The sequence below is a fragment of the Sphingobacterium sp. NPDC055346 genome, from assembly GCF_053645235.1.
This window is the reverse complement of the sequence record NZ_JBSHMI010000001.1, coordinates 173,015-270,721: the sequence shown is the minus strand read 5'-3', so window position 1 is coordinate 270,721 and position 97,707 is coordinate 173,015. Positions and strand designations below refer to the sequence as shown.

Here is a 97,707-nt window from a genome sequence, read left to right as displayed (position 1 = left end):
GACTGGAAGGCGGAAACCGCAGTTGCAGGGCCTGTACGCAAATGCAAACTTTGAGGCAATACTGTTTTTGTTGTTATTTAAATAAATATGGGATTGCAGTATTCCGAGATTCTTCCTTCGTCAGAATGACTGGAAGGCGGAAACCGCAGTTGCAGGACCTGTTCGCCAATGCAGCTTATGAGGCAATACTGTTTTTGTTGTTATTTAAATAAATATGGGTTTGCTGAATTCCGAGATTCTTCCTTCGTCAGGACGACTAGAAGGCGGAAACCGAAGGTTGTTGGTTGTTGATCCAAGAAAATTCTGTAGGTATTTTATTCCTTTAGGGCATCATAATGCTAAGTGGAAGAGGCATTAAAAAAGGCTTCGCCAAAATAGACAGTTTGAATAGTTTTGCTGCGCAGGCGTGTAAAAATTAAACAACAGATTTTTGGGTATTCTCGCTAGCGATATTTCAATACTGACTGTCGATGTACAAGGCGAAACCTTTTAACGGCAATATTTTTTATTTATGCAGAGAAGCTGCTTCCGCAACCACAAGTGCTTGTTGCGTTTGGATTATTGAATGTAAATCCGCGAGCATCTAGACCGTTTTTAAAGTCGATCTCCATTCCTGCTAAATATAGCCCATGAGCTTTGTTCATAAAGACACGCATGCCCTGAATGTTATATTCTGTATCGCCATCCTTGATTTGGTCGAATCCCAAAATGTAGCTCATCCCTGAACAACCTCCACCCTCTACGCCAATGCGCAATCCAAAATCAGCACCGATTTCTTGTTGGTCGATCAGTTTGTTTAGTTCGTTTAGTGCACCTTCGGTAAAAGTTACCGGAGCTACAGCTGTCAAATTATCTGAAGCCATATTAATTTCCTCTGAATTTACAGCTACAAAAATACATATTTTTCGCTTTCCTTTTAGTAAGCAACCTTATTATGACAATCGGCAAACAGAGACCAGAAGGGGAATGAAGGGCATATGGCAGTAGAAAAATTGCTTATTCATCGAATAGGGAGGCTCAGGAATACTATCGCTAACATGTGGTCGTTTTATGATTGGGAGGTTCAACAGTCCGTTATTCAATTGAGAAAAAACTTAACAAAATGGCAATCCTTAAAAATCATTGGAGAAATTTAGGTAATTATAAGCCCATTTCTTTGTAATTATCTATATTTGCAACAAATTTGAAATTTTAATACCCCCCAATAAAAAATATCAATATGGAAAGAGATCAATCCATTTTTAATCTAATTGCCGAGGAGCTAAAACGCCAAGAAGAAGGTATTGAGCTTATCGCTTCAGAAAACTTTGTGAGCAAGCAGGTTATGGAAGCCGCTGGTTCTGTTTTGACCAACAAATACGCAGAAGGACTTCCAGGAAAACGTTACTATGGAGGTTGTGAAGTTGTGGATAAAATTGAAACAATTGCCATCGACCGTGCAAAAGAATTGTTTGGCGCTGAATGGGTGAACGTACAGCCTCACTCTGGCGCACAAGCCAATGCTGCTGTTTTCCTTGCCATCTTAAAACCTGGCGATAAAATCCTAGGATTCGATCTTAGCCATGGTGGTCACTTGACTCATGGTTCTCCAGCAAACTTCTCTGGTAAACTTTATCAACCATTATTCTACGGTGTAAAAGAAGATACTGGTCTAATCGACTACGAACAATTAGAAGAAACTGCTCGTCGTGAAAAACCAAAAGTGATTATCTGTGGTGCGTCTGCATATTCTCGTGACTGGGATTACGCCCGTATCCGTAAGGTTGCTGACGAAATCGGTGCTCTAGTTGTCGCTGACGTTTCTCACCCTGCTGGTTTGATCGCTCGCGGTCTATTGAACGACCCAATCCCTCACTGTCATATCGTAACGACTACGACTCACAAGACGCTTCGTGGTCCTCGTGGTGGTATGATCATGGTAGGTAAGGATTTCGAAAACCCATGGGGCATCAAAACGCCTAAAGGAGAAACACGTACGATCACCCAATTATTGGATCTAGCGGTATTCCCTGGAACGCAAGGTGGTCCTTTGGAGCACACCATTGCTGCTAAAGCAATTGCCTACGGTGAAGCGCTTTCTGATGATTACTTGACATACATTAAACAAGTTAAAACAAATGCTGCTGCCTTAGCTCAGTTCTTTGTAGAAAGAGACTATAAAATTATCTCTGGAGGTACAGACAACCACTTAATGTTGGTAGACCTTAGAAACAAAGATATCTCTGGTAAAGATGCAGAAGCTGTTTTAGGCTTAGCAGGTATCACAACCAATAAAAACATGGTTCCTTTTGATTCTCGCTCACCATTCGTTACATCAGGTGTACGTTTCGGTACTGCGGCAATCACAACTCGTGGAATCAAAGAAAACGAAATCATTCAAATCGGTGAGTTGATCGACGAGGCATTGAACAATCGTTCAGACAATGCTGCGCTAGATCGTATCCACGGAAAAGTAAGAGAAATGATGGCTCAATTTCCTTTATATAAGTAATTGAGTAAAATATAACATTCAGATGGCTCTAAAGGATAACTTTGGAGCCATTTTTGTTATTAGGATTTAATGTGAAGAAATGTTAAAATACCAATCCATTTTTTGATTAATCGGAAATTTTAATTCTCTTTGAACTAATAACATTAAACAAATCGCTTATCGAAACACTACTACGCTTAAACTAAAATATTACAAAGACATAGAAAACTCTTACATCATTTGTGGAGGCATAATTATGAAACTATTGAATAAGAAAAGTGACCAGGAACTGGTACAAGCGTATGTTAAAGGCGAAGAAAGAGCCTTGCAAGTACTGTTAGAACGTTATAAAACGAAAATCTATACATCGATCTATCATCAGGTTAAAGATCAATACTTAGCTGAAGATATTTTCCAAGAGACTTTTATCAAAGTTATCAATACCCTAAAAGCTGGTCGTTACAATGATGAAGGTAAGTTCTTGCCTTGGGTCATGCGTATTGCCCATAACATGGTTATCGACCATTTCAGAAAAGAAAAAAGAGCACCTAACGTAGTCAATAACGATGGTTTCGATATCTTTGAAATCTTGCAGTTCTCGGACGATAGCGTGGAAATGAAAATGGTAAAAGATCAACGGGATGTGGATCTTAAGAAAATCATCCAATTGCTTCCTGACGATCAAAAAGAAGTGCTGATCATGCGTCTTTTCTGTGATATGAGTTTTAAAGATATCGCGGACATTACAGAGGTAAGTATCAATACGGCCTTGGGGAGAATGCGTTATGCATTGAGCAACTTGAGAAAGATGATCGAGGAAAACAATATGATGTTTCAATTAGGATAATATAAATAGGATCAAGATAAATTTCAAATAGGCCTGCAAAAATTGCAGGCCTATTTTTTGTCATCGCCTTCTGGGTTTTGACTAGGTTTTATTCGAGACACATTCCGAATTTCAGCAATGTGTCTCGAATAAGACTCGAATAAGGTTTAGAGAAATCCTTCAGATTTTTAAAGGTCGGAAGTTGGTTTTTATTTAACTCTTGGGTAAGTTTTCTGTCACTTTGTCCTCTTTGTGTACATTTCGACTTGTTTTCGCGGTAATTTTTTCTTTCTTTGTGGTAAAAGATCTATTGGAATTAGATTTGATAGGATAATAGAAAAAAGAAAAATAAGATATTAAGATATGTACTGGATAATTTTTATCGGAATCATGGTAGTGAGCTGGATAGTTCAGTTTACTTTCAGAAATAAGTTCAAGAAATACTCGGAGATGCCACTGTCTTCAGGGCTTTCTGGAGCGGAGATAGCACAGAAGATGCTAAATGAGAATGGAATCAGTGATGTACAGGTTATTTCTGTGGAAGGACAATTGACAGACCACTACAACCCTGCACACAGAACGGTTAACTTAAGTCCTGATGTTTATCATGGACGTTCGGTTGCTGCTGCTGCCGTAGCTGCCCACGAATGTGGCCACGCGGTTCAACATGCAACAGCCTATTCTTGGTTGCAGTTCCGTTCTGCTATGGTGCCAATCGTAAGTGTTGCCTCAAAATTGACCACATGGGTGTTGATGATCGGGGTAATCATGATGGCATTCTCTGGTAATGTGTATGTGTTGGCTATCGGAGTTGCTGCGCTTGCATTGACGACTTTGTTCAGCTTTATCACTTTACCTGTAGAATTTGATGCTTCAAAACGTGCTTTGGCTTGGTTGGATGCTTCCAATATTACCCATAGCACTGAAGAACATGATGGTGCTAAAGATGCTTTGAAATGGGCTGCCATGACTTATGTGGTTGCTGCACTTTCAGCATTGGTTACTTTACTGTACTACGCATCTATCTTGTTCGGTAGAAGAGACTAAGGCTTATAAAACCTATACAAATAAAGCCCTGATTTTTCAATCAGGGCTTTCTTTGTTTTATGTCTTTTTTGAACGGAATTGCTGAGAAAAAATTGACAATAAAATAATTCCTGACAGTTAAACTTTTTTCATATATTTCAGTCAAAAGCTATAGTAAAACTTCCAAGAAGATTTACACTTAGAGACTAATTAATTGCTAATCATATGAAAAAGTTGCTGTTTACCATGCTGAGCATGTGTTTTATGTTTGCTGGCTATGCCCAGAATGATGTTCTGACCATTAAAGTGGATTCCGCTGGAAATACGGTCTGGAAAAAGGAAGCCGAAATTTTTGAGATTCCTACTTTAAAGTTGAATTCCAGCGGTAAGTTAGTTTGGCAAAAGGTGTATGAGACCGGCCTAAGTCCAGAAGAAGTTTTTATGCGTATTAATGCCAAAGGTTTTTTAATGGACCATTTCCGAAATGGGAATCAATTCTCAGGTCGACTGGTGAATGTGACTCCGAATCACGAGAATGCAAAAAAATATGTGAGCACTAGGACTCCAAAATTAGAATGGGCGGTGATTAATGCCGGTTTTCTTTTAGAAGTGAAAGATGGAAAGTATGTTGTAACCATTTCCAATATGATTCTCGAGCGAGTAGCCACTAAGCTCCATCAGGCAGATTTCTATCCCAAAGGAGAGCTATCCCCCATTGAAGGATTAGCTTATCATAGAGGAAAGATAGGTCCTATGTTTTTGAAGTCTTATGGTGTGATTATCGATGATACCTTTGATCAATTGTTCCGTGATATCTCCACTCAATTGAAGGACGCAAGGGCAATTGTGGAGTAGGGGGAAGTAGAGATTAGACATTAGACAAAAGACAATAAGACAATAGAATAGGGAATTTAGAGCCAGGGTCCCTTCAACTCCCCAAGTTAAGGCTTAGGGCAATGTCATTGAGTTTAGAAAAAAACAAAATTTAAATTCTTTGTTACTTTTGGAGCCCAAAAGTAACCAAACCGACGAAGGAGCTCACGGATACCAAAAACAACTCGAATCCGTAAAACCTTCGGCTCATTTAAGGTGGCTTTTCGTACATTCCAACGCGCATGAAAAGAATGCCATGTTGTCGGGAATATCTTTCAATAGATCATCCCTTTTAATGGGATGATCTATTGAAAGCATTCCAAGGCCAATCCCATCGCACAGGCATCGGCATTCTTTCCATTTTTCCGCCACTGGAAATGAGCCAGGGGCTAAAGAACTTCCTCTGGAAGGATTGAAGTTTGTTGAGTGTACCCCAACAAGATTGTAACTTCAGCATAAAAAAACCTAACTTAATGATATTGGCTCAGGGATTCTGTGCTTAGGCATTTTTATTCTCTTTTTCCTTGAAAAATAAGGGATATTGAAGGCAAAATCTTAAATTAAAAAAGCAAAAAGCTATATTTGTAGGATTAAGTCAAATCAGGTTTATGCCTAAAGTTTTCAGTTTAATACTGTTAACGGAACAAAGTATTGATTTTTAGAAAGTTAAAAGATGTTTTCAAATCTACAGGATAAATTAGACAGGGCCTTTAAGGTATTAAAGGGGCAGGGTAATATTACAGAGATCAACGTTGCGGAAACCATGAAAGAAATTCGCAAGGCATTATTGGATGCCGATGTGAATTACAAGACTGCCAAAACGTTTACCGATGATGTAAAGCAAAAAGCTTTAGGTGAGAATGTATTGACCAGTATCTCTCCAGGTCAGTTGTTGACCAAGATCATGAACGATGAGCTTACGGAGTTGATGGGTGGTACGGTAACCGAGCTTGAAATTACGAAGAACCCGACTATTATCTTGATTGCTGGTTTGAACGGTGCTGGTAAGACGACCTTCTCTGGTAAGTTGGCCAACTTCCTGAAAGCATCTAAAGGCAAAAAACCTTTATTGGTAGCGGGTGACGTTTATCGTCCTGCAGCGATCGATCAATTGGAGGTGTTGGGACAACAAGTTGGAGTTCCGGTTTATGTTGATCGTGAATCAACAGATCCAATCGGAATCGCTGTTGCCGGTGTTGAAGAAGCGAAGCGCAATGGTCAAAACGTGGTTATCATCGATACCGCTGGTCGTTTGGCGATTGACGGAGCTTTGATGAAAGAGATTACCGCGGTGAAAGATGCTACTCAACCACATGAGATCTTGTTCGTTGTGGATTCCATGACGGGTCAAGATGCGGTAAACACTGCGAAAGCTTTCAACGACCGTTTAGACTTCACCGGTGTGGTATTGACCAAATTAGATGGTGATACCCGTGGTGGTGCTGCTCTTTCCATTAAATCTGTGGTAAACAAACCGATCAAGTTTATCGGTACCGGCGAGAAAATGGAAGCATTGGATGTTTTCCACCCTGATCGTATGGCTTCCCGTATCTTAGGTATGGGTGACGTGGTTTCCTTGGTAGAGCGTGCTCAACAACAATTTGACGAGAAACAAGCAGCGGAACTTCAGAAGAAAATCCGTAAGAATAAATTTGATTTCAACGATTTTAAATCGCAGATCCAACAGATCAAAAAAATGGGTAACATGAAGGATTTGATGGGCATGATTCCAGGTGTTGGAAAAGCAATTAAGGATGTTGAGATCGACGATGATGCATTCAAACCGATTGAAGCCATTATTGATTCCATGACTCCGTTTGAGCGTGAAAATCCAGATGCAATCGATCCTAAAAGAAGGAACAGGATTGCAAAAGGTTCTGGAACTAGCCTTGATGAAGTGAACAAACTGATGAAGCAGTTCTCGGATATGCGTAAAGTCATGAAGCAAATGTCTAACCCAGGTATGGCTGCCAAGATGATGCGTAATATGCCTAAGATGCCTGGAAAACCTTTCTAGGCTCTATAAAAGATATAGAAAGAGGTTGCGAAATTTTTCGCAACCTCTTTTTTTTGATGAGGTAGGGTGAGGGAGGGAACAGTTCCTGCACCTGAGGTCATCCCCATTTTGTCGTCCTGAGAGGTAAAAAATTGGGATAAATTTATTGGAATGTGATGACAGCATGTTGGCAATGAAAATAAATTAGCTCTTTTATTTATAATTATAGAACCCCCTTTGGGGTTCCATTATTTTAGCTGGCATGTCAGCTTAGCCTGGAAATCACGCAAAAACGATGTTCGATTAATCGAACATCGTTTTTGAATTAACCCTATATTGTTTACCATCCATGCTAAAATTATTCATCCCCGCAGGGGATGTATGGCGGATAAAAAATATTCTTCAGATAAATAAAAATGGGCCTGAATGGTTAGAAATGCATTTCTATTAAACTTGGCACTGGTAGGCAGGAAGGATCTCGGAAAGCAGAAAAAGTATTGCTCCACGGGTTGCATTGGCGTACAGGTCCTTTACCTTCCTGTCTTTCTGACGAAGGAAGAATCTCGGAATACAGCAAATCCATATTTATTTATAATCAACAAAAAAGTATTGCTCCACGGGTTGCATTGGCGTACAGGTCCTTTACCTTCGGTAAAGAATGACAGGGTCGTAGAGTGGAGACCCGTACAGATTCCTCACTAATCGTTCAGAATAAAAATTCGCTAGAGAGAGGTTCAGAGTGAAACGAAGAATCTATTTTTTTATTTTTTTTGAATTTGGGGTTACTCCGAAATCGTAAGATGAGGAAATCATTTCAAATGAAGTATGGATGGTTCCGAGACCCTTCAGGCGTGCCCTCAGGGTGACACAGAAAGGGTATAGAAAAACATTTCACCCACGCTGTGGGTTGGCCCTTTCTAACCTTCAAATTCTACAAATATGCCAGCCCTGCTGGGGGATGGGTTATAGAAATTGTACGCATGAAAATTTGAAAATCGACGTATTTCTTTAATCAGAAAATGATATAAATCCATGTTTGTATGGGGCGTGCGTATTCGATATGCCCCTATAGTATCGGGGAATTTCCAGCAACATTTGATCATAATCATGGTCTATCCTCGAATCTTTTAAATCCTGGTTCAAAACCAGATCTTGGTCCATCCTCTCATCCAATCCATCCTGGTTCAAACCACAAGACATAACCAATACCCCCAAACGTAAATTGATTGCTATAGTCCGACCATTTCTCCGGAAAAAGGATCGATATTTTGAAAAATGGAGGGCCATTTTGTAAATTCGTGTACATTGATTGGCCAAGAAAGCTAAAATCCTATAAATCGCATTGAATTAATTGTTAATTTTGTAACATGGACGACCCCGGGCAGATATCGGAATATGGTAAGATACTTTTAATGGCTATCATTGGTATCGTATTGGTTTGTGCCACCATGTTCCTAGCTCGAATCTTGTCGCCGAAAAATCCTAATCCTATTAAATTAAGTACCTATGAATGTGGTGAGGAGACCACGGGAACTTCTTGGGTACAGTTTAATCCGCGATTTTATGTAATTGCCTTGGTATTCCTGTTGTTTGACGTGGAATTGATCTTTATTTTTCCATGGGCAACGGTATTCGGGAATGCAGAACTCAATGCCATTGATCCTCGATGGGGTTGGTTTACCTTGATTGAAATGGCGATATTCCTTGCTGTTCTGATCGTAGGATTGCTTTACGTATGGAAAAGTGGGGATATCAGTTGGATCAAGCCTAGGCATGTGAAACCGACCGTTGCGGTGGGGATTCCGGCTTCTGCGTATGAACAATTGAATGCACAACAATATGTTGTGAAGGATTACAAAGAACAGGAGATAGAGGAAGTCTTGGCAGAGAAAGCCGCTTCGCCGGTAAAAATGGGATTCAAGCCTAAGTTTAAGAAACCAAGTTCAGAATCATGAGTTTAGACCAACAATTGCAACAAAATAATGGGGTAATCATCGCTAAGATGGATGACCTCTTAAATTGGGCTAGGTTATCCTCGATGTGGCCTATCAGTTTTGGTATTGCTTGCTGTGCCATAGAGATGATGGGCGCGATGGCGGCGACTTATGATTTGGATAGGTTAGGGGTATTCCCAAGGCCTTCGCCTAGGCAATCTGATGTCATGATCATTGCCGGCACGGTGACATTCAAGATGGCAGACCGGATCAAGAAACTCTATGAGCAGATGCCTGACCCGAAATATGTCATCTCCATGGGTTCGTGTTCCAATTGTGGCGGACCGTATTGGCAGCATGGTTACCATGTGGTCAAAGGGGTTGATAAAATCATACCTGTGGATGTCTATGTGCAAGGTTGTCCTCCCAGACCTGAAGCACTGATCGGTGCATTTTTAGAATTACAGAAAAAAATAGAACAACAGTCTTTGCTGAAAGGGGATATTTTCCCAGTAGAAGTAGAGCAATAGAATAATTTATGGCAAAAGATTTTTATGGTGATTTGCGCCTAGGAATTTTAGGCGGTGGCCAATTAGGTCGTATGCTTATCCAAGAAGCAATAAACTTTAATGTAAACGTTCATGTATTGGATCCTGATCCAAATGCTCCTTGCAAGAAATTGTGCAATCAATTTGAGGTAGGTTCGCTAGCCGATTTTGATACCGTTTATAATTTCGGTAAGGATTTGGATATGGTAACGATTGAAATTGAGAAGGTGAATGTAGATGCCCTTGAAGCATTGGAAGAAGAGGGTGTTTTGGTATATCCTCAATCCAGGGTAATTAGGTTGATCCAGGATAAAGGTCTGCAGAAGCAGTTCTTTAAGCAAAATGATATCCCGACTTCGGCATTTCAATTTATATCCAATAAAGAAGGTTTGGCAAACTGCCAGATTACTTTACCTTATATCCAGAAGTTGCGTAAAGACGGTTATGATGGCAAAGGTGTAAAGAAGATTAATTCGCAGGCTGATTTTGAGACGGCTTTTGATGCGCCGAGTATAGTAGAGGAGCTGGTTCCTTTTGAAAAGGAAATCGCTGTGATGGTTGCCCGCAATGATAAGGGAGAAATGATGACTTTCCCAATGGTAGAAATGGAATTCAATCCTCAGGTGAACTTGGTGGAATTCCTGATCTCTCCATCTACCTATTCTTTTGATATACAGATGAAAGCGGAAAGCATTGCGATGAAAATCGCGAATGACCTTCAGATTGTCGGCGTTTTGGCAGTGGAGATGTTCCTGACTGCTGATGGAGATATTTTGGTCAATGAATTGGCCCCACGACCACATAATTCAGGCCATCAAACGATCGAAGGAAACTATACTTCGCAATTCGGTCAACATTTAAGGGCAATCTTTAACCTGCCGTTGGGCAATACCGCTTCAAGAGCGAATGCCATTATGGTCAATTTATTGGGTGAGCCAGGTTATGAAGGGTTGGCAAGGTATGAAGGTATTGAGGAGGCTTTGGGCATTGAGGGGGTATATGTACATTTGTACGGTAAGAAATATACAAAACCTTTCCGCAAGATGGGGCATGTGACGATCGTGAATCAAGATCGCGCAATCGCTATCGAAAATGCGAGAAAAGTTCAGGAATTGATCAAAGTAATAGCATAATTTTTTATTCAGATAATAATGGAAAACGCAAAAGTAGCTGTAATCATGGGAAGCAAGTCAGACTTGCCAGTGATGCAGGATGCCATTGAGGTTTTAAAATATTTAGGGGTATCGTATGAGGTGAGCATTGTTTCGGCGCACCGTACTCCAAAACGTATGTTTGATTTTGCTGAGCAGGCGGCAGGTCGTGGATTGAAGGTGATCATTGCTGGAGCAGGTGGTGCTGCGCACTTACCAGGCATGGTTGCATCGATTACGCATTTGCCAGTGATCGGTGTTCCGGTCAAGTCTTCTAATTCGATTGACGGCTGGGATTCCGTGCTTTCTATCTTACAGATGCCTAATGGTATTCCGGTGGCTACAGTGGCCTTAAATGCAGCAAAAAACGCGGGTATTCTTGCCGCTCAGATCTTGGCGACCAGTGATGAGCAATTAGGAGCTAAGATTTTGGACTTCAAGAAAGAACTGAAAGAAAAAGTAGAGGAAAATGCTGAAGAGGTAGAACGTTTGGTATTTTAGTCTTCTTTTGAAAGATAATAGAAAGGGCGGAAATTTATTTCCGCCCTTTTGTTGTTATTTGAATGTCTTTTGAACATAGTCGTAGCTCTTCTTGATGCTAGCGTATTTATCAGGTGAATAGATTTCATCCTGTTCTACGAAGGCATATTTCAATCCACTTTCGCTGGCGAACTGTGAAATAGAAATAAAGTCAATGCTACCGGAACCCACTTCGGCATACTTGATGCTTTTCATGGTTTCCATCAGGTCTAGGCTATCCCTTTTACCGGTCTTAGGATCAATTTTATTGATATCTAAAGGAGTGGAGAAAGCTCTATCCATGTCCTTGATATGCCATAATGGGAAACGCCCTGGATGTTTAGAGAAATAGGACTGTGGTGTAACACCAGCTTTGGTGATCCAGTACATATCCAATTCAAAATCCACGAGATCTTTCTCAGTGAATGCCAATAGGACATCTAGGCCGTTTGTTCCATTTCCGAATTCCTTAAATTCCCAGAAGTGGTTGTGATAGCCCATTTTGATACCTGCTTTTTTGGACATTTCGCCGGCTTTGTTCAGCTGTTCGGCCATGTACTGATAGTCAGATTGATTGAGTTGATTCAATTTGTGCATCGGCGGGACAGGAGCAATGATATATTCCTGGCCAAGGTTATGCGCAATTTCGATGTATTTCTCGATGTTTTCCTTGTCTGTACTATCTTTATCTAGGTATTTTCCTAGATCATAGTGTCCACTGTGTGTTTTTAGGTTATTGTCGTTCAGGATCTTTTTGAGCTCATCGACGGAAATTCCCCAGAATGCACCATTGTGCGGATCAGCGCCATAGGTTTCGACATGGGTATAGCCGACCTTAGCAACCGATTTTAAAACTTCTTGAGGGTTTTGTGCGAGAAGTTCGCGAAGAGTGAATAACTGTAAACCAATGTTTTTAAGTGGAGAGCCTGATTTTTTGTTCAAGCTATCACAAGAAATCAAATGAGGAGCAACAAGACCACCAACTAATCCCATGCTCGCAAGCTTTAGGAAACTTCTTCTTGATTGTGTCATGCAGAATGTTTTTATTAATTGAATATAGGTAAATTTTTAATAAAAAAAGGATTCTTAATTTTAAGAATCCTTTATAGAATATTCTTTTAAAAGATCGACTTAGATCGTCATGATATCTTTTTCTTTCAATTCGGCTAACTGGTCAACTTTTGCGATATACGTATCGGTCAATTTTTGTACTTCAGCTTCACCTACCTTGATTTCATCTTCAGAAGCACCGTCGTTTTTCAATTTCTTGATTTGCTCGTTGGAATCCTTACGGATGTTACGGATAGCAACACGACCTTTTTCAGTTTCTTCTTTAACTTTTTTCACTAAATCACGACGACGTTCTTCAGTAAGGGGAGGAACCGCTAAGCGGATGATTGAACCGTCATTTTGTGGGTTCAAACCTATGTTAGAGTCCATGATAGCCTTCTCGATAGTTGAAAGAAGGTTTTTTTCCCATGGTTGTACAACGATGGTTCTTGCATCTGGTGTGTTTATGTTGCTGACTTGCGATAAAGGCGTTGGCGTGCCGTAGTAATCAACATAAATTCCATCAAGCATACCAGGACTAGCTTTACCTGCACGAATCTTGGTTAATTCAGATTCAGTATGAGCTACAGCTTTCGTCATACCATCTTTGCAGTCGTCCAGTTGAAGTGAAATTAATTCGTTCATATCTTGATTATTATTTGCTTTTAATTATTAACTAACCACAGTTCCAACATGTTCACCGTTGGCAAGTTTCATGAGGTTGCCTGGTTTGTTCATGTCGAAAACGATAATAGGTAGGTTGTTTTCTTGGCAAAGCGTAAATGCCGTCATATCCATTACATTCAATCCTTTTTCGTAGACATCAGTAAAGGAGATATGGTCGAATTTCTTCGCCGTAGGATCTTTCTCAGGGTCTGCAGTATAGATACCGTCTACACGAGTACCTTTAAGTACAGCGTCAGCATTGATTTCAATAGCACGTAAAGATGCCGCAGTATCGGTAGTGAAGTATGGGTTACCCGTACCAGCACCGAAGATAACGATACGACCTTTTTCCAAGTGACGTACAGCACGTCTGCGGATAAATGGTTCACAGATCTGTTCCATTTTGATCGCTGTCAATAGACGAGTTTTCATGCCTTCTTTTTCAAGGGCATCTTGTAATGCCATTGAATTGATCACGGTAGCTAACATTCCCATGTAATCTGCCTGTACACGGTCCATACCAGCTTTTTCAGCGCTAAGGCCACGATAGATGTTTCCTCCACCGATGACGATGGCGATTTCCATGCCTAAGCTATGAAGTTCCTGAATGTCTTGTGCGTATTGTTGAACACGATTAATGTCGATACCGTAGCTTTGCTCGCCCATTAAAGCTTCGCCACTAAGTTTAAGTAGGATGCGTTTGTATTTCATATTTGACTTTTTGGAGTAGTTCCAAAAGCCAAAGATATGACTTTTTGCTTGCGATTAATTAGATTTATTTCCTTTTTTTACCTTTTCGATGACCTGTGAATAAAATTCTTCGTAAATAGGGACGATTTTGCTGAGTTCAAAGTCCTTTGCTCGCTGTAGGGCATTCTCTTTAAATTCATTCAGACGTTGGCAGTCTTCCAAGATATAGATGGAGTTTTTAGCCATATCGTCAATATCACCGACGTCACTCAGGAACCCACTGAAACCCTCTTTGTTCAGTTCCGGTAATCCGCCTGTATTGGAGGAAACGACTGGAACCTTGCAGGCCATGGCTTCCAATGCTGCCAAACCAAAGCTCTCTGAACCTGAAGGCATCAAGAATAGGTCGGCAATGGAAAGGATCTCTTCGATAGCGTCTTGCTTGCCCAGAAAACGGATGCAATCCGTAATGTCTAATTCCCTTGCTAATTCTTCGGCATTTCTACGTTCTGGACCATCACCTACCATCAAAAGTTTACTAGGGACCTTTTGGGTTACTTTATGGAATATACGTACAACATCTTCAACGCGTTTTACTTTCCTGAAATTGGAGGTATGGACAATGATGCGTTCCTGGTTTGGTGCAATTGCTTTTTTAAAATGTTCGTGGTTCTTATTATGGAATCTTTGCAGATCGATAAAGTTTGGAATGACCTTGATGTCATTTGTGATATCGAAATAATCCAAGGTTTGTTCCCTTAAATTTTCAGATACCGTAGTTACGCCATCGGATTTATTGATGGAGAAGGTAACAACTGGGCTAAAGCTCTTGTCCTTTCCGACCAAGGTGATATCTGTACCGTGGAGGGTAGTGACTACGGGTATATTGATGCCATAGGTTTCCAGAATCTGTTTTGCTAGGAAAGCCACGGAGGCATGAGGGATTGCATAATGCACATGTAAAAGATCCAAGCCTTCGAAACGAACCACATCAACCAGTTTACTGGCCAATGCTGTTTCATAAGGAGGGAAATCAAAAAGTGGATATTGGTTGATTGCTACTTCGTGATAGAATAAGTTCTCTGAGAAAAAATCTAGTCTTGCAGGTTGGCTATAGGTGATAAAATGAACCTGATGTCCGTTGTTTGCTAATGCTTTACCCAGTTCGGTTGCGACTACACCACTTCCCCCAAAAGTTGGATAACATACAATGCCTATCTTCATATTACTGTTTTTCGTTTCTTAAAGATAATAATGTCTCTATATAAGTGTTGCAAAATTTTTCACGGAAAGGGAAAAATTGTAATTTTATTACAAATGCATGTAAATAAAGAACAGTTAATACAGGAATTGGGTTTTAAAGCTTCGCGTTCCGGTGGTAAGGGTGGTCAGAACGTCAATAAGGTGTCTTCTAAAGTGATGTTGAATTGGGATGTGGAGAATTCATCGGTTTTTGATGATGATCAGAAAGCTTTGATCAGGGAGCGATTGGCGAATAGGATTTCCAAGGAGGGCTTATTGCAGCTGGACTCCAGTATTGACCGTAGCCAACTCAAGAATAAGGAATTGGTGATAGAACGTTTTTTTAATCTATTGACAGATGCATTGAAGGTAGATGCCAAACGTCTGCCAACAAGGACCCCAAAATCTGTTATCCTGAATAGATTGGACCGCAAGAAAAAACAAGCTTCGAAAAAAGCCGATCGGCAATGGAGGTTTGAGGGGTAGGGAGATAAAATGGAAGGGTTTCCCAGTAGGGTCTGGATAAGGGGATGGACAATGATTTGGTTTTGAACCAGGATTAAAGGGATGGGAGGATGGACCAAGATCTGGTTTTGAACCAGGATTAAAGGGATGAGAGGATGGACCAAGATTATGATCAAATGCCGCTGGAAAGTCCCCGATACTGTAGGGGCGGATCGAATACGCCCGCCCCATACAAACATGAATTAGTATCATTTTCTGATTAAAGAAATACCTCGATTTTCAAATTTTCATGCGTACAATTTCTACAACCCAATCCCACAGCGGGGGTGAAATATTTTTCAACAAATCTACTTGAATAAAAAACAGTTCTTTCGCTGTGCTCAAGATGACAGCGATCCTAAAAAAATCAAAAAATAGATTCTTCGTTTCACTCTGAATACCTCCTTAGTGCATTCCCAATTCTTCACTAAATGTTCACAATTTGAAGGTGCTTAGCTGACGGTATGATCTTGGTCCGTCCTCTCATCCCATTCATCCTGGTTCAAATACCTGATACATTTTCCTCAATAAATAAATGCTAATAAAATTAAACATGTTGATATACAGCTGGATAACTATTTATTTTGATGTATAACTAATTATTTAGTTGTATAACTAAAAAATTAGTTATACATTAGTTTTATAATCGATTATAGGCAATATTGTCTTTTTAAATTTTCACAGAATAATGAACGAGTTAAAAGAACTAACAAAGGCGGAGGAGCAAATCATGCACAGTCTATGGGAAATGGGGGGTGGATTTGTGAAGGATATCATTGAAGTTTTACCAGAACCGAAGCCGGCTTATAATACAGTATCAACCATTGTGCGGATTCTCGAGACCAAGGGTTTTGTGGATCATGAGTCTTTTGGGAAGAGCCATCGCTATTTTCCAAAGATTGAAAAAGAAGAGTATAAGAAATTAATAACCGGAAAACTCTTACAAGGTTATTTTGAGAATTCTGCGAGTTCAATGCTTTCTTTCTTCTTGGAGGAGAAAAAGCTGGATGTGCAGGATTTGGATGAAATCATGAAACTTATTCAGAAGCATAAGAAATAAATTTGAAGCTATGACCTATCTACTGATATCAAATCTGTCTTTAGCACTGTTTTTCCTTATCTATCGATATGGATTGAGGAAGCTGACCTTCTTTACGATGAACCGCTGGTATTTATTGTGCAGTGTCTTGCTTGCCTATATCATGCCTTTGTTTCTCTTTATTGAATTGCAGGTTCCGGAAATCATGCAGATTACATTGCCGGTGTTGGACCTGACGGGGAATGCTGTGCAGGTAAGTCCAACTTCAGCTGAAGTGCAATCTCAACAACCGGGATGGTTGGCGGATAAATGGATGCAGTTGGGCTATTGGGTTGGGGTCCTCATTGCAGCGGGGTTGTTGATATCTCGTGTTTTACAGTTAGTTGTAAGTAGGTTGTCCGTTAGGAATATACATGGAAGTTATTCATTTTTTAACATCGTTAAGTTGAATGTTAAAAACGAGGATACAAAAATGATCCGAGCGCATGAGGATATCCATGTTAAACAAGGACATAGCTATGATATTTTGTTTATGGAGATTATCCGGGTTTTCAACTGGTTTAATCCGCTATTAATCTGGATAAGGGATGAGCTGAAGTATCAGCATGAATTTATCGTTGATGAGCAATTTGCAGAAAATAAAGTTGCCTATGCGGAATTGCTGGTTGCTTATGCCATGAATGTTCATCCGAATCAACTGAGTCATGAGTTTTCCAATAATTCACTTTTAAAGGAAAGAATTAATATGATTTTTAAAGATAAATCGAATACAAGAAACAGACTGTTTTATCTATCCGTATTGCCAATTGCAGCATTAATTATGGGTTTGGTGGTGAATTGCAAATCACCCAATAAGGATAAAACGGAAAGAACAGCTGTCGTTGAGGAGAACACAAATCCTCAGATATCTGCAGATTCGAATAATAATGCTGAGATGGATCAAGGCACAGTATCAAACGAGGTGCAGGGCAGTAGTTCTGCGCAGGAAAATGACCTGAAAAAAGAGTCCGAGGTCAATGCTGCAAACAAGGCGAATCCCCATGATGAACCTGGCAAAAAAGTTACTGGCAATTTTGGGGTATTTGAATTTGACCAAGTTGAAGTAAAACCAACCTATCCAGGAGGAATTGATAAATTTAGGCAGGAAGTTGGCCAGAACTTAGAATATCCACAGGAAGCTATAGATGCAGGTATTAGAGGGAAAATAGAACTTTCATTTGTAATAGGTAAAGATGGTGAGATAAAGGATGTTAAGGTTATTAAGGATTTAAATTATGGTACAGGGCAGGCTGCAGTAAATGCTTTAAAGGGTACCAAAAAATGGAGTCCAGGAATTGCTTATGGATTTCCAGCCGAGGTAAGATATATCCTTCCCCTTAGATTAGATCTTTCTCAGATTTAAATTTGTCCTTCTAAATCTTCATTAAATAACATAAAAACAGATTTTCATTCAATTTTATGGCTTTGATTATTAGGGCTTTCATAAAGTTCCTACTAGGAATTCTTTTGCTTGTACTTTTTTCATGTAAAACACAGGAATTTACCAAGACCGGCTACTTCACGGCTGAGGTTGATAAATATTTCAATGAGAAAGAAAAATTAAATGTATGGCTCTACCGTGCTTTTCAACCAAGTGATACAGGAAACACGGGGCTGAGGAAAGATAGCTTTTATCCCCTTGATCGAAGAATGATGAAAATGGCTGGCTTAGGCAAGAAAGGAGATAAGGTCTTATTTTCGGTAGTCCCAGAAACGAAACCTGAGTATAATATGATTGCCATCAAAAATAAAAAGAGAAGGTTTGATAGGGCTGATTTTGTCAAGAAAGAATATTATAAGGCTCCTTATTATGAAAAGGATTATTCCTCGGAAGGGATGGACATTAAGCATGTCTATATTCCATATGCGGAAAAAGAGGGGTTGAGCCTATTATTTTACGCACTAAAAGTGGAAGGGCGCACAAAGGATAAGCCAGTGGATAAATTTGAATACTTGGCGAAAATCAATGCCTTGGAACTGTTTGAGCAGAAAGATTATAAAACGACTTGGCAGATATTTGATTGTGAGGAGAGAGAAAGGATGGATTGGATCCTTAGTCCAAGAACGGATTTACTAAAGGATCGTGAAACGATATATTTAAAATTATTTGACATCTACGGTCCTAATAAGACGATATCTTTTTTCAAACTGATCCAAAAGGATGATGTAAAAGAGATTCAATTGAAATTATGCCCAAATGAGTATGTGCTGGAATATCATGATGAGAAGGGCATGATATTGGATAAAAGCGGTTTTAAGGTAGTTAATTAAAAAAGGTCCTTCTGGGTAGAAGGACCTTTGTTTTTTAGGAAAGGAACAGCTTTTCAAGTTCTAGAGGAGCGACATATTTGCCATCCTTATAAACTCTCATGTTTCCTCCGGATATTTCATCGATCAGGATAATCTGATTGTTGGTTTTATCATGACCGAATTCCAATTTGATATCGTATAGTTCAAGACCTTTTTTAGCAAGTTCATCCTTAACGATGCCACAGATTTTTTTGGTCAAGTCTTTTAATTCTTGGTATTGCTGATTGTTCAGCAGACCCAACATAGCCAAAGCATCTTCAGAAATAACAGGATCACCACGTTCATCATCCTTAATGGTTACTTCGACAAAGCTATCCAAAGCTTGGCCTTCTTCGCAGTAAGCAGCATATCTTCTAAGGAAGGAACCAACTGCTCTATAACGGCAGATGACCTCCAAACCTTTACCAAATACCTTAGCATCTTTTACGATCATCTGGACTTTTTCGATATCTGAAGAGATAAAGTGAGTAGGCACACCCAGTTTATTCAATACCTCGAAGAAATAGGTAGTCATTTTAAGGCCAGATCTTCCGGCACCTTCGATCGTTAGTCCCACTGTATTAGCTCCAGGATCAAAAACGCCGTTTTCACCGGTCACATCGTCTTTGAACTGTAATAGGATTTGGTTATCGCCAAGACTGTAAACGTCTTTAGTTTTTCCTTGATAGATTTTTTCCATGATGGTTTCAGTTAATTGAGGCGAATTTATCAAAAAATGATAGAGATGCCTAAATTATCCTTAAAAAACGCTTATTTTTCCAATTTAAGAAGGCGCAATTCTCGCTGCAGTTCTTCAATTTTATCAATCAGGTTGTTGACCACTTCTATGCCCTGAACATTGAGTTCGAGTTCATAGTGCCAAGTGGAGAAACGTTCTACGTGCAGGACCTGTTCTTCTTCCAGAAACTCCTGTTCTTCTTGGATAATGATTTCAATAAGTCCATTATTATGTAGTTCCTGGATAAAGGTACGTTCGATATTATTGGTTTTGCAGATGTCGATTACTCTAAATAATGTCTTTTCCATGTCTTATTTCTTTAATGAATCCGCTAATTGTTCTACTATTTTCTTTTGCTCCTCAGTGAGGTCGGTCGGCAATTTCACCTGGATTTCTGCATATAGGTCGCCAAAGTCGCCATCTTTTTTATAGACAGGGAATCCTTTACCCTTAAGTCGGATCTTACCTCCGTTCTGGGTTCCTTCTTTAATCTTAACGTTGATTTTTCCGGTTAATGTATCGACAATGGTCTCGCCACCTAACAAGGCAGTTGGGAGGTCGACTTCAATGTTCGTATAGAGGTCGTTTCCTTTTCGAATGAACCTTGAATCAGGTCTGATGGAGAAAGTGATGAACAGGTCACCTTTAGGTCCACCATTGACACCGTCGCCACCTTGACCTTTAAGTTTAATTTTCTGTCCATCTTCCACTCCGGCAGGGACCGTGATACGGATGTTCTTGCCGTTGACCGTAAAGGTCTGTTTGTGGGTTTGAGAGGCTTGGAGCAGGGTTAGATCGACCGTAGTTTCATAGTCCTGTCCACGGTAGCTGCCCCGTTTTCCCGAAGACCTGCCACCACCAAATCTAGAACCAAATAGATCTTCGAAGAAATCAGAATATTCGCCAGTATCGTAATTGCCATTGTAATTATTGAAGTCAAAGCCTTCGAAAGGATTTTGGCCAGCTCCTGCAGAGCTTCCTCGGGATCCTCTAGAACGGGCATACTCTTGTTGGGCTTTTTCATATTCCTCGCCATGTTTCCAGTTTTCACCATATTGGTCGTATTTTTTTCTCTTCTCTGGATCGGTCAGAACCTCGTTGGCCTCGTTTATTTCCTGGAATCTTTTCTTTGCACTTTCGTCATTTGGATTTAAGTCAGGATGGTACTTTCGAGCCAGCTTTCGATAAGCCTTCTTGATATCATCTTGACTTGCGGATTTATCCAAACCTAATACACTGTAATAGTCTACAAACGCCATATTGATTATTGATTTAAAAAAAGAACAAGTAGAGTAGGGTTTTGTTTATTAATAGCCTTTCTCAAATTTACAATGTATATGTGTAAAAGTAAAGGGAGAAAAGGTAAACAAAGTAGGATGTGAAGTGTTAAAAGAGAAAAAGGAATTATTATGGATACCAATAGACTTTCAAAAGCGATGGAAACATCGTTGATTAAACAAATGACAAAAGAAAACCAAGCTTCCCAGATCTATTTGGCTTTGGGATGTTGGGCAGATACGAAAGGTTATGGCGGTGTTGCAAATTTCTTGTTTCGCCATGCTCAGGAAGAACGGAACCACATGATCAAAATCATGATGTATATTCTTGAAAGAGGGGGGACTCCAAAAGTTGAAGCCGTAGCCGAGCATACCAAACTGCCTAAATCCATGTCGGAATGTTTCAATATGGTTTTTCAGCATGAGGTAGATAATACCAATGCAATCTATGGATTGGTTAACCAGTCGATGGAGGAAAAGGATTGGGCGACATGGAACTTTGCGCAGTGGTTTGTAAAAGAGCAGACGGAAGAAGAGAAATTAGCATTATCGCTGATCGATAAATTGAAGATTGCCGGTGGAGATCGTGCTACTGACGAATCGCTGTTTGAATTGGATAAATATTTGGGAAATGCTCCTGATGATGTGCCATTGGCTAGAGAATCGACAGCAGATAATCCGGAATAACGAAATTTGGCTGACAGAGCTGAAAATGATAGGGCAGAATATTTTCTGCCCTTTTCTATTTATTGATTAACTGATTGGAATCATGCCATTCCATTCTTGTTTTCTTGTGCTGTATGGACATGCTATTGGATGCTTCGGTTCTTGCTTCATCCTTTTTCCTTTCTTCAATTTTCACAAAGGAATGGAAGTAGGGAATGAGAGCCATTAGAAACGTGCTGAGATATTTGAACAATATTTTGAATAGCATGGTTTCTTTAATTTATTTGGGTCTTCTGGAATTGTAATAATCCAAATTTCCTGAAAGGACCAAGGCTTTTACACGTTTATCTTCTGGGTATTTTCCAACGATAATATTGCTGAGCCCCTGTAGATCGGCATTCAGGGAGTCTATATGGTTATTGTTAAAAACTTCCAGCAGCCCATCATTCAAGGTAACATCAAGTTTGTTGAAGCTGAGATTATCAAAGGTTATTTTCGATTTACCTGAGATTTGCATGCTAAAAGGATTGCTGAAATTTTGGCTTTCCCTGGAATAATTTCGAATTTTTGATGAGCTATTCTTGAGAACGGTAATTTTGTTGAGGCCTTTGGCAATACTATCCGTAGGGATGATCTCGATAGATCCTTTATAATGCTCTAGGGTCAAACCGTAGGACTCCTGAGGGTTTAAGGTAAGTTCAACCCTCGAATAAACTTTCTGGCTTAGGGTGACCTGTAAGGTATCGCCAATTCTTTTATGATCAAAATTGATAACTTGATTACTTTGCTTTACGGAAATTTGTGTTGTATCAGCATATACAACTGATAGGAAGGCACCTTTATCATATCCGATAATCTTAATGTTCTTAATGCCATCTAGGGATACTTTTTCCATTTTATCTGTATTGTCGAAGTTTTTGACAAAAGCTGAAACTATATCGCGGGGTTCATGGCTTAAGGGATCTGCAAAGACAACGCCTTGCAGCGGTTTTATGACTAAGCAGACCAACCATAGAATAGCAAGGGCAGTAAACAATAATATATTTGACTTTTTCATAATTAGTTCGATTTATAGAGTTCGATTAATTCTTCTTCCGTAATCTTCAACAGTTTCGCAGTCTGGAAGAATTTGGGAGCTTCTACCTGGATGAAATTTTCCTTCTTTTCCTTGAGGATGATCTGAATGGCATTTTCAGCTACAAATAGGCCAAGTCCTCTTTTATTGAAAATAATTTCATCTTGCTGGAGCTTGTCATATGCTCTCATGACGGTATTGGGGTTTACTTCCACAGAGGAGGCAAAGTCCCGGACAGAGAGGATCTTCTCTCCGACCTGCCATTCATCTTTAAGGATTTTCTCCATGACGATGTCGATGATCTGCAGGTATATGGGTTTATCTGATTGAAACTGCATCTAGACCTCCTTTTCCTTTAAAAAATAATAAAAACCGATATAGGTAATTAAGGCAGCCACATAGGTCGGTACCCAGCTGTAGAAAGTATTATAGGATAGGTTGGAAATATTATAGGAATACCCTTCCCAAATATTTGAGCTAATAAAAACTCCTAAAGCTACTCCCGAGAGTAGAATGGCTGCTGAAATAACAAGGCTGTATTTTCTGAAATAGAGTGCAGCAAACAAAAAATAAGGGTAAAATAAGAAGAACAATAAGGCCATCGGGGCGGACAGTACCGTGAAACTTCCGGTATAGAAGATGCTATATTTTGAAATCTCTGTATAAAGCAGACCCTGACGGTCCAATGCTGCAATAACCTCGTCCCAATACTGATGTCTGAAATAGAATTCAACCAAATAATTTAGCCCCAGGATAATGAGGAAATTGTATAATAGGATCAATAGTCCTATTAACAAATAGGATATTAATTTCTGCAAGGAATTCATAGGTATGATGAAATCATAACTCTTGAAGAATACATTGGAGATAAAGGTTAGATGCAAAAACGGCAAACCTATTATTAAAGCCATACTCCACCTTATATTTTGGCTGTCAACTAAGTTGATCAACATATTGTCATTGATTTCGCTTTTTGCCAATAGGAAGTAAGTAGAAATATCATTGCTGGCAAAGATCAACCCTACTAAATAGATAATAATCGCGATGACCGGAATTGAAATCAAAAAGTATCGATGAGACGCAAAAATGCAGTTGAGGTATTGAAATACTGTCTTCATAATTCAATTGGTTTAGGGTTGTTGGTAAAAGCATTAAAGAGGAATTCAATGTCCAATTTGGATTCGGATTCTGAATGGTTATGCACTAAATAATAAGGTCCTGACAGTTCCTCTTGTACATAAAGCGCCTGTTCAGCATCTGCAGTTGATTTGCTGACCTTGAGTTTTTTGGATAATTGATAGATGTTTTCATCTAAAACCAAGCTGCCACTTTTCATGATCATTAAATGATCAAATAATACATCTACATCGCGGATTTGATGGGTTGCAATCAGGAAGATTCGGTCCTCATTGATAAATTTGCTGAGCAATTTTCTGAAGACTGCCTTAGAAGGGATATCCAATCCATTGGTCGGTTCGTCCATCAACAGGACTGAACTGTTGCAGGCTAATGCAAAAGAAAGATGGACCTTTCGGTGCTGTCCTAATGAAAGTGCTCTAAGCCTATTGCTGATCGGGATATTAAACTCCTTGATACAGTCCAAATACTGTTGATGGTCGTACTTGCTGTAGAACGCACCATACAGTTTTCCGAATTGTTCGATCCCAAGATCAGGTAATTTGCTGTAATCTGGGAGAAAATAAACCTCATTGAAATATTCGGTGATCCGTTCTGAACTGAAATGTCCTTTGAATTCGATGCTTCCATCCTTTGGTATCAACATGCCGACGATAAGCTTCAATAAAGTGGTCTTGCCTTCGCCGTTTAAACCCAATAAGCCATATATGCTTCCGGGTTTTAAAATTGTGTTGATATTCCAAAGAATATTCTTGTTCGGTTTATAATAATACGATAATGATTTAATGGTTAACATAGCGTATTGTTTTAGTGTATTAATGTGGTAGTACACTACAAATATACAATCGTATTGATGATCTGCAAGAAAAAAGTGAAAATATTTTGAGTGATAAGGTTTTAGCGTAGAGGGGATTGCAGAAAAAATGGGCAGAATTCTCATTCTGCCCATTTTAATATTGTTTGCTCAAATTGCTTATTGTGCTGGAGCTGGCGTTTTATCTACGACTAATTTTTTGTCGCGGTTAGCGATTTCCCAAGCTGTATGGAAAACTAGTTTTTCGCGTTTAGCCATCATAGGGAAGTCGATTTTATCCACGGTATCATTTGGTGTATGATAGTCTGGGTGTAATCCTGAGAAGAAGAAAATCACTGGAATACCATGTTTGGCCAAGTTGTATTGGTCAGAACGGTAATAGATGCGCATAGGATCCTTAGGATCATCATACATGTAATCTAATTCCATTTGCGTGTAGTCTTTATTGGCTTTCTCATTGATGGCCTTCAATTCCGAACTCAACATATCTGATCCAATAGCATGGATGTAATTGTGGTTTCCGTTCAAGTGCTTATCATCAATACGACCGATCATATCCATATTCAAACAGGTTACTGTGTTGCTCAATGGGAAGATCGGGTGCTGAGAGTAATAATTTGATCCTAATAGACCTTTCTCCTCCGCAGCAAATGCCATGAACAGGATAGTCCTTCTAGGACCTTTGCCATCTTTTTTTGCTGCTGCGAAAGCTCTAGCCAATTCCATAACACCTACAGTCCCTGAACCGTTGTCATCTGCACCTGGGAAGAATGTGCCATCAGGAAGGATTCCGTCATGGTCATAGTGTCCAGAGATAATCACAACTTCATCTTTAAGGTCAGTTCCTTCGATTAAACCTAGTACGTTAGGGTCATGGAATTCCTCTTTCTTAACGCCCATGGTAGCATCTACTGATGCTTTAACATCAAATGAATTTGCTTTTCCTGTATTATTGATCGCTTCTTTGACTTTTTCTACAGTAGTGTTTTTAGCTGCTAAGATTTGATTGGCAGTTTCCACAGTAATGTTTGCTACTGGGATATCCATGCTAGGTTGGTTGGTCTGGGTTTCATTAGATTTTAATGAAAAGCGACCTCCTGTCAAACGGTTTCCAAAACGGCTGATCATTTCTGCATTCTGAGAACTAACTGCCAAGATCATCTGTGGCTTAAGTTTGCTCAGCTCCTGGATTCTTTTGAAGCGGCTTGTTGACCAATCAGAAGGTGTGGAAGTTCCAGAAATCAAAGAATTGCCGTCTTTGGTCGGTTCTCCTTCGTTGATGACCAATACCACTTTACCTGCAATATCCAAACCTTTAAGGTCATTGTATTTATCAGATTGGATACCGTAGCCTACGAAAACGATATCAGAAGCCTTGAAGTCTCTACTGTTGTTGTTGCCTTGGATAAATAGGTCCTTTCCATTTTCCAATGCTTTGTTGTTGATGCTGAATTTATCAACGATATAGGATGTTCTTTCCAATGCTACAGGTTGGAAATAAGAACCATTTACTGCTGGTGTTAAGCCTAATTCTTTGAATACATTTGCAATGTATTCAACAGTTTTTTTACCGCCTTCTTGCCCAGTTCCACGTCCTTCAAACTCGCGGGAAGCAAGAATGGTCAGGTGTTTTTTTGCCGACTCTTCGGTTAAGAGATCAGCATATTTCTTTTGATTTGCTTGTTGAGCTACCGAACAGCTGAAAAGCGATGGTATCAAAAAAGAAAGAATAAGTAATTTTTTCATTATCGATTTTAAATTGGTTATGCACAAGAAATTTTGTTCACACGGTTAGCATGACGGCCACCTTCGAAGTCTGTTGTCAAGAAGGTGCGAACAATACGTTTTGCTAGGTCAAGATCAATAAAACGAGCTGGAATACAAACGATATTTGCATCATTGTGTTGACGAGCTAGGGCTGAAATTTCCTCCAACCAGCAAATTGCAGCACGAATGCCTTGATGTTTGTTAGCTGTAATGGCAACTCCGTTTGCACTGCCACAGATCAAGATGCCTAACTCATTTTCTTTGCTCTCTACACTTGAAGATACAGGATGTGCAAAATCTGGATAGTCCACAGAATCTGCAGTAGCAGGACCGAAATCCTGAACAGTATAACCTAATTCATTTAAGAATGTGATTAATGCTGTTTTATATTCAAACCCAGCGTGATCACTGCCAATTGCGATTTTTTTAGACATGATGTATTATTTTGTATTATAAAATTCTTTTTCTGCAAGTTCCTTCGCTTTTTTAACATTCGCCGAAACCATGATGCTCAATTCGTATAAGATAAACATTGGAGCACTTACCGTCAATAACGTGATAACATCCGCTGTAGGGGTGATGATAGCTGCAATGACCAAGATGATCACAATGGCATATCTACGGCTAGCACGCATAAACTCAGGGGTCATGATTCCTATCTTAGATAGGATAAAGATCAGGATAGGAAGCAAGAAGATGATTCCACAACCTAGTGTTAAAGTCGCAATGGTCGATAGATAAGAGTCTATTGTAATCTGGTTCGTGATTTCATCACTTAATGATACGTTTGCAAGGAAGTTAACCGACAAAGGAACCACGATATAATAGCCGAATAACGCGCCTATCACGAAGAGCACTGTGGCGTAGAACACAAAACCTCTAGCCGATTTTCTTTCAACATCGGTCAAAGCTGGTTTAATGAATAACCAGATTTCGAATAGGAGGTAAGGGAAACCCAATGCAACAGCCATCAATAGACAGGAGTTGATCTGAAGCATAAACTGACCCGCCAATTCCGTATTGATGATATTGAATGGAATCTTCTCTACACAGAAACCTTCCAGGTTCAAGGCCGCCCCAACCTTACACATCATTCTATAGGTCCAGAAGTCCAAGTTCTTCGGCCCCATGATGATCTGGTTGAAAACAAAATCGTAAAATGTAAATGAAAGGATCGCAAATACGGTAATAGCAATTACAGAACGGATGATGTGCCACCTTAGGATTTCCAAATGATCGAAGAAGGACATTTCAGCCTCGATGTTCTTTCCTTTATTCTTGATTGCCTCTATGAGTTTGATATTCTTGGACATGTAGTTTTAATGCGGTGATCTAATCGTAAGAAAACAAAAATACCATTCTTCTCTCGAAGAATGGCATGTTTTGTATATGTAAAGTAAATTTTATACAACCTCCTCATCAGGATACTCCGTAAGGTCGAAAGTTTCCATGAATTTAGTCGTGAAATTACCTGCCCTAAAGTTCGGGTCACGCATTAAACGAAGGTGAAGTGGGATGGTTGTTTTTACGCCTTCAATTACGAATTCACTTAACGCACGCTCCATCGTATTGATAGCCTCTTCACGAGTTTGGGCTACACAAATCAATTTCGCGATCATTGAATCGTAGTTAGGAGGGATAGTATATCCTGAATAAACATGCGTATCTACACGCACACCATGACCCCCAGGTGAATGGAAGTTAGTAATTTTACCTGGTGACGGACGGAAGTTGTTGAACGGATCTTCCGCATTGATACGACATTCGATTGCATGCATGGTTGGCTCGTAGCTCTTACCAGAGATCGGAATACCTGCTGCAACTTTAATCTGTTCTTTGATCAAGTCGAAGTTGATTACCTCTTCAGTAACTGGGTGCTCCACTTGGATACGTGTGTTCATTTCCATAAAGTAGAAGTTGCGGTGTTTGTCAACCAAGAACTCGATTGTACCAGCACCTTCATATTTTACAGCTTTGGCACCTAAGATAGCAGCTTCACCCATTTTAGCACGCAATTCTGGCGTAATGAATGGAGAAGGAGCCTCTTCAACTAATTTTTGGTGTCTCCTTTGGATAGAACAGTCACGCTCAGAAAGGTGACATACTGTTCCATATTGGTCACCGATTACTTGGATTTCAATATGGCGAGGATCCTCAACATATTTCTCTAGGTAAAGACCGTCGTTTCCGAACGCTGCACCAGACTCTTGACGAGCAGAATCCCAAGCATTTTCAAAGTCTTCATCTTTCCAAATGATACGCATTCCTCTACCACCACCGCCGGCAGTAGCTTTAAGGATGACAGGGTAACCCATATCTTTTGCAATTTGCAAACCAGTTTTTACATCTGGCAACAAACCTTCAGAACCTGGGATAGTCGGAACACCAGCTTTCTTCATGGTCTCTTTGGCAGATGCTTTGTCTCCCATTTTTTCAATCTGTTCCGCTGTAGCACCGATGAATTTGATGCCGTACTCAGCACAGATAGCAGAAAATTTAGCGTTTTCGGATAAGAAACCATATCCAGGGTGGATTGCATCAGCATTTGTAAGTTCTGCTGCAGCAATGATATTTGGAATATTTAAATAGGAATCTTTACTAGCAGGAGGGCCGATACAAACAGCTTCATCCGCAAAGCGAACGTGTAAACTATCACGGTCAGCAGTTGAATAAACTGCAACACTTTGAATACCCATCTCTTTACAAGTACGGATAATTCGAAGTGCAATTTCACCTCTATTTGCAATTAATATTTTTTTGAACATAATACTCTTTGATGTAACACTTTATCTCTTAGCACAATAAAAAAAGTTTCTGGAATTACTCCAAAAACTAACTAGGATCTACTAAGAATAAAGGTTGGTCGTATTCTACAGGTTGAGCATCATTTACTAAAATCTTCACGATTTTACCTGATACTTCAGATTCGATTTCATTGAACAACTTCATTGCCTCAACGATACAGATAACCTTTCCAGGTGTAACATCATCACCTACATTCACAAATGATGCTTTGTCTGGTCCTGGAGAACGGTAAAATGTTCCGATAATTGGAGACTTAATAGTGATATATTTTGAGCTTTCATCAGCAGCAGGTGCCTGAGCTGCAGGAGCAGCAGCAACTGGTGCAGGAGCCGCAACTGGAGCAACTGCTTGAGCAACCTGAGGTGCCGGAAGTGTTGCCGTTACGTAAGTAGGCTCTTGATTAGTCTTTATCGTAATTTTAAAATCTTTCTCTTCGATCGATACTTCATTCACGCCCGATTTGGAAACGAATTTGATAAGATCTTGAATTTGTTTAATATCCATACTCATATGCTAGTAGGTTTGTTTAATAATTTTAAAAAATAAATAGCTATAAAGGTAATAATAAAATGCAGATTAATACGCCCATCTTAAATAAATAGAGCCCCAAGTAAACCCGCCGCCAAATGCTGCTAAGATTAGGTTGTCTCCTTTTTTAAGCTGGCTTTCCCATTCCCATAAACACAATGGAATGGTGCCACTGGTAGTATTTCCGTATTTTTGAATGTTTACCATTACTTTTTCCTCAGGTAGTCCAGCACGTTCTGCCGTTGCATCAATGATACGCTTATTCGCCTGATGAGGAACTAACCAATTAACATCTTCCGAGGTCAATTTGTTTCTCTCCATCACTTCAACAGCTACATCAGCCATATTGGTCACGGCAAATTTAAATACTGTACGTCCTTCTTGGTAAGCGTAATGAAGGCCAGCGTCTACCGTTTCATGAGTCGCCGGGTTCAACGAACCACCGCCTTTAATGTTCAGGAACTGTCCGCCAGATCCGTCTGTTTTTAATACAGCGTCGATCAGGCCATTTCCTTCTTCATTTGGTTCCAGTAATACTGCTCCACATCCGTCTCCGAATAGGATACAGGTATTTCTGTCTTTATAATTGACTACTGATGACATCTTATCGCCACCAACAACCAATACTTTTTTGTGTTTTCCAGATTCAATGAATTGAGCTCCCGTGGTCAATCCGAATAGAAATCCCGAACAAGCTGCTTGAAGATCAAAACCCCAAGCTTTTTTAGCTCCAATTTTGTCTGCCAAGATATTTGCTGTAGCAGGGAATAACATATCCGGCGTACTGGTACAGAAGATTATTAGGTCGATATCTTCAGCAGAAATCCCTCTTTTCTCCAATAGGCCATTTACTGCTGGCACGGCCAGGTCAGAAGTAGCTTTTGTTGGATCTTTTAATATTCTTCGCTCACGGATTCCTGTGCGGGTTACGATCCATTCGTCGTTAGTGTCTACCATTGTTTCCAACTCCTTGTTGGTCAGGATGTAGTCCGGAACGTAACCATGTACTGCAGTAATAGCTGCGTGAATTTTAGACATATGTTTTAGTTAAATGCAGATTTGATCCTCTCAATGAATTTAGAGGCGATCATATCTCTCGACAATAATACCATATTTTTTATAGCCTTCGGCGTTGAAATTCCGTGGCCAATGATTACAGGGGCATTTACCCCTAAAATTGGGCTGCCGCCATATTGCTCGTAATTGAACCTGTCAAAGAATTGGTCCTTGAAACCTTTCTTCAGAGTAACTACATAAAATGATTCAGCTAGCTTCAGTACTACATTTCCAGTGTAGCCATCACAAACTATTACATCGGCATGATCACTGAATAGATCACGGCCTTCTGCATTTCCAATAAAATTAATCTTGTTGTTTTCTTTTAAAAGAGGGTAGGTTGCGATGGTTAGGTTGTTTCCTTTTTCTTCTTCTTCACCAATATTTAGCAAGCCAACTTTTGGTGAGGATATGCCGTAAACATGTTCTGCATATAGGCTTCCAAGGATAGCAAATTGGTTCAGCATTTCCGGCTTACAGTCTGCATTGGCCCCTACGTCCAACAAGATGCCAAAGCCATCCTTAAGCTTCGGTACATTGGTCGCAATGGCAGGACGCAATACGCCTGTAATGGTCTTTACACTGAACATGGCACCTACCAGCATAGCGCCAGTATTGCCTGCTGAAGAGAAAGAATCAATCTCTCCGTTTTTCAATAAGTCAAATCCCTTGGCTATAGAAGAGTTAGGCTTTTGGCTGATTGCTTTTGTGGGATGTTCGTGCATACCGATGTTCTCAGGTGCATGAACATAGTCAAATTTTGAGGGGTCAGATCCAGCTTCGGTAATAGCGTTTCTAGTGGCTTCTTCATCACCAAATAGAACAATCCGTTGCGAATCGTCCAGCTGTTTTTGAGCTTCAATCGCTCCTTTGATATTAGAATCAGGAGCAAAATCCCCTCCCAACACGTCTAATCCAATCTTCATTCGTTATTATTTATATTATTCAATAATACGCAAAAAACATCCCAAGTGAAAGTTAATAATATAAAATATTATACTTTTTTGGGATGTTTTTAAGAAAGATGTCGTTAGACAGCAGCGGTGTTCTCAATAATTAATTTACCGTTGTAGTATAAGTTACCGTCTACTGTGTATGCGTGGTGAGGTCTGTGCACCGCGCCAGTTTCTTTACAAACAGTTAAGCTAGGTAATTCAGCTTTATAGTGTGTTCTTCTCTTGTCTCTTCTAGATTTAGAAGTTTTACGTTTTGGATGTGCCATCTCGTATCTTTTGTTTTAGTTATTTTTAATATTCTTCAATGCTTCCCAACGAGGGTCAATGTTTTCATTGTCCTCCTCAGACGAGCTTTCTTCTTCATTTTGTATCCTGTTCAACATCTCCGGGTCACATGCTATCCCTTCTCCGTTTTCATTACACTTAGGATAGGGAGGGACTGCCACATTGATGTATTCATACAGCAACGGAGCGATGTCCAATTCATAGTCGTTCTTGGATAAGGTGATCACTTCTTCCGTGTCCTCATTCCAATCTTCATCGCTGAATTTTACCAAAGCACGTTCCTTGATGTGAACTGGGGAATCAAAGGTCGATAGACAAACATCGCAAGTCAGTTTTATGGTGCCTTGAATGTCGAAATTAGCTATCAACATGTTCTCCTGTTTCTGCAAGTCGACAACCGCTTTTAGATTGCCTTCCTGTAGCAAGGAATGATCGTAACATGCAAAGAACTTCTCGTCGATTTCAAAGTCAAAACTGTGCTTACCTGTTGAAAGACCTGAAAATGGTATTCTGTATTTTTTTAGATACTTCACAATCTTGCATTTGAGCCTGCAAAAGTAACGATTAAATAAGTATAAATGAAATTTATTTTAAAAAATCGTCTAGGCTATTCGTAATAATTTTTTCCTAATTCAATTTTCGGACGGTCGTTCGCCATCCGCCATTTATTGGTGTCGCGCAATGAATACGCACAACCGCAATATTCCTGCATGTAAAACTTTTCTTTCTTGCTGATTTCCAACATTCTCGCCGAACCACCTTTCTTGCGCCAGTTGAAAGTCCAATATTCCATGTTCGGATATCGCGAAGCAGCTCTTACACCACAGTCGTTGATCTGGCTCATCGTTTTCCAACGTGAGATTCCCAATGAACTAGAGATCACATCAAAACCATTTTGGGCCGCATATTCCGCTGTTTTCTCAAAACGCATGTCAAAACACATCGTACAGCGAATGCCCCTTTCAGGTTCCTGTTCCATGCCTTTTGCCAACTCAAACCAATGATCAACATCGTAATCGGCATCAATGAATGGAATATTGTGCTTCTCAGCAAATCGGATATTCTCCTCCTTCCTTAGATCGTACTCCTTCCGTGGATGAATGTTAGGATTATAGAAATAGATCGTGAAATCTATATTTGAAGCAATCAATGCCTCCATTACCTCACCAGAACAGGGAGCACAGCAGGAGTGAAGCAAAAGCTTTTTCCCTTCGTTGGGCAATTCCAACTTCTCTCTTACAAATTCTTTGTTCTCCATTGCTTTATTATCTATTCTGCAATTTTACGGAAATACATCTATTTAACCAACTTTAACAATCTTAAAGCCCTGAGAGCTCGCCTTCAAACGATTATTTTATACATTTGTAATATAATTGATTATTTTATGAAACTGAAGTACTTATTCGCTCTCCTCGCCATCGCCACCCTCATTGGATTTTATTCCTGTGAAAAAGACGATGATGAACCACCCGCAAGCAACTCGATTTCAAGACTCTATATATCTTACTCTGATTTTAACGAAAACCCTGATTTAACGCAATTCAACAATGTTGTGCTATTGCCTAATTCAGATGATGAAGAAAATATGGGCCTTCGTGCCACTCCCTTTTTATCAAATGTAAAGGGAGGGAATACCATCTATTTCAATCCTAGTGCAAGACTCATTTTCCAATCTTCAATTAATACAACGGTTACAGATACTTTCGTTTATAAGCTTAATATCGGTGAAACAGGAGCTTTGAGCAATGACAACAATAGAATTCGTCAAGGCCTGTTAAGAGATGTCCGAGGTTTAGTATTCCATCCAAGTCTGGATAAATTGTATACCATTTCCAATGGTGGCGGAACACCGGCCTACTATGTATTCGACAGACCTAGAGGATTATCGGAATTCAGGAAACCTGGACAGACCTATCATTTCAAAAACGAAATTGTACCTTGGGATGTGACCATTGTCAAAAGTGGATTGGTGGTAAGTAAATCTGGTACGAACGGAGGAGTTGAAATTTACGACAATCTAGTTATCTCCCGAGATTCAATAGTCCAATCGGTCGAACCTTCCAAGATTCTGACGGTCTCAGATGCAGTTAATATCCGTGGAATGTCAGTTGATACAGTGAACAATATGCTAGCTCTGACAGATTTTGTACAGACTGGAACAGGAGCATCAGCCACTTACGAGGGAAGAATCCTGATCTTTGATGATTATGCGAAAATTAGTGCCGCAACTGGTGCCATTAGCCCAACACGTATCATTAAAGGGGTAAATACCAAGTTAAAACAACCAGTGGATGTAGAACTTGATTTCAGAAAGGACAGCAAATATATCTATGTTGCTGATCCAATTTCAAAAGCAGTTTATCGATTCTTAAAGACAGACAATGGAGATGTTGCGCCAAATGCAACTTATCAATATCAGCAACCTGGTAGAGCCGAAGCTTCGGTTCCAAGAGGAATATCCCTGGATGCTCGGAATTAAATAAGAAAAATATTGAATTTATATAGGAAGACGAGGTTAATTAATCTCGTCTTCTTCGATTAAGGTCAGCAGGGTTTCCACTTCAAATTTCTTTTCCGCATTATCAACATGCTCATAGGCTGCGATCAGGTTCCTCAAAACCCTTTTTATGATCGCGATATTATCGCAGGGAAGGGTATAGTTATCAGAAAGTGGTAGGTTCAATTGTCTCAAGAAAGCATAGATATCTTCTTCCCGCATGATCTGTCCACGGTTGAAAACATTGATGTAGAATTGGACCTTATCCTGATTCTCTCCGTCTACATAGGCCAAAACAAAATGTTTGGGAAGATTGACCCCATAGATTGGAATGTCTAGCTTCTGGGCCACCAATGCATAGATACAGGCCAAACTGATCGGATTTCCCTTTTTTGTTTCCAGCACCTTATGGATAAAGGAATTTTGCGGATCATGATAGTTAGAGGTGTTTCCAGAGAGACCAAATTCCCGGAAAAGGATATTGTTGAGCAGTTTCACTTTCTCCACCGGACTCATATCATACATCAGATGGTACCAAGCATTTCTGCGCAGTTCCGCCAGTTGGTAATAAACCTGTTCTTCATGAAGATTGGGATATTGATAGCGGTTGATGATCAGCAGGCCTTCCAAGAGGTCCTCGGAGTTGTTGAGTTTCCAAAGTTGAAGGTCATTCTTGACCTGGTCATATTGGATTTTATGAATGATGTTTTCAATCCTGCTTTGTGAAAGCGGGTCAAAAGAAGATTCCCACGAGTGTTCCAATAAAGGTATAACCTCAGGCCCACATGTGATTAGTTTGTGCTCTATCTCTTGAAAAATCTCCCGGTCGGGGTCATCCAAAAGATAGATGAGTGCCTTAATTTCTTTTTCATTCACAATGAAATTTACGAAATAAAAGGCATTCCCAAAAATCCTTCAGCAAATTGTTATTATAATTGACCATCCAACATATTGATGATGGACTTGCCGTATTCTGCATTCTTCTCAGAGTGAGTCACTTGTATGATGGTCATGCCGTCATCGTTCAGTTGTTTGAACAGCTCCATGATTTCTTCACCTTGTTTCGAATTTAGGTTTCCCGTAGGCTCATCGGCCAACAACAATCTTGGCGATCCTGCCAATGCCCTCGCAATGCCCACCACTTGTTGCTGTCCACCTGAAAGTTGCGCCGGAAAAAGATCCTTCTTGCCCACGATGTTAAATCGATCCAACATATCGGATACAATGCTCTTCCGTTCTGAAGACGAAAGGTTCTTGTAGATCAATGGCGTTTCAATATTTTCATAAACAGTCAACTCATCAATCAAATGGTAAGATTGAAATACATATCCGATATGCGACTGAAACAATTGCGATCTCTTTTTCGCTTTCATGTTCAGCACATCTTCCCCCATAAAATTATAACTACCCTCATCTGGTTCATCCAGCATCCCAATAACATTCAATAAAGTCGACTTCCCAGACCCAGAAGGCCCCATAATGGAAACAAAATCTCCCTCGTTGATTTCCAGATTGATATCCTTTAAAATAAAGTTTTTGGCTCCGCCAACATTGTACCACTTAAAAATGTGTTCTAATTTTATCATGTTTTTTTTATAGTATTTAGTATCAAGTATTTAGTATTTAGACTTTTCCTGCTCCACAGGACCGTCTTAATTCTTCCTATCCTTTCCAATCAGGTTAATATCTCAAATCTCACATCTCACATCTCATATCCACTCAAGGGCACAGCCCTTGAGTTACTCATCCCTCAAGCTATCCACGGGATTGGCCTTTGCAGCCTTCAAAGATTGGAAACTCATCGTCAAGAAGGCAATAACAACAGTTGCCAGTGCCGGAATTACAAACATCCACCAAGATATTTCAATTTTATAGGCAAAATCATCTAACCACTTATTGGACGCCCACCAGGCGATTGGTGAAGCTATAAGAATGGAAATTAAGACCAGCTTGATATAATCTTTTGAAAGCAAGCCAACGATTCCAGAAATGGAACTTCCCAATACTTTACGGATCCCTATTTCTTTCGTTCGTTGAGCGGTAGAGATAGTCACCAAACCAATTAACCCGAGGCAACTCAATAAGATGGTAACCCCTGTAGAAAGGTTGATGATTTTAGAAAACTTATGGTCCGCCTCGTACAGTTGACGGATATTCTCATCGTAAAATTTATAGGCAAATGGAGCATTTGGATATATATTCTTCCATTCTTTTTCGATTGTCTCCAAAGAAGATTTCCAAGTTTTTGGATCAGCATGTAATTTGACGGATATGTATTGAAGCTGACCTCTAAATTTAGTAGTCAACATAGCTACCCCTTCTTTTTCAGTATGAAAAGATTTGCTGGTATAGTTTGAGGTAATTCCTGTAATCGTTCTGTCCTTACCATAGGCACTTACGGCTTTTCCAATCGCTTCTTCAGGACTTTTGAAGCCCATTTCTTCGATAGCTAATTCATTTAGGATGATTCCTGAACTGGTATCTGCCAATGTCATATTTCTTCCGGCAAGCAACTTAATCCCATAAACATCTAAATAGTCTTTGTCTACAAACTTGAAAGGCACATTCACTTTCACTACTCCAGTGTCCGCTGTGGAAGAAACAAAGTTCCCCCAATGGTTATTGGACAATGGTAAATGACCTAGGGCCACCCCAGCAACCTGACTATGTTTTAACAAAGCATCCTTAAATACATAAGGGTCGACATCAGCATTTTGATCGACCTTATAAGGTAATTGCATTGTAATCAATGCTTGATGGTTAAACCCAAGGTCTGAAGTCATGGTATGTTTCATTTGCATCCCCATGATAAAGGTGGAAACAACAAAGCCCTGTGCAATGACAAATTGAAATATGATCAATACCTTTCTGATGGAAATGCTTCCAACCGATAATTTTCCAATTCCTTTCATCTTGATGACCTCAGAGATCTGAACCTTGTTGATCAGGTAAGCAGGATAAAGGCTCGAAGCAATGCTAATGAAAATGACTAAGCCTATTATGAAGATACTTACTGGCAAAATATCTGAAAATGAATTCAGGTTTGCTGGTAAATAAGAGGCAAATGCTTTTTCGAATATTTTGGTTAAGGGCCAAGATAGAAATAGAGCGAACAGACTAATGAAAAATGTTTCCAGCAAAAATGATTTGGTGACATCAAAAGGTTGTTCGCCTAATGTTTTGCGGATGCCAATTTCCTTGGCTCGATAAGGTACTTGAGCTGTAGTCAGATTGATGTAGTTGATGGTCGCTAATAAGAGTAAAAATATTCCTATTCCGATGAATCCATAAACTACTTTAATATTCGAACTGTTCTGAAGGTTCTTGTCAAAATGTACATCGGCAAGAGGAGTTACACCAGCTCTGGCCTTGGTATTCATTTCAGCGAATTCCGTTTTGGTCATTTCATGGATTTTCTTGCTGACTTCATTTACAAAAGCATCCCTATTGTTTGGCGACTTTAATTTAACAAATAAAGTGATATCAGACATAAAGGAAACCCAAAGGTCTGAATTCCAATTTCTGTCCGATATCTTTACAAATTCCTTTGCCAAAAAGCTACTTGGACTTTCCAGATCTTTTACGACTCCAGAAACAGAAAAGAGTGTCGTGTCATACATTAATGTTTTTCCAACAACTTCTTTGGGATCCATATTTGGGAAATATTGATTCGCCCTACTGCTGGTTAGTATGACCTCATCTGGGTGCTGTAAAGCTTTATTGGGATTTCCAGCCAACCATTCATAAGGAACCATTTTGAAATAATCACTCGTAGTTTCAATGATGTTCTCTTGATCTTCAATTGTAAAACTCTCCTTGGAGTCCGAACTGTTCCTGATTTTTGGATAATACCTCCTATTGACCGGAACCGAAAGCTCTACACTCGAAAGGTTCTCTTTAATATATCTGGCTAATGGAGTTGGAACCCCATCAAACCGATCAGTAGAACCTACCTCATCGAAAACCCCATATACCTTGAATATTTTCTCCCCTTCAGCATGGTTCTTGTCAAAACTCAATTCGTAGTTCACCAGCCTAAAAACGATCCAACAGGCACTGATCCCAATGGCCAAGCCTATAATATTCAGGAAGGTAAATAACTTATTCTTCCATAATTTCCTAAAAATCAAATTCAAGTTCTTCATAATCTTATTAGTTGAAACTAAATCCCCAATTCAATCTTATTAAGGGATGGACATAGGTCTAAATACTAAATACTAAATACTTAATACTAAATACTTTAAAAAAATCATTCATCCTTTAAACTATCAACCGGATTAGCCCTTGCTGCCTTAAACGCCTGGCCTCCAATGGTCATAAATGAAATCATGAGGGTAATCAAGCCAGCAGCAAAGAATATCCACCATTCAATATGGATATGGTAAACAAAGTTGCTGAGCCATTTATCCATGGCCCAATACCCTAATGGAATAGCAATTATAAATGCCAAGACTACCAATTTTATGAAATCAGAAGTCAATAGAGCCACCAGTTTACTTACCGAAGCACCCAACACCTTTCTGATACCAATCTCTTTAACGCGTTGCTGTGCTGTATAGGCAGATATTGCAAAGAGACCGATACAAGCAATTACTATGGTGACTAAGGCAAAGAGTTGCATAATCTTGGTGGTTTGTTGCTCTTGTTTGTAAAGTGCAGCATAATCATCATCCAAGAAATGATAATTAAAGGTGGTATTAGGTAATATTTTGTTAAAGGCTACCTGTATATCCTGTAAAGCTTGAGTCGTATTGGCACCTGCATTTATCTTTACAAAAACATTCCCAAAATAGCTGTATTCAGGAAATAACGCTACTGGTCGAACTTCTTCTTTCAATGAAGCAAAGTTGAAATTGTCTACCACTGCCTTCACAGGTCCCCTTCTTCCATTAATATTGACGGTCTTCCCGATTGCTTCCTCTGGAGTCCACCCAATTCTTTCTGCCGCCATTTTATTGATGATGATGGCTACAGATCGCGTAGCAGAAGTGTCCTTAGCTTTGATGATATCCGTTTCGTTCAATGGTTCCCCAGCGAGAATTGGAATTTCAAAAGTCGGCAAAAAGTCTCGTTCGATCGGCAATGCCGTAATATCCATGCTGAAGTTTGGATTCTTGCCTTCAGAGGTTTCCAAAGAATAACCACCCTGCACATTGACAGGCGAATCATAAGAGGCCGAAATACTTTTGATGGATCCGATGTTCTTAAGTTCATTTTTCAAGTTTTCCACCCCTGTAGATTGTAATACGTCTCCATCCAAAACAACAATCTGAGAACGGTTCAGGCCAGTATCCATGGTCTGGATAAATTGCATCTGCCTATAGGCAAACAAAGTACAGATCACTAAAAATATCGAAATGCAATATTGGAAGGTTATCAAAATCTTGGCAATTGGAAACTTTGTCTTACTCGACTTTAGTTGACCCTTGATGACGCTGATAGGTTTGAATTGTGCAATGACCCATGCTGGCCAACCTGATGCAATAAAATTCAATACAACGAAGAAGGTTAATACAGCAAAATAGAAAGACGGATTTGACCATAGTTCGAGTTTCATGGGAACACCTAAATATACGCTGAATACAGGTAATAATATCCAAGCAAGCAGAAGCCCCAACAGTAAAGCTATTCCAACCATCATTCCACCTTCCACAATAAATTGATTGAAAATTCCCTTTTTGTGAGCACCAATGACTTTTCGAACGGCGATCTCTTTAGCCCTCTCCGAAGCATGGGCTAGGGATAGATTGGTAAAGTTTACCGCCGAGATCAATAGGAGGGCAGCTGCTAAGAAGCCGAAGATATACAGGTACAATAGGTTTCCTGAACCAGCTGCTTTGGAATGTAAGTGCACTGTTTCTATGTTTTCAAGATTGATCTTAATGGTATAACCCGCATCATATTGCTCTTTCAGTTGATGCTTCATAAAGGCATCTACCTTTTCCTGTAATGCCTGCTGATTGACATTCGCTTTCAACAAAACAAAAGTGATGTCATTTGCTGATCCCCATTGAGGTTCTTGTTGGTATCTCTTCAAGCCTTTGTTTGATAGCAAAGCAGAAAACTTGATTTCGGTATAGGTTGGTAAATCCTCGATGACCGCTGTTATGGTCCAAGGTGATTTATCGATCATAATCGTTTTACCAATAGCATTTTCATTCGAAAAATACTTCTTAGCCAACGATTCAGTCAATACAATATCATTCGGATTCGATAGTGCAGCATTTACATTTCCTGAAAGGACCTTATAATCTAAGACTTTTAAAAAATCCTCATCCACATATTTTAGACCAGACTCTTTAATTGATTCCGAGCCATTTTCGATCAAGGCAGCATTATTGTAAGTATACATCCTGACGGCTTTCTCGATTTCAGGAAATTCCTTTGCAAAGACCGGAGCTACAGCCGTAGGAGTAACCCTCCAATAGGTGAAATCCGCATCCTCCGGAGCTTTCACGGAAGAAGTAACCAGCGAAACCCGATCCGAATTGGATAGATATCGATCATAACTCAACTCATGGTAAACATAAGCCAACAACAATAAAAAACAGGTTATCCCCAATGCTAAACTGGCAATATTGATAATCGAAAAACCCTTGTTTTTGCGAATGTTCCGAAAAGCTATCTTTAGATTATTCATGCTAATATTGGTAATGTGTTTCCCTTCGAGTAAATGCCTAATTGCATTGAGCTATTTACCCGCTGAATTAAAATACAATACATTTGCCATTAATGTAAAGTGTTGAAAAACAGATTAATGCAATTGTTTAGGGTGTTTAACATGTTCGATATCGAACGCTTTTTGTTCGGTACTGAACGGTCGGGGAGATAATAGTCAGCAGACACAAGACAACAGAACTCTCGGCTAGGTTATTGCGAGAGAATCAACTGATTAGAAATTAGAGGGATTCAGAGTAAAACGAAGAATCTAATTTTCAGACATAAGACACAAGACAATAGACAAAAGAAATTTCTGGCGGGCTAATGCCGGGAATTTAAAGTTTTGAAATTAGAGGGATTCAGAGTACAACGAAGAATCTAATTTTCAGACATAAGACACAAGACAATAGACAAAAGAAATTTCTGGCGGGCTAATGCCGGGAATTTAAAGTTTTGAAAGTAGAGGGATTCAGAGTACAACGAAGAATCTGTTTTATATTTTTTTATGGATAGGGGTCATTTCGAAATCGTAAGATGAGAAAACTATTTTATATGGATAATTACCAATAAAAGGATCTGTTGAAAAATATTCCACCCACTGCAAGGGGTTTTATTTTGTCTAATATTTCGGTTAAACCATCATATTGAGGTCTATCCGAATTAGGTTGGATCTTTCATAACCTATATTTTTATTTTATAAACATTAATGATTGCATTGGCGAACAGTTCCTTGACCAAAGGTCAAGGATGACAGGGTCGTTAGGTATGGGGAAGTCAAACCCCATCCTGGGGTCTTCCCAAATCTTGGCCGATCCTCTCATCCCGTACCCTGAGCTGCGTCGAAGGGCATCCTGGTTCAAATCCAGATCTTGGTCTATCCTCCCATCCTCGTTGGGTGAGCGGCGTCGAACCCCATCCTGGTTCAAATCCCAGATCTTGGCCCATCCTCTCATCCTCGTTGGGTGAGCGGCGTCGAACCCCAATCCTGGTTCAAATTCCAATCCTTACCCACAAGAAGATCTACTGTCTTATGTCTACTGTCTTATGTCTATCTCACTCATCCTTCAAACTATTGACAGGATTGATCCTTCCAATCCTAAGAGCATGATAACAAATGGTGCAGAAAGCAATAAACAGGCTTATACCACCAGCTGCTAAAAACACCCATGGCTTAATATCAATTCTATAGCTAAAATCTTTCAACCAATTGTTCATTGCCCACCATGCAATTGGTGAAGCGATGATAATGGCAATAAAAACCAGTTTTATAAAATCTGTAGAAAGCAATTTGATAATTCCTGGAAGGCTTGCACCTAATACTTTTCGGATACCGATTTCTTTTGTCCGCTGTTGAGTGACAAATGCTGCCAAGCCAAACAATCCCAAGCAGGCAATAAAAATGGCGAACAGGGCGAAGGTTGAAACGATCGCTTGAGTGCGTTGAACGTCAGCATAGAGATTCTCAAATCCTTCATCTAAGAAAGTATATTGAATTTTCTGATTTGGAGAGAAACTGTTCCAAACTTTATTGATTTCAGCAAGGGTCTGTTCGAGGTTATTCGTATTAAGCTTGATGGAAATCATATTAGGACTACCACCTATCATCAATGCCAATGGTTTTACCGCCTCGCCTTTCATATCGCCAAAAATAAAATCTTCAACCACCCCGATGATGGTAAAGGTTGCGAAATTCCGGATCTTGGCTCCGATGGGATTGGTTATGCCGAGTTCCCTAACCATGCTTTGGTTGACGACGACTGCTGTTGAGTCGGTTGGCATCTCCATATTAAAATTCCTGCCTTCAATCAGTTTGATACCAAATGTCTTTAGGTAATCTACATCGACCAACCAATTTTGCCCGCCAATTCCTACATCCTCATTCTGCCTGCCATCGATCCAATAGGCATTGCCATTCCGTCTTACCCCATCCATCATGACCGGTAAATAATCACCAACCGAAACCGAGGAAACAGTCGAAATACCTTTCAGTTCCTCTTTCATCGCTTTTTGATTTCCATCCAAAGTTCCTGTCCCGCGTAAAACCAAGACCTGTTCCTTATTAAAACCTAAATCTTTGTGGAGAATATATTTTACCTGTTGATTGATGATTAATGTTCCTATGATCAGGATTATTGATGTAGAAAATTGAAAGACCACCAATCCATTTCTAAACCAGTTGTTCCCAGATTTTAGATTGAGTTTTCCTTTGAGAACGGCAATTGGTTTAAAGGAAGAAAGATATAGGGCAGGATAAACACCCGAAATGATGCCTATAAAACATCCAAAGAATAAGAGTGAAGGGATATAAACTAAATTCTTCCATGGGAAAGTCAAAGATTTGCCAGCTATGCCATTAAAATAAGGCAATAAAAGATAAGCAAGGGCGATGGCAATCAATATCGAAATTAGGGAATATAATAACGATTCAGTAATAAACTGCCAAATCAGTGAACTGCGGTCAGAACCAATCGTTTTTCTTACACCAACCTCCTTAGCACGCGTATTTGCATTGGCAGTGGAAAGATTGATGAAATTGATGATGGCAATAATCAATATTAAAGCTGCTATTCCGGCAAAGATGTAGACCAATTGGGCATCACCTCGATTCTGGTTTTCAATCTTATTATTTTGGATCCCTTTTGAATGCAAGTGAATATCTTTCAACGGCTGTAAGGTCATTTTCGCAGACTTCCATATTTCTTCATTGACCGCCATTCCGGCCTGTACTACGGCAGGTCGATAATGATCATCAATATAGGATCTGGTTAGTTTTTTCTCTAGTTGAGTAATATCAGTTCCATCCTTTACTTTGAAATAGGTCGAATAATTGGAGGCTAACCAGTTCTGTTTCTCCCCAGGGTAAGGTTCATGACTACTTAAGGTCATAAAGAAATCAAAGCCGTAAAAGTTCGAGTTGGTTGGGATATCATCGATTACAGCGGTTATGCTATAGCCCTTGGATTTATCATTATTTAGATAAATAATTTTTCCAATAGGATCCCCTTTAAATAACTTCTCAGCCTTACTTTTGGTAATGACAATCGTATTGGGATTATCCAAAGCATGATTTAAGGTGCCAAAAACCGTTTCCATCGGAAACATGTCCATTATGCCTTGATCGACAAAACAAAACCCTTCCTCGCTAAACAGTTCCGGATTTTCATTCGTAGCAACCTGATTACTGCCTGCACCAAAAAGCGGATTCGATAATACACGACCAAAAGCAGTAATTTCAGGGAACTCCTCCTTCAATTCAGGCCCAGCTGGAGCCGGCATAGAAACGCCCTTCTGTACCACATTATCCCTTGTAATTACTCCTACAACCCTGAATATCTGATTAGAGTCCTTATAGAATTTATCATAACTCAATTCATGCTGTATATAAAGCACAATCAATAAGCAAATAGCCATGCTAAATGCAAATCCCCCAATCTTGATTATGGAATAAAACCTCTGATTCTTGAGGTTCCTCCAAGCGATTTTTATATTGTTTTGAAACATTTTTTTCTTAGTATTTAGTAGCTAGTATTTAGTATTAAGACTCGCATGTATCAATTATATTTACGTTTTAGAAATTTTAAGTTCAGTTTTATAGACTCCATTGGTCTAAATACTAAATACTTAATACTAAATACTTTAAAAAGAATTACTCATCCCTCAAGCTATCCACAATATTCGCATTCGCGGCTCTAAAGGCTTGCCAAGCGATGGTAGACCAAGCTATGATAACGGCTAGACCTGCTGCTAGGGCAAACATCCACCATTGGATATTGATGCGGTAGGCATAGGTCTGTAACCAGTTATTCATAATCCACCATGCTAATGGTGCTGCCATTAAAAAGGCGATGAGGACTAATCTTATAAAGTCTTTAGAAAGGAGTATAATGATACTGGATACCGAAGACCCTAAGACCTTACGGATACCAATCTCCTTCACCCTTGTATTAATAGTTAATAAAGCTAGAGCGAATAACCCTAGGCAAGAAATAACAATGGCTATACTCGTTCCGCTGATGACAATTTTTGAAAATGTCCTCTCCGATTGATACAGGTTCTGCGTGTTCTCATCGAGATAAGAAGGGTCAACCTTAGCCTTTGGATTTACCTTTTTCCATATCGCATTTACCTTATCCAAAGTTTCAGCAAGCTGTTGCGTTTCGACACGGACAAAGATATATTCCACAGTGAAAACATTTGGATTCACTGAAATGGTTAAGGGTTCGACTTGGGCCCTAAGATCTTGGAAATTGAAATCATCCATGATCCCAATCACGATACTTTTACCGTTCAGGTCTATTTCCTTTCCCAATACTTTGTCCGCACCACCAAATTGTGCCGCCATCTGTTTGTTGATAACTACAGCATTCGTATCGGTACCGAAGGAACGGTCAAAATCCCTACCTCCCAATAATTTGATGCCTAATGTATTTAGGTAATCATAATCTACACGCATGAAATTGGTTTGGATCTCTTTGTTTTCATGTTCAAAACCGAAAATGCTCCTTTGCAAAGTGCCATCACGCCCCTTGCCAATATTAACATCCGCTGCAGTGACATTCTTTACCCAGGTTTGCTGGCTTAACTCAGCACGCATCCTTTGCACCATATCTTCTTTATTGACTCCAGCACCAATTGGAATACTGATGACTTCAGTTTTATTAAATCCTAATGGCTTATTCGAGATATAGTTCAATTGGGTGCTGATTACAATGGTGGCAATGATCAATATAATGGCGATCACAAATTGCAATACCGTTAATGAACTTCTGAGGCTTGATGTTTTTATTTTATTGGATCCCTTTAGGGATTGGATAATATTTGTCCGTGCTGCTTTAAAGGCCGGTAATCCTCCAGCAAGAAGAGAAATTAGAAGAAATGCCACTAGGAAGATAACGAGGTTCTTGATATTAAATAGATCCGTTATTTTCAATTGGTAATTCATATTAGCATTGAACTGCGGTAAAACCAAATAGGCGATGAGCAAACCTACCAACAATGAAATAATACATAAGATAAAAGACTCCAATGTCAACTGCTTTACAATGTCCCAGGTCGTTCCGCCTAATGTCTTGCGAGTGCCAATTTCCCTATTTCTACTGATAGCATTAGCTAAGGAGAGATTGATGAAATTGGACGATGCAATAAACATAATTAAGCCCGAGATCAACAATAATATCCAAGGATAATTGGATGATAAAGAGGCTGAAGGACCAAAATCATTTAAGTGTACTTTGGCTAACGGCAATAAGTGGAAACTGAAATAACTGCCATTAACATCTGCTTTTCCGCCATCACGTTTCAACCGGTCTATATCATTTTTAAAGAATTGTTCTGTAAATGCTTTGGTTTCCTTGCCGAAAGTCGCATCGTTGACTTCAGCTTTCATTTTTACATAAACCTCATGGTCTGAGTTGTCCCAGACTTGCGTCTGTTCAAGGTAACCAGGTCTGTTTTCAAATCTATAGAGCGAATTAAAACGAAGGCTCGAATTGCTAGGAATATCTTTCAGGACTGCGCCAATGGTAGCCGCCTTCCAAACCCCATTTAAATTAACCTCAATCTGTTTTCCAACTACATCTGTGTTGTCAAACAGATTCTTTGCCATATTCTCCGTCAAGACCATATTGTCGAGCCCAGAAAGGACATTCTTATTACCTGATATAAAAGGAAAATCGAAAATCTTGAAAAAATCTTCATCCACAAATCTATTGGTTGAAGTAAATTCTTTATCACCATTTTTCAGTACCAATTTACTATTGGCATAGCGTGTAATACCTTCAATACTCGGAATATCCTTTTTCAACTGTGGCGCTAAAGGTGAAGGCATCGAAGAATCCTCCCTTTTACCAGTTTCCGGTTCTGAACTTTTATAAAGAAGCGCGATTCTTTCCCCATTAGGATGGAAATTATCATACGACAACTCAAACATTGCTGTCAAAAACAAAACCGTTGATGCTGCAATGGCAATAGCCAATCCTATGATGTGAATAGCACTTAAGGATTTGGTCTTTAATATCGATCTCCAAGCTGTTTTAAGCATTTTAGTAGTATTGAGATTTGAGTGTTGAAATATGGTAAAGCAAATTCCATATCAATTTTTTTCGTATTAAACAGCAATTCAATTCATTTGCCATAAATGTAATACATTGATTATCTGTTATTTGTATATATACTTAAAGATTGATATGTTCATTATCGGACGATTTGTTGTTCGCAAATGAACGTAATGGATTTGAACCAGGATGAATGGGATGGGAGGATAGACCAAGATCTGGATTTGAACCAGGATGGAAAGGATAAGAGGATGGGCCAAGATGTGGATTTGAACCAGGATGGAAAGGATGGGAGGATGGGGCAAGATATGGATTTGAACCAGGATTTCTAATTTCTTATTGCAGCACCTTGTAGGGGTGAAATTATTTTAGCAATGATTTTTCAGCTGTACTACCCCTTTAGGGGTTAAATAGGTATTAGGTCAATAAACTACCGGTATCCAGAATTGAACCCCTATAGGGGTAATTCTTCAATTCCATCATTTTCTAAAATAATTAAACCCCTAATGGGGCTTTCCAAGGTGTTAAAAAAATAATGCGCATACCACCCTGTAGGGGTGAAATTATTTTAGCAATGATTTTTCAGATGCACTACCCCTTTAGGGGTTAAATTGGCAATTGAACGATAAAATATCAATATTCAAAAGTTAACCCCTTTTGTGTCCTTCCAATTCTGAACGATCAGTGAAGAATCTGTATGGATCCCCTCCAAACGACTTGTCATCCTTGACCGAAGGTCAAGGAACTGTTCGCCAATGCTATCATTAATGTTAATAAAATAATAATATAAACAATGAAAGATCCAAGCTAATTCGGATAGACCTCAATATGAAGGTTTAACTGAAAAATAAGACAAAATAAAACCCCCAGCTGGGGGTGGAATCTTTGTAGAAAATGATGTGTTATTTAGGAAACCCCTAGCGGGGATGAAATATTTTTCTATACCCTTTTTGTGTCATCCTGATGGCTCCGCCGAAGGATCTCGGAACTATCCAAACTTCATTTGAAATAGTTTCCTCATCTTACGATTACGGAATGACAACGATCCTTAAAAAAATAAAGAAATAGATTCTTCGCTTTGCTCTGAATCCCTCTCAGGGCAATTTTAATTCTGAAAGAATAGTGAAGAATCGGTACGATAATGCCTTTCAACTTACTCTTATCCTTGACTGAAGGTCATGGAACTGTTCGCCAATACATATATTAAGAGATATTTAATCTATTAACTCACCACAATAACCCCCTAGAAAGATCTGATGTCTTTGGTCTTAAGTCTTAAACCCTTTCCACTCTCTCAAATCTCATATCTCACATCTCATGTCCATTCAAGGGCAAAACCCTTGAATTACTCATCCCTCAAGCTATCCACAGGATTTGCTTTGGCGGCGAAGTAGGTCCTTGAGGTCAGCACCAGTGTAGCCACTGCCGAAAGACCAATTCCTGCGATGACAAAAATCCACCATGAAAGTTCGGTCTTATAGACAAAATCGTTCAGCCATTCATGCATAAAATACCAGGCAATGGGAAATGCGATAACAGAAGCGATAATAACAAGAAGCATTAGGTTTTTCAATAGTAAGAATATTATCTGGCTGATCGATGCCCCTAGAACTTTACGGATGCCGATTTCTTTTACACGCTGGTTGGTGATGAATACAGCCAAACCAAACAATCCCAATGAAGCAATGCTGATGGAAAGCCATACAGCCCAACTCAACAGCTTTGATAGGTTCTGTTCGGTTTTATAGAAATTGGCAATAATATCATCGACGAATTTATAGTCAAATGTTTCCTCAGGGTAGAGGCTTTTAAACTTGCTTTCGATTTTACTAATCGCGTTTTTCCAAGTTTCTGGGTGGTTTTTATCCAAAGCCACATGCATCATATAACCCGAATTGCTGCTCCAGTACATCGTAGGCCTTACGGCTTCGCGGGCAGAAGAAATATTAAAATCCTTCATTACCCCAACAATGGTTGTTTGGCCATTATTGAATGTTTTGCCAATGGCGTCCTCAGGGTTTTTTAGACCAAGAAGTTCCAACATCTTGACATTGATAATACTTTCCGAAACAGAGTCAAGGACTCGGACGTTTCTACCAGTTATTAGTGGAATATTATAAACCTTAATAAAGTTCTCATCGCCGTTTCTAGCATCGAAAGTGACCATTTTCTTGTCCGAAGTATTTTGATCATACGCCATTCCTGAGCTCATGTAACCATTGAATGCCGGCGATTGATTGCCAAAACTAACCGCATTTACTTCAGCTAAATTTTCCAATTCAGTCTTTAGGACCTTTCCGTTTTGTTCACGGTCGAAATTTGGAACAAAAAAGGTCACTACAGCATCCTTATTGAAACCCATATCCATATTAACAGCATAATGGATCTGCTTGGATACCACCAAAACGGCAATCAAAAAGACTTGCGCCAAAACAAATTGGAAAATGGTCAATCCTTTTCTTACCCAGGCGCTTCTACTCAGATTACTGTTTTTTGTGGCTTGGTTTTTCAAGGCCATAATAGGAGAGCATCCCGTTAGGACCCAAGCCGGATAAAAACCCGCAATACAGGTAATAACCAGCAGTTGAAGAACCAAAAATCCTATGATTTCCAAAACTGGAATGGACGAAACGGTAAATCCTTTAGGAAGAAATCCTGCGAAGGCCTGAGTCAGGATAGGAATTAATATTACGGATAATATCGTAGCAAATCCTGCAACTAAAAATGTCTCCAATAGAAATTGTTTAACCAGATTTGACTTCTTTCCACCCAATGTTTTCCTGATTCCAATCTCTTTAGCACGCTCTGTAGATTGAGCCGTAGAGAGATTGATGAAATTAATAGCTCCTAAAGTCAGTAGGAAGACCGCTAACAAGATTAAGTTTCTTAAGGTGGATTCTTTTACAGCATTGTAATTGAATTTAATGTTAAAATGGACATCCTTTAAAGGTTGAAGGATAAAATTATCCTTCCATTCATAATCATTTTGCTCTTTGTTCTTACTTAAGATCCCAGCAATTACCTTTTCAATATTTTTAGGCGAAGTTCCAGGTTTTAATAAGAGAATACACTGATTGCCACCATTATAATTACTCCATTGATCCCAAGATTTTATCACTTTCAAGGAAGCATTGTTTTCAACCGTAGAAACTGAAATTATTCCATCATACTTGAAATCAGAATTCTCTTTCATATCAGCTACGACAGCTCCAACAGTCAATTGTATGCTATCAGCAAATAAGATATTTTTCCCTACCACATCACTAGCATTAGCCTTTGGGAATAGAATCTCGGCCTTACTTTGGGTAAGAACAATAGTATTAGGCTCTTTTAGGGAGTTGATATCTCCCGCTAAAGAAGCATGTGGAAATATGCTGAAGTATTTTTCATTGCTAAAGGTCAAACCTTCTTCATTTGGAAATACCTTTTCTTCCTGACCAGCTTCCTTTTCGATTTTCAACTTTGCAGTCCCTAATTCCAAATTCGGTACAACTGCCTCCACACCCGTCAATTCTGTTTGCATGGCCCGTATCAATGGAACCAATACCGCGTCGCCTTTATAACCTCCATCACTTACAACCTTATATACACGGTCTCCATGTGGCAAATGCTTGTCAAAACTAAAGTCATAGCGCACCATCAAAAAAATGATCAGGGTCGCACAGATCCCAATGGCCAAACTGATTACACTAATAGAGGTTACCAGTAAATTTTTCTTTAAAAATCTCCAAGCCGTTTTAAAATGATTTCTTAACATTTTGGTCAATATTTAATTTAATGTCTTCTTTTAACTCCTTAGTAGCCCGCCTGAAATTTCTTTTGTCTATTGTCTTGTGTCTTATGTCTATCCTACTCATCCCTCAAGCTATCCACCGGATTGGCAAGTGCAGCTTTTATAGATTGGAAACTAATAGTTGCCAGAGAAATAAAGATGGCTGCAGCTCCAGCGATCACAAAATAGTACCATTCAATATGGATGCGGTATTCAAAATCCTGAAGCCAGTTGTTCATTGCCCACCAAGCAATTGGTGAAGCAATTAAGATGGATATTAACACCAGTTTGATAAAATCCATGGATAGGAGAGAAGTGATCTGAGGAACCGAAGCACCTAAAACCTTTCTTACGGCAATTTCCTTCATTCTAGTTTCCGCCATATAGGCAATCAAGGCAAGAAGCCCCAAACAGGAAATAAAGATGGTCAAGCCAGCAAAGAGCATGGCAACCGTCCCTACAGCTTGCGTTTCATTGAATTTACTCTCAAACAACTTATCAATAAAATGATAGGAGAAGGGATATTCTGGATTGTATTTTTTAAATATGCCTTCAATGGTTTTTAAGTTGTCACTAGTTGAATGCGCTGGATTAAGACGATAATGAATGACGTCAAACCAAGCATGAGGTCCTAAAATAATGGTTGGTTTACTGTTGTCAAATGGGGAGTCCATGATAAAATCTTTGATTACTCCAACTACAGTCCATTTTCCTCCTACTCCCTCAATAATACTTCCAATAGGATTTTCCAATTTCAAAGCTTTAACGGCAGATTCATCCAATATGATTGCTGAACTGTCCGTCGGAAACTTATATATGTCAATATCTCTACCAGAAACTAAGCTAAACCCAATGTTTTTAATGGCATCAGCATCCGAACTAAACCAGAGATAATTTATTCTTTTGTCCTCTTCAGAAGAAGCGTTCGAAATTATTCCTTGGCCTGATGAATAATAATCTGTAATTGGAGACATGTTCTTGGAAACAGAAATTACTGCTTGACTTGACAATAACTCATTCCTTATATTCAGATAATTTTTAGCAATATTTCCTTCTATTTCAGTGTATAACAAACCATTGGCTTGGTATCCCTGGTCACGCTCCTTACTATATTGAATCTGGTTTGTAACTACCACTGTCGCAATAATTAATATTATGGCGAATGAAAACTGAATGACAACTAAAACAGAACGAATATTTACACCTTTTTTACTGGCGTTAAATTTTCCCTTCAAGGTGCTGATGGGTTTAAATGCCGATAAGAAAAAAGCAGGATATGCTCCAGCCAATATTCCAGTTAATAACGCAAAGGCAATTAAAAAGAACCAAGTATTTACAGTAAAATAGCCAATACTAAGATTTTTTGAAACGAGTTCATTGAAATAGGGCAATGCAATGAAAATAATGATAATAGAAAGTACTAAGGCAAAGAAGCTTATCAAAATACTTTCAGTTAAGAATTGGAATACAAGAGTTTTCTTGTTAGCTCCAATCACTTTTCTGACACCAACTTCTTTGGCTCTTCGTTCTGACTTTGCTGTGCTTAAATTCATGAAATTTATGCAGGCAACTAATAATATAAAACCACCAACCCAAGCAAAAAGCTTAACCAAATCTATCCGACCTGATTCATAATTCCTCCCTTGCCATTATTATATAAGTAATAGTCCTGAAAAGGGAAGGCAAATAATTCGACTGTACTCTTAGAACCACTCCGAATCATATCTTTATCGGCATTGATGTGATTTCTTGTGAAAGGTTTTATTTTTTCATTAAAACTAGCTAACGAAATTCCTTCTTTCAATAAGATGAAAGTCTTAATAGAATTATTACCCCAGTTTTCATCATAAAAACCTATATTTTTTCCATATTCCCAAGAAATTAAACCTTCAAAATCAAAACTTGAATTACTTGGATTGTCTTGAATTACAGCTTGAACTTTTACTTGGTTGACAGAATCTATTTTGATAATCTTTCCAATGGGATTTTCTGAGCCAAATAGAGCTTTTGCTTTTTTCTCTGTTAGTACGATTGAATTCGGGTCTTTTAATAAACCAGTTTTATCACCTGAAATAAAGGAGAAACTGAACATTTCAAATAAACCAGAATCCACAAAAGCTAATTGCGATTTTAATTTTTTGTCCTGGTAAGTGGTTAAAAATAAGTGAAAATTACTATATCTTGAAAAAGATTCAATATCCGGAAATTCTTCCTTTATTGAGGGGCCAAGGATCTTTGGTGTGGCAGGCCAAGCATGTTTTGAACCTTGGTTTTCATCCCTGTTGCTCATGATATACAAGCGATCACTTTTCTCATGGTAGCGGTCCATGGTCAGCATATTCTGCAACCAAAGCAAAATCATTAATGCACCAGCCATCCCAATCGCCAATCCGATGATATTTATTGCCGTAAATCCCTTATTCCTTAAAAGATTCCTCCACGCTATTTTGATATAGTTCTTAAGCATTACTTTCTTATTTAATGGTTAGCAATAGATTCACTGGCTCCCCGAAGAATCCCTCTACTTTCTAATCCGTTAATTCCCAACAATAGTCCGCCAGAAAGTTCTGTTGTCTTATGTCTATGGTCTGTTGTCTACAGCCATGCAGCCTTTCCACTCTCTCATATCTCAAATCTCAAATCTCACATCTCAAATCTCACATCTATTCAAAGGCAAAGCCCTTGAATTACTCATCCCTCAAGCTATCCACAGGATTTGCAATCGCTGCTTTAATCGACTGATAACTCACCGTCAATATTGTAATCAATAAAGCCAATACGGCTGTAAATGCAAAGATTTCCCAGCTGATATTGATTCTATAAGTATAGGAATTGAGGTATTTATTCATTGCCCAGTAGGCGATTGGAAAAGCAATTAAACAGGCGATTCCAATCAATAAAATAAATTCTTTGGAAAGCAATCTGGTGACAGAAAACACAGAGGCACCTAAAACTTTGCGAACACCAATTTCTTTCGTTCTACTTTCAGCCATATAGGCTGCCAAACCAAATAAACCTAAACAAGAGATAATGATGGTTAAGCCTGCAAAAAGAGCTGCCAGTTTTCCGGTTTTTTGAGTTTCCTTAAATTTCATGGCATAGGCCTCGTCTACAAATTTGTAGTCAAAAGGAAAATCAGGATTGTATTTTTTGAAGATAGCCTCTGCTTTTTTCAGGGCATCTGTTGTTGTCAAGGTTGGATTGAAGCGGATATGGATATTGTTCATCCAGCCACTAGCTCCTTCAATAACCAATGGTTTGACAGGTTCAAATGGAGACTCTTGGATGAAATCTTTAATCACGCCGATGATATGGAATTTCCTTCCTCCATCATCGAAAATTTTGCCGATGGGGTCTTGGAAGCCCATGACTTTTGCTCCGGATTCATTGATAATGGCAGCCATCGAATCGGTCGGGAATTTGGTCAGATCAAAATCGCGACCTGCTATTAGGGTAAAGCCCATGGTTTCAACAACTCTATCATCACCTGTTTGGCGATTGAAATCGATAATGCTATTGGGGTCTTTTCCTTCCCAAGTGAAGCCATTCCAGCCGCTCCAACGTTCTGTTAATGGAGACATTAATCGACTAACTGATTGGGCCACATTTTGGTCTAATAGTTCCTGCTTGATCAGTTGCACATTCTTAGTGATCTCACCGACCTCTGGAACATAGATCAGGTTTTCTTTTTCAAATCCAAAGTCGCGATCCTGGGCATGTTTGATTTGCTTTTGGATCACTACGGTACTCACGATCAATATCAAGGCTATACTAAATTGGGTAACAACAAGTACTTTCCTGGGGTTGATTTTTTGCTGTATGCTGTGCAAACGTCCCTTTAACACCTTGACCGGATTAAAGGAAGACAGAAAGAATGCAGGGTAAATGCCGGCTAGAAAGCCAGTGAACAAAACAAAACCAACAAATAGGATCCAAAACCTGAAATCCTGAAATGGCATCTTGAATTTCATGCCCACCAAATCATTAAAGGCCGGTAGAACCAAGATGACAAGTATAAAGGCAATCAGACCTGAAAAACAAGCCAGTAATAATGATTCTGAAAGAAATTGAAACACCAAACTCTTTTTTTGCGCTCCAACTACCTTTCGGATTCCAACCTCCTTCGCCCTCTTTTCACTTTGGGCTGTACTGAGGTTCATAAAGTTTATACAGGCAATCAACAGGATTAAAGCAGCGATAAGGGTAAATGTTTTCACCATTTCTATCCTTCCACCAATTACTTTTCCGTTCTCGTATTTATTGTAAAGGTATCTATCAGCAAAGGCGGTCAGAAAACTGACTGTCTTTACATCGGAGTGCCTTGGAATCAAGTCTTTGATTTGTTCTTGGATTTTAGGAAGATGCTTTTTATCATTTATTTCTACGTATAGATCCACGGAACTATTTCCCCATTGGCTATCTGAAAACCCTAGTTTTTCCATTAAGGTCCAAGGAACATAATATTCATATCCTTGGAATATAGAATTGGATTCTGTTTCCTTTATGACTCCAGTAACTGCTAGCACATTGGTACTATCCAGTCTGATCGTTTTCCCCATTACATCTGTAGTTCCAAACAGATTGTTGGCAAGTTTCTCAGATAAAACAATGCTATTCGGGGCTTTTAATAAGGTGTTTCTATTCCCACTCAATAAGGGTAATTCAAACATGTTCAAAAAGGCGGAATCTACAAATCCACCGATTCCAGCCGGAACCTTTTTATCTCCAACTGTAAATAAAAACCCTCTGGTTCCACTCATTCTGGAGACATTGACTATTTCTGGGACTTCTTCCTTCAAAACTGCTGCCATTGGTTTTGGAGTAGAAAACCAAGTTGCGGAATCCTGATCTGTTGCTTCTTTAGAACCAACAGTATAGAGATTTTCGATTTTTGGGAAATTCTTGTTGAATCCAAATTGAAAATTGACCCATAATAAAATCAGCATGGCTGCTGCCATACCAATGGCTAATCCAACAATATTAATTGCCGTAAAACCCCGGTTCTTCTTAAGATTACGAAAGGCTATCTTGAAATAGTTTTTTAGCATATCAGATCAGGTAATTGATTTGTTTAATGAACTGCGGAAGGTTTGAAGCCTTACGCAAGACAACAATTACCTTATTTCCACTTGCAAGTGGTTTTATTCTTATAATGGTTTCCTTTTTGCATAATCTGCTCAGTTCCATTTCCGAACGTTCGATTCCAGCAACGACTTGCTTCTTAATTGAAAACTCTTTCGTCTCAGCAGCATACCAAACCCCATCTGCAGGGATGTTTTTATTAAATCCATATTGCAGGTTTAACATCAACAAAACCATCAAGCTTGATAGGCAACAGATGCCCCAAACTGAGTTTTTTCCCTTTAATCCTTTAACCTTCTTCAGAAGCGTAAAGGTTATATTTAAATATTGACTTTGCATGGCCTTTGATTAGTGATAAGGTTATGAAACCATAATTTTTTCAATCCATAAATCAATATCCAATTCATTTGCCAAAAATGTAAATAATTCATTATCAATTGATTGTTAATTATTCAAGTATGTTAGTTGTCCGTTATCGGACGGTTGTTTGTTCGGTAATGGACGGCTTACAATAGTATTTAGTAGAGAGTATTTAGTATTAAGACCTTGAACCGAGATTGGGTAGTATATTATCGCTTGAAAGTCCCCCATACTGTAGGCCTAGATGAATTTATGGTTGATAGGCAATTCGCCAATAATCTTGGTTTATCCTCCAATCCCATTAATCCTGGTTCATGCCCAGATCTTGGTCCATCCTCCCATCCCATCCATCCTGGTTCAAATCCCCCAAAAATCCTTTCACAAAAAAAGCCGGCCTTTTGGCCGGCTGTTATATCAAAAGTTTAACAAAGTCTAAATACTAAATACTTTCTACTAAATACTACCCTTACAATGCCGTCGTAGTTTCCAATATCACTTGACCATCCAGCATTCGGATCACACGGTCTGAAAATTTTGCATCATGCTCTGAGTGGGTAACCATAACGATTGTTGTTCCGCTTTCGTTGAGTTCGGTCAACAACTGCATGACTTCATTACCATTGCTGGAGTCTAAGTTACCAGTGGGCTCATCGGCAAGGATCAGTTTGGGATTATTGACTACTGCGCGGGCAACGGCCACACGCTGTTGCTGACCACCGGAAAGCTGTTGTGGAAAGTGATTACGACGGTGCATAATCTGTACTTTCTCCAGTACCTCTTCCACGCGTTTCTTACGTTCTGCAGGAGGGACATTGGTGTAGACCAATGGAAGTTCCACGTTTTCAAAAACGGTCAATTCATCGATCAGGTTGAAACTTTGGAAGACAAATCCAATATTGTGCTTACGCAAATCCGAGCGTTTGTTTTCCTTGAAGTGTGCTACTTCAATATTGTTGAAAAGATAACTACCTTCATCTAAATCATCCAAAAGACCGATTATGTTCAAAAGGGTAGACTTTCCACATCCCGAAGGTCCCATCACTGCAACAAATTCACCTTCCTTAACATGGATATTCACATTGTTCAAGGCAACGGTCTCTACCTCCTCGGTACGGTAGAATTTTTGAAGATTGGTTATTTTTATCATGAGTTTCTTTGTTTAAAATAAATAAATTTCAGTTTTATAATAGGTTAATGTTATTCGTTCCTCAATGTTTTCGTAGGGTTGCTCGTTGCTGCCCGCAAGGCTTGGGTACTGATGGTAAATAAGGCTATTACTAAGGCTAGACCTGCAACCATCAGGAAGATCATCCAAGGCATATCCATGTGATAATTGTATCCCTTTAGCCAATCTTGCATAAACCACCAAGCGATTGGATAGGCTATCAAACATGAAATCCCAACTAAAATAATAAATTCAGTATTCAACATTCTTACCAAGCGTCCTACAGATGCACCCAATACTTTACGGATACTGACTTCACGAGCTCTTTGTTCTGCTGAAAATGCCGCTAATCCCAATAATCCTAGGCAGGAAATAATGATGGCCAAAATAGAGAATAGACTAGCCAATTTTTGCAGCATCATTTCTGAAGAAAAATAGTTGTTAAAATCATCATCCAAAAAGCTGTAATTGAATGGGAATTCTGGGTTATACTTCTTCACGATCCCTTCAATTTCTTTCAGCACCTTTGGAAAGTCCACCCCCGGTTTCGTTTTGATATTTAATATTCCTGCTTCTACGCCATAGGCTTGTCCTAAGGCTAAAGGTGCCAATACCAAAGGCTCTGCTTCATCATAAATACTGTTGTAGACATAATTTTTTACAACACCTGCCACAGTTAATGCTTCCCCTTGAAACTTGATCAACTTCCCAGCTACCATGCCATCTGGTTGAATCAGTTTCGCCATGCTTTCATTGATCAAAACCGAACTGCTATCGCCTAATAGGTTAGGTCTGAACGTTCTCCCATCCATGATTTTCATGCTCAAGGCATCTACGAAATCCTCATCTACAAAGGAAAAGCCAATCAAGATCGAAGACTTTGGATCTTTACCATCCCATTCGAATGAGGAGGTATTGGAACCGACCTGTAAAACACTTCCGCGGCTCAAACCTACCGCCTCCACATTACCGGTGGCTTTCAATTCCTGTTTGATTACAGGGATGTGTTTGGACATATCCCCTAAAATATTCGTCATGATAACCTGGCTTCGGTCAAAACCTAAGTCCCGGTTCTTGGCAAACTGGATCTGTAGGTATATAACAGAGGTACATATCATTAAGATAATGGCAGCTGTAAATTGGGTAATGACCAATCCTTTTCGGATAAGATTGCTGCTTCCGGCTTTTCTCTTGCCACCCTTCAATGTGGTCAATGGATCAAAAGAAGAAAGGAAAAAGGCTGGATAACTTCCGGATATAATTCCAACCACTAAAATAATGGCGCTAATAAATCCAATTTGCTGCCAATTGCCAAAATCAATCGCAAGCTCTTTGTTGACCATGGTATTAAATGTCGGTAGACCTAATTTGACCATTCCGATTGCCAAAATGCCGGCAACAAATGCGAAAACAATGGATTCTCCCAAGAATTGCATGATTAAGGAGCCTTTCTTGGCACCAACAATCTTACGCATGCTAACTTCTTTTGCTCTTTTCTCAGACCTTGCAGTCGAGAGGTTCATGAAATTGATACAGGCAATTAATAAGACCAACCAAGCGATAGAAGTAAATAATCGAACGTTTTTTATTCTTCCATCCTTTTCAATGCCTTGTTCAAATCGATCGTACATGCGCCATCTTTCCATCGGGTAAAGGAAATTCTCCGAATTGGCTTCTTTATCATTGTTGATCTCGGCTATGTAATTCTTAACCTTCGCATTCACTGCATTTAGATCTGCATTTGGCTCTAATTGAACAATGGTCTGAATGCTGTTGTTTCCCCAAAAATCATATCCTAATTCTTTATTGGCTTCCATGATTTTGAAATTCAGGAGCCAATCATATCGAAAGTTCGTATTTTTTGGAAAATCCTTGGTGACAGCTGATACGGTATAAACTTGATTGTTGTCGAACTTTATCGTCTTTCCAACAGGGTTATCATCATTGAAGAAGCGTTTGGCGGTGGATTCACTCAAAATTATGCTGCTTGGGTTATCTAAGGCTGTCTTTGCGTTTCCTGCCAAGAATTCCGGATTGAGGATACTGAGGATTTCTGGATCCACATAATTTCCAGATTGATAGATATGTTTATCCCCAACTGTAAATAGTTTAGTAGTTCCCCAGTCAATCCTGCCTGAATTGAGAATCCCTGGGATATCCTTTTTTAGGGCTTTGGCAAATGGACCTGGTGTAGCGCCAAATACATTGATGTTTCCATCATAAGTCTGCTTTGACTTCGCTACATAGATGTCCTTTTTATTGCTGAAATAATCATTGTAGGAGAGCTCGTCTTGAACCCAAAGAAAAATCAATGCTGTTACTGTTATTCCCAATGCTAAACCAAAAATATTCAAAAAGCTGTACCCCTTGGTTTTCCATAGGTTTCTAAAGGCAGATTTAATAAAATTTTTGATCATAATCTATTTTTGGTTGCTTTTGTCTTTATGTCGAATTACTGTGAGGCTTTCCTAGCCATCACAGCGCTTCGACATGCCTTTATTTATTATTTATTCATTTGGATTTTTATCTTCAATAACCGTCGACCTCGAATTAGCAGATCAATGACGACTGTTAATAGGCAAACATGTTATTGCTTTATATTTAATTCCTGTATTTTATCATAAGTCTCATAACTCGAAACCACCACTTTATCCCCTGGTTTCAATCCATTTAACACTTCATAATATTCAGGATTCTGCCTTCCTAATTGTAAATCAGTACGGTAAGCTGTTTTTCCATCCTTATCCAGTTTGAATATCCAGTTTCCAGCGGTCTGTTGGTAGAACCCTCCCTTAGCTAATAATATCGCCTTGGTTTCATCGCTTAAGGCTAAGCGGATGGTTAAGGTCTGACCTCGGCGTATGCCTTCCGGCCTTTCACCGATAAATTCCATATCCACTTGGAACCTTCCGTCTTTGACTTGCGTGTACACTTTTTTGATCCTGAGCTCATATGTTTTATTACCTATGCTGAATTGTCCCTTCAGGTCGGGGAAGATGCGGTTGATATAGTGCTCATCAATTTCTGCACGGACCTTGAAGCCGGTCAATACATCGATCTGGCCTAGTCGTTCACCGGGGTTCTTGTTTTGTCCCACTTCTGCATCAAATGACGTCAATTGTCCGTCCACAGGAGCACGGAGGATCAAATCTCCAACTTTCTTGCGCATCAGATCCAATGCCTGTTGGGTACTTTGATATGTCTTGCGATCTTGATTCAATTTTTGGTTGTTGGAAATTTCATCCTGTTTCAAGATCTGCTTGGTCAATTCTACCCTTTCCTTTTGGTAGTTATATTCGTTCAGCGATTTCTGATATTCCTGAGAACCGATTGCTTTCTCTTCCAAAAGTTTTTTGTTCAATTCATATATACGTTTAGATTCCTTGTAGGCCTGCTCTACATCTGCCATTTGGTTCTTGTTGGAAATGGAAGCCTGTTGCGCATTGGTCTGCGCAATCTGGGCCTGGGTCAAAAGGTTCAAGACCTGCGTTTCATTCTGAACCAAACTCAACTCCATATCTGTATTGGAAAGTCGCATAATGGGATCCCCTTTATGTAAATGCGCCCCATCTTCTACATATTTTTCTTCAACGCGACCACCAACGGAAGCATCTAGATAGATACTGCTGATAGGAAGTACGGTACCATTTATAGGAATGAATTCTTGAAATGTATCTTCTTTAACTTCAAAGATGGAAATACGCTCTGCATCCACATTCAACTTGCTGTTTCCACTGGTATAATAATAACTTGCACCGATCAGCGCAACAATACCGGCAATTCCAGCTACAGTTAGGATCCTTTTGCTATTCCACTTCTTTTGTTCAATTGGTCTGTCCATGTAATTCTATGTTCAAATTTGCAATATGCATATACAAGGTTGTGCCAAAGTTTTAAAGCGATGTAAATCAATGTTTTAAATAAAATATACTGGATTTGACTGTTCGAAAGCGAACAGTAATTGTGCGATGCTGAACAATAAAAAAGCAGGCTAATTAATGCTAGGACTGATTTGGGATTTCAAGCACTTAATTAAAAAGCTTGAAAAAGTTTGGGGCTTAGTTTTCTACTGCAGATTATTCTTCAATTAATTGGTTTCATTCGACCCTTGTTCGAGGCAGCTTCGAGAAAAAATTGAACTTCATGCAGTGCATTTTGCGAAAATTCCGAATGTGTCCCGAATAAGGTCAAGTTATAACCTACTTTGGAACTCTACTTTTTGTAAAATTTGATTGAAGTGTTGAAGTTCTTCATTAAAACGAGTTTATTGTTTGGTTTCAGTGTTCATAAGCGAACACTTTCATGTTCGGCTTCGAACAGCTAATGCTTTCTTTAATTATTAATTTACTGATAAACAAGGTTTTAATTATTTGGCACAGCCTGTGGAATGCAGTGGGAAATAAGTTTTTAGATGAAAAGAAATTATCTATATGTAATCATATTTGTTTGTTGTTTAGTTAGCACGGCAAAAGGACAGAGTAGCTCTCTGTCCTTGGCCGATTGCATTCAGCAAGCGATACAGAATAATCCTACCCTTAAAAGAAATGAATTGGTTATCGATCGTGCAGATCTGCAGTACAAACAGGCCAAGTATGACCGTTTGCCATCATTGAATGCCAATATCGGTCATGACATTTCTCAAGGTAGGTCCATCGATCCGACTACCAATCAATATATAGATCAGAACAATAGCTCAGGGCGACAGTCCCTGAGCTTAAATGTTCCCATCTTTAATGGTTTCTATATTATCCATAATATCCGAATGCGATCCAATGCGCTTGATGCTGGCAAACTGGAATATGAAGGCTTTGTCAATGAACTGAAATTGGACGTTATTGAAGCTTATGTCAAGGTGTTGACCGCGCAAGACATGTTGATCCAGACTGAAGGGCAATTGGCAGTGACCAAAGAGCAATTAAATAGGAATGAGATCTTGAATAGGGAAGGTGCTACCAATCCGGGAGACCTATATGATATCAAAGGCCAATATAGCAGTGACCTGAATACAGTTGAATTAACTAAACAAACCTTGAACAATGCCCGGGTGGAACTGGCTGGTTTGATGAATGTAGATGTCAATACACTAGGAACTTTAGAGGAAATCGATATTCCAACTGAGATTCAGGCCAAAAGTTCAGAGGAATTATTTCAGCAATCCTTAAATATCCTGCCTCAGTATAAGGCCTTGGATTGGAGGATCAAAGAAATGGAAGAAGGCATCAAGGTGGCAAAATCTAATTATTGGCCGAGTCTTTCTTTAAGCGGTGGAATGAGCTCCAATTACAGTAAAGAAGGTGGAGCAATCTTTAACCAGATCAAGAATAACCTGAGTAAAGGTGTGGGATTGACTTTGTCCATTCCAATCTTTAACCAGTTCAAGAATAGAACCCAGGTCCGTTTGGCCCAGGTGTCTTTGGATGATGCGAATTTTAGTAGGGATATCATGCGTAATGATCTACGCATGAAGACCGCCCAAGCGGTTTTCGATTTGAACATTACACAAAAGAATGTGCTGAATCTGCGTGACCAAGAAGTTAGCTATGCGGAGTCCTTTCGGATTGCCACGGTTCATTTTGAGGCAGGCAATAGCAACTCGGTTATTTATTTAACAGCGAAGAATAAATTAGATGCTACGCGCAGTCAATTGATCATCAGGCAATATGAATGGTTGATGCAAAAATATGTGAATGATTATTATGCAGGTTCTTTGAATTTATAATTAACTTAGCTTTAAATGAAAAAAGCGACCATTCTAGTTGTTGATGATGATCAAGATTTATTAACCGCCACACGAATATTATTAAGGCCTAACGTCAAAGAAGTACTGGTAGAACATAATCCGGAAAGGTTAATGAATATCCTGGAAAAGAATCCAGTTGATATTGTCATGCTGGATATGAACTACAAGAGTGCCATCAATACAGGCAATGAAGGTTTGTTCTGGTTGTCTAAGATCAAGACCCATTTTCCAAAAGTCAATGTGGTGATGATCACCGCTTACGGTGCGGTTGACCTTGCCGTGAAATCGTTGAAGCAGGGTGCTTCTGATTTTATTGTCAAACCTTGGCAGAATGAACAATTGCTCAATACCCTGACCAGTATTTACGAAGAAAACAAACCCAACCAAAAGGAAAAGCAGATCGTCAGTCCTCGTGAACATCATGGGATCATTGGGAATTCTTCCATTATGGAAGACCTGCAATTTAAGTTGGACAAAGTTTCCCCTACTGAGGCTAATATCTTGATCTTAGGGGAAAACGGTACAGGTAAGGATCTGATCGCGAATGCCATCCATCAACGTTCCTTACGGGCAAAAAAGGCATTTGTAAAGGTGGACGTGGGTTCCCTGACGGAAACCCTTTTTGAATCTGAACTTTTTGGATATAAGAAAGGAGCATTTACGGATGCTCGGGAGGATCGTAAAGGTCGCTTTGAACATGCGGATTCCGGAACTTTGTTTCTGGATGAAATTGGTAACATCAGTCTACAGCAACAGGCAAAATTGTTAAGTGTACTTCAGAACAGAGCGGTGGTTCCTTTAGGTTCCAGTCAAGCGATTCCAGTGGATATCCGATTGATCTCGGCTACGAATGTTCCCCTAAAAGTCCTGGCTGATGAGAGCCGGTTTAGGAAGGATTTGGTGTATCGGATCAATACCTTGGAAATCCAGGTTCCCGCATTAAGGGAACGTGTTGGTGATATCCCGCTTCTGGCTGAGCATTTTCTGAAATTCTATAACGAAAAGTATCATAAGAACATAGGTGGATTGGAAGCCGATGCCATTAATAAACTAAAAGGCTACCATTTCCCAGGGAATGTTCGCGAATTGCAATACAGTATAGAACGCGCTGTGATCATGTCCGATCAGCAGAGTATCCGTGCTGAAGACATCTTGTTCTCTCCCATTGAACAACAGTTGCCCGATAAACCGATTGTCGACGATTTCTCATCCCATAATTTGGAGGAAATGGAGCGAAAGGCAATTAAGTCTGCCATTGAGCGCTATAATGGAAATATCAGCAAGGCGGCCAAGGAATTGGGACTGACCCGTGCTGCACTATACCGTCGATTGGAAAAATATAATCTTTAATAATGACCAAACTGGCTATAGCAGATTTTTTTAAGATGCTGTTCCTTATGGCTTTGGCTGTAGGTATAGCATTTTTGATATTTAAGGGTTTTTATCTCTATGCCGGTTTAGGTTTTTTCTTTTTGTTGATCCTTTCCTACAGGATGTTCTCCAAACATCGATTTCTGTTGAGACAGATGGTTGAATTTTCGGAAGCGGTAAAATATCGTGATTTTACCAGGAGATTTGTGGTGAAAAGGGAGAAATCTGTTGAAGGACAGTTGTATGCTGCATTTAATCAGATCAACGATGTCTATAAGAATATCAGTATCGATCAGGCCCTGCAACATCAGTACCTGAATAAGGTGATCAATATGCTGGATACCGCCATCATCTTTTACCATGCGGAATCGGGGAAGGTAATCTGGTTGAATGAAGCTTTTAAGGACCTTTTTCAAGTTCCACATCTGGGGAATATTTCGGGGATGGAAAAACGACATCCTGAACTTTATATCAAGACCATGCAGTTGCAGGTCGGCAAGCATCAGATGGAAACTGCTCATTCCAGTAAAGGCAAGATCAAGCTATTGATGCAAAGCTCTGGCTTTGAAACACAGGATGGTTCCTTTCGCATTATCGTCTATCAGAATATCAACGAAGCCATTGACGAAACTGAAACTAGGGCATGGCATAAACTGTTGCGGGTATTGACCCATGAGATCATGAACTCCATCGGTCCGATCAGTTCCTTGGCGGAAACCTTACATGATCGTTTGGAGCATTGGGAAGGCGAGCAGGATATCGAAGACCTCAAGCTTGGGATTTTTACGATCAAGCGAAGAAGTGAAGGACTGTTGCAGTTTGCGAAAAGCTATAGACTGATCAATAAGGTTGACCAGCCTCAGTTTTCGGAAATCCAGGTCGTACAGCTTTTTGAAAACATTTATCAATTATTGGAGCCTACCCTGATCCAAAAGAACATAGATGTGGATATTATCATCAAAAATACCCGCATGATACTCCGGGCGGATGTGAACCTTTTGGAGCAGGTCATCATTAACCTGTTGTTGAATGCCATCGAAGCGGTGAAGGGCGAGGAAGAGCCCTATATCAGTTTGTCAGCGATTGAAACCAAGGACCATATCCAATTAAAGATCCAGGACAATGGGGCTGGGATGTCTCCCGAGATCCAGGAACAGATCTTTACGCCATTCTTTACGACCAAAAAGACAGGTACCGGAGTTGGCTTGACCCTCAGTAAACAGATCATGTTAATGCATGGTGGCAATATCTCTGTGGACAGCGTTGAAGGGGAGGGAAGTACATTTACCTTGCAATTCTAAAGCAATTTGTATTTTTGTGCCGCAATGCGGTATTACTTCGACTATATCTTTCATTTTTTGGTTTCCAATAGCAGACATGGTACACATTCTCCATTTGTGTATGCACTGACTGAAAAGGTAATCTATAATCCCAGCTATAAAGGCCAAAATTTTGTTGAATTTCCGGAAGGCTTCAATCCAAATTATTTTCCATTGTTAAAGAAGATATGGAGTTTTTGGGAGGTTAATACCTTGAGCAAAGACCTGCAGGATAAGGATGCACAATCCTATTGGATCGATGGGAAAGAGGACTCCGAAGTCATCTTGTCGTTAATTGATGCCGGGAAAATCATAGTTTTCCATGAACCTTATAAGCAAAAAAGGCAATGGAAAAAATTGATTGCCGATCAACGGGTGACCGTGTCCATCAATTTATTTCATTTTGGCATCCTATTGAAAAGGGAGGGTCAAAGAAAACAAGATTTTCTCTTACGATATCTATAACATCCTTCCTGAAAAAAGGCAAAGCAGTTTCCAGATTCGGTTATTATTTTATCCCATTAAAAAGCCTCACTGATGCTGAGGTAAAATCCAGACTGTCTTTTTTCACCAGGTCTTTGTTCACCATAAGCATAATCAAAACGGATACTGCTGTTGTGTTCTAGGCTGAAGAAATAGCGCAATCCGCCACCAAAGGATGGGATAAGACGCATGTCATGTTGCTTGGAGAAGGTGCTACCCGTACCTAGGAATGCATTGATGCCTATGCGGGTGATGAAACGGTATCTAAGTTCTGCTTGAGCAGTTAGGTAATTCTTGTCCTTATACCGACCCAGATAATAACCGCGCATGGTCATATCCCCACCAAGTTCACGCATGACATAGAAAGGCACATTTTTTCCGTAAGTTCCACGGTACAGCCCTTGGGCAGCGACGGTGAGTTTTTTGTTGATCGGATAGAATCCGCGTACATCCAGTTCAAGCTGGTTCCCAGTGAAATTGTCCTTTCCAAAAAAATTGGGAGCATAGCTATATTTTACCCTGCTATAAAATCCATTGGTAGAATATGTGGTGTTGTTACGGGTGTCATACAGGGCAGAAACGCCAAGGGCGAGGTATTGTCCGCCATCTTTACCATAAAACTCAGGGGATTCGAAGATGCCACCGGCTTCCATGTCATTGAATTCGAAGTGTTCGTAATTTAAATTGACACCGGCATAAAAATTAGGGGCGAATCTTTTTTCACCATCCAGTTTGATGCGGTAGAGTTTTTGGTCTAAATAATCCTCATCAGCTTTCCAGGTATCATTACCAAGGCCGTAGAAATTGAAAGGCCAATCTCTGAATCGCATTTCCGTGAGGATATGATAGTCGTTGTTTTTAGTCCAGATATCGGAAGTCAGTTTGATGTTCTTTTGTTTTTTGGTCGTCAGGGTACCGATTAGGGTTACGTTAGAGGTCCTGCTATCGAGGTTTTCCTTATCGATATAGAAATTATAGGTACTTGCGATCCCGTATTCGAAGCCCGTTTCTTGGGCATAACCGATGGCAGGCAGGACGACAAAGCTGCCTGAGCGGGAAGAATCTTTTTTGGAGGAGACGAACTTTTGCATCAATTTTTGGATGATTCCGGATTTTTCTTGAGCGTTTCCAAGCTCAGGGAAGATGCAAAGGTTAATAAAGAGCAATACTACGAGCGAATAATTTTTCAAAGCAATTCCATTTATTTGTGCAAATATAGGGTATCCTTTGAAATGGAATATGAAAATTATTTACTTGCATATCAATGATATGGTTTTCAGGAGTAAAAAAAATGACCAAATATTTTTGATATGTTCATGGAGTAGCTATCTTTGCATCATCAAATCAGGAAAATCAGTACCGAAATGAGATTGTTCTTTAAGTAGAAAAAAAATTAAAAATAAAACTTGCGAATATCAGATAAATATTAGATTTTTGCACTCGCTATCCAAAGATAGCCGTTCTTTAAAACAGAAAGTTTTATTAAATAAAGCACGCCTCCTTAGCTCAGCTGGTAGAGCAACTGACTTGTAATCAGTAGGTCATTGGTTCGATTCCGATAGGAGGCTCAAAAACAACGCAAGTTGTAGGTCTGGAGGGGTTCCAGAGCGGTCAAATGGGACGGACTGTAAATCCGTTGCTTCGGCTTCGAAGGTTCGAATCCTTCTCCCTCCACCAAAAAGTTTTCATTCTTCCGGTTGTGAAAGGCAGGAGTTCCTGAGTGTAAAACTGAAAAGCGGAAGTAGCTCAGTTGGTAGAGCGATAGCCTTCCAAGCTATAGGTCGCGAGTTCGAACCTCGTCTTCCGCTCAATTTATAAAACAAATCTAAGTCTCTGTCTTCTTAACAATTTATTTTTGAAAGGGTAGAGGCTTATATCTGTAAATAAGCTTTTTGAAAGCCGAAGTAGCTCAGGGGTAGAGCACTTCCTTGGTAAGGAAGAGGTCGTGGGTTCAAATCCCATCTTTGGCTCGAATACATAAGTTTTGTAACTTTGTAAGATTAATTAAAAGAAATATTTTATAATTACTAATTCGCATAAACATGGCAAAAGAGAAATTTGACCGTAGTAAACCGCACTTAAACATTGGTACTATCGGTCACGTTGACCACGGTAAAACAACTACAACAGCTGCTATCACTAAAGTTTTAGCTGATAAAGGTTTTTCAGAGGCTCGTTCATTTGATTCAATTGACTCTGCTCCTGAAGAGAAAGAGCGTGGTATCACAATTAACACTTCACACGTAGAATACCAAACAGCTAACCGTCACTATGCACACGTTGACTGTCCAGGTCACGCCGATTACGTTAAGAACATGGTAACTGGTGCTGCACAGATGGATGGAGCTATCATCGTAGTTGCTGCTACAGATGGTCCTATGCCTCAAACTCGCGAGCACATCCTATTAGCTCGTCAGGTAGGTGTTCCTGCGTTAGTAGTTTTCTTGAACAAAGTTGACTTAGTTGATGACGCTGAGTTATTAGACTTAGTTGAGATGGAAGTTCGTGAATTATTATCATTCTACGAATTCCCAGGTGACGATGTTCCAGTAATCAAAGGTTCTGCATTAGGTGCATTGAACGGAGAGACTCAATGGGTTGATTCAATCATGGAATTGATGGATGCTGTAGATAACTACATTCCAATCCCTCCACGTTTGACAGATCTTCCTTTCTTGATGCCTATTGAAGACGTATTCTCGATCACAGGTCGTGGTACAGTTGCAACAGGTCGTATCGAAAGAGGTGTAATCAACTCTGGTGATCCAGTTGAGATCTTAGGTATGGGTGCTGAAAACTTGAAATCTACAGTAACAGGTGTTGAGATGTTCCGTAAGATCTTAGATTACGGTGAGGCTGGTGATAACGTAGGTTTATTGTTACGTGGTATTGAGAAAACTGATATCCGTCGTGGTATGGTTATCTGTAAACCAGGTTCAGTAACTCCACACACAGACTTCAAAGCTGAGGTTTACGTATTGTCGAAAGCAGAAGGTGGTCGTCACACTCCGTTCTTCAACAAATACCGTCCTCAATTCTATTTCCGTACAACTGACGTAACTGGAGAGATCACTCTAGAAGAAGGTACTGAGATGGTTATGCCAGGTGATAACGTAACAATCACTGTTAAGTTGATCAACGCTATCGCTATGGAAAAAGGTCTACGTTTCGCTATCCGTGAAGGTGGTAGAACAGTAGGTGCTGGTCAGGTAACTGAAATCATTAAATAGTCCTTAGGGATTATCAAAATAAAAGATAAGCTAATTGGCTCCGGCTAATTAGCTTATTTTTTCTAATTATTCATTTTGGTTGAAGCTCAAATACTTAGCGAAGTAGGGGAGTTCCAGGGCAAAATCAGAATAGATTGACCAGAAAAAAATCTTGCGGAAATCGCAAATAAATTGAAATAATATTTGCTGCAATGGGGTCTAAAGCCTATATTTGCATCATCAAAAAAATCTACACGGGCATAGTTCAATGGTAGAATAGAGGTCTCCAAAACCTTCGATCTGGGTTCGAATCCTAGTGCCCGTGCTAATAAAAATAGAAACTTAAAAAATGGCAAAAGTACTTGATTTTATTAAGGACTCTTATACAGAGGTTACTGAGAAAGTGACTTGGCCTACATGGGCGCAACTACAAAGTCATGCGGTTATTGTACTTGTTGCATCTGTTATTATTGCGTTGGTAATTTTCATAATGGATAAAGCATCAAGCAATGTAATGGAACTGCTGTACAATACAGCGTCTTAATTTTCTAATCCAACAGTATTATGGCAGATCAAAGTTTAAAGTGGTACGTTGTGCGTGCTGTTAGCGGAAAAGAGAAAAAGGTTAAGCAATACCTTGAAGCTGAAATTAACCGCTTAGGCATACAACATTTGGTGACCCAAGTATTAATCCCGATGGAGAAATACTACCAAATGCGCGATGGCAAGAAAGTTGCCAAAGAACGTAACTACTACCCTGGGTATGTTTTGATCGAAGCGGCTTTGGACGGTGAGATCGAACACGCAATCAAAAACGTAAATAGTGTAATTGGATTCTTAGGTGATAAAGCAGGTAATGCTATCCCGCTTCGTCCAGCTGAAGTTAACCGTATTTTAGGTAAGGTTGACGAAATGGCTGAACAAGGTGAATCAATCAGCGTTCCTTATTACGTTGGTGAGACCGTAAAAGTAAACGACGGTCCTTTCAACGGATTTACAGGTGAAATCGAAGAGGTGCACGAAGACAAAAAGAAATTAACCGTAATGGTAAAAGTATTCGGTCGTAAAACTCCACTCGAGCTGAACTATATGCAGGTTGAAAAAGAATAAGCTCTTTTAGACAGTAGACAAAAGACATTAGACATAAGAAGCCCTATCCATTTGGATAGGGCTTTTTTTTGTTTGAACCAGGATGGAAGGGATGGGAGGAAGGACCAAGATCATGGAATGAACCAGGATGGAATGGATGGGAGGATAGACCAAGATTATAACTATTATTACGGATTGCATTGGCGTACGGTTCCATAATCGAAGATTATGGATGACATGTATTTTAAATATATACCCGTACAGATTCTTCACTATCCGTTCAGAATTGGAAGTGTCCTGAGATTGAAAAATATTTCACGAACGCTGTTGGTTCGTCATAAGAACATACACTTTCTACAAAGATTCCACCCCTGCTAGGGGTTTTCTACATACATCAATCCTTCCGAAGGAAGCCCTTTAGCCCGCGGCTCATTTCCAATGGCGGCAAAATGGAAAGAATGCCGTTGCCATGTGCGATGGCATTGGCCTTGGATGCTTTCAAGAAATTCTCCCATCTAAGGGGAGAATTTCGAAGAACGGCATCCTCGACATCAAGGCATTCTTTTCATGTGCGGATGATTGTGCGAAAAGCCATCTTAAATGAGCCGAAGCCTTTTGGTTACTTTTGGGCTCCAAAAGTAAGGAAGGATTGCTCTGATCCGTTTGATAGCCGTCAAGATCCGGCGCAGGACTCAAGTCCGATTCAATTTTGTATATTTAGGAATTGAATTACCTAAATTAATGATGTCGAAGTCACCATCTATTCCTTCTTTCCCAGCGGAACCTAAGAAATTGCGCGTCCGTGCTATTGATATCATGCGCGGCCTGACCCTGTTTCTGATGTTGTTTGTCAATGATCTTTTTATGCCGGGAGTGCCGAAATGGCTTTTGCATACGGAAGCGGAGGTCGATGGCATGGGACTGGCTGATTGGGTATTCCCAGGTTTCCTATTTATGGTGGGTATGGCTATTCCCTATGCCGTTGTAGCAAGGCGGAAAATTGGAGAGCCTACTTGGCAGATCTGGTTCCATATCATCAGTAGGTCGATTAGCCTAATCATCATTGGTCTGTTGGTGGTTAATTCCAGCAGCTTGAACCCGCAAATGACCGGTTTGAACAAGCTGTTATGGCTTGGGATGGTCTATATCTGTATCTTTTTGATCTGGAACAACTATCCGAAGGATAGAAATAAGAACCTATTTGTCGGGCTGAAATTGTTGGGGATTGTAGGGCTACTTGGTTTGGCCTATGTATTCCGGGCTGGAACTCCCGAATCTCCAGCTTGGTTTGAGAAGAGTTGGTGGGGCATTTTGGGGCAGATCGGATGGGGTTATCTGGTTGCAGGTTCGGTCTATCTCCTCCTTAGGGATAAACTATGGGCAGCATTTTTGGCCATTGTCTTTTTCCTTTTCCTGAATGTAGCCTCCTTGAGCGGTTGGATTCCGCAAATGTTCTCTTTCCAGGAGTTCTTTGACGTTGTCCTGCATGGCAATGTGCCGATGATTGTTCTTTCCGGAATGGCAGCAACCCTGATTGTTAAAAAATATGCTGTGGATTGGAAGAAACTGGCCATTTATTTAGCTATGTACGGCCTTATTAGCTTGATTGCTGGCTTGATATTCCACCAATGGTTCATCGTGTCCAAGATTCAAGCGACTCCTTCCTGGGGCCTGCTTTGCAATGGCATCAGTATCCTGCTATTTGTTTTGGTCTATTATTTTATTGATGTAAGGGGCAATAGTCGCTATAGTCGACTTTTTGAATTGGCAGGGCAAAATTCACTAACTACCTATTTGGCTCCAGACCTGATCTATTTCTTGGTTTGGGGATTCGGAATTCCCTTGTTTTTCTATAAACAAGCTGATCACATGTGGTTAGCTGTATTAGGCTCCTTATTATGGGCTTATGCCATGCTTTGGTTTGGTATCTTATTGAACCGTTTTGGAATAAAACTTAAACTATAATATCATATTACCATGAAAAGAAATCACACGAACAAGCTGATCCTAATGGCTCTGATTATGTTGTTTGCAGTTCCATTTACCTTGGTTGCCCAGGGTAAGAAGCCTGTAATCATCGCTTATGTTACTTCGGGGCAAGGTCCGCTGCCTGATCCTAACCTGATCAGCCATATCAATTATGCCTTTGGCCATGTAAACGAGACCTTCAATGGTGTAAAAGTGGACAATCCAACTCGACTGAAGGAGATCGTGACCTTAAAGAAGAAGCATCCTGACCTGAAGATCCTGTTGTCGATCGGTGGCTGGACCTCGGGACGTTTCAGTGAGATGGCGGCAGACAAGAACAATAGATTGGGCTTTGCGAAAGATTGCCAAAAGATCGTAAAGGAATTTGATCTGGATGGGATCGATATCGATTGGGAATATCCGACCAGTGATGAAGCCGGGATCTCATCTTCCCCAGACGACACCAAGAACTTTACGCTGTTGATGAATGATATCCGCAAGGCTATCGGACCGAAAAAACTATTGACCTTGGCGACGATTGCAGATGGAAAGTATATTGATTTTAGAGCCATCGATAAGGATATTGATTTTGTAAATATCATGATGTATGATGTTTCGAAACCTCCTTTGCAGCATAACAGTTTGTATAAATCGGATCTGGCAGGTCGTATTACCTTAGTTGAAGCCCTGCAGGCCCATATTGATGCCGGCGTTCCAAAAAACAAATTGGTGATGGGTATTCCATTCTATGGAAGGGGAGATAAAGTACAGGTCAATGATTTTGTGATGTTCCGCAACATACCGAAGTTGACCCAGTTTGAAGAGAGATGGGATGATCAATCGAAAGTACCTTATCTAGTGGACAGCAACGGTAAGTTGGTCCTGACCTTTGAAAACGAGAAATCCATCAGGGAAAAAGCTGCATATATAAAATCCCAAGGTATCCTTGGAGCCATGTATTGGGAATTTAAGGGTGATGATGATCAATTGACCTTGAGCAAGGCGCTGTATGAAGGCCTGAAATAGGATGTACAAACAATTGTTGCTGTAAACTGTTGATAATAAGTAGTTATAGACACGATTTCTGTAAACCTTATAAAAAATAAGCTTATGATTATTCAAGATTTTAAACCCAAATATTTGGGACTTGCATTGGTTTTTCTATGCCTGAGCTCAGGAAATCATGTTTTTGCACAAGATAATGAGACCGCTTATTTTTCTGACGTTACAGAAGGCAGCATACCCTTGGATCCCAAAACGCATGCTTTGGATGTAGCTTTGGTCGATGTGAATGGAGATGGAGCATTGGATGCCATATTTGCACTGGAAATGTTGCCTAACCGTCTTTATATCAATGATGGGAATGGCAACTTTACCTGGATGAAGGATGTCTTTGCCAATGAGAACAATGATACAGAGCATGTGCGTGTGGCTGATATGGACAATGATGGTTTTGCAGATGTCATTTTTGTTGCAGAGGACAATAAGACCCATGAATACTATCTAGGGAATGGGGATGGAACCTTCCGGAATGTTTCGGATCGCCTGTTGGGAAAGAGTGAAGGGAATGGCTTGGATATAGGTGATGTCAATGGAGATGGATTGCCCGATGTGGTCATCGGCAATACGGGAGAAGGAGCAAGGACCTTTGTTTGGTTAAATGATCCAAATAAACCGGGCTTTTTGGTTGATTCTCCTCCTGGAAGTATCCCTGACAACATGGATGAGGTGCAATCGGTCAAGTTATTTGATGCCGATGGAGATGGTGACCTGGATATGGTACTGGCAACGGAGGCTCCGCCAAGCCGTCTGTATTTCAATGACGGGAAGGGAAAGTTTACGGAGCAGGAGGGCGCATTGCAAACCTCCGAACCATTGCACAGTAGGGAGGTCATCGTTTTTGATGCCGATAAGGATGGGAAGAACGATATTTTCTTTGCGAACCTGACCAGCAATGGGGGTAAGAAAGAGCGGAACCCAACGGGACGCTTGTTTATGAATAAAGGCGATGGGAAATTTGTCGATGAGACGGATGCAAGGATTCCCGCCTATGATTTTTCAACTTATGCCTGTAATGTGATCGACTTTGATCGCGACGGGGATCTAGATATTATATTAAGTGCCTTGAAGATTCCGCCATTTGAGGCGATGCAGGTTCAGGCCTTGAAGAATGATGGTTCGGGCAAGTTCAGTTTTGCCACGGAGGAGGCTATTCCGAAGGTGACTGTGGAGCGAGCTTGGGGGATCGATGTGGGGGATGTGAATGGGGATAAGATTCCGGACCTGATGATCGGGGCTTGGGGCGACCAAGTGCGCTTATTACTAGGTAAATAAAAAAAGAAAAAATACTTTTTTATTATCAGATATTTAGTTATCTTTGCACCTCGTTTGGTTGCAAAACTATGTTTTGTTGCCATCGAGAATTAAATGTTACGTTATTGCTTCCAACTTACTAACAAACATTTAACAAATTAAATCACAGAAAAAATGGCAAAAGAAGTCAGTGCGTTAGTAAAATTACAAGTGAAGGGCGGAGCTGCGAATCCATCTCCACCGGTAGGACCTGCATTAGGTGCTAAAGGTGTGAACATTATGGATTTCTGTAAGCAATTTAACGCTCGTACGCAAGACAAACCAGGTCAAGTATTACCTGTTGTGATCACTGTATATGCCGACAAATCTTTTGATTTTATCATTAAAACTCCACCGGTAGCTGTTCAGTTAAAAGATGCAGCGAAGCTTAAGAGCGGATCGGGAGAGCCTAACCGTAAGAAAGTTGCTTCCATTTCATGGGATCAAGTAAAACAGATTGCGGAAGATAAGATGCCAGATTTGAATGCATTTACTGTAGAATCAGCTATGAGAATGGTTGCTGGTACAGCGCGTAGTATGGGTATCACTGTATCAGGTGATGCTCCTTGGAAAAATTAATTAACGAAATCAGTTTAAGAAAGTGGCTAGATTAACAAAAAATCAAAAAGCGGCACTATCCAAAATTGAAGCTGGTAAAGCATACTCTTTGAAAGAAGCTGCGGCTTTAGTAAAAGAGATCACCAACACCAAATTTGATGCTTCTGTGGATATCGACGTTCGTTTGGGCGTAGATCCTCGTAAAGCAAATCAAATGGTTCGTGGTATTGCAACATTGCCACACGGTACTGGTAAGACGGTACGTGTATTAGTTTTATGTACTCCTGACAAGGAGGAAGAAGCTAAGGCGGCAGGTGCAGACTACGTAGGTCTTGATGACTATATCAGCAAAATCGAAGGTGGTTGGACTGACGTTGACATTATCATCACAATGCCTAGTGTTATGGCGAAAGTAGGTAAATTGGGTCGTATTTTAGGTCCAAGAAACTTAATGCCTAACCCTAAAACAGGAACAGTAACTCCAGAAGTTGGAAAAGCTGTGACTGAGGTAAAAGCTGGTAAGATCGACTTCAAGGTTGACAAAACAGGTATCATCCACACTTCAGTTGGTAAAGTGTCTTTCGACGCAGATAAAATCTATGACAACGCATTAGAAGTGTTACAAACAATTTCACGTTTGAAACCGTCTGCAGCAAAAGGAACGTACTTCAAGAGTATTCACATTTCTTCAACTATGAGTCCTAGTATTCATATTGAAACTAAATCAGTAGCAGGAATTTAATCATGAGAAAAGAACTTAAACATGAAATTGTTGAAGCTTTAGCAGAACAGATTAAATCTTACGGTAATTTTTATATTGCTGACACTGCTAATCTGACTGTAGAAAAGGTGAATAATATTCGTCGTAAATGTTTCGAGCAGGGAATCGAGATTAAGGTTGTGAAAAACACCTTGATTAAGAAAGCGTTGTTAGAGGCGGGTGTAGATTCAGAAGAGATCTTTGGCGTATTAAAAGGAGCTTCAACCCTTATGTTTTCCGAAACAGGGAATGCTCCAGCGAAATTGATCAAACAATTACGTAAAGAAGGTGACAAGCCGGTATTAAAAGCAGCATACATACAAGAGACTGCTTTTGTAGGCGACAACCAACTTGACGCATTAGTGACCCTTAAATCTAAGGAAGAACTTATTGCAGACGTTATTGCTTTACTTCAATCTCCTGCGAAGAATGTTATTTCTGCGCTTCAATCAGGCGGAAATACAATTTCAGGCTTAGTAAAAGCTTTAGAAGAAAGAGGCTAACGAACCCTCAGTTTAATAACAAACGTTCGTTAAATTTTAATTAACAATTTTTTTAAAAGAACATTCAAAAATTCAAAATAAAATGGCAGATTTAAAACAACTTGCTGAACAGTTAGTTAACTTAACAGTAAAAGAAGTTAAAGAATTAGCTGATATCTTAAAAGACGAATACGGTATTGAGCCTGCTGCTGCTGCTGTAGCTGTTGCTGCTGCTCCTGGTGCTGGTGACGGTGCTGCTGCTGCTGAAGAGAAAACATCTTTCGATGTAATCTTGAAAGAAGCTGGTGGCCAGAAATTAGCTGTCGTAAAATTAGTTAAAGATTTAGCTGGTTTAGGTTTGAAAGAAGCAAAAGACTTAGTTGACGGTGCACCTAAAGAATTAAAAACTGGTGTTTCTAAAGACGAAGCTGAAGCTTTGAAAAAACAATTAGAAGAAGCTGGAGCTGTTGTTGAGATTAAGTAATCTCGCATAAGGCACCAAAAACTTAGACTCTGATAGTCCAAATCTATCAGAGTCTATTCCTGTTTATAAATATAGTGTATGGATCAAGCCCCTGCTGATGCTTGATCGGAAGACGGAATCAGCAGATGTTAGCTCAGTTTTTTAAAACTAAATTCTTATTCCCTTGGCAAACAATAATATTCAAAAAGAAAGAGTAAATTTTGCGACAAGTAAGAAGGTGATTGATTATCCGGATTTCTTGGACGTACAATTAGAGTCTTTCAAGGAGTTTTTTCAATTAGAGACTACTTCTGACAACCGCCATCAGGAAGGGCTTTACAAGGTTTTCGCAGAAAACTTCCCTATTTCTGATTCAAGAAACATCTTTGTGCTAGAGTTTTTGGATTATTTCATTGATCCACCGCGTTACGATATCCAAGAGTGTATTGAACGTGGATTGACTTATAGCGTACCTTTAAAGGCTAAATTGAAGTTGTCTTGTAATGATGAAGAACACGAAGATTTCGAAACCATTGTACAAGACGTGTACTTAGGAACTATTCCGTACATGACTCCAAAAGGTACTTTCGTAATCAATGGAGCTGAACGTGTTATCGTTTCTCAATTGCACCGTTCCCCTGGTGTGTTCTTTGGTCAAAGTAGACATACCAATGGTACTAAACTTTATTCTGCTAGGGTTATTCCTTTTAAAGGTTCTTGGATCGAATTTGCAACAGACGTGAACAACGTGATGTATGCCTATATCGATCGTAAGAAAAAATTCCCAGTTACTACCTTGTTACGTGCAATCGGCTTCGATTCGGATAAGGAAATCTTAGAACTTTTCGACCTTGCAGATGAAGTAAAAGTTAGTAAATCTGGATTGAAGAAATACGTTGGTCGTCGTTTAGCGGCTAGGGTATTGAACAAATGGACAGAAGATTTCGTTGACGAAGATACAGGTGAAGTAGTATCGATCGACCGTAACGAGATCATCCTTGAACGTGAAACCATATTAGAAGAAGACCACATTGACCTGATCATCGACGCTGGAGTGAAATCCATTATCCTGACCAAGGAAGATGAGTCAAACAATGCGGACTATTCGATTATATATAACACTTTACAAAAAGATACTTCCAACTCAGAGAAAGAAGCGGTAGAGCATATCTATCGTCAATTGCGTAACGCAGAACCACCTGATGAGGAAACTGCACGTGGTATCATTGACCGTTTGTTCTTCTCGGATAAACGTTACGATTTAGGTGATGTGGGTAGATACCGTATCAACCGTAAATTGAAACTTGATACACCGTCGGATACAAAAGTATTGACCCGTGAAGATATCATCGCTATCGTGAAGTACTTGATCAACTTGATCAACTCGAAAGCAGAGGTGGATGATATCGACCACTTATCTAACCGTCGTGTTCGTACGGTTGGTGAGCAATTATATGCGCAATTCGGTGTAGGTCTAGCTCGTATGGCTCGTACTATCCGTGAGCGTATGAACATTCGTGATAACGAGGTGTTTACGCCTACTGACTTGATTAATGCTCGTACATTGTCATCAGTGATCAACTCTTTCTTCGGAACCAACCAGTTATCACAGTTCATGGATCAAACCAACCCATTGGCTGAGATTACGCACAAACGTCGTCTGTCAGCATTAGGTCCTGGTGGTCTTTCAAGAGAGCGTGCCGGTTTCGAGGTACGTGACGTTCACTATACGCACTACGGTCGTTTGTGTACTATTGAAACTCCAGAGGGTCCAAACATTGGTTTGATTTCATCATTGTCAGTTCACGCGAAAATCAATAACCTAGGATTTATCGAAACTCCATACCGTATCGTTTCTGATGGTAAGGTGGTAGTTGATAAGCCAGTTGTTTATTTATCTGCTGAAGATGAAGACGACAAGACAATTGCGCAAGCAAATGCTCTATATGATGATAAAGGTAATTTCTTAGATGCTAAAGTAAAAGCTAGATATGAGGGTGACTTCCCGATTATTGAGCCTGAGAAATTAGACTATATGGACGTTTCTCCGAACCAGATTACATCAATCGCGGCTTCATTGATTCCTTTCTTGGAGCATGATGATGCCAACCGTGCATTGATGGGTTCCAACATGCAACGTCAAGCAGTTCCTTTGTTACGTCCGCAAGCACCGGTTGTAGGTACTGGATTGGAAGCTCGTGTAGCGAAAGATTCCCGTACGTTGATCAACGCTGAAGGAAACGGAACAGTAGAATATGTAGATGCACAAGAAATTCACATCCGTTACGATAGAAACGACAACGATCGTTTGGTATCATTCGATGATGATGTGAAAGCATATAGATTGACCAAGTTCAAGAAAACCAACCAAAATACCTGTATCAACTTGAAACCGATCGTTACGAAAGGACAAAGAGTTGAAAAAGGTCAGGTATTATGTGAAGGCTATGCAACCGAAGATGGTGAATTGGCATTAGGTAGAAACTTGAAAGTGGCATTCATGCCTTGGCAAGGATACAACTTTGAGGATGCGATCGTAATCTCTGAGCGTGTAGTATCACAGGATTTATTCACTTCATTACACATTGAAGAATTCGAACTTGAAGTTCGTGATACTAAACGTGGTGAAGAGGAATTGACAGCTGATATTCCAAACGTTTCAGAAGAAGCTACGAAAGACCTTGATGAAAACGGTATTATCCGTGTTGGAGCTGAGGTTGGCGAAGGTGATATCTTAATTGGTAAGATCACTCCTAAAGGAGAATCTGATCCTTCACCAGAAGAGAAGTTATTACGTGCGATCTTTGGTGACAAAGCTGGTGACGTGAAGGATGCTTCATTGAAAACTCCACCATCAATCAAAGGTGTGGTTATCGATACGAAGTTATTCTCTCGTGCGAAGAAAATGTCTAAAGAAGTTGAACGTAAAGCTTTAGAGAAACTAGAAGTTGCTCACGATAGAAACATCAAGATTCTTAAAGATCGTTTGGTTGAGAAATTATTTACGATCGTAAATGGTAAGACCTCTCAAGGTATTTACAATGTTTACAAAGAGTTATTGGTAGCTAAGGGCGCTAAGTTTACTCAAAAGATCCTTACTGATCTTGACTATAACAACGTTAATCCTACAGGATGGACTACTGATGATGACAAGAATGACATGATCAAACTTGCATTGCACAACTACAACATTAAAGTTAATGAGGAGTTAGGTGCATTCAAGCGTGAGAAATTTGCAATCTCTGTCGGTGATGAGCTTCCATCGGGTATCGTTCAGATGGCGAAGGTATATGTTGCCAAAAAACGTAAGCTGAAAGTAGGAGATAAGATGGCGGGACGTCACGGTAACAAAGGTATTGTTGCACGTATTGTACGTGATGAAGACATGCCTTTCTTAGAAGACGGAACTCCAGTTGATATCGTGTTGAACCCACTAGGGGTACCTTCGCGTATGAACCTTGGACAGATCTATGAAACTGTATTAGGCTGGGCAGGACAAAAATTAGGTGTTAAATTCGCTACTCCGATCTTTGACGGTGCAGAAATGGACCAAGTAGAAGAGTGGGTTGAGAAAGCAGGATTACCTAAGTCAGGTCGTACTTACCTATACAATGGATTGACAGGTGATCGTTTTGACCAACCTACAACAGTTGGAGTAATCTACATGTTGAAATTAGGACACATGGTTGATGATAAGATGCACGCACGTTCAATTGGACCATACTCGTTGATTACTCAACAACCATTAGGTGGTAAGGCACAGTTCGGTGGTCAGCGTTTCGGTGAGATGGAGGTTTGGGCGTTAGAGGCATTCGGTGCATCCAACATCCTACAAGAGATCTTGACCGTTAAATCTGATGATGTAGTAGGTCGTGCGAAAACTTACGAGGCAATCGTAAAAGGAAACAACCTGCCAACTCCATCGGTACCAGAATCGTTCAACGTATTGGTACACGAGCTACGCGGATTAGGTTTAGATATCACATTAGATTAATCAAGCAAATTGAGCTTAAGAAGGTGCATAACCTTCTTAAGCTTTCACATACAGCTTTAACTTTTTACTAAGTATGTCTTACAAAAAAGATAACAAAATCAAAAGTAACTTTACATCGATTACGATCAGCTTAGCTTCTCCAGAAACTATTTTGGAGCGTTCAAGTGGTGAGGTTACTAAACCAGAAACTATCAACTACCGTACTTATAAACCAGAACGTGATGGTCTATTCTGTGAGCGTATTTTCGGTCCAGTAAAAGACTACGAATGTCACTGTGGTAAGTACAAGCGTATCCGTTATAAAGGGATCGTTTGTGACCGTTGTGGTGTTGAAGTTACAGAGAAGAAAGTACGTCGTGAGCGTATGGGACACATCAACTTGGTGGTTCCGGTTGCTCATATCTGGTACTTCCGTTCTCTACCTAACAAAATTGGTTATTTATTAGGACTTCCAACGAAGAAGTTGGATATGATCATCTACTACGAAAGATACGTGGTTATCCAAGCTGGTATCAAAGAAGAAGATGGTATTTCATACATGGATTTCTTGACAGAAGAGGAATATCTAGATATCTTGGATACCCTTCCAAAAGAAAACCAATACCTGGATGACAACGATCCTCAGAAATTCATCGCTAAGATGGGTGCAGAGGCATTGGAAGATTTGTTGAAACGTCTAGACTTAGACCAATTATCATACGATCTTCGTCACCAAGCAGCGAACGAAACTTCCCAGCAACGTAAGAATGAGGCGTTGAAACGTCTTCATGTTGTTGAGGCTTTCCGTGGTGCTAATGATCATATCGAAAACCGTCCGGAATGGATGATCGTTAAGATCGTACCTATTATTCCACCAGAGTTACGTCCTTTAGTTCCTTTGGATGGTGGTCGTTTTGCGACTTCAGACTTAAATGACCTTTACCGTCGTGTAATTATCCGTAACAACCGTTTGAAGCGATTGATCGAGATCAAAGCTCCGGAGGTAATCTTACGTAACGAGAAACGTATGCTTCAAGAAGCTGTTGACTCGTTATTCGATAACTCACGTAAGGTAAATGCTGTTAAGACTGAAGGTAACCGTGCTTTAAAATCTTTATCGGATATCCTTAAAGGTAAGCAAGGTCGTTTCCGTCAGAACTTATTAGGTAAGCGTGTTGACTACTCGGCTCGTTCGGTAATCGTCGTTGGTCCTCACTTGAAATTACATGAGTGTGGTCTTCCTAAAGATATGGCTGCTGAGCTTTACAAACCGTTTATCATCCGTAAGATGATCGAAAGAGGAATCGTAAAGACAGTTAAGTCAGCGAAGAAAATTGTAGATCGCAAAGATCCAGTAGTATGGGATATCCTTGAGAACGTATTGAAAGGTCACCCAGTATTACTAAACCGTGCACCTACGCTTCACCGTTTGGGTATTCAGGCTTTCCAACCAACCTTAGTTGAGGGTAAAGCGATCCAATTACACCCATTAGTGTGTACAGCGTTCAACGCCGATTTCGACGGTGACCAGATGGCAGTTCACTTACCATTAGGTAATGCTGCAATTTTGGAAGCCCAAATCTTGATGTTGGCAGCACACAACATTCTTAACCCTGCAAACGGTTCACCAGTTACAGTACCATCTCAAGACATGGTATTGGGTCTTTACTATATTACCAAAGGCCGTAAGACTGATGACAACCTGGTGATGAAAGGTGAAGGAAGTACTTTCTATTCAGCAGAAGAGGTAATCATTGCCTTGAACGAAGCAAAAGTAGATCTTCACTCCTTTATCAAGGTTAAAGCTCGCGTTAAGACCAAAGAAGGAGAGTTCAAAGATCAAATCATTGAAACGACTGTAGGTCGTGTGATCTTCAACCAAATCGTTCCAGAAGAGGTAGGATACATCAATGAACTATTGACTAAGAAGTCACTTCGTAATGTCATTGGAGAGATCGTGAAGAACACGGGTATGGCTCGTGCAGCGAAATTCTTGGATGACATGAAAGAGTTAGGATTCCAAACAGCATTCAAAGGTGGTCTATCGTTCAACCTTCAAGATTTGAACATCCCTGCTGCGAAAGCTGATTTGATCACTCAAGCTACAAACGAAGTTGAAGAAGTAATGAACAACTATAACATGGGTTTCATTACGAACAACGAACGTTATAACCAAATCATCGATATCTGGACACGTATCAACAACAAGTTGACAGCGCACGTTATGGATATCCTTTCGAACGACAACCAAGGTTTCAACTCAGTATACATGATGTTGGATTCAGGAGCTCGTGGATCGAAAGAGCAGATCCGTCAATTATGCGGTATGCGTGGTTTGATGGCGAAACCTCAGAAATCTGGTACTTCAGGTGGTGAGATTATTGAAAACCCGATCCTTTCAAACTTCAAAGAAGGTTTGTCGGTATTGGAGTACTTTATCTCTACCCACGGTGCTCGTAAAGGTCTTGCCGATACAGCGTTGAAAACAGCCGATGCGGGTTATTTAACCCGTCGTTTACATGATGTTGCTCAGGATATGATTGTTGTTGAGCAAGACTGTAACGGTTTACGCGGTATCTATACTACAGCGCTTAAGGATAATGATGATATCGTTGAACCATTGTACGACCGTATTTTAGGACGTACGCCATTGAACGATGTTGTTCATCCTGAGACAAACGAATTGATCGTTGCTGCAAATGATGATATCACTGAAGAAGTTGCTGAGGCAATCGAGAATGCAGGAATTGAAGGAGTTGAAATCCGTTCTGTATTAACTTGTGAGTCTAAGCGTGGAGTTTGTGCATGTTGTTACGGACGTAACTTAGCGTCAGGTAAACGTGTTCAATTGGGTGAAGCTGTCGGTGTAATTGCTGCTCAGTCAATCGGTGAGCCAGGTACACAGTTGACACTTCGTACATTCCACGTCGGTGGTACGGCATCTAACATTGCTGCTGAATCTTCGATCATTGCTAAATACGATGGTAAAATCGAATTTGAGAACGTTCGTACAGTAGAAAAAGAAGGTGAATTTGGTCCTTACCAAGTTGTATTGGGTCGTTCAGGAGAGATTAAAGTTGTAAATGACGATAAGAAAGTCCTTTACCAACAAATTATCCCTTACGGATCGAACCTATACGTGAAAGAAGGAGAGAAAGTGGAAAAAGGAACCAAGTTGGTAGACTGGGATCCATACAACGCTGTAATTATCTCTGAATTTGCAGGTAAGGTAGAATTTGATGCGATTATCGAAGGTATTACTTACCGTGAGGAATCTGATGAGCAAACTGGACACAAAGAGAAAGTGATCATCGAGACTCGTGATAAGACTAAAAACCCGACGATCAAAGTATTGGATAACAAAGGCGAAATCATCCGTTCATACAACATTCCAGTAGGAGCACACGTTTCGGTATCTGATGGACAAAAAGTGAAAGAAGGTGCGATTTTAGTTAAGATCCCTCGTTCTACAGGTAAGACCCGAGATATTACGGGTGGTCTTCCTCGTGTAACGGAGTTGTTCGAGGCTCGTAATCCTTCAAACCCAGCGGTTGTTACTGAAATCGACGGTGTTGTAACTTTAGGTGGTGTTAAACGTGGTAACCGTGAGATTTCGATCGAGTCCCGTGACGGACAAGTGAAGAAATACCTAGTTCCACTTTCTAAACACATCTTGGTACAGGATAATGACTTTATCAAAGCGGGTATGCCACTTTCAGACGGTCAGATTTCCCCTTCGGATATCTTATCGATCAAAGGTCCTTCTGCAGTACAGGAATACATTGTAAATGGTATCCAAGAGGTTTACCGTCTACAAGGTGTGAAAATCAACGATAAGCACTTCGAAACCATCGTTCACCAAATGATGCAGAAAGTGAATATCGAAGATCCAGGAGATACTCGTTTCTTAGAAAAAGAAGCTGTAAACAAATGGGATTTCATGGAAGAAAACGATTCACTTTACGACAAGAAAGTGGTTGTAGATGCTGGTGATTCTAAATCATTGCGTCCAGGACAGATCGTAAACCTTCGTAAATTGCGTGAAGAAAACTCTAGCTTGAAACGTCAAGACTTGAAATTAGTGGAAGTGCGTGATGCTATTCCTGCTACCTCTAGTCCATTGTTGCAAGGTATTACCAGAGCTTCATTAGGTACGAAGTCATTTATCTCTGCTGCTTCCTTCCAAGAAACTACCAAAGTATTGAACGAAGCTGCTATCGCAGGTAAACGTGATAACTTGTTAGGATTGAAAGAAAACGTAATTGTTGGTCACTTAATCCCTTCAGGAACAGGTTTACGTCAATACAGCAACATCATCGTTGGTTCTCGTGAAGAATACGATCAGTTGTTGGCTTCTAAAGAAGAAGATTAATATCGAAAGATTTAGGAATTAACCTTCCTAAAAGATATATAAAAAGCTCGGCTCCTGTAGCCGAGCTTTTTTGTTTTTGGGAGAATTAAAGATTTTTATTAACAATTTCATATTATATTTGTTCCTCTGATTATGACTGACATCGCATCTATCGACTTTATCATCACTCAACTTGTATGGGATTGGAATGACTTGTTGAAAGCCGTATTATCACTTTGTGCCGGATTTGTATTGGGATTCGAGCGCGAGTGGAAGGATAAATCGGCTGGTTTCAAGACCATTTCCATTATCTGTCTGGGGAGTACCTTGTTTTCCTTGCTATCCTTTAAATTGGGTGCTGGAGAATCGGAGGATGCCACTCGGATAGCCTCGTACGTGGTTTCAGGTATTGGTTTCCTAGGTGCTGGGGTGATCTTCAAAGATGGGGTGAATGTAAATGGATTGACTACAGCCAGTATTATCTGGATGTCAGCAGCCATTGGAATGGCAATCGGTTTTGGAGTCTATGTCATCGCGGCCATTTTCTTGCTTGCTTGTTTTGCCATTATTGTTTCGGGACCCTTATTGAATAAATATGTAATCCACAATATCGTGCGCTTGGTAAGTGTCAGTATGAAAAGGGAGGACCTGGATGCCAAGGATCAATTGCTGTCAGCTATCAGACCGCTTTCTAAGCATGTGAAAATAAAAAAGCAGACCATGTCTGCCGATTTATTGACTATTGAACTTGAGGTGCTGATCGATAAAAGAAATATCCGCAAGTTTGAAAGATCTATTCTTGAAAACAAACAATTGGTTGAGATTAGCCTATAACAGATCAAGCCCCTCTTTTTGCCCAATTCAATAGGTTTCTGCAGTTTTCAGCAATCTGCCCGAAATCATACTTCCCATTGACTTTTACGAACAGTTTCGAGCCAAGTCCCACAGCACTGACTCCGGCTTCAAACCATTTGTTGATACTTTCCGATGAGCAGTCTACGCCACCCGTTGGCATAAACCGTAAATTTGGAAAGATAGGTTTGATGCTTTTCAGAAACCCAGGACCTAAGGTATCGCCGGGGAATAGTTTCACGAAAGTGCAGCCAGCCATTTGGGCATCGGCAATTTCGGTAGGAGTCATGCAGCCCGGAATCCAAAGGATGTTATTCTTCTTGGCAGAACTCGCAACACATTCCGAAAAAATAGGACTCACCAAAAAGTCTGCTCCCAGTTCAATAAAACGGTCTGCATCATCCGCATGCATGATGGTTCCTATCCCCAGTTTCAGATCGGGGAAGTGCTCTTCCTTATAGTTACGCAAGGCCTTGAAATTCTGTTCCGCTTCCGCACCTCGGTTTACAAATTCAAAAACCCTAATACCGCCTTCGTAGCAGCTTTGTAGGGCCTGAATGCAGGTATTGACGTCATCATCATAAAAAACAGGTAAGACTGGATTTCGAATGATTTCTTTGATAATTTCTTCTTTCATCTTAGTTGGCTTTTCCATTTCCAAAATCTCCTTCTACAAATAATTTTTGATAACCAGCTCCAGTTGCGAAGTCTATGGTTTCCTGTGCAGGCATGCCTTGCCTTAGGGCATGGATCAGCCCCGCCATAAACGCATCACCACTACCGATCCTATCGATTACAGCTTCTGTTTCAAAAGTGGCTGAAATGCTGTCCTCGTTTCTGTTATGGTATGTGCCATAAAACAGATTATGTTTTGGATGGTCCATGAACCTGAACGTATTGGCGATATGTTTCGCCTTTGGAAAGGATTCAAAAATATGCTTTGCAGAGATTTGGGAACTATTGAAATAAATCTCCTTGGTTGTCTGTCTGTTTAATCCTATTTCCACAGGGCTATCCAACATGTTTTGTGCCGCCCAGATATTTCCCATGATGACATCACAATAAGCGACCAAGTCTGGCATGACTTCCAGTGGCTCTTTGCCATATTTCCAGAGTTTGCTCCGGAAATTGAGGTCCACAGATATCGTGATCCCTCTTTGATCGGCCTCCTTCAGTACCGTTTCCATCAGGATTGCCATGTCTTCGGAAAGTGCCGGTGTCAATGCTGACCAATGGAACCAATCCACATCTTGAAACAACAGGTCAAAATCGATGTCCTCAGGTTTTAACAGACTGAAACTTGAAAACTTTCTATCGTATACCACCTCGCCACTGCTCAGTCCATTTGCCGAAAGGAGAATATAGCTACCGATGCGATCGCCTATTCGGATAGCCTTGGAACAATCCACACCTAAATGCTGAATGCTTTCCAGCAGCTCCTTCGCAAGAGTATTCTCAGGAAAGGCCGAATAGAACTGGACCTGATCCCCCATTTGGGCCAAACCAACAGCAACATTGGCTTCTGAACCACCTGGGAAAATTTTTAAACGATTATTTCCACCCTCAAAAATCGACTCACTGAGGCTTTGAAGGCGATACAATACTTCTCCGAATGTTAATATCTGTGGCATAGGTCAAACTGAACAACAATATAATAGTTTTTGATGGATTGTTGCAGCGATTTTACGAAAACGTTTAAGTAATAATCCTGTTTTCCATGTCGATTTTTCCCTTTAATTTCTGTATTATTGGATAATAATCAACTATAAACTATGACTATTCTAGATAAATTCTCCCTTAAAGATAAAGTTATCGTTATTACAGGAGGCACCGGAATTTTGGGCAAATCCTTCGTGAAGGCATTAGCTGAAGCCGGCGCTAAAATCTGTATTATCGGGAGAAACCAGGAAAAAATCAATGAACGTATCAGCATGGCCAATGACCTCGGGGCAGAAGCCATAGGTATTGTAGCAGATGTGATGGATGAGCAGTCGGTCAAGGATGCCAAGCAACAGATCGTGAACCGTTATGGTAGCATCGATGGCCTGATCAATGCCGTGGGAGGAAACATCCCAGGGGCAACGATCGCTGATGATCAAAACATATTTGACAATAAAATCCAGGATACCATAAAAGCAATCGAGCTAAATCTTTATGGAACCATTATTCCGACCCTGATTTTTGGGGAACTTATTGCTAACAAGGGCAAAGGTTCCATTATCAATATTTCTTCTTTGGCAGCATCAAGACCCTTGACCCGTGTGCTGGGCTATACCGTAGCCAAGCATGCCATTGATGGCTTCACCAAATGGATGTCCACTGAATTGGCTTTACGTTATGGTGACAAGGTGCGTGTCAATGCTATTGCACCGGGAGTTTTCTTAACGGAGCAAAACAAGACCTTATTGACCAATCCAGATGGCAGTTATACCGATAGGGCTCAGAAGTTTATCAATGGGACACCATATCGAAGATTGGGTGACCCGTCTGAATTGGAAGGAACCTTAGTTTATCTCTTGAGCGATGCTTCAGCATTTGTTTCTGGCGAGATCATTTTTGTCGATGGTGGCTTTAACTCTTGGTGTGGCGTATAACATGGAAAACAAAAAATTCTTAGAACAAACTTGGCGATGGTACGGACCTAATGATCCGGTATCATTGCAAGATGTGAAGCAAGCTGGGGCTACTGGCATAGTTTCGGCTTTGCATCATATCCCACATGGTGAAGTATGGCCGTTGGAGGACATACAGGAAAGGAAAAAGATAATTGAAGAGGCAGGATTGACCTGGTCGGTTGTAGAATCTGTTCCTGTACACGAAGCTATCAAAACAGGATCTGCCGAGGCTGACCAATATATTGAGCGTTATAAGCAATCGTTGCAGAATTTAGCAGCTTGTGGTATCAAGACGATCTGCTATAATTTTATGCCGGTTCTGGATTGGACTAGGACCCAGTTGGACCTGATCATGAAGGATGGTTCCAAAGCGCTCTATTTTGATTGGATCGACCTTGCTATCTTTGATATTTATATCCTAAAGAGAGAAGCAGCTGCGCAGGACTATTCCCAAGAAATTCAACAGCTAGCTGAGGAGAAGTACAACAAGATGTCAGCGGAAGAGAAAACAGATCTTCAATTCAATATCCTGATGGGCATTCCAGGTGAAGGTGATATTACCTTGGAATCTCTACAAAATAGCATCAATATCTATAAAAGTATTGGAAGGGAAGGATTGAAGCAGAACTTGCTTTATTTCTTAGAGGCAATTGCAGACACCTGCGAGACCAACGGGATTAAGATGACCATTCACCCCGATGATCCACCATATGCAATCCTAGGGCTTCCTAGGGTAGTAAGCAACGAAGAAGATTTAGTGTACATTATTTCAGAACAGCCTAGGGATTTCAACGGGATTTGTTTCTGTACCGGTTCTTTAGGTGCTGGACCCAAAAACAACCTTCCTCAGATCTTGGACAAAGTGAAACATCGTGTTCATTTTGCGCATCTGCGAAATGTAAAACGTGATGCCATTGGAAGCTTCTATGAGGCAGACCATTTGGATGGGGATGTGGATATGTATGCCATCGTAAAGGGATTGAGTGAAGAAAACCAACGCAGAGCATTGGCCATTCCATTTAGACCTGACCATGGGCATCAAATGCTTGATGACATCAATAAAGTGACCAATCCTGGTTATTCTGCCATTGGAAGACTTCGTGGTCTGGCTGAATTAAGGGGTTTGGAATTAGGAATTTTGAGATCTTAACCAAGGATCTACCAACATAAACAACAAATTATGGATACGAGTAAACCTACGAAATATAGGTGGACGGTTTGTGCACTGATATTTTTCGCAACGACCATCAATTACCTGGATCGGCAAGTCCTTTCCTTAACCTGGAAAGATTTTATTGCCCCAGAATTCCATTGGACCAACAATGACTATGGTAATGTTGCGGCCATATTCTCTATTGTCTATGCCATTTCCATGTTGTTATCTGGTCGTTTTATCGACAAGCTAGGAACAAAAAAAGGCTATTTATGGGCAATTGCGATCTGGTCGGTAGGCGCTATCCTGCATGCTTTCTGTGGCATGATCACATCAGGTGTTCTCGCGGGCGAATGGTTGGTCAGTTTTGGTCAGGCCAAGGAAATCATTGCCGGTATTGAAGATGTAAGCAAGGTGGTTAATATTTCTGTCACCGTCTTTATTTTTGCCCGTATCATCTTGGCATTGGGGGAGGGTGGAAACTTTCCGGCAGCCATGAAAGCCTGTGTAGAATACTTTCCAAAGAAGGACAGGGCATTTTCTACTTCAATCTTTAACTCAGGAACGACCATTGGAGCACTTTTAGCGCCATTGATTATTCCCGTGATTGCAGCCAAATACGGCTGGGAAATGTCGTTCATTATTATTGGGGCCTTAGGTTTCATCTGGATGGGATTTTGGCAGTTTATGTACAAGAAGCCAGAAGAAAACCCGCATGTGAATGCAGCTGAACTCGCCTATATCAAGCAGGATGTGGATCATGGAGAGGTTGCTGAGGCCGATAAAACGGTGAAAGCAAAAGTCTCCATCCGTGAATGCTTAAAATTCAAACAGACCTGGGCCTTGATCTTCGGGAAGTTCCTGACCGATGGGGTATGGTGGTTTCTCTTGTTTTGGTTCCCGGCCTATTTAAGTTCAGTATATGATATTAAATCCTCGGATATAGAGGGGCAGGTTGCTATATTTGTTCTTTATGCCATTACTATGTTATCCATCATCGGTGGCTGGTTACCGACCTATTTTGTAGAAAAGAAAGGTATGGAGGTTTATGCAGGTCGAATGAGAGCCATGCTGATCTTTGCGTTCTTCCCTTTGTTGATCCTCTTTGCACAGCCTTTGGGTGAATATTCGTATTGGTTTCCGGTTATCCTGATCGGTATAAGTGCAGCGGCGCACCAATCATGGTCTGCCAATATATTCTCGGCCGTAGGTGATATGTTTCCAAAGAAGGCGATTGCGACAGTGACCGGTATAAGTGGTCTTGCTGGTGGGGTTGGCTCTTTCTTGATCAATAAAGTTTCGGGTGTCCTGTTTGACTATGCCGAACAAACCAATATGAAAGTGTTTGGGTTTGAAGGAATTGAATCTGGATACTTTATCATCTTTGCCGTGTGTTCGATAGCCTACCTTTTGGCTTGGACCATCATGAGAATATTGGTTCCAAAAATGAAACTAATTCATCTATCATAATTGCCTTTTTCGATTGACCTTATTCCAAATGAAACTGCTAAAATTATCTGCGAAATTCAATGGTTCAGTGCCGTTGTTTTAGAAGTATTTCAACAGGTCCTTAACTATGATCTTGGTCCATCCTCTCCTCCATTTAATCCTGGTTCATACGGAGGAATGGAAAGGGGGTGCATCCTAAAATAGTTTAGAATGCCATGATCAAGATGATAAGATACCACTAATTCTTTTTGAACAAACCTGGCAAGGCTGGTTTTTTACCTGCTTTGATGGCTTTGATAAAAGGTAAAAATTCATTCTTATACCAAGGGATATTTTCCCGAAAACGATCTGTCAATCGACCTTCCATGGTATCATAGATTTTCAGGGCTTCTTTTTCTTTACCTTGATGAATGAGGTTATGGATGAATATCTGACTAATGGAATACAGATCATTGAACAATAAAAAATCGCTTATCGGATCCATGGATTCAAATATTTTGATATACGAAGAAAAGGACTTAGCGAAGAAAGGTTTAGGAAACTCTTGGTTGATTCTGTCCAAATAACTTGTTCCCAGACCATCGAGGTATTGCAAGAAATGCTCGGTTGATGTAGCGATTCTTTTTCCAGAAGATTTTAACGGAAGAACCCATAATCCTAAAAAGTTGAGATTCTTTTCGACTTCATCATTGCCAATAAGTTCGAAAGGATTGGTTTTAAACTGAGCGTCTTCCAAGTTCTTGCTCAGCGACTTCTCCTGCCATTCCAAAAGCAATCCATGCTGTACATATTGGATGGCGAAAATAGAACTTAAATCTACATCTAAGGTTATTTCCGTGAAGAGACGACTTGTTCTATTACCATCTGATACATCTTTGTACCATACCCAATTGCATTTATCCGATGGTTGTTCAATCTTTTCCTCCAAGAATGTCCATGAACTTTTTTCCATCTTCTCCTTGACCATGCTTGAAATCATCTCGATATGCTGAGGTAATTCCAGGGCAGCCTTTTTTTCCTTGAGGTAGCTAGCGTATATTTTTTCGATGGATTTTTTTTGGTCCATCAAAAAGCTGAGCTTGGCTCTTTCATCAGGATCTGTCAGCCCGGACAATTCATCTGAAAGTCTAGGGACTTTAAAATCTGTCTCCTTCTTCTTGATCTTTAGTAAATCATGTTGGCTGAGGAGTTCATGTAGCTTGATCAAATCAGGATTATTGATCCACTGCTCAAAATCTTTTGTAAAACCTTCCTCTGCACCAATATCTGCTTCTAGATAGGCATTGACGAAAGCAAGATAAAAATTATGCATCAGCTGCTTGTTGCCTTGTTTTTCCGATAGTTCAATCATTTCAGTGATCAAATGTGGAATGGGAATATGGGCCACTTCTTCGGGAGCTTCTTTCCATTGTCCATTGTCCAGCAATCTTTTCCAGGCATCAGAACCATACTCAGGGAAAAAATTGCCGTCTTCCTGATAGACAACATCAGCCTCCTCATTGTTGACATCACCGAGGAGCCAGTCGGAATCTTCTAGGTTTTTGAAATAATCGGGGTTCTTTTTATAGTCAGGATGTTGATCAATGGGAAGCTTCTTGATAAATCCAATTTTTTCCAAATACGGGAAACAACGTAAAACAGTATAGCTTGTATCAAATCGATTTTGGAATTGATAGAGATTGAAAATGATTTTACGTTGTTCCGCGACAGGAAGAGCAGATCTTTCCAGAAGGTGAACTGCATCTTCAACCAAATTTTCTATAGCATGATATGACATAATAGCGCAGTATTTGTATGAATTAAAGATGCAAAAGATTATCCTCTTGATCTTTAACAAAACATATGCAGACTATTTACATATTATCTACATTTATTGAGAAACAACAGTTTCCTGCACTTTTTTATCTACAAAAATCTTGTTTAGGAGTATTTGCTTGATGGATGTCGGTTCTACATTTTCATCCAATCCATCAAAATCACCAATTAAAATAGGGTAGTATTCAGGGTCTACATCTACAATGCCATGTGAACCTTTCACCAATGATGCATCTAATGGAGTAATATCCAGAACAGCTGCAAAACCTATTTTCTTTAAGATGAGTTTGCCGATTGCCCTAGACTTCGAGGTCATAAACATTTCCACCGGATCGTAACCCGGTTTCTTGTGTATATCTACCATTCTGGCATAGTCCGGTGCAACAGCATCATCTTCCCAGAAGTAATAGGTAAACCAAGCATTAGGATTTGCTAGCAGCACCAAATCTCCAGAACGCTCATGGTCGATTTTATAGGCCTTCTGTTCCTCCTTGTCCAACACCTTGGCTACACCAGCGACCTTGGACAACAAGGTTTTAAGTTTATCTCGGGTTTCCGGAGTTTTGGTATATAAATGTGCAATCTGGTGATCAGAAACCGCAAATGCCTCTGAAGCTCCAGCATCCAATAGTTCCAAACCTCTTTCAATCCGGATATCGATCAGGCCTTCTTTACGTAGGATCCTGTTGATATGGATAGGTTGATCGACTGGTCCAATGCCGTATTCCGATAAAAGGACAACTTCCACATTTCTTTTTTGGAAGAAGGTCGTAAGTTTTTCAACCAGTTGATCGATTTGTTTCAACTCCGCTGCGACACTTTCTCCTTTTGGACCGAATTTCTGTAAGCAATAATCCAAATGTGGAAGATATATCAGATTTAGGGTCGGTTGATGTTTCTCCTCCACATACATGGCCGAATCGGCTATCCAATTGGAAGAGGTGATATTGGCATTGGGCCCCCAGAAGTTAAATAGAGGAAATTTTCCGAATTTTTCTGTCAATTCATCGCGAAGGCTGCTAGGGTAAGCATAGCAATCCGGCATCTTTCTGCCATCGGCCAAGTAATTTGGTCTAGGTGTGGCCGAGAAATCTGCATCATTGTACATGTTGTACCACCAGAACATCTGTGCACAGGTAAAGGCAGGATTCTGTTTCTTTCCGGTGACCCAGATATTCTCGCCTTGGACCAATTTGTTGGATTGTTTCCAGAATTTAATTTCAGAATCGGTATGGTCATACCATCCGTTGCCAACGATTCCATGTTCATTCGGAGCGACCCCAGTTAAATAGGTGGTCTGTGCAGAGGTGGTCAATGCCGGAAGTACCGGTTTGATCTTACGCAATTTATTCTCTTTTATGAATTTCTCAATGAACGGGGTATGTTCTCCAATTACGGAACTTGAAAGCCCAACAATATCTATTACAGCAATTCTCTTCATATTTAATTCCTTAATTTATTCAATAACCAATTCAATTCCCTTGCGATCGACTCTTCAATTGGAGCCTGCAAGGATTTTGGCAATACGCCCCAGGTATAAGTTTCTACCTCGATATGATTTGTTCTTTCTTTTTCCTTATGCAGTTCAATGACCTTTAAAATATCCTCTTGGGTAGAATCCAGCTCTCCATAACTTTCCAAAAAGATAGGTACATGAAAATGACTCCTCCATTCCACATGGTTTGCATCATTAGGGTCATTTAAAGCATCAGGAAGGTCCTTATATTTGATCAGGTTACCCTCGCTATCTTTTGCAATGACCTGATGCAAATAGATCGGTTCATTAAATTCTTTGAGCTTATTTTTTTGGATGGCTCTTTTTTCAGGATCCTTTGCAAGTGGAACTTTTAAAGCTGAACTAACTTGGAATTTGCCAATTTTGATGTTCAGTTTTTCCAATTCATCCATGCTCTGTTGATGGTCCTCATATTCCAGTGCAAAATGGCAGACATCATAACAAAGACAGATATATCGATTGATGATTGCCTGGGCTTGATCATCATCCAGTTTATATTTTTCCTTAAAATACTCGGTAGCCATTGGGATTAACTCTTGGCTGTACCAAGCGATAAATTCCCTTGAGTCCTCCAACATACCATCCGGTTCAGGTTCAATATCAAGGTGCATATAAACAGAGCTGTTCACCTCTTTTTGGTATAGGTGCTCAGCAACCAAGAGAATATGTTTTGTACAGATATCCCGCTTTTGTTGCCATTCCGGGGTGTGCTGTTCATGCCAAAAACGGTAGGATAGAGGCGAAGTGGAGATTCCACCTTCCTGGCCTTTTGGTAATAATTGAGCTAAGATATCGAAAAGGTTCTTGGTATATTCAAAGCGTTCTGTGCTTGTCCAATCCGGTGCATGCACTTTGTCCTTGACCTCCTTGATATGGAAATCACCATAAGGGAACCCATTCATGGTGAAGATGTAGATATGGTTCTGTTTCAACCAATCCTGAAAATCTTTTAAAGCTTGCGGCTGACTTAGTTCTTTGGCTGCTTGAGCGGAAAGTCGCAATCCCAATCCAAAGTCCTGTTCAGGTGAAACGGCCGCTTTTATCTTCGGTAGATTGTTTTTTAGCTCTTGAAAATGGTCTTTCCAGGCTTCGCCAGGATGGATATTGCTACAATAAGAAAGATGTGAATTAGCTAGCTTCATAGAAAGGGTTTTGATTTTGGCTAAAGTTCTTTAGGAAATCGATAGCTTGGATAATCAGGTCATAATCTAATTGGTGGTAATCTTTTCCTTTTCCCATTTTTTCCAAAAGGACCACGGTCAATTTTCCGCCAAGATGCTCTTGAAAATCAAGCAAACCTGATAGTAAAATAAACCTCGCCTCTTCGGAATCTAGGATGGGGTGATAAATCGGAAGTCCAAGATTGCGGATCAAGCTGACCACTCGAGTAGCCTCTTCTTCTGAAATATTGCCGATTAAATAAGAATATAAAACGTCCATGGCGATTCCAATGGCAACAGCTTCGCCATGCAACACTTGGAAGTCGGTCATCTGTTCCAATTTATGGGCACTCCAATGGCCAAAATCCAATGGTCTTGAAGAACCTAATTCGAATGGATCTCCATTACGGATATGTTCTAGGTGCATATCGGCACAACGATAGATCAGATCTTCCATTTCTTCGGAATTCCTTTCCTTGATCTTGCTGGCATTTTTTTCTATCCATTCATAGAATGATAGATCCTTGATCAGGGCCACTTTTATAGCCTCGGATACCCCCGCAACCCAAGATCTTTCGTCTAGAGTTTGCAAGAATTCATAATCATTGAAAACAGCCTTTGCTGGTGTAAAAGTTCCTAAAAAGTTCTTTTTCCCTTTATAGTTCACGGAGTTTTTAACACCAACTCCGGAGTCATTTTGAGATAGGACCGTAGTTGGAATACGGATATGTTTGATCCCACGGTGTGAGATCGCAGCGGCATAGCCAACAAGGTCCAAAATAGCTCCACCGCCAATGCCGATCACATAGGAATGTCTATCTATACCGTATTGGTCCACTGCCTGGATAATGGCGTCTAAGCAGCTTGTGTCATTCTTGCAGATTTCACCACCGGGAATGACCAAAGGTTCACTCGCCAGGAAAAAATCTTCCATTTCCATAAAATAGATAAAGATCTGTTCTGTCAGACCGGGATGTTTATCCATAAATCCAGCATCAATGACAAACAGGATCTTCTGTTTGAAACCGGGATTGCTGTTCTTGGCTAGAAAGTCCTTCAATAGATTGTTGCCTACAGTGAAAAGACCTTTGGTGAAAAAGATGTTATATTGATATTCAATAGTGAATTTTTGTTCTAATACACGTTCCATTCTAAATAGGGTTTAGGTTACGGCAAATTTCTTGGCTAAGAAGATCGAAACCGGTAATATGGCACATACGGCCAATGCTAACAGCCAATGACCAGCAATGGCAATCCAGCTAGCATTCATTAAAATCAGTGCGAGCACTCCAAATTTCACGGCTTTTCTGACATCCTGTGGCTGTAAGCTTTTCAAGGCCTTGGAAACCGGCGAACCGATCATAAGACTGAAAAGCAAGATAAAGATCAATGCCAAGTAATTTTTGCTGCTATAGGTGAAATAAAGGAGTGTTAAGATAACAATAGAATATAGACCTATGGATACCAGTAAGG

Annotated in this window: 83 protein-coding genes and 5 tRNA genes (1 of these 88 running past the window's edge); 43 read left to right on the top strand and 45 right to left on the bottom strand. The window is 40.0% G+C overall.

Annotation, left to right across the window (positions count from 1 at the left end):
- Positions 1-212, top strand: a 212-nt coding sequence (locus ACWICE_RS01165; RefSeq protein WP_454297455.1) for a hypothetical protein, incomplete at its 5' end; no start/stop codon positions are given.
- 297 nt (positions 213-509) lie between these two features.
- Here ACWICE_RS01165 and ACWICE_RS01160 read toward each other — a convergent pair.
- A complete protein-coding gene (locus ACWICE_RS01160; RefSeq protein ID WP_185211139.1) occupies positions 510-863 on the bottom strand; it encodes a HesB/IscA family protein in 354 nt (117 codons plus the stop codon).
- A gap of 356 nt (positions 864-1,219) precedes the next feature.
- Between ACWICE_RS01160 and ACWICE_RS01155 the strand changes: the two genes are divergently transcribed.
- The 10 genes from ACWICE_RS01155 (at position 1,220) to purE (ending at position 11,325) form a co-directional block, all read left to right on the top strand.
- The gene (locus ACWICE_RS01155) at positions 1,220-2,491 is read left to right on the top strand and encodes a serine hydroxymethyltransferase (RefSeq protein WP_185211137.1); all 1,272 of its coding nucleotides are present in this window, start codon (positions 1,220-1,222) and stop codon (positions 2,489-2,491) included.
- Positions 2,492-2,726: 235 nt separating this feature from the next.
- Positions 2,727-3,317, top strand: coding sequence for an RNA polymerase sigma factor (locus tag ACWICE_RS01150; protein ID WP_093100770.1), 591 nt, complete (start codon positions 2,727-2,729; stop codon positions 3,315-3,317).
- Between the two features lie 342 nt (positions 3,318-3,659).
- The gene (locus tag ACWICE_RS01145; protein ID WP_185211135.1) at positions 3,660-4,343 is read left to right on the top strand and encodes a zinc metallopeptidase; all 684 of its coding nucleotides are present in this window, start codon (positions 3,660-3,662) and stop codon (positions 4,341-4,343) included.
- 204 nt (positions 4,344-4,547) lie between these two features.
- Positions 4,548-5,177, top strand: a complete 630-nt coding sequence (locus tag ACWICE_RS01140) for a hypothetical protein (protein WP_185215972.1) — start codon at positions 4,548-4,550, stop codon at positions 5,175-5,177.
- A 691-nt stretch (positions 5,178-5,868) separates the two neighbouring features.
- Positions 5,869-7,212 (top strand): signal recognition particle protein, encoded by a 1,344-nt coding sequence (ffh, locus tag ACWICE_RS01135; RefSeq protein WP_454297454.1) that lies wholly within the window; start codon positions 5,869-5,871, stop codon positions 7,210-7,212.
- Between the two features lie 405 nt (positions 7,213-7,617).
- Positions 7,618-7,893: a hypothetical protein gene (locus ACWICE_RS01130; protein ID WP_454297453.1), complete on the top strand. Its 276-nt coding sequence runs from the start codon at positions 7,618-7,620 to the stop codon at positions 7,891-7,893.
- Between the two features lie 665 nt (positions 7,894-8,558).
- Positions 8,559-9,146: an NADH-quinone oxidoreductase subunit A gene (locus ACWICE_RS01125; RefSeq protein WP_185211131.1), complete on the top strand. Its 588-nt coding sequence runs from the start codon at positions 8,559-8,561 to the stop codon at positions 9,144-9,146.
- A complete protein-coding gene (locus ACWICE_RS01120) occupies positions 9,143-9,655 on the top strand; it encodes an NADH-quinone oxidoreductase subunit B (RefSeq protein WP_093100762.1) in 513 nt (170 codons plus the stop codon). Before ACWICE_RS01125 ends, ACWICE_RS01120 begins: the two co-directional genes overlap by 4 nt.
- 8 nt (positions 9,656-9,663) lie before the next feature.
- Positions 9,664-10,806, top strand: coding sequence for a 5-(carboxyamino)imidazole ribonucleotide synthase (locus tag ACWICE_RS01115; protein WP_185211129.1), 1,143 nt, complete (start codon positions 9,664-9,666; stop codon positions 10,804-10,806).
- An 18-nt stretch (positions 10,807-10,824) separates the two neighbouring features.
- On the top strand, positions 10,825-11,325 hold the full coding sequence (gene purE, locus ACWICE_RS01110; protein ID WP_185211127.1) for a 5-(carboxyamino)imidazole ribonucleotide mutase: 501 nt from the start codon (positions 10,825-10,827) through the stop codon (positions 11,323-11,325).
- A gap of 54 nt (positions 11,326-11,379) precedes the next feature.
- On the opposite strand, the gene ACWICE_RS01105 is transcribed toward purE, so the two are convergent.
- From ACWICE_RS01105 to bshA, 4 genes are all read right to left on the bottom strand, one after another.
- Positions 11,380-12,375, bottom strand: a complete 996-nt coding sequence (locus ACWICE_RS01105; RefSeq protein ID WP_185215974.1) for a sugar phosphate isomerase/epimerase family protein — start codon at positions 12,373-12,375, stop codon at positions 11,380-11,382.
- 99 nt (positions 12,376-12,474) lie between these two features.
- On the bottom strand, positions 12,475-13,038 hold the full coding sequence (gene frr, locus ACWICE_RS01100; RefSeq protein WP_093100755.1) for a ribosome recycling factor: 564 nt from the start codon (positions 13,036-13,038) through the stop codon (positions 12,475-12,477).
- A gap of 27 nt (positions 13,039-13,065) precedes the next feature.
- Positions 13,066-13,770 carry a UMP kinase gene (gene pyrH, locus ACWICE_RS01095; protein ID WP_185211124.1) on the bottom strand — a complete coding sequence of 235 codons (705 nt, stop codon included), beginning with the start codon at positions 13,768-13,770 and terminating at the stop codon, positions 13,066-13,068.
- A 54-nt stretch (positions 13,771-13,824) separates the two neighbouring features.
- The gene (gene bshA, locus ACWICE_RS01090; protein ID WP_185211122.1) at positions 13,825-14,973 is read right to left on the bottom strand and encodes an N-acetyl-alpha-D-glucosaminyl L-malate synthase BshA; all 1,149 of its coding nucleotides are present in this window, start codon (positions 14,971-14,973) and stop codon (positions 13,825-13,827) included.
- Positions 14,974-15,066: 93 nt separating this feature from the next.
- Here bshA and arfB point away from each other — a divergent pair, with 93 nt between their 5' ends.
- The 4 genes from arfB (at position 15,067) to ACWICE_RS01070 (ending at position 18,844) form a co-directional block, all read left to right on the top strand.
- On the top strand, positions 15,067-15,477 hold the full coding sequence (arfB, locus tag ACWICE_RS01085; protein WP_454297452.1) for an alternative ribosome rescue aminoacyl-tRNA hydrolase ArfB: 411 nt from the start codon (positions 15,067-15,069) through the stop codon (positions 15,475-15,477).
- Between the two features lie 706 nt (positions 15,478-16,183).
- Positions 16,184-16,555, top strand: a complete 372-nt coding sequence (locus ACWICE_RS01080; RefSeq protein ID WP_185211117.1) for a BlaI/MecI/CopY family transcriptional regulator — start codon at positions 16,184-16,186, stop codon at positions 16,553-16,555.
- A 10-nt stretch (positions 16,556-16,565) separates the two neighbouring features.
- Entirely contained in the window at positions 16,566-17,936 is a 1,371-nt protein-coding gene (locus tag ACWICE_RS01075) for an energy transducer TonB (RefSeq protein WP_454297451.1), read from the top strand.
- A gap of 104 nt (positions 17,937-18,040) precedes the next feature.
- Positions 18,041-18,844: a hypothetical protein gene (locus tag ACWICE_RS01070; RefSeq protein WP_454297450.1), complete on the top strand. Its 804-nt coding sequence runs from the start codon at positions 18,041-18,043 to the stop codon at positions 18,842-18,844.
- A gap of 34 nt (positions 18,845-18,878) precedes the next feature.
- Here the strand turns inward: ACWICE_RS01070 and ACWICE_RS01065 are convergent, their stop codons facing one another.
- The 3 genes from ACWICE_RS01065 to ACWICE_RS01055 all read right to left on the bottom strand — a co-directional run bounded on the left by ACWICE_RS01065 (position 18,879) and on the right by ACWICE_RS01055 (position 20,860).
- Positions 18,879-19,562 carry a phosphoribosylaminoimidazolesuccinocarboxamide synthase gene (locus ACWICE_RS01065; protein ID WP_185211111.1) on the bottom strand — a complete coding sequence of 228 codons (684 nt, stop codon included), beginning with the start codon at positions 19,560-19,562 and terminating at the stop codon, positions 18,879-18,881.
- Positions 19,563-19,633: 71 nt separating this feature from the next.
- Positions 19,634-19,909 (bottom strand): chaperone modulator CbpM, encoded by a 276-nt coding sequence (locus ACWICE_RS01060; protein ID WP_093100743.1) that lies wholly within the window; start codon positions 19,907-19,909, stop codon positions 19,634-19,636.
- 3 nt (positions 19,910-19,912) lie between these two features.
- Positions 19,913-20,860: a DnaJ C-terminal domain-containing protein gene (locus ACWICE_RS01055; protein ID WP_185211109.1), complete on the bottom strand. Its 948-nt coding sequence runs from the start codon at positions 20,858-20,860 to the stop codon at positions 19,913-19,915.
- A gap of 150 nt (positions 20,861-21,010) precedes the next feature.
- Between ACWICE_RS01055 and ACWICE_RS01050 the strand changes: the two genes are divergently transcribed.
- Complete coding sequence (locus ACWICE_RS01050; protein ID WP_185211107.1) at positions 21,011-21,565, top strand: ferritin; 555 nt, start codon at positions 21,011-21,013, stop codon at positions 21,563-21,565.
- A gap of 55 nt (positions 21,566-21,620) precedes the next feature.
- Here ACWICE_RS01050 and ACWICE_RS01045 read toward each other — a convergent pair whose 3' ends face one another.
- The 15 genes from ACWICE_RS01045 to ACWICE_RS00975 form a co-directional block, all read right to left on the bottom strand.
- Positions 21,621-21,812, bottom strand: a complete 192-nt coding sequence (locus ACWICE_RS01045) for a hypothetical protein (protein ID WP_454297449.1) — start codon at positions 21,810-21,812, stop codon at positions 21,621-21,623.
- 12 nt (positions 21,813-21,824) lie between these two features.
- Positions 21,825-22,601, bottom strand: a complete 777-nt coding sequence (locus ACWICE_RS01040; protein ID WP_454297448.1) for a hypothetical protein — start codon at positions 22,599-22,601, stop codon at positions 21,825-21,827.
- Between the two features lie 2 nt (positions 22,602-22,603).
- The gene (locus ACWICE_RS01035) at positions 22,604-22,957 is read right to left on the bottom strand and encodes a GntR family transcriptional regulator (RefSeq protein WP_185215980.1); all 354 of its coding nucleotides are present in this window, start codon (positions 22,955-22,957) and stop codon (positions 22,604-22,606) included.
- Positions 22,958-23,737: a hypothetical protein gene (locus ACWICE_RS01030; protein ID WP_454297447.1), complete on the bottom strand. Its 780-nt coding sequence runs from the start codon at positions 23,735-23,737 to the stop codon at positions 22,958-22,960.
- Positions 23,734-24,552: an ATP-binding cassette domain-containing protein gene (locus tag ACWICE_RS01025; RefSeq protein WP_454297446.1), complete on the bottom strand. Its 819-nt coding sequence runs from the start codon at positions 24,550-24,552 to the stop codon at positions 23,734-23,736. The genes ACWICE_RS01030 and ACWICE_RS01025 overlap by 4 nt, the downstream gene beginning before the upstream one ends.
- Before the next feature lie 177 nt (positions 24,553-24,729).
- Positions 24,730-26,316, bottom strand: a complete 1,587-nt coding sequence (locus ACWICE_RS01020; protein WP_454297445.1) for a M28 family peptidase — start codon at positions 26,314-26,316, stop codon at positions 24,730-24,732.
- Positions 26,317-26,333: 17 nt separating this feature from the next.
- Positions 26,334-26,771 carry a ribose 5-phosphate isomerase B gene (gene rpiB, locus ACWICE_RS01015; protein WP_185211093.1) on the bottom strand — a complete coding sequence of 146 codons (438 nt, stop codon included), beginning with the start codon at positions 26,769-26,771 and terminating at the stop codon, positions 26,334-26,336.
- Positions 26,772-26,777: 6 nt separating this feature from the next.
- The gene (gene tatC / locus ACWICE_RS01010) at positions 26,778-27,650 is read right to left on the bottom strand and encodes a twin-arginine translocase subunit TatC (RefSeq protein WP_185211091.1); all 873 of its coding nucleotides are present in this window, start codon (positions 27,648-27,650) and stop codon (positions 26,778-26,780) included.
- A 90-nt stretch (positions 27,651-27,740) separates the two neighbouring features.
- Complete coding sequence (gene accC / locus ACWICE_RS01005) at positions 27,741-29,102, bottom strand: acetyl-CoA carboxylase biotin carboxylase subunit (protein ID WP_185211089.1); 1,362 nt, start codon at positions 29,100-29,102, stop codon at positions 27,741-27,743.
- A gap of 67 nt (positions 29,103-29,169) precedes the next feature.
- Entirely contained in the window at positions 29,170-29,652 is a 483-nt protein-coding gene (accB, locus tag ACWICE_RS01000) for an acetyl-CoA carboxylase biotin carboxyl carrier protein (RefSeq protein ID WP_185211087.1), read from the bottom strand.
- A gap of 66 nt (positions 29,653-29,718) precedes the next feature.
- Positions 29,719-30,708, bottom strand: coding sequence for a beta-ketoacyl-ACP synthase III (locus ACWICE_RS00995; RefSeq protein WP_185211085.1), 990 nt, complete (start codon positions 30,706-30,708; stop codon positions 29,719-29,721).
- 5 nt (positions 30,709-30,713) lie between these two features.
- Entirely contained in the window at positions 30,714-31,652 is a 939-nt protein-coding gene (plsX, locus tag ACWICE_RS00990) for a phosphate acyltransferase PlsX (protein WP_454297444.1), read from the bottom strand.
- A gap of 104 nt (positions 31,653-31,756) precedes the next feature.
- Positions 31,757-31,948, bottom strand: a complete 192-nt coding sequence (rpmF, locus tag ACWICE_RS00985) for a 50S ribosomal protein L32 (RefSeq protein ID WP_093100719.1) — start codon at positions 31,946-31,948, stop codon at positions 31,757-31,759.
- Between the two features lie 15 nt (positions 31,949-31,963).
- Positions 31,964-32,500 carry a YceD family protein gene (locus ACWICE_RS00980; protein ID WP_254526413.1) on the bottom strand — a complete coding sequence of 179 codons (537 nt, stop codon included), beginning with the start codon at positions 32,498-32,500 and terminating at the stop codon, positions 31,964-31,966.
- A 74-nt stretch (positions 32,501-32,574) separates the two neighbouring features.
- A complete protein-coding gene (locus tag ACWICE_RS00975) occupies positions 32,575-33,225 on the bottom strand; it encodes an epoxyqueuosine reductase QueH (RefSeq protein WP_454297443.1) in 651 nt (216 codons plus the stop codon).
- 126 nt (positions 33,226-33,351) lie between these two features.
- On the opposite strand from ACWICE_RS00975, the gene ACWICE_RS00970 reads away from it, so the two are divergent.
- On the top strand, positions 33,352-34,446 hold the full coding sequence (locus ACWICE_RS00970) for a hypothetical protein (RefSeq protein ID WP_254526409.1): 1,095 nt from the start codon (positions 33,352-33,354) through the stop codon (positions 34,444-34,446).
- A gap of 36 nt (positions 34,447-34,482) precedes the next feature.
- On the opposite strand, the gene ACWICE_RS00965 is transcribed toward ACWICE_RS00970, so the two are convergent.
- From ACWICE_RS00965 to ACWICE_RS00940, 6 genes are all read right to left on the bottom strand, one after another.
- Positions 34,483-35,343 (bottom strand): transglutaminase-like domain-containing protein, encoded by an 861-nt coding sequence (locus ACWICE_RS00965; RefSeq protein ID WP_374670339.1) that lies wholly within the window; start codon positions 35,341-35,343, stop codon positions 34,483-34,485.
- A gap of 50 nt (positions 35,344-35,393) precedes the next feature.
- Complete coding sequence (locus ACWICE_RS00960; RefSeq protein ID WP_454297442.1) at positions 35,394-36,050, bottom strand: ABC transporter ATP-binding protein; 657 nt, start codon at positions 36,048-36,050, stop codon at positions 35,394-35,396.
- 153 nt (positions 36,051-36,203) lie between these two features.
- A complete protein-coding gene (locus ACWICE_RS00955) occupies positions 36,204-38,609 on the bottom strand; it encodes an ABC transporter permease (protein ID WP_454297441.1) in 2,406 nt (801 codons plus the stop codon).
- Between the two features lie 104 nt (positions 38,610-38,713).
- The gene (locus ACWICE_RS00950) at positions 38,714-41,104 is read right to left on the bottom strand and encodes an ABC transporter permease (RefSeq protein WP_454297440.1); all 2,391 of its coding nucleotides are present in this window, start codon (positions 41,102-41,104) and stop codon (positions 38,714-38,716) included.
- Between the two features lie 1,073 nt (positions 41,105-42,177).
- Positions 42,178-44,625, bottom strand: a complete 2,448-nt coding sequence (locus ACWICE_RS00945) for an ABC transporter permease (RefSeq protein WP_454297439.1) — start codon at positions 44,623-44,625, stop codon at positions 42,178-42,180.
- Between the two features lie 145 nt (positions 44,626-44,770).
- Complete coding sequence (locus ACWICE_RS00940) at positions 44,771-47,164, bottom strand: ABC transporter permease (protein ID WP_454297438.1); 2,394 nt, start codon at positions 47,162-47,164, stop codon at positions 44,771-44,773.
- A 186-nt stretch (positions 47,165-47,350) separates the two neighbouring features.
- Here ACWICE_RS00940 and ACWICE_RS00935 point away from each other — a divergent pair, with 186 nt between their 5' ends.
- On the top strand, positions 47,351-47,509 hold the full coding sequence (locus tag ACWICE_RS00935) for a hypothetical protein (RefSeq protein WP_454297437.1): 159 nt from the start codon (positions 47,351-47,353) through the stop codon (positions 47,507-47,509).
- Positions 47,510-48,522: 1,013 nt separating this feature from the next.
- Here ACWICE_RS00935 and ACWICE_RS00930 read toward each other — a convergent pair.
- The 8 genes from ACWICE_RS00930 to ACWICE_RS00895 all read right to left on the bottom strand — a co-directional run bounded on the left by ACWICE_RS00930 (position 48,523) and on the right by ACWICE_RS00895 (position 61,397).
- Positions 48,523-50,934: an ABC transporter permease gene (locus ACWICE_RS00930; RefSeq protein ID WP_454297436.1), complete on the bottom strand. Its 2,412-nt coding sequence runs from the start codon at positions 50,932-50,934 to the stop codon at positions 48,523-48,525.
- Between the two features lie 92 nt (positions 50,935-51,026).
- Positions 51,027-52,502, bottom strand: coding sequence for an ABC transporter permease (locus ACWICE_RS00925; RefSeq protein WP_454297435.1), 1,476 nt, complete (start codon positions 52,500-52,502; stop codon positions 51,027-51,029).
- A 62-nt stretch (positions 52,503-52,564) separates the two neighbouring features.
- A complete protein-coding gene (locus ACWICE_RS00920) occupies positions 52,565-53,338 on the bottom strand; it encodes an ABC transporter permease (RefSeq protein WP_454297434.1) in 774 nt (257 codons plus the stop codon).
- Between the two features lie 298 nt (positions 53,339-53,636).
- Entirely contained in the window at positions 53,637-55,997 is a 2,361-nt protein-coding gene (locus ACWICE_RS00915) for an ABC transporter permease (RefSeq protein WP_454297433.1), read from the bottom strand.
- Position 55,998: 1 nt separating this feature from the next.
- On the bottom strand, positions 55,999-56,370 hold the full coding sequence (locus tag ACWICE_RS00910) for a hypothetical protein (protein WP_454297432.1): 372 nt from the start codon (positions 56,368-56,370) through the stop codon (positions 55,999-56,001).
- Between the two features lie 487 nt (positions 56,371-56,857).
- Positions 56,858-57,538, bottom strand: coding sequence for an ABC transporter ATP-binding protein (locus tag ACWICE_RS00905; RefSeq protein ID WP_093098540.1), 681 nt, complete (start codon positions 57,536-57,538; stop codon positions 56,858-56,860).
- A 50-nt stretch (positions 57,539-57,588) separates the two neighbouring features.
- On the bottom strand, positions 57,589-59,973 hold the full coding sequence (locus ACWICE_RS00900; RefSeq protein ID WP_454297431.1) for an ABC transporter permease: 2,385 nt from the start codon (positions 59,971-59,973) through the stop codon (positions 57,589-57,591).
- A gap of 170 nt (positions 59,974-60,143) precedes the next feature.
- Positions 60,144-61,397: an efflux RND transporter periplasmic adaptor subunit gene (locus ACWICE_RS00895; protein ID WP_185211048.1), complete on the bottom strand. Its 1,254-nt coding sequence runs from the start codon at positions 61,395-61,397 to the stop codon at positions 60,144-60,146.
- A 570-nt stretch (positions 61,398-61,967) separates the two neighbouring features.
- On the opposite strand from ACWICE_RS00895, the gene ACWICE_RS00890 reads away from it, so the two are divergent.
- The 4 genes from ACWICE_RS00890 to ACWICE_RS00875 are packed head-to-tail and all read left to right on the top strand — an operon-like array spanning position 61,968 to position 66,451.
- Positions 61,968-63,275, top strand: coding sequence for a TolC family protein (locus ACWICE_RS00890; protein WP_185211046.1), 1,308 nt, complete (start codon positions 61,968-61,970; stop codon positions 63,273-63,275).
- A 15-nt stretch (positions 63,276-63,290) separates the two neighbouring features.
- Positions 63,291-64,646: a sigma-54-dependent transcriptional regulator gene (locus tag ACWICE_RS00885; RefSeq protein ID WP_454297430.1), complete on the top strand. Its 1,356-nt coding sequence runs from the start codon at positions 63,291-63,293 to the stop codon at positions 64,644-64,646.
- A 2-nt stretch (positions 64,647-64,648) separates the two neighbouring features.
- Entirely contained in the window at positions 64,649-65,968 is a 1,320-nt protein-coding gene (locus ACWICE_RS00880) for a sensor histidine kinase (protein ID WP_185215999.1), read from the top strand.
- 24 nt (positions 65,969-65,992) lie between these two features.
- Entirely contained in the window at positions 65,993-66,451 is a 459-nt protein-coding gene (locus ACWICE_RS00875; RefSeq protein ID WP_313260321.1) for a hypothetical protein, read from the top strand.
- A gap of 56 nt (positions 66,452-66,507) precedes the next feature.
- Here ACWICE_RS00875 and ACWICE_RS00870 read toward each other — a convergent pair whose 3' ends face one another.
- Complete coding sequence (locus ACWICE_RS00870) at positions 66,508-67,659, bottom strand: BamA/TamA family outer membrane protein (RefSeq protein ID WP_454297429.1); 1,152 nt, start codon at positions 67,657-67,659, stop codon at positions 66,508-66,510.
- Positions 67,660-67,964: 305 nt separating this feature from the next.
- Between ACWICE_RS00870 and ACWICE_RS00865 the strand changes: the two genes are divergently transcribed.
- The 18 genes from ACWICE_RS00865 to ACWICE_RS00780 all read left to right on the top strand — a co-directional run bounded on the left by ACWICE_RS00865 (position 67,965) and on the right by ACWICE_RS00780 (position 86,508).
- Positions 67,965-68,037, top strand: a tRNA-Thr gene (locus ACWICE_RS00865).
- 25 nt (positions 68,038-68,062) lie between these two features.
- A tRNA-Tyr gene (locus ACWICE_RS00860) sits at positions 68,063-68,146 on the top strand.
- Positions 68,147-68,204: 58 nt separating this feature from the next.
- Positions 68,205-68,277: transfer RNA gene (locus ACWICE_RS00855), tRNA-Gly, on the top strand.
- 90 nt (positions 68,278-68,367) lie between these two features.
- Positions 68,368-68,439, top strand: a tRNA-Thr gene (locus ACWICE_RS00850).
- A 72-nt stretch (positions 68,440-68,511) separates the two neighbouring features.
- Positions 68,512-69,699, top strand: a complete 1,188-nt coding sequence (gene tuf, locus ACWICE_RS00845) for an elongation factor Tu (protein ID WP_093098550.1) — start codon at positions 68,512-68,514, stop codon at positions 69,697-69,699.
- Positions 69,700-69,932: 233 nt separating this feature from the next.
- Positions 69,933-70,003: transfer RNA gene (locus ACWICE_RS00840), tRNA-Trp, on the top strand.
- Between the two features lie 24 nt (positions 70,004-70,027).
- Entirely contained in the window at positions 70,028-70,222 is a 195-nt protein-coding gene (gene secE / locus ACWICE_RS00835) for a preprotein translocase subunit SecE (protein ID WP_094255409.1), read from the top strand.
- A gap of 20 nt (positions 70,223-70,242) precedes the next feature.
- A complete protein-coding gene (nusG, locus tag ACWICE_RS00830; protein ID WP_093098554.1) occupies positions 70,243-70,788 on the top strand; it encodes a transcription termination/antitermination protein NusG in 546 nt (181 codons plus the stop codon).
- Positions 70,789-71,508: 720 nt separating this feature from the next.
- The gene (locus ACWICE_RS00825) at positions 71,509-72,732 is read left to right on the top strand and encodes a DUF5009 domain-containing protein (RefSeq protein ID WP_454297428.1); all 1,224 of its coding nucleotides are present in this window, start codon (positions 71,509-71,511) and stop codon (positions 72,730-72,732) included.
- Positions 72,733-72,744: 12 nt separating this feature from the next.
- The gene (locus ACWICE_RS00820) at positions 72,745-73,761 is read left to right on the top strand and encodes a glycoside hydrolase family 18 protein (protein WP_454297427.1); all 1,017 of its coding nucleotides are present in this window, start codon (positions 72,745-72,747) and stop codon (positions 73,759-73,761) included.
- An 84-nt stretch (positions 73,762-73,845) separates the two neighbouring features.
- On the top strand, positions 73,846-75,069 hold the full coding sequence (locus tag ACWICE_RS00815; protein WP_454297426.1) for an FG-GAP repeat domain-containing protein: 1,224 nt from the start codon (positions 73,846-73,848) through the stop codon (positions 75,067-75,069).
- Positions 75,070-75,222: 153 nt separating this feature from the next.
- Complete coding sequence (gene rplK / locus ACWICE_RS00810) at positions 75,223-75,666, top strand: 50S ribosomal protein L11 (protein ID WP_185211031.1); 444 nt, start codon at positions 75,223-75,225, stop codon at positions 75,664-75,666.
- Between the two features lie 22 nt (positions 75,667-75,688).
- The gene (rplA, locus tag ACWICE_RS00805; RefSeq protein ID WP_093098561.1) at positions 75,689-76,387 is read left to right on the top strand and encodes a 50S ribosomal protein L1; all 699 of its coding nucleotides are present in this window, start codon (positions 75,689-75,691) and stop codon (positions 76,385-76,387) included.
- Between the two features lie 2 nt (positions 76,388-76,389).
- On the top strand, positions 76,390-76,908 hold the full coding sequence (gene rplJ, locus ACWICE_RS00800) for a 50S ribosomal protein L10 (RefSeq protein WP_093098563.1): 519 nt from the start codon (positions 76,390-76,392) through the stop codon (positions 76,906-76,908).
- Positions 76,909-76,990: 82 nt separating this feature from the next.
- Positions 76,991-77,371 (top strand): 50S ribosomal protein L7/L12, encoded by a 381-nt coding sequence (rplL, locus tag ACWICE_RS00795; RefSeq protein ID WP_093098564.1) that lies wholly within the window; start codon positions 76,991-76,993, stop codon positions 77,369-77,371.
- Between the two features lie 163 nt (positions 77,372-77,534).
- A complete protein-coding gene (gene rpoB, locus ACWICE_RS00790) occupies positions 77,535-81,344 on the top strand; it encodes a DNA-directed RNA polymerase subunit beta (RefSeq protein WP_185211030.1) in 3,810 nt (1,269 codons plus the stop codon).
- A 73-nt stretch (positions 81,345-81,417) separates the two neighbouring features.
- Entirely contained in the window at positions 81,418-85,695 is a 4,278-nt protein-coding gene (gene rpoC, locus ACWICE_RS00785; protein WP_185211028.1) for a DNA-directed RNA polymerase subunit beta', read from the top strand.
- Positions 85,696-85,827: 132 nt separating this feature from the next.
- On the top strand, positions 85,828-86,508 hold the full coding sequence (locus tag ACWICE_RS00780) for an MgtC/SapB family protein (RefSeq protein ID WP_185211026.1): 681 nt from the start codon (positions 85,828-85,830) through the stop codon (positions 86,506-86,508).
- Positions 86,509-86,512: 4 nt separating this feature from the next.
- On the opposite strand, the gene ACWICE_RS00775 is transcribed toward ACWICE_RS00780, so the two are convergent.
- Positions 86,513-87,163 (bottom strand): bifunctional 4-hydroxy-2-oxoglutarate aldolase/2-dehydro-3-deoxy-phosphogluconate aldolase, encoded by a 651-nt coding sequence (locus ACWICE_RS00775; RefSeq protein ID WP_313260304.1) that lies wholly within the window; start codon positions 87,161-87,163, stop codon positions 86,513-86,515.
- Position 87,164: 1 nt separating this feature from the next.
- Positions 87,165-88,157: a PfkB family carbohydrate kinase gene (locus ACWICE_RS00770; protein ID WP_454297425.1), complete on the bottom strand. Its 993-nt coding sequence runs from the start codon at positions 88,155-88,157 to the stop codon at positions 87,165-87,167.
- Between the two features lie 141 nt (positions 88,158-88,298).
- Between ACWICE_RS00770 and ACWICE_RS00765 the strand changes: the two genes are divergently transcribed.
- From ACWICE_RS00765 to ACWICE_RS00755, 3 genes are read left to right on the top strand one after another with little or no spacing between them, the layout of a single operon-like run.
- Positions 88,299-89,120 carry an SDR family oxidoreductase gene (locus ACWICE_RS00765; RefSeq protein WP_185216004.1) on the top strand — a complete coding sequence of 274 codons (822 nt, stop codon included), beginning with the start codon at positions 88,299-88,301 and terminating at the stop codon, positions 89,118-89,120.
- Position 89,121: 1 nt separating this feature from the next.
- A complete protein-coding gene (gene uxuA / locus ACWICE_RS00760) occupies positions 89,122-90,291 on the top strand; it encodes a mannonate dehydratase (protein ID WP_454297424.1) in 1,170 nt (389 codons plus the stop codon).
- A 30-nt stretch (positions 90,292-90,321) separates the two neighbouring features.
- Positions 90,322-91,764 (top strand): MFS transporter, encoded by a 1,443-nt coding sequence (locus ACWICE_RS00755; protein ID WP_254526375.1) that lies wholly within the window; start codon positions 90,322-90,324, stop codon positions 91,762-91,764.
- 217 nt (positions 91,765-91,981) lie between these two features.
- On the opposite strand, the gene ACWICE_RS00750 is transcribed toward ACWICE_RS00755, so the two are convergent.
- The 5 genes from ACWICE_RS00750 to eboC all read right to left on the bottom strand — a co-directional run.
- On the bottom strand, positions 91,982-93,520 hold the full coding sequence (locus ACWICE_RS00750) for a hypothetical protein (RefSeq protein ID WP_454297423.1): 1,539 nt from the start codon (positions 93,518-93,520) through the stop codon (positions 91,982-91,984).
- 93 nt (positions 93,521-93,613) lie between these two features.
- Positions 93,614-94,999, bottom strand: coding sequence for an alkaline phosphatase family protein (locus ACWICE_RS00745; protein ID WP_454297422.1), 1,386 nt, complete (start codon positions 94,997-94,999; stop codon positions 93,614-93,616).
- Between the two features lie 2 nt (positions 95,000-95,001).
- The gene (gene eboE, locus ACWICE_RS00740; protein WP_454297421.1) at positions 95,002-96,216 is read right to left on the bottom strand and encodes a metabolite traffic protein EboE; all 1,215 of its coding nucleotides are present in this window, start codon (positions 96,214-96,216) and stop codon (positions 95,002-95,004) included.
- On the bottom strand, positions 96,203-97,384 hold the full coding sequence (locus tag ACWICE_RS00735) for a 3-dehydroquinate synthase (protein ID WP_454297420.1): 1,182 nt from the start codon (positions 97,382-97,384) through the stop codon (positions 96,203-96,205). The genes eboE and ACWICE_RS00735 overlap by 14 nt, the downstream gene beginning before the upstream one ends.
- A 12-nt stretch (positions 97,385-97,396) precedes the next feature.
- On the bottom strand, positions 97,397-97,707 hold the 3' end of the coding sequence (gene eboC, locus ACWICE_RS00730; RefSeq protein ID WP_185211007.1) for a UbiA-like protein EboC. 562 nt of this gene lie beyond the right edge of the window; the window shows 311 of its 873 coding nt (coding positions 563-873); its start codon lies off the right edge, out of view; its stop codon occupies positions 97,397-97,399.

Coding starts and splice junctions, on each gene's coding strand:
- ACWICE_RS01160 (WP_185211139.1), bottom strand. CDS start 863: ATGGCTTCAGATAATTTGACAGCTGTAGCTCCGGTAACTTTTACCGAA.
- ACWICE_RS01155 (WP_185211137.1), top strand. CDS start 1,220: ATGGAAAGAGATCAATCCATTTTTAATCTAATTGCCGAGGAGCTAAAA.
- ACWICE_RS01150 (WP_093100770.1), top strand. CDS start 2,727: ATGAAACTATTGAATAAGAAAAGTGACCAGGAACTGGTACAAGCGTAT.
- ACWICE_RS01145 (WP_185211135.1), top strand. CDS start 3,660: ATGTACTGGATAATTTTTATCGGAATCATGGTAGTGAGCTGGATAGTT.
- ACWICE_RS01140 (WP_185215972.1), top strand. CDS start 4,548: ATGAAAAAGTTGCTGTTTACCATGCTGAGCATGTGTTTTATGTTTGCT.
- ffh (WP_454297454.1), top strand. CDS start 5,869: ATGTTTTCAAATCTACAGGATAAATTAGACAGGGCCTTTAAGGTATTA.
- ACWICE_RS01130 (WP_454297453.1), top strand. CDS start 7,618: ATGGTTAGAAATGCATTTCTATTAAACTTGGCACTGGTAGGCAGGAAG.
- ACWICE_RS01125 (WP_185211131.1), top strand. CDS start 8,559: ATGGACGACCCCGGGCAGATATCGGAATATGGTAAGATACTTTTAATG.
- ACWICE_RS01120 (WP_093100762.1), top strand. CDS start 9,143: ATGAGTTTAGACCAACAATTGCAACAAAATAATGGGGTAATCATCGCT.
- ACWICE_RS01115 (WP_185211129.1), top strand. CDS start 9,664: ATGGCAAAAGATTTTTATGGTGATTTGCGCCTAGGAATTTTAGGCGGT.
- purE (WP_185211127.1), top strand. CDS start 10,825: ATGGAAAACGCAAAAGTAGCTGTAATCATGGGAAGCAAGTCAGACTTG.
- ACWICE_RS01105 (WP_185215974.1), bottom strand. CDS start 12,375: ATGACACAATCAAGAAGAAGTTTCCTAAAGCTTGCGAGCATGGGATTA.
- frr (WP_093100755.1), bottom strand. CDS start 13,038: ATGAACGAATTAATTTCACTTCAACTGGACGACTGCAAAGATGGTATG.
- pyrH (WP_185211124.1), bottom strand. CDS start 13,770: ATGAAATACAAACGCATCCTACTTAAACTTAGTGGCGAAGCTTTAATG.
- bshA (WP_185211122.1), bottom strand. CDS start 14,973: ATGAAGATAGGCATTGTATGTTATCCAACTTTTGGGGGAAGTGGTGTA.
- arfB (WP_454297452.1), top strand. CDS start 15,067: ATGCATGTAAATAAAGAACAGTTAATACAGGAATTGGGTTTTAAAGCT.
- ACWICE_RS01080 (WP_185211117.1), top strand. CDS start 16,184: ATGAACGAGTTAAAAGAACTAACAAAGGCGGAGGAGCAAATCATGCAC.
- ACWICE_RS01075 (WP_454297451.1), top strand. CDS start 16,566: ATGACCTATCTACTGATATCAAATCTGTCTTTAGCACTGTTTTTCCTT.
- ACWICE_RS01065 (WP_185211111.1), bottom strand. CDS start 19,562: ATGGAAAAAATCTATCAAGGAAAAACTAAAGACGTTTACAGTCTTGGC.
- ACWICE_RS01060 (WP_093100743.1), bottom strand. CDS start 19,909: ATGGAAAAGACATTATTTAGAGTAATCGACATCTGCAAAACCAATAAT.
- ACWICE_RS01055 (WP_185211109.1), bottom strand. CDS start 20,860: ATGGCGTTTGTAGACTATTACAGTGTATTAGGTTTGGATAAATCCGCA.
- ACWICE_RS01050 (WP_185211107.1), top strand. CDS start 21,011: ATGGATACCAATAGACTTTCAAAAGCGATGGAAACATCGTTGATTAAA.
- ACWICE_RS01045 (WP_454297449.1), bottom strand. CDS start 21,812: ATGCTATTCAAAATATTGTTCAAATATCTCAGCACGTTTCTAATGGCT.
- ACWICE_RS01040 (WP_454297448.1), bottom strand. CDS start 22,601: ATGAAAAAGTCAAATATATTATTGTTTACTGCCCTTGCTATTCTATGG.
- ACWICE_RS01035 (WP_185215980.1), bottom strand. CDS start 22,957: ATGCAGTTTCAATCAGATAAACCCATATACCTGCAGATCATCGACATC.
- ACWICE_RS01030 (WP_454297447.1), bottom strand. CDS start 23,737: ATGAAGACAGTATTTCAATACCTCAACTGCATTTTTGCGTCTCATCGA.
- ACWICE_RS01025 (WP_454297446.1), bottom strand. CDS start 24,552: ATGTTAACCATTAAATCATTATCGTATTATTATAAACCGAACAAGAAT.
- ACWICE_RS01020 (WP_454297445.1), bottom strand. CDS start 26,316: ATGAAAAAATTACTTATTCTTTCTTTTTTGATACCATCGCTTTTCAGC.
- rpiB (WP_185211093.1), bottom strand. CDS start 26,771: ATGTCTAAAAAAATCGCAATTGGCAGTGATCACGCTGGGTTTGAATAT.
- tatC (WP_185211091.1), bottom strand. CDS start 27,650: ATGTCCAAGAATATCAAACTCATAGAGGCAATCAAGAATAAAGGAAAG.
- accC (WP_185211089.1), bottom strand. CDS start 29,102: ATGTTCAAAAAAATATTAATTGCAAATAGAGGTGAAATTGCACTTCGA.
- accB (WP_185211087.1), bottom strand. CDS start 29,652: ATGAGTATGGATATTAAACAAATTCAAGATCTTATCAAATTCGTTTCC.
- ACWICE_RS00995 (WP_185211085.1), bottom strand. CDS start 30,708: ATGTCTAAAATTCACGCAGCTATTACTGCAGTACATGGTTACGTTCCG.
- plsX (WP_454297444.1), bottom strand. CDS start 31,652: ATGAAGATTGGATTAGACGTGTTGGGAGGGGATTTTGCTCCTGATTCT.
- rpmF (WP_093100719.1), bottom strand. CDS start 31,948: ATGGCACATCCAAAACGTAAAACTTCTAAATCTAGAAGAGACAAGAGA.
- ACWICE_RS00975 (WP_454297443.1), bottom strand. CDS start 33,225: ATGGAGAACAAAGAATTTGTAAGAGAGAAGTTGGAATTGCCCAACGAA.
- ACWICE_RS00970 (WP_254526409.1), top strand. CDS start 33,352: ATGAAACTGAAGTACTTATTCGCTCTCCTCGCCATCGCCACCCTCATT.
- ACWICE_RS00960 (WP_454297442.1), bottom strand. CDS start 36,050: ATGATAAAATTAGAACACATTTTTAAGTGGTACAATGTTGGCGGAGCC.
- ACWICE_RS00955 (WP_454297441.1), bottom strand. CDS start 38,609: ATGAAGAACTTGAATTTGATTTTTAGGAAATTATGGAAGAATAAGTTA.
- ACWICE_RS00950 (WP_454297440.1), bottom strand. CDS start 41,104: ATGAATAATCTAAAGATAGCTTTTCGGAACATTCGCAAAAACAAGGGT.
- ACWICE_RS00945 (WP_454297439.1), bottom strand. CDS start 44,625: ATGTTTCAAAACAATATAAAAATCGCTTGGAGGAACCTCAAGAATCAG.
- ACWICE_RS00940 (WP_454297438.1), bottom strand. CDS start 47,164: ATGCTTAAAACAGCTTGGAGATCGATATTAAAGACCAAATCCTTAAGT.
- ACWICE_RS00935 (WP_454297437.1), top strand. CDS start 47,351: ATGGATTTGAACCAGGATGAATGGGATGGGAGGATAGACCAAGATCTG.
- ACWICE_RS00930 (WP_454297436.1), bottom strand. CDS start 50,934: ATGTTAAGAAATCATTTTAAAACGGCTTGGAGATTTTTAAAGAAAAAT.
- ACWICE_RS00925 (WP_454297435.1), bottom strand. CDS start 52,502: ATGAATTTAAGCACAGCAAAGTCAGAACGAAGAGCCAAAGAAGTTGGT.
- ACWICE_RS00915 (WP_454297433.1), bottom strand. CDS start 55,997: ATGCTAAAAAACTATTTCAAGATAGCCTTTCGTAATCTTAAGAAGAAC.
- ACWICE_RS00910 (WP_454297432.1), bottom strand. CDS start 56,370: ATGCAAAGTCAATATTTAAATATAACCTTTACGCTTCTGAAGAAGGTT.
- ACWICE_RS00905 (WP_093098540.1), bottom strand. CDS start 57,538: ATGATAAAAATAACCAATCTTCAAAAATTCTACCGTACCGAGGAGGTA.
- ACWICE_RS00900 (WP_454297431.1), bottom strand. CDS start 59,973: ATGATCAAAAATTTTATTAAATCTGCCTTTAGAAACCTATGGAAAACC.
- ACWICE_RS00895 (WP_185211048.1), bottom strand. CDS start 61,397: ATGGACAGACCAATTGAACAAAAGAAGTGGAATAGCAAAAGGATCCTA.
- ACWICE_RS00890 (WP_185211046.1), top strand. CDS start 61,968: ATGAAAAGAAATTATCTATATGTAATCATATTTGTTTGTTGTTTAGTT.
- ACWICE_RS00885 (WP_454297430.1), top strand. CDS start 63,291: ATGAAAAAAGCGACCATTCTAGTTGTTGATGATGATCAAGATTTATTA.
- ACWICE_RS00880 (WP_185215999.1), top strand. CDS start 64,649: ATGACCAAACTGGCTATAGCAGATTTTTTTAAGATGCTGTTCCTTATG.
- ACWICE_RS00875 (WP_313260321.1), top strand. CDS start 65,993: ATGCGGTATTACTTCGACTATATCTTTCATTTTTTGGTTTCCAATAGC.
- tuf (WP_093098550.1), top strand. CDS start 68,512: ATGGCAAAAGAGAAATTTGACCGTAGTAAACCGCACTTAAACATTGGT.
- secE (WP_094255409.1), top strand. CDS start 70,028: ATGGCAAAAGTACTTGATTTTATTAAGGACTCTTATACAGAGGTTACT.
- nusG (WP_093098554.1), top strand. CDS start 70,243: ATGGCAGATCAAAGTTTAAAGTGGTACGTTGTGCGTGCTGTTAGCGGA.
- ACWICE_RS00825 (WP_454297428.1), top strand. CDS start 71,509: ATGATGTCGAAGTCACCATCTATTCCTTCTTTCCCAGCGGAACCTAAG.
- ACWICE_RS00820 (WP_454297427.1), top strand. CDS start 72,745: ATGAAAAGAAATCACACGAACAAGCTGATCCTAATGGCTCTGATTATG.
- ACWICE_RS00815 (WP_454297426.1), top strand. CDS start 73,846: ATGATTATTCAAGATTTTAAACCCAAATATTTGGGACTTGCATTGGTT.
- rplK (WP_185211031.1), top strand. CDS start 75,223: ATGGCAAAAGAAGTCAGTGCGTTAGTAAAATTACAAGTGAAGGGCGGA.
- rplJ (WP_093098563.1), top strand. CDS start 76,390: ATGAGAAAAGAACTTAAACATGAAATTGTTGAAGCTTTAGCAGAACAG.
- rplL (WP_093098564.1), top strand. CDS start 76,991: ATGGCAGATTTAAAACAACTTGCTGAACAGTTAGTTAACTTAACAGTA.
- rpoC (WP_185211028.1), top strand. CDS start 81,418: ATGTCTTACAAAAAAGATAACAAAATCAAAAGTAACTTTACATCGATT.
- ACWICE_RS00780 (WP_185211026.1), top strand. CDS start 85,828: ATGACTGACATCGCATCTATCGACTTTATCATCACTCAACTTGTATGG.
- ACWICE_RS00775 (WP_313260304.1), bottom strand. CDS start 87,163: ATGAAAGAAGAAATTATCAAAGAAATCATTCGAAATCCAGTCTTACCT.
- ACWICE_RS00770 (WP_454297425.1), bottom strand. CDS start 88,157: ATGCCACAGATATTAACATTCGGAGAAGTATTGTATCGCCTTCAAAGC.
- ACWICE_RS00765 (WP_185216004.1), top strand. CDS start 88,299: ATGACTATTCTAGATAAATTCTCCCTTAAAGATAAAGTTATCGTTATT.
- uxuA (WP_454297424.1), top strand. CDS start 89,122: ATGGAAAACAAAAAATTCTTAGAACAAACTTGGCGATGGTACGGACCT.
- ACWICE_RS00755 (WP_254526375.1), top strand. CDS start 90,322: ATGGATACGAGTAAACCTACGAAATATAGGTGGACGGTTTGTGCACTG.
- ACWICE_RS00750 (WP_454297423.1), bottom strand. CDS start 93,520: ATGTCATATCATGCTATAGAAAATTTGGTTGAAGATGCAGTTCACCTT.
- ACWICE_RS00745 (WP_454297422.1), bottom strand. CDS start 94,999: ATGAAGAGAATTGCTGTAATAGATATTGTTGGGCTTTCAAGTTCCGTA.
- eboE (WP_454297421.1), bottom strand. CDS start 96,216: ATGAAGCTAGCTAATTCACATCTTTCTTATTGTAGCAATATCCATCCT.
- ACWICE_RS00735 (WP_454297420.1), bottom strand. CDS start 97,384: ATGGAACGTGTATTAGAACAAAAATTCACTATTGAATATCAATATAAC.